Annotated in this window: 106 protein-coding genes and 1 tRNA gene (1 of these 107 running past the window's edge); 79 read left to right on the top strand and 28 right to left on the bottom strand. The window is 42.1% G+C overall.

The annotated features are described in order from the left end of the window. Nucleotides 1-9: 9 nt before the first annotated feature. From LPB220_RS08040 to tehB, 15 genes are all read left to right on the top strand, one after another. Nucleotides 10-579, top strand: coding sequence for a GNAT family N-acetyltransferase (locus tag LPB220_RS08040; RefSeq protein ID WP_150906403.1), 570 nt, complete (start codon nt 10-12; stop codon nt 577-579). A 50-nt stretch (nt 580-629) separates the two neighbouring features. Beyond that, a tRNA-Thr gene (locus tag LPB220_RS08035) sits at nt 630-702 on the top strand. 465 nt (nt 703-1,167) lie between these two features. After that, on the top strand, nt 1,168-2,832 hold the full coding sequence (tetA(46), locus tag LPB220_RS08030; protein WP_263640942.1) for a tetracycline efflux ABC transporter Tet(46) subunit A: 1,665 nt from the start codon (nt 1,168-1,170) through the stop codon (nt 2,830-2,832). Between the two features lies 1 nt (nt 2,833). Beyond that, nucleotides 2,834-4,570 (top strand): tetracycline efflux ABC transporter Tet(46) subunit B, encoded by a 1,737-nt coding sequence (gene tetB(46) / locus LPB220_RS08025; protein WP_150906402.1) that lies wholly within the window; start codon nt 2,834-2,836, stop codon nt 4,568-4,570. A gap of 97 nt (nt 4,571-4,667) precedes the next feature. Continuing rightward, nucleotides 4,668-5,165 carry an rRNA maturation RNase YbeY gene (gene ybeY / locus LPB220_RS08020; RefSeq protein WP_003005431.1) on the top strand — a complete coding sequence of 166 codons (498 nt, stop codon included), beginning with the start codon at nt 4,668-4,670 and terminating at the stop codon, nt 5,163-5,165. Then, the gene (locus tag LPB220_RS08015) at nt 5,146-5,544 is read left to right on the top strand and encodes a diacylglycerol kinase family protein (RefSeq protein WP_003008202.1); all 399 of its coding nucleotides are present in this window, start codon (nt 5,146-5,148) and stop codon (nt 5,542-5,544) included. Before ybeY ends, LPB220_RS08015 begins: the two co-directional genes overlap by 20 nt. A 29-nt stretch (nt 5,545-5,573) precedes the next feature. Further along, nucleotides 5,574-6,473: a GTPase Era gene (era, locus tag LPB220_RS08010; protein ID WP_003004993.1), complete on the top strand. Its 900-nt coding sequence runs from the start codon at nt 5,574-5,576 to the stop codon at nt 6,471-6,473. 48 nt (nt 6,474-6,521) lie between these two features. Beyond that, nucleotides 6,522-7,346: a DNA-formamidopyrimidine glycosylase gene (gene mutM, locus LPB220_RS08005; RefSeq protein ID WP_150906401.1), complete on the top strand. Its 825-nt coding sequence runs from the start codon at nt 6,522-6,524 to the stop codon at nt 7,344-7,346. Beyond that, on the top strand, nt 7,347-7,943 hold the full coding sequence (gene coaE, locus LPB220_RS08000; protein WP_024055274.1) for a dephospho-CoA kinase: 597 nt from the start codon (nt 7,347-7,349) through the stop codon (nt 7,941-7,943). 16 nt (nt 7,944-7,959) lie between these two features. After that, nucleotides 7,960-9,159 (top strand): multidrug efflux MFS transporter, encoded by a 1,200-nt coding sequence (locus tag LPB220_RS07995; RefSeq protein ID WP_223345280.1) that lies wholly within the window; start codon nt 7,960-7,962, stop codon nt 9,157-9,159. Further along, a complete protein-coding gene (rpmG, locus tag LPB220_RS07990; protein ID WP_003005699.1) occupies nt 9,149-9,298 on the top strand; it encodes a 50S ribosomal protein L33 in 150 nt (49 codons plus the stop codon). The genes LPB220_RS07995 and rpmG overlap by 11 nt, the downstream gene beginning before the upstream one ends. Before the next feature lie 41 nt (nt 9,299-9,339). Beyond that, nucleotides 9,340-9,573, top strand: coding sequence for a preprotein translocase subunit SecG (secG, locus tag LPB220_RS07985; RefSeq protein WP_003008189.1), 234 nt, complete (start codon nt 9,340-9,342; stop codon nt 9,571-9,573). A 98-nt stretch (nt 9,574-9,671) separates the two neighbouring features. After that, entirely contained in the window at nt 9,672-12,032 is a 2,361-nt protein-coding gene (gene rnr / locus LPB220_RS07980; RefSeq protein WP_150906400.1) for a ribonuclease R, read from the top strand. After that, on the top strand, nt 11,995-12,462 hold the full coding sequence (gene smpB, locus LPB220_RS07975; protein ID WP_003005443.1) for an SsrA-binding protein SmpB: 468 nt from the start codon (nt 11,995-11,997) through the stop codon (nt 12,460-12,462). Before rnr ends, smpB begins: the two co-directional genes overlap by 38 nt. A gap of 130 nt (nt 12,463-12,592) precedes the next feature. After that, nucleotides 12,593-13,453, top strand: a complete 861-nt coding sequence (gene tehB / locus LPB220_RS07970; RefSeq protein ID WP_118095427.1) for an SAM-dependent methyltransferase TehB — start codon at nt 12,593-12,595, stop codon at nt 13,451-13,453. Between the two features lie 127 nt (nt 13,454-13,580). On the opposite strand, the gene LPB220_RS07965 is transcribed toward tehB, so the two are convergent. Both LPB220_RS07965 and LPB220_RS07960 read right to left on the bottom strand, forming a co-directional pair. Next, nucleotides 13,581-14,123 (bottom strand): TetR/AcrR family transcriptional regulator, encoded by a 543-nt coding sequence (locus LPB220_RS07965; RefSeq protein ID WP_049483745.1) that lies wholly within the window; start codon nt 14,121-14,123, stop codon nt 13,581-13,583. A gap of 334 nt (nt 14,124-14,457) precedes the next feature. Continuing rightward, nucleotides 14,458-15,804, bottom strand: coding sequence for an Nramp family divalent metal transporter (locus LPB220_RS07960; protein WP_003013089.1), 1,347 nt, complete (start codon nt 15,802-15,804; stop codon nt 14,458-14,460). A gap of 168 nt (nt 15,805-15,972) precedes the next feature. On the opposite strand from LPB220_RS07960, the gene LPB220_RS07955 reads away from it, so the two are divergent. The 4 genes from LPB220_RS07955 (at nt 15,973) to LPB220_RS07940 (ending at nt 20,992) form a co-directional block, all read left to right on the top strand. After that, complete coding sequence (locus tag LPB220_RS07955) at nt 15,973-16,674, top strand: ABC transporter ATP-binding protein (protein ID WP_031576599.1); 702 nt, start codon at nt 15,973-15,975, stop codon at nt 16,672-16,674. 13 nt (nt 16,675-16,687) lie between these two features. Next, the gene (locus tag LPB220_RS07950) at nt 16,688-19,411 is read left to right on the top strand and encodes an ABC transporter permease (RefSeq protein WP_031576601.1); all 2,724 of its coding nucleotides are present in this window, start codon (nt 16,688-16,690) and stop codon (nt 19,409-19,411) included. A gap of 176 nt (nt 19,412-19,587) precedes the next feature. Then, nucleotides 19,588-20,430, top strand: coding sequence for a metallophosphoesterase family protein (locus tag LPB220_RS07945; RefSeq protein ID WP_150906399.1), 843 nt, complete (start codon nt 19,588-19,590; stop codon nt 20,428-20,430). Between the two features lie 112 nt (nt 20,431-20,542). Further along, nucleotides 20,543-20,992: an Rrf2 family transcriptional regulator gene (locus LPB220_RS07940; protein ID WP_150906398.1), complete on the top strand. Its 450-nt coding sequence runs from the start codon at nt 20,543-20,545 to the stop codon at nt 20,990-20,992. Between the two features lie 240 nt (nt 20,993-21,232). Here the strand turns inward: LPB220_RS07940 and LPB220_RS07930 are convergent, their stop codons facing one another. Continuing rightward, a complete protein-coding gene (locus LPB220_RS07930) occupies nt 21,233-22,315 on the bottom strand; it encodes a M24 family metallopeptidase (RefSeq protein ID WP_021153620.1) in 1,083 nt (360 codons plus the stop codon). Between the two features lie 160 nt (nt 22,316-22,475). Between LPB220_RS07930 and ccpA the strand changes: the two genes are divergently transcribed. Further along, a complete protein-coding gene (gene ccpA / locus LPB220_RS07925) occupies nt 22,476-23,480 on the top strand; it encodes a catabolite control protein A (RefSeq protein WP_150906397.1) in 1,005 nt (334 codons plus the stop codon). A gap of 161 nt (nt 23,481-23,641) precedes the next feature. Here the strand turns inward: ccpA and LPB220_RS07920 are convergent, their stop codons facing one another. Beyond that, nucleotides 23,642-24,232 carry a TetR/AcrR family transcriptional regulator gene (locus LPB220_RS07920; RefSeq protein ID WP_024055141.1) on the bottom strand — a complete coding sequence of 197 codons (591 nt, stop codon included), beginning with the start codon at nt 24,230-24,232 and terminating at the stop codon, nt 23,642-23,644. A 156-nt stretch (nt 24,233-24,388) separates the two neighbouring features. Between LPB220_RS07920 and LPB220_RS07915 the strand changes: the two genes are divergently transcribed. From LPB220_RS07915 to thrS, 4 genes are all read left to right on the top strand, one after another. Further along, on the top strand, nt 24,389-24,976 hold the full coding sequence (locus tag LPB220_RS07915) for a class I SAM-dependent methyltransferase (RefSeq protein WP_021153618.1): 588 nt from the start codon (nt 24,389-24,391) through the stop codon (nt 24,974-24,976). 102 nt (nt 24,977-25,078) lie between these two features. Further along, complete coding sequence (locus tag LPB220_RS07910) at nt 25,079-26,077, top strand: glycosyltransferase family 4 protein (protein WP_003008161.1); 999 nt, start codon at nt 25,079-25,081, stop codon at nt 26,075-26,077. Nucleotide 26,078: 1 nt separating this feature from the next. Continuing rightward, nucleotides 26,079-27,401 (top strand): glycosyltransferase family 4 protein, encoded by a 1,323-nt coding sequence (locus tag LPB220_RS07905; protein WP_021153617.1) that lies wholly within the window; start codon nt 26,079-26,081, stop codon nt 27,399-27,401. A gap of 353 nt (nt 27,402-27,754) precedes the next feature. Next, nucleotides 27,755-29,698: a threonine--tRNA ligase gene (gene thrS, locus LPB220_RS07900; RefSeq protein ID WP_150906396.1), complete on the top strand. Its 1,944-nt coding sequence runs from the start codon at nt 27,755-27,757 to the stop codon at nt 29,696-29,698. Nucleotides 29,699-29,909: 211 nt separating this feature from the next. Here the strand turns inward: thrS and LPB220_RS07895 are convergent, their stop codons facing one another. Then, nucleotides 29,910-30,959 (bottom strand): DUF389 domain-containing protein, encoded by a 1,050-nt coding sequence (locus LPB220_RS07895; RefSeq protein WP_150906395.1) that lies wholly within the window; start codon nt 30,957-30,959, stop codon nt 29,910-29,912. A gap of 504 nt (nt 30,960-31,463) precedes the next feature. Between LPB220_RS07895 and yycF the strand changes: the two genes are divergently transcribed. From yycF to LPB220_RS07870, 5 genes are all read left to right on the top strand, one after another. Next, complete coding sequence (yycF, locus tag LPB220_RS07890; RefSeq protein WP_003008151.1) at nt 31,464-32,165, top strand: response regulator YycF; 702 nt, start codon at nt 31,464-31,466, stop codon at nt 32,163-32,165. Beyond that, complete coding sequence (gene vicK / locus LPB220_RS07885) at nt 32,158-33,510, top strand: cell wall metabolism sensor histidine kinase VicK (RefSeq protein ID WP_061591303.1); 1,353 nt, start codon at nt 32,158-32,160, stop codon at nt 33,508-33,510. The genes yycF and vicK overlap by 8 nt, the downstream gene beginning before the upstream one ends. Before the next feature lie 7 nt (nt 33,511-33,517). Continuing rightward, a complete protein-coding gene (locus LPB220_RS07880; RefSeq protein ID WP_150906394.1) occupies nt 33,518-34,327 on the top strand; it encodes an MBL fold metallo-hydrolase in 810 nt (269 codons plus the stop codon). Between the two features lie 158 nt (nt 34,328-34,485). Beyond that, a complete protein-coding gene (locus tag LPB220_RS07875) occupies nt 34,486-35,031 on the top strand; it encodes a hypothetical protein (RefSeq protein ID WP_049497366.1) in 546 nt (181 codons plus the stop codon). Between the two features lie 33 nt (nt 35,032-35,064). Beyond that, a complete protein-coding gene (locus tag LPB220_RS07870) occupies nt 35,065-35,451 on the top strand; it encodes a YbaN family protein (RefSeq protein WP_150906393.1) in 387 nt (128 codons plus the stop codon). 262 nt (nt 35,452-35,713) lie between these two features. On the opposite strand, the gene LPB220_RS10810 is transcribed toward LPB220_RS07870, so the two are convergent. Next, a complete protein-coding gene (locus LPB220_RS10810) occupies nt 35,714-36,175 on the bottom strand; it encodes a hypothetical protein (protein ID WP_024054733.1) in 462 nt (153 codons plus the stop codon). 332 nt (nt 36,176-36,507) lie between these two features. Between LPB220_RS10810 and rnc the strand changes: the two genes are divergently transcribed. The 5 genes from rnc to ftsY are packed head-to-tail and all read left to right on the top strand — an operon-like array spanning nt 36,508 to nt 43,997. Next, nucleotides 36,508-37,209 (top strand): ribonuclease III, encoded by a 702-nt coding sequence (rnc, locus tag LPB220_RS07860; protein ID WP_031573937.1) that lies wholly within the window; start codon nt 36,508-36,510, stop codon nt 37,207-37,209. Next, a complete protein-coding gene (gene smc, locus LPB220_RS07855; protein WP_150906392.1) occupies nt 37,200-40,736 on the top strand; it encodes a chromosome segregation protein SMC in 3,537 nt (1,178 codons plus the stop codon). The genes rnc and smc overlap by 10 nt, the downstream gene beginning before the upstream one ends. Next, entirely contained in the window at nt 40,726-41,532 is an 807-nt protein-coding gene (locus tag LPB220_RS07850) for a Cof-type HAD-IIB family hydrolase (protein WP_150906391.1), read from the top strand. The genes smc and LPB220_RS07850 overlap by 11 nt, the downstream gene beginning before the upstream one ends. Continuing rightward, nucleotides 41,529-42,350 carry a Cof-type HAD-IIB family hydrolase gene (locus LPB220_RS07845; RefSeq protein WP_150906390.1) on the top strand — a complete coding sequence of 274 codons (822 nt, stop codon included), beginning with the start codon at nt 41,529-41,531 and terminating at the stop codon, nt 42,348-42,350. The genes LPB220_RS07850 and LPB220_RS07845 overlap by 4 nt, the downstream gene beginning before the upstream one ends. Then, nucleotides 42,351-43,997, top strand: coding sequence for a signal recognition particle-docking protein FtsY (gene ftsY, locus LPB220_RS07840; RefSeq protein WP_150906389.1), 1,647 nt, complete (start codon nt 42,351-42,353; stop codon nt 43,995-43,997). It begins immediately after the preceding gene. Between the two features lie 93 nt (nt 43,998-44,090). Here ftsY and zwf read toward each other — a convergent pair whose 3' ends face one another. The 4 genes from zwf to LPB220_RS10805 all read right to left on the bottom strand — a co-directional run bounded on the left by zwf (nt 44,091) and on the right by LPB220_RS10805 (nt 47,625). Further along, nucleotides 44,091-45,557: a glucose-6-phosphate dehydrogenase gene (zwf, locus tag LPB220_RS07835; protein ID WP_150906388.1), complete on the bottom strand. Its 1,467-nt coding sequence runs from the start codon at nt 45,555-45,557 to the stop codon at nt 44,091-44,093. A 204-nt stretch (nt 45,558-45,761) separates the two neighbouring features. Then, entirely contained in the window at nt 45,762-46,577 is an 816-nt protein-coding gene (locus LPB220_RS07830; RefSeq protein ID WP_150906387.1) for a TIGR03943 family putative permease subunit, read from the bottom strand. Then, nucleotides 46,574-47,479 (bottom strand): permease, encoded by a 906-nt coding sequence (locus LPB220_RS07825; protein ID WP_150906386.1) that lies wholly within the window; start codon nt 47,477-47,479, stop codon nt 46,574-46,576. Before LPB220_RS07825 ends, LPB220_RS07830 begins: the two co-directional genes overlap by 4 nt. Continuing rightward, nucleotides 47,479-47,625: an SPJ_0845 family protein gene (locus LPB220_RS10805; protein WP_009731407.1), complete on the bottom strand. Its 147-nt coding sequence runs from the start codon at nt 47,623-47,625 to the stop codon at nt 47,479-47,481. Before LPB220_RS10805 ends, LPB220_RS07825 begins: the two co-directional genes overlap by 1 nt. A 155-nt stretch (nt 47,626-47,780) precedes the next feature. On the opposite strand from LPB220_RS10805, the gene LPB220_RS07820 reads away from it, so the two are divergent. The 7 genes from LPB220_RS07820 (at nt 47,781) to LPB220_RS07780 (ending at nt 53,831) form a co-directional block, all read left to right on the top strand. Then, nucleotides 47,781-49,907 (top strand): Tex family protein, encoded by a 2,127-nt coding sequence (locus tag LPB220_RS07820; RefSeq protein ID WP_150906837.1) that lies wholly within the window; start codon nt 47,781-47,783, stop codon nt 49,905-49,907. After that, a complete protein-coding gene (locus tag LPB220_RS07815; protein ID WP_150906385.1) occupies nt 49,894-50,346 on the top strand; it encodes a SprT family protein in 453 nt (150 codons plus the stop codon). The genes LPB220_RS07820 and LPB220_RS07815 overlap by 14 nt, the downstream gene beginning before the upstream one ends. 74 nt (nt 50,347-50,420) lie before the next feature. Next, complete coding sequence (locus LPB220_RS07810) at nt 50,421-50,699, top strand: PspC domain-containing protein (protein ID WP_150906384.1); 279 nt, start codon at nt 50,421-50,423, stop codon at nt 50,697-50,699. Nucleotides 50,700-51,259: 560 nt separating this feature from the next. Further along, complete coding sequence (hprK, locus tag LPB220_RS07795) at nt 51,260-52,192, top strand: HPr(Ser) kinase/phosphatase (protein ID WP_150906381.1); 933 nt, start codon at nt 51,260-51,262, stop codon at nt 52,190-52,192. Further along, on the top strand, nt 52,189-52,971 hold the full coding sequence (gene lgt / locus LPB220_RS07790) for a prolipoprotein diacylglyceryl transferase (RefSeq protein WP_150906380.1): 783 nt from the start codon (nt 52,189-52,191) through the stop codon (nt 52,969-52,971). The genes hprK and lgt overlap by 4 nt, the downstream gene beginning before the upstream one ends. Nucleotides 52,972-52,974: 3 nt before the next feature. After that, complete coding sequence (locus tag LPB220_RS07785; RefSeq protein ID WP_150906379.1) at nt 52,975-53,358, top strand: DUF948 domain-containing protein; 384 nt, start codon at nt 52,975-52,977, stop codon at nt 53,356-53,358. Between the two features lie 14 nt (nt 53,359-53,372). Further along, nucleotides 53,373-53,831, top strand: a complete 459-nt coding sequence (locus LPB220_RS07780; protein ID WP_023918695.1) for a YtxH domain-containing protein — start codon at nt 53,373-53,375, stop codon at nt 53,829-53,831. A 129-nt stretch (nt 53,832-53,960) separates the two neighbouring features. Here LPB220_RS07780 and LPB220_RS07775 read toward each other — a convergent pair whose 3' ends face one another. Next, complete coding sequence (locus tag LPB220_RS07775; RefSeq protein WP_150906378.1) at nt 53,961-54,257, bottom strand: DUF3270 family protein; 297 nt, start codon at nt 54,255-54,257, stop codon at nt 53,961-53,963. 129 nt (nt 54,258-54,386) lie between these two features. Between LPB220_RS07775 and LPB220_RS07770 the strand changes: the two genes are divergently transcribed. Further along, nucleotides 54,387-55,316: a peptidase U32 family protein gene (locus tag LPB220_RS07770; protein WP_045759685.1), complete on the top strand. Its 930-nt coding sequence runs from the start codon at nt 54,387-54,389 to the stop codon at nt 55,314-55,316. Between the two features lie 96 nt (nt 55,317-55,412). Beyond that, the gene (locus tag LPB220_RS07765; protein WP_003002878.1) at nt 55,413-56,699 is read left to right on the top strand and encodes a peptidase U32 family protein; all 1,287 of its coding nucleotides are present in this window, start codon (nt 55,413-55,415) and stop codon (nt 56,697-56,699) included. A 182-nt stretch (nt 56,700-56,881) separates the two neighbouring features. Here the strand turns inward: LPB220_RS07765 and LPB220_RS07760 are convergent, their stop codons facing one another. Beyond that, nucleotides 56,882-58,252, bottom strand: coding sequence for an MFS transporter (locus tag LPB220_RS07760; protein ID WP_150906377.1), 1,371 nt, complete (start codon nt 58,250-58,252; stop codon nt 56,882-56,884). 40 nt (nt 58,253-58,292) lie between these two features. After that, entirely contained in the window at nt 58,293-58,418 is a 126-nt protein-coding gene (locus LPB220_RS07755) for a 3-hydroxyacyl-ACP dehydratase (protein WP_013903887.1), read from the bottom strand. Nucleotides 58,419-58,520: 102 nt separating this feature from the next. On the opposite strand from LPB220_RS07755, the gene LPB220_RS07750 reads away from it, so the two are divergent. Continuing rightward, nucleotides 58,521-58,850: a winged helix-turn-helix transcriptional regulator gene (locus LPB220_RS07750; protein ID WP_013903886.1), complete on the top strand. Its 330-nt coding sequence runs from the start codon at nt 58,521-58,523 to the stop codon at nt 58,848-58,850. Nucleotides 58,851-59,065: 215 nt separating this feature from the next. Here LPB220_RS07750 and LPB220_RS07745 read toward each other — a convergent pair whose 3' ends face one another. Beyond that, on the bottom strand, nt 59,066-59,398 hold the full coding sequence (locus LPB220_RS07745) for a hypothetical protein (protein ID WP_013903885.1): 333 nt from the start codon (nt 59,396-59,398) through the stop codon (nt 59,066-59,068). A gap of 90 nt (nt 59,399-59,488) precedes the next feature. On the opposite strand from LPB220_RS07745, the gene LPB220_RS07740 reads away from it, so the two are divergent. The 3 genes from LPB220_RS07740 to LPB220_RS07730 all read left to right on the top strand — a co-directional run bounded on the left by LPB220_RS07740 (nt 59,489) and on the right by LPB220_RS07730 (nt 61,752). Next, nucleotides 59,489-59,701 carry a YdbC family protein gene (locus LPB220_RS07740; RefSeq protein WP_003002541.1) on the top strand — a complete coding sequence of 71 codons (213 nt, stop codon included), beginning with the start codon at nt 59,489-59,491 and terminating at the stop codon, nt 59,699-59,701. 164 nt (nt 59,702-59,865) lie between these two features. Next, the gene (locus LPB220_RS07735; RefSeq protein ID WP_150906376.1) at nt 59,866-61,008 is read left to right on the top strand and encodes a 5-methyltetrahydropteroyltriglutamate--homocysteine S-methyltransferase; all 1,143 of its coding nucleotides are present in this window, start codon (nt 59,866-59,868) and stop codon (nt 61,006-61,008) included. A 12-nt stretch (nt 61,009-61,020) separates the two neighbouring features. Then, nucleotides 61,021-61,752: a cyclase family protein gene (locus LPB220_RS07730; RefSeq protein ID WP_150906375.1), complete on the top strand. Its 732-nt coding sequence runs from the start codon at nt 61,021-61,023 to the stop codon at nt 61,750-61,752. A 41-nt stretch (nt 61,753-61,793) separates the two neighbouring features. Here the strand turns inward: LPB220_RS07730 and gorA are convergent, their stop codons facing one another. Beyond that, the gene (gene gorA / locus LPB220_RS07725) at nt 61,794-63,143 is read right to left on the bottom strand and encodes a glutathione-disulfide reductase (protein WP_070665418.1); all 1,350 of its coding nucleotides are present in this window, start codon (nt 63,141-63,143) and stop codon (nt 61,794-61,796) included. 178 nt (nt 63,144-63,321) lie between these two features. Between gorA and LPB220_RS07720 the strand changes: the two genes are divergently transcribed. From LPB220_RS07720 to lysS, 4 genes are all read left to right on the top strand, one after another. Continuing rightward, nucleotides 63,322-64,479, top strand: coding sequence for an efflux RND transporter periplasmic adaptor subunit (locus LPB220_RS07720; protein WP_150906374.1), 1,158 nt, complete (start codon nt 63,322-63,324; stop codon nt 64,477-64,479). After that, nucleotides 64,463-65,158 (top strand): ABC transporter ATP-binding protein, encoded by a 696-nt coding sequence (locus tag LPB220_RS07715; RefSeq protein WP_150906373.1) that lies wholly within the window; start codon nt 64,463-64,465, stop codon nt 65,156-65,158. The genes LPB220_RS07720 and LPB220_RS07715 overlap by 17 nt, the downstream gene beginning before the upstream one ends. Beyond that, nucleotides 65,158-66,495: an ABC transporter permease gene (locus LPB220_RS07710; RefSeq protein WP_150906372.1), complete on the top strand. Its 1,338-nt coding sequence runs from the start codon at nt 65,158-65,160 to the stop codon at nt 66,493-66,495. Before LPB220_RS07715 ends, LPB220_RS07710 begins: the two co-directional genes overlap by 1 nt. 271 nt (nt 66,496-66,766) lie before the next feature. Further along, complete coding sequence (gene lysS, locus LPB220_RS07705) at nt 66,767-68,257, top strand: lysine--tRNA ligase (protein ID WP_150906371.1); 1,491 nt, start codon at nt 66,767-66,769, stop codon at nt 68,255-68,257. A 37-nt stretch (nt 68,258-68,294) separates the two neighbouring features. On the opposite strand, the gene LPB220_RS07700 is transcribed toward lysS, so the two are convergent. From LPB220_RS07700 to LPB220_RS07690, 3 genes are all read right to left on the bottom strand, one after another. Next, complete coding sequence (locus tag LPB220_RS07700) at nt 68,295-68,918, bottom strand: histidine phosphatase family protein (RefSeq protein ID WP_150906370.1); 624 nt, start codon at nt 68,916-68,918, stop codon at nt 68,295-68,297. A 22-nt stretch (nt 68,919-68,940) separates the two neighbouring features. Beyond that, entirely contained in the window at nt 68,941-69,414 is a 474-nt protein-coding gene (locus tag LPB220_RS07695) for an aminoacyl-tRNA deacylase (RefSeq protein ID WP_049523468.1), read from the bottom strand. Nucleotides 69,415-69,554: 140 nt separating this feature from the next. Next, the gene (locus tag LPB220_RS07690; RefSeq protein ID WP_150906369.1) at nt 69,555-70,430 is read right to left on the bottom strand and encodes a GH25 family lysozyme; all 876 of its coding nucleotides are present in this window, start codon (nt 70,428-70,430) and stop codon (nt 69,555-69,557) included. Between the two features lie 248 nt (nt 70,431-70,678). On the opposite strand from LPB220_RS07690, the gene ftsW reads away from it, so the two are divergent. From ftsW to tpiA, 4 genes are all read left to right on the top strand, one after another. After that, nucleotides 70,679-71,920: a cell division peptidoglycan polymerase FtsW gene (gene ftsW / locus LPB220_RS07685; protein ID WP_049523474.1), complete on the top strand. Its 1,242-nt coding sequence runs from the start codon at nt 70,679-70,681 to the stop codon at nt 71,918-71,920. Nucleotides 71,921-71,958: 38 nt separating this feature from the next. Beyond that, a complete protein-coding gene (gene ppc, locus LPB220_RS07680; protein ID WP_150906368.1) occupies nt 71,959-74,784 on the top strand; it encodes a phosphoenolpyruvate carboxylase in 2,826 nt (941 codons plus the stop codon). A gap of 280 nt (nt 74,785-75,064) precedes the next feature. Next, nucleotides 75,065-76,261, top strand: coding sequence for an elongation factor Tu (tuf, locus tag LPB220_RS07675; protein ID WP_003002543.1), 1,197 nt, complete (start codon nt 75,065-75,067; stop codon nt 76,259-76,261). A gap of 165 nt (nt 76,262-76,426) precedes the next feature. Further along, nucleotides 76,427-77,185, top strand: a complete 759-nt coding sequence (tpiA, locus tag LPB220_RS07670; RefSeq protein ID WP_003008052.1) for a triose-phosphate isomerase — start codon at nt 76,427-76,429, stop codon at nt 77,183-77,185. 223 nt (nt 77,186-77,408) lie between these two features. Here tpiA and LPB220_RS07665 read toward each other — a convergent pair whose 3' ends face one another. Genes LPB220_RS07665 through LPB220_RS07650 form a run of 4 tightly spaced genes read right to left on the bottom strand, consistent with a single transcriptional unit; the run spans nt 77,409 to nt 81,972 of the window. After that, nucleotides 77,409-78,644: an aminoacyltransferase gene (locus tag LPB220_RS07665; protein ID WP_049491112.1), complete on the bottom strand. Its 1,236-nt coding sequence runs from the start codon at nt 78,642-78,644 to the stop codon at nt 77,409-77,411. 6 nt (nt 78,645-78,650) lie between these two features. Continuing rightward, on the bottom strand, nt 78,651-79,862 hold the full coding sequence (locus LPB220_RS07660; RefSeq protein WP_134974095.1) for an aminoacyltransferase: 1,212 nt from the start codon (nt 79,860-79,862) through the stop codon (nt 78,651-78,653). A 3-nt stretch (nt 79,863-79,865) separates the two neighbouring features. Beyond that, the gene (gene yidA / locus LPB220_RS07655) at nt 79,866-80,672 is read right to left on the bottom strand and encodes a sugar-phosphatase (protein ID WP_150906367.1); all 807 of its coding nucleotides are present in this window, start codon (nt 80,670-80,672) and stop codon (nt 79,866-79,868) included. Continuing rightward, nucleotides 80,662-81,972 carry an HD domain-containing protein gene (locus LPB220_RS07650; RefSeq protein WP_023918647.1) on the bottom strand — a complete coding sequence of 437 codons (1,311 nt, stop codon included), beginning with the start codon at nt 81,970-81,972 and terminating at the stop codon, nt 80,662-80,664. The genes yidA and LPB220_RS07650 overlap by 11 nt, the downstream gene beginning before the upstream one ends. A gap of 115 nt (nt 81,973-82,087) precedes the next feature. Between LPB220_RS07650 and LPB220_RS07645 the strand changes: the two genes are divergently transcribed. The 3 genes from LPB220_RS07645 to LPB220_RS07635 all read left to right on the top strand — a co-directional run bounded on the left by LPB220_RS07645 (nt 82,088) and on the right by LPB220_RS07635 (nt 86,158). Then, entirely contained in the window at nt 82,088-82,471 is a 384-nt protein-coding gene (locus LPB220_RS07645) for a DUF1934 domain-containing protein (RefSeq protein WP_003008038.1), read from the top strand. Between the two features lie 212 nt (nt 82,472-82,683). Continuing rightward, nucleotides 82,684-85,368: a cation-translocating P-type ATPase gene (locus LPB220_RS07640; RefSeq protein ID WP_150906366.1), complete on the top strand. Its 2,685-nt coding sequence runs from the start codon at nt 82,684-82,686 to the stop codon at nt 85,366-85,368. Nucleotides 85,369-85,489: 121 nt separating this feature from the next. Next, a complete protein-coding gene (locus LPB220_RS07635; protein ID WP_049472434.1) occupies nt 85,490-86,158 on the top strand; it encodes an MIP/aquaporin family protein in 669 nt (222 codons plus the stop codon). Between the two features lie 32 nt (nt 86,159-86,190). Here the strand turns inward: LPB220_RS07635 and LPB220_RS07630 are convergent, their stop codons facing one another. Beyond that, nucleotides 86,191-87,048, bottom strand: coding sequence for a metallophosphoesterase (locus LPB220_RS07630; RefSeq protein WP_049491100.1), 858 nt, complete (start codon nt 87,046-87,048; stop codon nt 86,191-86,193). Between the two features lie 175 nt (nt 87,049-87,223). On the opposite strand from LPB220_RS07630, the gene prfB reads away from it, so the two are divergent. The 3 genes from prfB to ftsX all read left to right on the top strand — a co-directional run bounded on the left by prfB (nt 87,224) and on the right by ftsX (nt 89,975). After that, nucleotides 87,224-88,319 (top strand): peptide chain release factor 2 gene (prfB, locus tag LPB220_RS07625; protein WP_150906365.1). Its coding sequence is split into 2 segments (ribosomal slippage): nt 87,224-87,295 and nt 87,297-88,319, totalling 1,095 coding nucleotides; the frame shifts between segments, so codons are not numbered across the junction. A gap of 44 nt (nt 88,320-88,363) precedes the next feature. Next, nucleotides 88,364-89,056 carry a cell division ATP-binding protein FtsE gene (ftsE, locus tag LPB220_RS07620; RefSeq protein ID WP_003008021.1) on the top strand — a complete coding sequence of 231 codons (693 nt, stop codon included), beginning with the start codon at nt 88,364-88,366 and terminating at the stop codon, nt 89,054-89,056. Beyond that, nucleotides 89,049-89,975: a permease-like cell division protein FtsX gene (ftsX, locus tag LPB220_RS07615; protein WP_042759907.1), complete on the top strand. Its 927-nt coding sequence runs from the start codon at nt 89,049-89,051 to the stop codon at nt 89,973-89,975. The genes ftsE and ftsX overlap by 8 nt, the downstream gene beginning before the upstream one ends. A 69-nt stretch (nt 89,976-90,044) precedes the next feature. Here the strand turns inward: ftsX and LPB220_RS07610 are convergent, their stop codons facing one another. Then, nucleotides 90,045-90,686 (bottom strand): MBL fold metallo-hydrolase, encoded by a 642-nt coding sequence (locus tag LPB220_RS07610; protein WP_118396703.1) that lies wholly within the window; start codon nt 90,684-90,686, stop codon nt 90,045-90,047. Nucleotides 90,687-90,804: 118 nt separating this feature from the next. Between LPB220_RS07610 and LPB220_RS07605 the strand changes: the two genes are divergently transcribed. From LPB220_RS07605 to LPB220_RS07565, 9 genes are all read left to right on the top strand, one after another. Next, the gene (locus LPB220_RS07605; RefSeq protein WP_150906835.1) at nt 90,805-93,258 is read left to right on the top strand and encodes a bifunctional DnaQ family exonuclease/ATP-dependent helicase; all 2,454 of its coding nucleotides are present in this window, start codon (nt 90,805-90,807) and stop codon (nt 93,256-93,258) included. A gap of 4 nt (nt 93,259-93,262) precedes the next feature. Continuing rightward, the gene (locus tag LPB220_RS07600) at nt 93,263-94,243 is read left to right on the top strand and encodes a YeiH family protein (protein WP_150906364.1); all 981 of its coding nucleotides are present in this window, start codon (nt 93,263-93,265) and stop codon (nt 94,241-94,243) included. 33 nt (nt 94,244-94,276) lie between these two features. Further along, nucleotides 94,277-95,506, top strand: a complete 1,230-nt coding sequence (locus LPB220_RS07595; protein ID WP_150906363.1) for an FtsW/RodA/SpoVE family cell cycle protein — start codon at nt 94,277-94,279, stop codon at nt 95,504-95,506. Nucleotides 95,507-95,525: 19 nt separating this feature from the next. After that, nucleotides 95,526-96,077, top strand: coding sequence for a DJ-1 family glyoxalase III (locus LPB220_RS07590; RefSeq protein ID WP_150906362.1), 552 nt, complete (start codon nt 95,526-95,528; stop codon nt 96,075-96,077). 165 nt (nt 96,078-96,242) lie between these two features. Further along, complete coding sequence (locus LPB220_RS07585) at nt 96,243-96,806, top strand: HAD-IA family hydrolase (RefSeq protein ID WP_150906361.1); 564 nt, start codon at nt 96,243-96,245, stop codon at nt 96,804-96,806. Between the two features lie 12 nt (nt 96,807-96,818). Next, complete coding sequence (gene gyrB, locus LPB220_RS07580) at nt 96,819-98,768, top strand: DNA topoisomerase (ATP-hydrolyzing) subunit B (protein WP_023918630.1); 1,950 nt, start codon at nt 96,819-96,821, stop codon at nt 98,766-98,768. Nucleotides 98,769-98,854: 86 nt separating this feature from the next. Next, the gene (gene ezrA, locus LPB220_RS07575; protein ID WP_150906360.1) at nt 98,855-100,579 is read left to right on the top strand and encodes a septation ring formation regulator EzrA; all 1,725 of its coding nucleotides are present in this window, start codon (nt 98,855-98,857) and stop codon (nt 100,577-100,579) included. Between the two features lie 112 nt (nt 100,580-100,691). Next, nucleotides 100,692-101,360, top strand: coding sequence for a phosphoserine phosphatase SerB (serB, locus tag LPB220_RS07570; protein ID WP_150906359.1), 669 nt, complete (start codon nt 100,692-100,694; stop codon nt 101,358-101,360). Next, nucleotides 101,345-102,460, top strand: coding sequence for a glycerate kinase (locus LPB220_RS07565; RefSeq protein ID WP_150906358.1), 1,116 nt, complete (start codon nt 101,345-101,347; stop codon nt 102,458-102,460). Before serB ends, LPB220_RS07565 begins: the two co-directional genes overlap by 16 nt. A 43-nt stretch (nt 102,461-102,503) precedes the next feature. Here the strand turns inward: LPB220_RS07565 and LPB220_RS07560 are convergent, their stop codons facing one another. Beyond that, nucleotides 102,504-102,956, bottom strand: a complete 453-nt coding sequence (locus LPB220_RS07560; protein ID WP_045759659.1) for a DUF1694 domain-containing protein — start codon at nt 102,954-102,956, stop codon at nt 102,504-102,506. Between the two features lie 211 nt (nt 102,957-103,167). Between LPB220_RS07560 and eno the strand changes: the two genes are divergently transcribed. Next, nucleotides 103,168-104,472 (top strand): surface-displayed alpha-enolase, encoded by a 1,305-nt coding sequence (gene eno, locus LPB220_RS07555; RefSeq protein ID WP_021153554.1) that lies wholly within the window; start codon nt 103,168-103,170, stop codon nt 104,470-104,472. Between the two features lie 102 nt (nt 104,473-104,574). Here eno and LPB220_RS07550 read toward each other — a convergent pair whose 3' ends face one another. Both LPB220_RS07550 and LPB220_RS07545 read right to left on the bottom strand, forming a co-directional pair. After that, the gene (locus LPB220_RS07550; RefSeq protein ID WP_031574544.1) at nt 104,575-104,760 is read right to left on the bottom strand and encodes a hypothetical protein; all 186 of its coding nucleotides are present in this window, start codon (nt 104,758-104,760) and stop codon (nt 104,575-104,577) included. Between the two features lie 94 nt (nt 104,761-104,854). Next, the gene (locus LPB220_RS07545; RefSeq protein ID WP_031574541.1) at nt 104,855-105,865 is read right to left on the bottom strand and encodes a lactonase family protein; all 1,011 of its coding nucleotides are present in this window, start codon (nt 105,863-105,865) and stop codon (nt 104,855-104,857) included. A 168-nt stretch (nt 105,866-106,033) separates the two neighbouring features. Here LPB220_RS07545 and LPB220_RS07540 point away from each other — a divergent pair, with 168 nt between their 5' ends. From LPB220_RS07540 to budA, 3 genes are all read left to right on the top strand, one after another. Then, nucleotides 106,034-107,209 (top strand): AI-2E family transporter, encoded by a 1,176-nt coding sequence (locus LPB220_RS07540; RefSeq protein WP_070506531.1) that lies wholly within the window; start codon nt 106,034-106,036, stop codon nt 107,207-107,209. After that, complete coding sequence (locus tag LPB220_RS07535; RefSeq protein WP_150906357.1) at nt 107,199-108,428, top strand: tetratricopeptide repeat protein; 1,230 nt, start codon at nt 107,199-107,201, stop codon at nt 108,426-108,428. Before LPB220_RS07540 ends, LPB220_RS07535 begins: the two co-directional genes overlap by 11 nt. Before the next feature lie 72 nt (nt 108,429-108,500). Next, nucleotides 108,501-109,217: an acetolactate decarboxylase gene (gene budA / locus LPB220_RS07530; RefSeq protein WP_150906356.1), complete on the top strand. Its 717-nt coding sequence runs from the start codon at nt 108,501-108,503 to the stop codon at nt 109,215-109,217. Nucleotides 109,218-109,409: 192 nt separating this feature from the next. Here the strand turns inward: budA and LPB220_RS07520 are convergent, their stop codons facing one another. Continuing rightward, on the bottom strand, nt 109,410-111,071 hold the full coding sequence (locus LPB220_RS07520) for an NFACT family protein (protein WP_150906355.1): 1,662 nt from the start codon (nt 111,069-111,071) through the stop codon (nt 109,410-109,412). Nucleotides 111,072-111,585: 514 nt separating this feature from the next. Between LPB220_RS07520 and trpX the strand changes: the two genes are divergently transcribed. The 5 genes from trpX to pheT form a co-directional block, all read left to right on the top strand. Continuing rightward, a complete protein-coding gene (trpX, locus tag LPB220_RS07515) occupies nt 111,586-112,587 on the top strand; it encodes a tryptophan ABC transporter substrate-binding protein (RefSeq protein ID WP_031574527.1) in 1,002 nt (333 codons plus the stop codon). Between the two features lie 123 nt (nt 112,588-112,710). Further along, entirely contained in the window at nt 112,711-113,130 is a 420-nt protein-coding gene (locus LPB220_RS07510; protein WP_150906354.1) for a chromosome partitioning protein ParB, read from the top strand. 313 nt (nt 113,131-113,443) lie between these two features. After that, a complete protein-coding gene (pheS, locus tag LPB220_RS07505) occupies nt 113,444-114,490 on the top strand; it encodes a phenylalanine--tRNA ligase subunit alpha (RefSeq protein WP_150906353.1) in 1,047 nt (348 codons plus the stop codon). A 2-nt stretch (nt 114,491-114,492) separates the two neighbouring features. Continuing rightward, nucleotides 114,493-115,017: a GNAT family N-acetyltransferase gene (locus tag LPB220_RS07500; protein ID WP_031574518.1), complete on the top strand. Its 525-nt coding sequence runs from the start codon at nt 114,493-114,495 to the stop codon at nt 115,015-115,017. A 73-nt stretch (nt 115,018-115,090) separates the two neighbouring features. Continuing rightward, nucleotides 115,091-115,343, top strand: the beginning of a protein-coding gene (gene pheT, locus LPB220_RS07495; protein ID WP_150906833.1) for a phenylalanine--tRNA ligase subunit beta. Its footprint extends 2,153 nt past the window's final position; 253 of the gene's 2,406 nt are visible here — the first part of the coding sequence; the start codon lies at nt 115,091-115,093; its stop codon lies beyond the right edge, outside the window.

Genomic DNA, 115,343 nt, shown 5'->3' with positions numbered 1-115,343 from the left:
GAGTGTCAAATGGAAAATTTATATGTGAAGTTAGCGGCTTATCTAGAAATAGAGACTGAGCGCTTGCACTTGCGTCCGGTCACTCTTGAAGATGCACCGGCTATGTTTGAGTATGCTTCTGATGAAACAGTTACGCGCTACACTTTTCCAACCAATCAAAGTCTAGAAGAGACGCGTAATAATATTGCCCTCTTTTACCTAGCGAGCCCACTTGGAAGATGGGGGATCGAGCTCAAAGAAAATGGAAAATTTATCGGGACGATTGATTTACTGGATTTGGATCTTAGTTTGAAGAAGGGGAGTATCGGCTATGTTCTGAATAAAGACTATTGGAACCAAGGTCTTGCGACAGAGGCTACAAAGGCAGTCATTGCCTTGGCTTTTGAACAGTTAGGGATGAACAAACTCATTGCCGTTCATGATAAGGACAATCCAGCTTCTGGACGGGTGATGGCCAAATCAGGGATGAAATATTCTCACGAGGAGCCCTATGCGATGCTAGACCTGCATGAAGAAGGGCGAATGGTGACGAGAGTTCATTATGTCCTCACGAAGGAAGAATATTTGGCAGAAAAATGAGTCAGGATATTGACAAAAGACCTATCTCCATGATATAGTAGATAGGTACTGCTGGTTTAGCTCAGTCGGTAGAGCGCATCCATGGTAAGGATGAGGTCGCCGGTTCAATCCCGGCAACTAGCATAGAAGAAGAGAGAAGTTTAGAGAGGATCTAGGCTTCTTTTTTGTGATTTAATTTCTGATTGAGTGCCTATTTATGGATCTTTTTTCAACAATTTTCAAAAAGACGTTGACAAGCACAGAAATCCGTGGTAAAGTTAGAACAACAAAGAGAAAGGAGAAAACCATCATGAACAAAGTAGATGTTTTGATGACACAATTGAATACACAGCTTCTCCAATCTCAGTTGAGTTCTATGTAAAAATTGAATGAAACCCAAGATGGAGGAGTCTGTCTTGGGTTTTTTGTATGCATTTTTGCCTGCCTTAACTGAATTGGTGACAGGCATCAGAAGGCCCAAGTGTGGACTGAGTACGTACTCAGCTCCTTGCTTGGGTTTTTTCTGTGCCATTTTGAAAAGGAGAATATATGATCAGAGCTATTTGGTAGTATATCAGGGAGCGCAAATGGCGATATGTGAAGATCGCTATGGTCCTGATTCTTTATGATTACACCTTATTGATCCCGACGCAAGTCATCCAGCGCTTAGTGGATCATTTGAGTCAGCGGACGCTGACGCAATCCAACTTTGTATGGGATATGGTCCTCTTAGTAGGATCAGCTATCCTCAATTACCTAACGGCTTTTTATTGGCAGTTGCGACTCTTTCAGTCGTCAGTCCATTTCAAGGCGACCCTCCAGGAGCAAGCATTTCGTAAGCTAGTAGCCATGCGGCGCCCTTTTTTTGAGAAATTTCGCTCAGGAGATCTCTTGACGCGCTTTACGACAGATGTCGATGGCATGGCCGATATGGCTGGTTACGGGATGATGGTGCTCCTGTTTGGCGGTGGCTTGTTTGCCTTTATTATTCCGACCATGTTTTTCATTTCTTGGCAATTAACCTTGATTTCCTTTATTCCTATGATCTTCCTCGTCGTCTCTACCTATTTTTTGAGTAGAAAGCAGGAGGAGTATGTTGAGCAAAACCGGGAAGCAGTCGCTCAGTTGAATGATGAAGTCTTGGAGTCGATCGAAGGAATTCGGGTCATGCGGGCCTATAGTAGACGGGACCAGCAGGTCAAACAGTTTAAGAAAAAAACAGCCAGTCTATCCAAAACAGGGGATAAAATTGCCTCTATCCAGTATTCTTTTGGACCTTTAGCCCTGTTGTTTATTGGATTCTCGACGGTCTTGCTCTTGCTATTTGGAGGCCAGTCCCTGGCAAGCGGGCAGTTGAGTCTTGGCAAGTTATTGGCTTTACAGCTGTATTTGGTCTTTTTAATTGAGCCTATGTGGATGATGGCGGACCTGATCTTGGTCTACCAGACAGGGCAAATGTCCTATAAAAAATTAAAAGAAGTGATTGATGAGACAGATGATCTGGAGCCAGATGGTTCTCACTACCTAGAGGAAATTGATTTGGTGCAGTTTAAGGACTATTCTTTCAGCTATCCTGGTGCTGAGCGAAAGAGCCTATCAGGCATTGATTGGACCATTCAGAAAGGACAGACGGTTGGAATTGTTGGTCGTACCGGTGCAGGAAAGACTACTCTGGTTCGACAATTCTTGCGGCAGTACCCAGTTGGTGAGGGAGAATTCTTGGTCAACCAGCAACCGATCGTTGCCTACAACCGACGCTCCATTGAAGATAAAATTGGCTATGTTTCCCAAGAACATATTTTATTTTCCAAGTCTATCCGTGAGAATATAGCGCTTGGTAAAAAAGGAGCCAGCCAAGAAGATTTGGTGGAAGCAATAGCCCAAGCTGCTTTTGCGGATGATCTCGAGCGGATGTCTCATGGAATGGACACCTTGATCGGTGAGAAAGGGGTCTCTGTATCAGGAGGTCAAAAACAACGGATCTCTTTGGCGCGTGCATTCTTAAGAGATGCAGAGCTCTTGCTGTTAGATGATTCCCTTTCTGCAGTGGATGCGAAGACCGAACAGGCCATTATTGACACGATTCAAAAGGAACGAAAAGACAAGACGACCATCATTGTTTCTCATCGCTTGTCTGCTGTTCATCAGGCTGATTGGATCATCGTCTTGGATCAAGGGCAGATTGTAGAAGAAGGCAGGGCTAGTGATTTATTGGCTCAAGAAGGCTGGTATTATGAACAATACCAACGGCAACAAAAACAGGAAGGAGAATAAGATGAAAGTTTTAAAACGATTATTATCGAGGATCACGCTTTATCCAACTGTCTTTCTTGCTGGCTTTATTTGCCTCTTACTAGCCACCATTTTTTCTGAATTGTCACCCTTTCTTCTCCAAAAGATGATCGATGGGCCTTTGACTGCACTGACCCATGGTGGCGGGCAAGGGGACTTGCTTCAGATGGGAGGATTCTATCTCTTGGCCTTGAGCCTAGGACAGCTGATTAGCTACATGGGAAATCGGATCTTACTGCATGGAAGTAACCAAGTAACCGCTAGTCTGAGGGACCAAGCCTTTCAAGTCATGCAAGGGCTGCCTATTTCTTATTTTGATGATAAGCCGGCTGGGAAGATCGCGACAAGAATTGTCAATGATACGGAGACCTTGCGGACCCAGTTTTATAACTCTTGTATGATTTTAGTCATCTATTTGGTACGCTTTCTCTTTATCCTAGGGATTCTCTTTTACCTGAGTCCTATGATGGGCCTTCTCTTGTGTTTGGTCTTTCCGATTTTCTATGGGATCCAGTATCTCTACAAGGTCATGACGGACCAGCCTATGAAGGATTTCTTTGATGCGCGAAGCGAGGTCAATACCCAGGTCAATGAACTCTTGCACGGTGCCAGTATGATTCAACTCTATCATCAAGAGCCTGGTGTGGTGGATGAGTTTGAAGCCACTACCCAGAAGATGTTAGGAGCTAATGATCGAATCCTCCTGGCTGATTCTATCGCTTCTTGGACCTTGACGGAATTGCTCAAGTTTTTAGTGATTGCGGGCATTTTGACCATCGCTGGGATTTCTTTCCTGCAAGGCAATATCGGTGTGACGGCTGGTTTCTTATTTATCAATATTAACTATGTGATTAATCTATTTGATCTCATGGCCAATCTTAGTCGTCAATTCCCAAATATTCGGCGATCCTTAGAAACGGGGAGCCGCGTCCTTGCTTTCTTAGACCAACCTTTGGAGGCCGATGGTGCATCGGAACTGAAGATAGAAAAAGCTCAAGTCGTGTTTGACGACGTTCATTTTGCCTATGAAGAAGGCAAGCCGGTTCTGCGGGATATTGCCTTTCAGGCTAGTCCAGGTCAAACCATCGCTCTTGTGGGCCATACTGGATCGGGTAAGTCTTCGATTATGAACCTGCTCTATCGTTTTTATGATCCTCAAGAAGGAGCGATTTTGATCGATGGTCAAGATATTCGCCAAGTTTCTCGTGAGAGCCTGCGAAGCCACATGGGGATTGTTCTGCAGGATCCTTATCTATTTACAGGGACTATTGCTAGTAATGTGGCCATGAGTCAGGATCACATTGATCGGGAGGCGGTCCAAGATGCGCTGAAAAAAGTCGGGGCTTGGCCCTTTGTAGAGCGCCTTGAAAAGGGAATCGACCATCCAGTCGTAGAAAAAGGATCCGCCTTTTCAAGTGGTGAGCGCCAATTGATTTCCTTTGCGCGGACGCTCTATATGAATCCGCAAATTCTGATTTTGGATGAGGCAACCTCTCACATTGATACGGAAACAGAAGAAATCATCCAACAAGCTATGGCGGTCCTCCAAAAGGGCCGGACCACCTTTATCATTGCCCATCGCTTGTCCACTATTCAAGATGCGGATCAGATCTTAGTCTTATCTGAAGGACGCATTGTGGAGCGTGGTAGACACGAGGAATTAGTCGCACAAGGCGGAATCTATGCCCAGATGAATGCCATCCAGCAAACAGTGGTGTAAGATTGTCCTGCAAAGAAAAAGATTGAAAACCAGCCTGTATCTAGTATATAGGCTGGTTTTTGTGATATAATAAAGTGATAATAGTGAGGTGATCCAGATGTATATTGAAATGGTAGATGAGACTGGCCAAGTCTCTGACGAAATCTTAAAACAAACGCAAGAAATTTTAGAATTTGCTGCTCAAAAAATTGGGAAAGAAGACAAGGAAATGGCTGTGACTTTTGTAACCAATGAACGCAGTCATGAACTAAATCTTGAATACCGTGATACGGATCGTCCGACGGATGTCATCAGTTTAGAATACAAGCCAGAGATGGAGATTTCTTTTGACGAGGAAGACCTTGCAGAAAATCCAGAATTGGCAGAGATGATGGCTGAATTCGATACCTATATTGGTGAGCTCTTTATTTCAATTGACAAAGCGCGGGAGCAAGCCGAAGAATATGGCCACAGCTTTGAGCGCGAAATGGGATTTTTAGCAGTGCATGGTTTTCTTCACATCAATGGCTATGATCACTATACGCCGGAAGAAGAAAAGGAAATGTTTGGCTTACAGGAAGAGATTTTGACAGCCTATGGACTCACAAGACAATAAGCGAAAATGGAAAAATCGGGACTTCACTTCAAGCCTGGAGTTTGCGATAACAGGAATTTTCACGGCGATCAAAGAAGAACGCAATATGCGCAAGCACGCCTTATCAGCCCTTGTAGCAATTCTTGCTGGTTTGGTATTTAGGATTTCTGCGACAGAATGGCTCTTTTTATTGCTCAGCATCACCTTGGTGATTGCTTTTGAGATTATGAATTCAGCCATTGAAAATGTGGTGGATTTAGCTAGTAACTACCATTTCTCCATGTTGGCAAAGAATGCCAAAGACATGGCGGCTGGAGCAGTCCTTGTCGTATCAGGTTTTGCCCTACTAACAGGACTGGTGATTTTTGTGCCCAAATTCTGGGCCTTGGTATTTGGATAAGAGGGAGTATGCCCTCGTGAAAGGATAATATGACATTTAAATCAGGTTTTGTAGCCATTTTAGGACGTCCCAATGTTGGGAAGTCAACTTTTTTGAACCACGTCATGGGGCAAAAGATTGCCATCATGAGTGACAAGGCGCAGACAACGCGCAATAAGATTATGGGGATTTATACGACGGATAAGGAACAGATCGTCTTTATCGATACCCCAGGGATTCACAAACCCAAGACAGCGCTTGGAGACTTCATGGTGGAGTCGGCCTATAGTACCCTTCGAGAAGTGGATACCGTTCTCTTTATGGTGCCAGCAGATGAGCCACGTGGGAAGGGCGATGACATGATCATCGAGCGCCTCAAGGCTGCTAAGGTGCCGGTTATTCTGGTGGTCAACAAGATCGACAAGGTGCACCCTGACCAACTCTTGGCGCAAATCGATGACTTCCGTAGTCAGATGGATTTCAAGGAAATCGTGCCGATTTCAGCCCTTCAAGGAAACAATGTTTCGCGTTTGATTGATATTTTAAGTGAAAACTTAGAAGAAGGTTTTCAATATTTCCCTGCTGACCAAATCACTGACCACCCAGAGCGCTTCTTGGTCTCTGAAATGATCCGTGAAAAGGTCTTGCATTTGACGCGGGAAGAAATTCCCCACTCTGTGGCAGTAGTAGTGGATTCTATGAAGCGGGATGAAGAAACCGATAAGGTTCATATCCGTGCAACCATCATGGTCGAGCGCGATAGCCAAAAAGGCATTGTCATCGGAAAAGGCGGCGCCATGCTCAAGAAGATCGGTACCCTTGCGCGTAAGGATATCGAGCTCATGCTAGGGGACAAGGTCTTCCTAGAAACCTGGGTCAAGGTCAAGAAAAATTGGCGGGATAAGAAATTAGACCTAGCTGATTTCGGATACAACGAAAAAGAATATTAAGAAGAGGTGGGCAGAAGCCTGCTTCTTGTTTTTAGAGAAGGAGAAGCTATGCCTGAATTACCAGAAGTAGAGACGGTTCGACGCGGTCTTGAGAAATTAATTCTTGGAAAAACCATCCAGTCCGTGGAAGTAAAGTATCCTAAGATGATTCAGACGGATCTGGATGCTTTTCGTCAAGATCTCCCAGGTCAAGAAATTCGGGCCATGGGGCGCCGTGGGAAATACCTTTTATTTTATCTGACGGATCTGGTCCTCATCTCGCATTTGCGGATGGAAGGCAAGTATTTCTTTTATCCAGACGAGGTTCCTCTTCGCAAGCATGCCCATGTCTTCTTTCATTTTACAGATGGTAGCACTCTGGTCTATGAAGATGTCCGCAAGTTTGGGACCATGGAAGTCATCATACCTGAGCTTGTCGAGAGCTATTTTTTGGCGAAAAAGATTGGTCCAGAGCCAACGGAAGCGGATTTTAAAGAACCAGCCTTCCAAGCAGCTCTTAAACAATCAAAGAAACCCATTAAATCAGCTCTTTTAGACCAAAAATTAGTGGCTGGTCTGGGCAATATCTATGTGGATGAGGTCCTTTATCGAGCTAAGGTTCATCCAGCCCGTTTGGGTCAAAGCTTGACTGCTAGAGAAGCCAAAGCTATTCGAAAGGAAACAATCGCTGTATTAGCTCAGGCTGTCGAAAAAGGTGGCTCCACCATTCGCTCTTATAGCAATGCCTTCGGAGAGGATGGCACCATGCAGGAAGAGCACCAGGTCTATGGGAAAACAGGTCAACCTTGTTTGCGCTGCGGGACACCGATTGAGAAAATCCAGCTGGGGGGACGCGGAACCCATTTTTGCCCGCACTGTCAAAAGGAGAACTAGATGGCGAGAATCATCGGATTAACAGGAGGGATTGCTTCAGGAAAATCCACTGTCACCTCCTATTTGAAAGAAAAAGGTTATCCTGTCATTGATGCTGATCGAGTGGTTCATGACTTGCAAGTTCCAGGAGGAACTCTCTACCGTGTCTTAGTAGATCATTTTGGTAAAGAGATCCTTACCAAAGAAGGTGAGCTGGATCGCGTCGCTTTAGGTCAACGGATTTTTTCAAGTCCTAGTGAACGAGACTGGTCCAATCGCGTCCAAGGCCAGCTCATTCGTGAGGCTTTGGCAGATGCAAGAGACAGGCAAGCTGCTCAATCCGGTCTCTTTTTTATGGATATTCCCCTCTTGATCGAGCAGCACTATGAAGAGTGGTTTGAGGCTGTATGGTTGGTAGCTGTCTCAAAAGAAACCCAGTTCAAGCGCCTGATGAAACGCAACCACTTATCAGAACTGCAGGCTAAAGAACGCATCGCTGCTCAAATGCCGCTAGATGAAAAAAGAGCCCATGCAGATCTGGTCTTAGACAATAATGGCGATCTAACTGCCCTCTATGCCCAATTAGATGCAGCCCTAAAACAATTAGAAAGAAGATGATTTTATCACAAGAGAAATCAATTGGCGTAAAAATCTATATATTGCCTGGATCGGGTGCTTTTTCATCGGAGCTAGCCTTTCGTTAGTTGTGCCTTTTATGGCTCTATTTGTAGAAGAGTTGGGCGTTACGGGCAAGGCTGTTCCTTTTTATGCTGGGATTGCCGTCGCGAGTTCTTCTGTAACCTCTGCGATCATGTCTCCCATCTGGGGGAGCCTGGCCGACCGCTATGGTCGAAAACCCATGATGCTCAGGGCTTCTATTGCTATGACCCTGACCATGGGAGGGATCGCCTTTGTGCCATCCGTCTTTTGGCTCTTGGTTTTGCGCTTTCTCAACGGTGTCTTTTCAGGCTTTGTCCCTAATAGTACAGCCTTGATTGCCAGTCAAGTATCAAAGGACCAATCAGGCTATGCCCTGGGGACTTTGTCGACCGGTGTCGTAGCTGGAACCTTGATGGGGCCTTTGATTGGGGGACTCATTGCTGAAAATCTGGGAATGCGCAATGTCTTTCTTTTGGTTGGCTTTTTCTTATTTCTAGTGTCCCTTTTAACCTTTTGGGGCATCGAGGAAGACTATGAGCCCATTCCAAAAGAAGAACAAAAATCCAGTTGGCAGTTGCTCATGTCCATTCAGCAAAAGGATATTCTCTTAGGCCTCTTTTTGACCAGTATGACCATTCAAATGATCGCCCAATCTATTTCTCCAATCCTGCCTCTTTATGTGCGAGCTTTAGGGCAAAGAGATAACTTGATTTTTGTATCGGGGATGATTGTTTCGGCTATGGGAGTCTCTAGTATGCTCTTTTCAGGTTGGATGGGAAAACTCGGAGACCGAATCGGGAATCACCGGCTCTTATTAATCGCCCTTCTCTATAGTGGTTGTCTTTATATTCTCTGTGCCCAAGCGCAAACGCCTCTGCAATTAGGAATCTTACGCTTCCTTTTTGGGATTGGGACTGGTGCCCTTTTACCAGGAGTTTCTGCTTTGTTAAATCGCTTAACCCCTCCTGAAGGGATCTCTCGGATCTTTAGCTACAACCAGCTCTTTTACTACTTAGGTGGCGTGTTAGGGCCAATGATGGGATCGAGTATTTTCATGCATTTTGGCTATCATTGGGTTTTTTACGGCACAGCCCTCTTGGCCTTTACCGATTTGATTTTCCTCTTATTCTTATTTAGAAAGTATTTGAAAGTGAGAGACGTACGTGCGAATTAAAGTTCAATTGACCTGCACAAGCTGTGGGAGTCAGAATTATTTGACCAGTAAAAATACCAAAACCCATCCCGAAAAGATCGAGGTCTTGAAGTATTGTCCCAAGGAAAGAAAAGTAACCTTACATATTGAATCAAAATGATTTTCATGGTATAATAGTGAGGATTTTAAGGAGTTTTGAATATGAGCGGAGCATTAACAACTATTTTACTAGTATTATCAGTATTGATTATTATCGCAATTTTTATGCAACCAACAAAAAACCAATCGAGCAACGTCTTTGACGCAAGCTCAAATGACTTGTTTGAACGTTCAAAAGCGCGCGGGTTTGAAGCCGTGATGCAGCGTTTAACAGCTATTATGATCTTCTTTTGGTTATTGATCGCGATGATCTTAATGGTACTTTCTAGTAGATAAGATAGGCTCAGACAATGTCTTTGCCTATTTTTATTTTGCAAAACGATGATTATAAAATTAGATAGAAAAAAGGAGGCTGGATAACCAGCAAAAAATTAATGAAAACAGATATAAAAGAATATTTACAAGAGCATGACAAAGCCCAGATCAATGATCTGGCAGCAGCTCTAGGAAAAGAAGGATCTAAGGATTTTCGTGACTTGGTCAAAACCATCTCTCTGATGGAACGCCGTCATGAGTTGAAATTCGAGGATGATGGCTCTCTTCGTTTGGCTCAAAAGAAGGCCCCAGCCATTACCCTCAAGGGGATCTTTCATGCCCATAAAAATGGCTTTGGCTTTGTCAGTTTAGAAGGCGAAGAAGAGGACCTCTTTGTTGGTCGAAATGATGTCAACCACGCCATCGATGGGGATACTGTTGAGATCGTCATTACCAAGGTAGCAGACCGAAACAAAGGAACGGCAGCAGAAGCGAAGATTATTGATGTCTTGGATCATAGCGTCAAAACGGTTGTTGGACAAATTGTTCTGGATGAGGAAAAGCCCAAATATGCCGGCTACATTCGTTCGAAAAATCAAAAAATCAGCCAGCTGATCTATGTGAAGAAGCCAGCCATCCAATTGGAAGGTACCGAAATCCTCAAGGTCGAAATTGATCAATACCCGAGCCGCAAACACAATTATTTTGTGGCGACTGTACGGGATGTGGTCGGTCATGTGACAGATCCAGGAATCGATGTCTTGGAAGTGTTAGAATCCATGGACATCGTCTCAGAATTTCCAGAAGAAGTGCTGAAAGAGGCTGATCAGGTTCCAGATGCACCGTCTGCTAAGGATTTAGAGGGACGGTTAGATCTGCGAGATGAGATCACCTTTACGATTGATGGGGCAGATGCCAAAGACTTGGACGATGCAGTCCATATCAAGCTACTCAAGAACGGCAACTTTGAGCTGGGTGTTCACATCGCAGATGTTTCTTATTATGTTACAGAAGGTTCAGCTCTTGATAAGGAAGCTCTAAATCGTGCAACCTCCGTCTATGTGACCGACCGAGTAGTACCCATGCTTCCAGAACGCTTGTCCAATGGGATCTGTTCTTTAAATCCGAATGTGGACCGCCTGACCCAGTCTGCCATCATGGAGATTGATCCCCATGGAAAGGTCGTCAAGCACACCATTACCCAAACGGTGATCAATACGACCTTCCGGATGACCTATAGTGACGTCAATGATATCTTAGCAGGCGACGAAGAAAAGGCTCAAAAGTTTAAAAAAATTGTCCCAAGTATTCATCAAATGGCTACCTTGCACGGCATTCTTGAAAGCATGCGGATTCGCAGAGGAGCCCTTAATTTTGATACCAATGAGGCTAAAATCTTAGTCAATAAAGAAGGAAAACCGGTCGATATCGTCTTGCGTCAAAGAGGGATTGCTGAGCGGATGATTGAGTCCTTTATGTTGATTGCCAATGAAACGGTAGCGGAGCACTTTACGCGACTGAAATTACCGTTCATCTATCGGATCCACGAAGACCCAAAGGCAGAAAAAGTACAGAAGTTTATCGACTATGCTTCTAGTTTTGGGATCCCAATCTACGGAACGGCTAGTGAGATGAGCCAAGAAACCCTGCAAGAAATTATGCGCAAGGTCGAAGGGGAACCTTATGCGGACGTTCTCTCCATGATGTTGTTGCGCTCGATGCAACAGGCCCGCTATTCAGAGCACAATCATGGACACTATGGACTCGCTGCGGAATATTACACCCACTTTACCAGTCCCATCCGGCGTTATCCAGACCTGATGGTTCATCGAATGGTGCGTGAATACGGAAAATCCCAAGAAGTGGCAGAACACTTTGAACAAATCCTGCCAGATATTGCCAGCCAATCCTCCAGTCGAGAACGCCGGGCGATTGATGCTGAGCGCGAAGTTGAAGCCATGAAGAAGGCTGAATACATGGAAGACTATGTTGGAGAAGAGTACGATGCTGTGGTTTCCAGTGTGGTGAAATTTGGTATCTTTGTGGAGTTGCCAAATACAGTCGAAGGTTTGATCCATATTACCAATCTTCCTGAATTCTACCATTTTAACGAACGAGATCTAACCCTTCGCGGGGAAAAATCCGGAGTAACCTTCCGTGTCGGTCAGCAAATCCGAATCAAGGTAGAAAGAGCCGACAAGATGACCGGAGAGATTGATTTCTCTTATATTCCAAGTGAATGGGATGTCGTTGAAAAAGGCCTCAAGTCTAAAGGACGTGACCGAGATGGCAATCGCCGGGATCGCAGACGCAAGGACAAAAAAGTTTCTAAGGGATCAACTGCTAGAAAAGATGACAAGCGGAAAGATTCTTCCTCTAAATCCAAAAAGAAAAAAGGGAAGAAACCATTTTACAAGGAAGTAGCAAAGAAAGGAGCCAAACATGGCAAAGGGCGAAGGAAAGGTAGTCGCGCAAAATAAAAAGGCGAGACATGACTACACCATCGTGGATACGATTGAAGCAGGGATGGTGCTGACGGGGACAGAGATCAAAAGTGTCCGTGCAGCACGCATTAACTTGAAAGATGGCTTTGCACAAGTAAAAAATGGCGAAGTTTGGCTTAGCAATGTCCACATTGCCCCTTATGAGGAAGGCAATATCTGGAACCAAGATCCAGACCGTCGTCGCAAGCTCCTGCTTCATAAAAAGCAAATCCAAAAGCTGGACCAAGACACCAAAGGGACCGGAATGACCTTGGTGCCTTTGAAGGTCTATCTCAAGGACGGCTATGCCAAATTACTTTTGGGGCTCGCTAAAGGGAAACATGATTATGATAAGCGTGAATCCATCAAGCGTCGGGAACAAAACCGGGATATCGCACGGGTCATGAAACAATACAATACACGTTAAAGAAAAAGGCAGTTTTGAAACTTGTTTCAGATCTGTCTTTTTTCTTAGAGATGGGCTCTCCTTTTTCCAACTTGTAAAAAGGGTCTTTTTTCTGTATGATAAGGGTACTGAAAGAAAAAGGAGAAGCAGCATGACACAAAAATTGATCGCTTACAAACGCATGCCTATCTGGACCAAGGATACCATGCCAGAAGCTCTTCAAAGAAAGCACAATACCAAGGTGGGAACCTGGGGGAAGATTACAGTTTTAAAAGGTCAGTTACGATTTATTGAATTGACCGAAGAGGGGGAAGAAATCGCGAGCCACCTCTTTGAAGCAGGAGCAGAGAACCCCATGGCCGAGCCCCAGGCCTGGCATCGTGTCGAAGCGGCGACTGACGATGTGGAGTGGTACCTAGAATTTTACTGTGAGCCAAAAGACTATTTCCCCAAAAAATACAACACCAATCCTGTCCATTCAGAAGTGCTAGAAGCAGTGGGAATTGTCCCCGCTGGAAAGGCATTGGATCTAGGATGCGGGCAAGGACGCAACGCCCTCTTTTTGGCCCAACATGGCTTTGACGTGACGGCCGTCGATCAAAATGAACTGGCTCTTGAGATCTTACAAAGTATTGTCGCTGAGGAAGATCTAGAGATGCCAGTGGGACTCTATGATATCAATGCTGCAGCTCTTACCCAAAACTATGACTTCATCGTATCAACTGTGGTCCTCATGTTTTTAGAGGCTGATCGGATTCCAGCGATCATCCGCAATATGCAAGAGCATACCAATCCAGGTGGCTACAATCTCATTGTCTGTGCCATGGATACAGAAGATTATCCTTGCCAGATGCCTTTCTCGTTCACCTTTAAAGAAGGAGAATTGGCGGAGTATTACAAGGATTGGGAATTGGTCAAGTACAATGAAAATCCAGGCCATCTCCATCGTCGAGATGAGAATGGCCATCGGATTCAACTTCGATTTGCAACCATGTTGGCAAAGAAAAAATAGAGAAAAAGCAGGATCCTAGCATCCTGCTTTTTTGCTTTTACAAACAAGTTGAACAAGGTGATCTGAATGTTGTTCATTTGCCAAAAAGAAAAACCTTCTCCATAAAGCTAGGAAAAGGTTGGGGGATTTAGTTCCAGCTAGCAAAGTCGCAGACGCTAAGAATGATCGTCCCGATTTCGATTGGCTCTTCCTTGGCACCGGATTCTAACCAGGTCACAATCACAGATTCGATGGTAGCGATGAAAATTTCTAGACCATACTTGTATGGAACTTGAAAGTCTGAAATGATGTGTTCTTTAGCATGGGGAGTATCGTCTAGTGCATGGAGGGTAAAACTTCTTACTAGTTTACGGAAGTCTGAGCAGCAGGATTGGGACAATGCATAAATAAAATCATAATTCTCTTTAATAGCGGTCAAGACATTGAGAAAGTTCACCTTGACAGGGCTTCCCTCAACGAAGAGGCTATCCAATTCTTGCATCATGTCCATTTTCATTTGCTCAAACATGTCGTATTTATCGACATAGTGCAAGTAGAAGGTCCCGCGGTTAATCCCAGCGGTTTCAGTTAATTGTCGAATAGTGATGCTTTCAAAAGGTTGTTGCAAGAGGAGTTTTGAGAGCGCATTTCGTAAGTCTGACTTGGTTGTTGTTTGTCTTTGGCGTACCATATGTTCCTTTCTGTAGTTGTATAAATTTATTCTTATTTATTTGACGTTGAAATAATTTATATGTTAAATAATTTCACGACACTAACAAAGAGCATTATACTCCAAAAGAATAAATTAGACAACAATTCTCATTTTTGTACAGATAACGAAAAATGTACAAAAATTTTACAAGTTTATGAGTGACGGGCACTGGCAAGATTTTGTGAAAACTTCACAACAATTAGTGATTTAAAATAATTCCCTCCTAAAAAAATGGTCAGGAAATTTTTAGGAAAAGGAGGAACAAGATGAAGGGACGAACAAAAAAAACAGCACTGTTTAAGTGCTGGTTTCTTTATTTGATAAAAGTTGTCACGATCAAATTGAAATTTAAGATGGTTAAGACAATCGCAACGAGATAGCCTAAGAAAGTATTCCATTTCGCATTGACATGCTCTCCCATGATTTCCTTGTTGGAGGTGAAATAAACCAGAGGGAAGATGGAGAATGGAAGAGCCGCTGATAGGAAGACTTGAGAATAAACCAGAAGGTCATCAAGGACATGTTCCTGATCTCCAAATAAGATCGCAACGATGATGACAGGAAGAAGGGCAATGATCCGAGTCATGAGACGAACGACCCATTGTGGCAGGCGGAATCTCAAGAAACCTTCCATAACGATTTGACCAGTTAGGGTCCCAGTTATGGTTGAATTTTGACCACTGGCTAACAAAGCGATGGCAAAGAGGGTGGACAAGAAGGGACTAGCGATAGCACCGGCAATGTGGTTATCCTTGAGGGCATTGTACATGCTAGAAAAAGCACCGATCTTATCCCCGTGACCGAAGAAGAGGGCCGCTCCAAGAATCAAGAGGAGGGAGTTGACGACGAAGGCCAAACTCAATTCAATATTTGAATCCCAGGTCATAAAGCGCACTGCCCGTTTGATATCTGCTGGATCTTTGTAGTCCACCTTTCGCGTTTGCGAAATGGAAGAGTGGAGGTAGAGGTTGTGGGGCATTACGGTTGCCCCGATGATTCCAAGCGCCAAGGTCAAGGCTTCATTTCCTTTTGGAAGCCCAATTCCTAACACCTCTTTTTGAGGCAGGAAGCCAGCGAAGATTCCTCCGATATCTGGTTTCGATAGGAATACCAGATAGCCAAAAATTGCAAGGATCGTGAGGATCAAGGTTGATACGATGGCCTCGATCTTTCGAAATCCTAGATGCATGAGCCCTAGTAATAGGAAGACATCAAAGATAGTGATCAGGATAGAAAAGAGCAAGGGCCAGCCAAAAAGAAGGTGGAGGGCAATCCCTGATCCGATGACTTCTGCTAAATCTGTCGCCATCAAGGCAAGTTCAATCACAATCCAAAGGGTATAGCGAAGCCATTTTGGTAAATGATGGGCGGTTGTTTGGGCCAGATCCTTACGATGGACAATCCCTAATTTTCCAGCCATTTGTTGCAACTGCATGGCGATTAAAGACGAGAGAAGAACTACTGATAAGAGGAGGTAGCGGTATTGGGCTCCTCCGACGACACTCGTAATCCAGTTTCCCGGATCCATATAGCCGACAGCTACTAGACTTCCTGGTCCTGAAAAGAGCAGAAGGGTCTTCCAAAAAGGGATCCCTTTTGGCACGTCAATAGATTGGTTGATTTCTTGAAGTGATTTCCTTTCAAACTGTTGTAAACTCACAATGAGCCTTCTTTCTAAGAATAAATCAAATTTGTCTCTAATTATAGCATAAAATTTATAATAGTTCATGATAATTTAGGATAACCTTGTTTTCTACTACCTCGATTTCTTTGTAATCTATCAGAAAAGGACTATAATATAGATAGGAAGTAGGAGGGAGGAGAGGAAATGGCCTACATCGAAATGCAGCACTGTTACAAGCGTTATACGAGTGGAGAGACAGAGATTTTCGCTAACCGGGATGTTTCCTTTGAGATTGAAAAAGGCGAGTTGGTCATTATTTTGGGAGCATCAGGAGCTGGAAAATCAACGGTTCTCAATATCTTAGGGGGGATGGACACCAATGACGAGGGTCAGGTTCTGATTGATGGAGTGGATATTGCAAAACTCAATGCTCATCAACGGACGGATTATCGACGAGATGATGTTGGTTTTGTCTTTCAATTTTATAATCTGGTCCCTAATTTGACAGCTAAGGAGAATGTTGAGTTGGCTTCAGAAATTGTTTCTGATGCTCTAGATCCGGAAGCTGTTTTAAAAGAAGTAGGACTTGGCAAACGTCTTCATAATTTTCCTGCTCAATTGTCAGGCGGCGAGCAACAACGGGTGGCGATCGCTCGGGCAGTGGCGAAAAATCCTAAAATCCTCCTTTGTGATGAGCCGACGGGAGCCTTGGATTACCAGACGGGTAAGCAAGTATTGGGGATTTTACAGGATATGTCTCGAAAAAAGGGAGCGACGGTCATCATCGTAACCCATAATGGTGCCCTAGCTCCGATTGCAGACCGTGTGATTCGCATGCATGATGCCAAGGTCAAGTCGGTAGAAATCAATGAGCTTCCTCAAGATATTGCTACACTAGAATATTAGAAGAGGTGGTAGCATGAAACGAAAAGTCTATTGGAAGGATCTATTTGGTTCTTTTACACATTCAAAAGGACGTTTTCTCTCCATCTTAACCTTGATGTTATTGGGAAGCTTGGCCTTGGTTGGCTTAAAGGTGACCACTCCAAATATGCACCGAACGGCTAACCGGTTTATTCAGCAACAAAAGATGCTAGATCTTGCTGTCATGGGGGACTTGGGATTAGACCAGGAAGACCAAGAGGAGCTTTTAGGAGTCAAAGGGGCGCGTGTCGAATTTGGTTCACTGCTGGATTTGACAGTGAAAGGAACAGGAGAGGCGATTCGACTTTTTTCTGCCCCAAAAAGTCTTTCTTCCTTTCGTGTGACCAAGGGGCGCCTGCCCCAAAAAGAAGGGGAACTGGCCCTAGCAAGTTTTTGGGAGGATCGCTATCAGATAGGGGATACCCTCACACTTGAAGAAAAGTCTGGAACTCGCTCTAGTTTAAAGCGAAAGCAATTCACCATTGTTGGCTTTGTTCAATCCTCTGAGATGTGGTCTCAAAAGAATTTAGGCACTGCCATGAGTGGCAGTGGAAATCTAGATGCCTATGCACTAGTTTCAAAAGAGGTCTTTACGACTAAACTTCCCGCGATGGCTCGGATCCAGTTTGATGATCTGAAGTCTTTAGATTCTTTTTCGCAAGTCTACCAAAAAGGGCTCAAAGCTCATCAAGAAGAGTTAGAAAAACTTCTGAAAGACAATGGAAAGGCCCGCTATCAAAGACTCAAGCAGGAGGCGGATGGGCAGATTCAAAAAGGCCAGAAAGAACTCAGTCGTGCCGAGGAAACACTCCAGTCAGCTAAAAATCAGATCGATCAGGCTCAAAAACAATTAGACTTGCAGGAGGCCCAGTTCAAGAAATTAGCTCCATTTCTGCCAGCTAAAGAGCAAGTAGCTAGTCAAGAAAAGCTCCATCAAGCCAAAGAACAAATTGATCAGAAAAAGAAGGACTGGACTGCAGGTGAAACGGAGCTCGCAAAAAAAGAGGAGGAGCTGAAAAAAGCGCAAAGGGAGCGAGATCAGCTGGAAATTCCAACTTATCATGTCTATGACCGCAAGACCATGCCAGGTGGACAAGGTTACTTGATGTATAGCAATGCCAGTAGTAGTATCTCTGCTGTCGGAAATATTTTTCCAGTCGTTCTTTATCTGGTAGCTGCCATGGTGACCTTTACCACGATGACCCGCTTTGTCGATGAAGAGCGAACCAATGCAGGTATTTTTAAGGCGCTGGGCTATCGTACCAGGGACATCATTCTCAAATTTGTCCTCTATGGATTCTTTGCAGGGACGATCGGGACCCTACTAGGAACCCTGCTGGGCCATTATTTCCTATCGGGGATCATTTCCAACATTATTACGCAAGGGATGGTGATTGGAGAGAGCAGAGAGTATTTTTATGGGGATATGACTCTGATTGCGCTCGGACTGTCTTTCGTCGCGAGTGTGCTTCCGGCTTACTGGGTTTCGCGTAAGGAATTAAAAGAAGAAGCCAATCTGTTATTACTGCCCAAACCACCGGTATCTGGTTCGAAGATTTTCCTGGAGCGTCTCCAGTTTATTTGGAAGCGTCTGAGTTTCACCCACAAGGTCACTGCTCGTAATCTCTTTCGTTACAAACAACGGATGCTGATGACCATATTTGGAGTGGCAGGTTCTGTTGCTCTTCTCTTCGCAGGGCTAGGGATTCAATCTTCTGTAGGAGGGGTTCCCAAACGCCAATTTCAAGAGATCCTATCATATGAGTTGATTGTAGCCAAAAAAACGAATGCATCAAGCCAAGAAAGCAAGGAACTAACCAATCGTCTGGAAAAATCAGATATCAAAGATTATCGACCGATCTATAGTAAGGTCATTGAAGCATCTTTAAAGGGTGGACGCGACAAGCAGACCATTACGATGATGGTTACAAATCGTGCAGATTTTTCTCCCTTTGTCAGCTTGCGTTCTCTCAAGCAAGGAGAGCCCTTGTCTTTCAAGAAAGGGGTTATCATCAGTAGTAAACTAGCACAACTAGCCCGGGTTACAGTCGGTGATCGACTGACCTTAGATGGCCATACTTTTACGGTAGCAGGAATCACTGAAAATTATGTAGGCCATTTTGTCTATATGGATCAGGCAAGTTACCAAAAAATCTACGGAAAGCGGACTTCAGCAAATAGCTATTTGCTGCAGTTGAAAAATCCTTCTACACGACAAGTGCAGGCTGTTAGTCGGGATATGATGAATCTTGCAGCTGTGAAGGCGGTTAGTCAGAACGCTTCGATGATTTCCCTCTTTAACTCAGTTGCCAAATCTTTGGACACCACTATGATGATTCTAGTAGTCGTATCGATCTTGCTAGCTATCGTGATCTTGTATAATTTAACCAATATCAATGTGGCAGAGCGGATCCGTGAATTATCGACCATTAAGGTCTTAGGATTCCATAATAAGGAAGTGACGCTCTATATTTACCGCGAAACCATCTTATTGTCTATCATAGGGATCCTCATGGGATTAGTGGGTGGTTATTATCTTCATCAATTCCTCATTGCAATGATTGCACCAGATGCCATTCTCTTTTACCCTAAAGTGGGACTTAGCGTTTTTCTCTTTCCTGTCGGAGGAATGCTCCTTCTCTTGCTCCTGTTAGGAATTTATGTTGACCATTATCTCCGAAAAGTAGACATGCTCGAAGCTCTCAAATCAGTAGACTAAGATACAAAGAGTTGGAGGCGTGTTCGTTTATAAGATACAAAGTCCGTGGCTGATATCGTCCAATAAAGATCTCTATCCTTATTTTTCATTTCTGGTAGCATGGAATGTTCATAAAACTTTCACCTTTGGGTGGAAGTTTTTCTTCTCTTTGTTATAATGGAGAGAAGGAGAAGATCATGACTAAAATTGCTTTACTTTCAGATATTCATGGAAATACGACAGCATTGGAAGCTGTCCTAGAGGATAGTCGAAAAGCCAAGGTGGATGAATATTGGCTCTTGGGAGATAGTTTGATGCCGGGGACAGGGAGACGGGCCCTCTTGGAGCTGTTAGAGGAGCTACCGATTACGGTCAAAGTCCTTGGAAACTGGGAAGATAGTCTTTGGCGGGCTATGAGGGGGATGTTGGATGAGACCAGACCCAGTCATCGCTACCTCATGCGCCAGTGTCAATATATTCTGGAAGAAATCACACCCCAGGAAATTGAAGTCATGCAGGAAATGCCCATGCAGGTCCATAGAGAAATCGCAGGTTTAAAGATCGGTATTACCCACCACTTACCCGATAAGAATTGGGGTCGCGAATTGATTCACATTGGTGACCAGAAGGATTTTGACCGCTTGGTGACAAACCCGTCTTGTGATATTGCAGTCTACGGACACATTCACCAGCAGTTTTTCCGTTACGGGACAGGCGGAGAACTGATCATCAATCCTGGCTCGATCGGTCAGCCTTTCTTTCTGGAAAAGAATCTTCGCAAGGACCTTCGGGCCATGTATGCTATTCTTGAATTTGATCAAATGGGGCTAAAAGATGTATATTTTAGACGGGTGGATTATGATGTCCAAAAAGAACTGCAACTCGCAAAAGATCTCCATCTTCCTTATTACCAAGTGTATTATGAAAGTTTGGTCAATGGCATTCATCATACCCACAATCATGAGCTTCTTCATGAGATTGAGCAGAGAGAAGGTCATGATCGAGAAATCGATGCTTGGTTAGAGGACTTCTTTCAATAGTGTAACTATTGACATTACAACTGAAAAGAGTATAATAGGAATAACGGAAGTCGTCCCTTGACGGTTGTTCAATAGACTCTACCTTCAAAAACGGGTAGAAAGGAGTGAAGTTATGCAAATTTCGAGTCGCTTTACCATTGGGACTCATGTCTTGATCATGATTGCTCTACAAGGAGAAAAAACAAAAGTAACCAGTGATTTTTTGGCAGGAAGTGTCGGCGTGAACCCTGTTATTATTCGAAAGACCTTGTCTCAGTTGAAGAAAGCAGGATTGATCCATGTAGCGCGTGGGACAGGCGGAGCTGAGCTCGCAAAAGCATCCGATGAGATCAGCCTGCTGGATATCTATCAAGCGGTAGAATGCTTAGGTTCGACAGGTCAATTATTTGGTTTTCATGACAATCCAAATCCAGCCTGCCCAATTGGCCACAATATCCACAATGTTTTAGATGGGAAGCTTGAGGACATTCAGACTGCTATGGAAAAAGAAATGTCCCAAACCACTTTAAAAGACGTCGTAGAAGATACGCAGAAAAGAATGAAACTCGAATCGGTTTCATAAGAAAAAAGAGAGTGGGACAGAAATCGGTAATTCGTTAGAATTCGATTTCGTCGTCCCACCTCCGCACAGTTGAGTAGGGCTGTAAAAGCTGATGAAATTAGCGTAGTAGAGCCCACTCAACCACTGCGTCTTGCTCGACAATCCAAAGATAATTAAGAGGCTAGGACTTTTGTCCCAGCCTCATTTTTTATAGTTATTAACGAAACAAGATGTTTGTTATATATTGAAACGACTAAAGGATTAGTCAAAGTAAAGTAAGTCTTTGCTGGTTTCAGTGAAGAGTCCAAATCCGTCTTTTGTGACGTACCCACAATCTTCGATACGGACACCGACTTTACCTGGAATATAGATTCCTGGTTCGACTGAGAAGCACATGCCTTCTTCAAGTACCATGTCATTTCCTTCCATAATAGAAGGGAATTCATGCACGTCCATTCCGATCCCGTGTCCGAGGCGGTGGTTGAAGTACTCACCATAACCAGCTTTTTCAATGACGCTTCGAGCAGCTCGGTCTACGTCATGTGCTGTTACACCAGGTTTGATCATGTTAATGGCTGCTTGTTGAGCTTCTAACGTCAAGTGGTAGATTTCTTTTTTGAAATCATCAGGTTTTCCAACAGCAACAGTACGAGTCATATCAGACGCATAACCATTCACCATACAGCCAAGGTCAAAGAGCAAGAGGGCATCATTTTCGACTTTGTTGCTTCCAGGAATTCCGTGTGGGTTAGCTGCATTATTTCCAGTCAAAACCATGGTTTCAAAGCTCATTTCATAACCCAAGCGTTTGATACCAAAGTCGATTTCTGCTACGATATCAGTTTCTGTTTTATCCAGTGAGATGGCGTCGAATCCCATATTGACAGCCTTATCTGCATATTGACCAGCCACCAACATTTTTTGGATCTCATCAGCAGATTTGATCAAGCGCATCCGGTTAATCCGTGGTGTCAAGTTAGTGAATTCCGCTTTTTCAAAGACAGTACGCAAGCCATTGTATTTGGTAAGGATCAAGTTATCATATTCAAGTGCAACGGTTTTGGCATCGGGTTTTGCGATAGCCCCTTTAATCTTTTCCCAAGGGTTTTCAGAATCTACATAGCCAACCACTTGGAAATCAACAACTGCAGTCGCCCGTTCCACTTCAAGTGCAGGAACGAAGAGAAGGGGTTCGTGGTCTGTATAGACGAACAAGAAGAGTTGGCGTTCGTGGGGATCACTGTAAAATCCAGTCAGGTAATTGATGGTGACAGGATCGGATACAACAGCGACATCTGTTTTTTCAGTTTCAAGAAAATCGACGATTTGATCTAATTTAGACATAATGCTACCTTCTTTCTATGGATCTATTTTGTCAAATTTTCCCCAAAAAAGCAAGAGTTTACAAAATTTTACCAAAATGCTTGAAAGTGTTTACAATAAGTGATAAAATAGGATTAATTAGAGAGTGAAAACGAAATTTTCAACAATGAAAGGAAATCTTATGAATACAGACGATACAGTTACAATTTATGATGTCGCCCGTGAAGCAGGGGTTTCAATGGCAACCGTTAGTCGTGTAGTAAATGGAAATAAAAACGTTAAAGAAAATACACGTAAAAAAGTTTTAGAAGTGATCGAACGCTTGGATTACCGTCCAAATGCTGTTGCGCGTGGTCTTGCTAGCAAGAAAACCACAACAGTCGGTGTTGTGATTCCAAACATCACGAATAGCTATTTCTCTACATTGGCTAAGGGGATCGATGACATTGCTGAAATGTACAAGTACAATATTGTTCTTGCAAATAGCGATGAAGACGATGACAAAGAAGTTTCAGTGGTAAATAACCTTTTTTCAAAACAAGTGGATGGGATCATTTTCATGGGCTATCATTTGACAGAAAAGATTCGCTCAGAATTTTCACGCTCTCGTACGCCAGTTGTTCTTGCTGGTACAGTGGATGTTGAACACCAATTACCAAGTGTCAATATCGACTACAAGCAAGCGACTGTGGATGCTGTTACACAGTTGGTAAAACACAACAAGAAAATTGCTTTTGTAAGTGGCCCATTGGTGGATGATATCAATGGAAAAATTCGTTTGACAGGCTACAAAGAAGCTTTGAAAGCGAAAAAATTGAGCTACAGCGAAGGACTTGTGTTTGAATCCAAGTACCGTTACGATGAAGGTTATAACTTGGCAGAACGCATCATTGCGTCAAAAGCAACAGCTGCCTTTGTAACAGGGGATGAATTGGCTGCAGGTCTCTTGAACGGCTTGTCTGATCACGGTATCAAAGTACCAGAAGACTTTGAAATCATTACTAGTGATGATTCACAAGTAACTCGTTACACGCGTCCAAATCTATCAACGATTGGCCAACCCTTGTATGACCTTGGTGCGATTAGTATGCGTATGTTGACCAAGATCATGCACAAAGAAGAGTTGGAAGAACGCGAAGTACTGTTGTCTCATACGATCAACCAACGTGGAACGACCAAAAAATAAGGATTAGTAGACTAGAGTCTCGACTTGGGAAGACGTGTCTACTAGTCTGAGAGGCTAGAACAGAACTGTTCTAGCTTCTTTTTATATGTGTCATTAATCATAAGTAATGATGAAGTGAAATTGAATGAGTGTTGGTTCAAATATTGATGTGTAAGTTACAATTAAATCGTTCTAGAGTTTGTTAAAATACCATACAACAAAATATGATGAATTTGTTTTGTTTCGTCTTCTATGTTTTTATTTGGAGATAGATGATTTCCTGTGCTATTGAGAGCACTCATGACGTTTAATATAACCTCTGTTGACAAATCTTTAGCAATTATATTTTCATTTTTACCTAGCTCAATATATGCACGATATATTTCACGCTTTTTCTCATCTATCGCTTTTGTCATAAGTTTCGTAAAAGTAGGATCCTCTAACGTTTTTTCTTGAAAGTAGTTAGAAATCTGTTGGCTTATTTTTTTCTGACATAAAGCTAAGGCTTGATTTAATTTTGATTTATAATCTATATTACTGAGTAGAATGTTTTCAGCTTCTTGTATGATGTCTTTAAACAATTCATTAATACATAAAGCTACTAAATTATCTTTCTTATCAAAGTAATTGTAGATTGACACAGGAGAAACTTCTGCGACTTTTGCAATTGATTGTATACTTGTTTCTTTAAACCCTTTTTCTTTAAATAAAGAAAGAGCAGACTGAATAATAGCTTGCTTCTTTTTTTCTGTTGTTTTTTGATATTGATTCATTTGAACACTCCATTTGATATCAATTATAGCACAACTTTGAAATTTATCTCAGATTATTTCATTAATTCTTGACGATATCTGATATTTACAATACAATTAAGTTTGAAATATAATTAATGATATTTCAAACTTATAATAATTGAGGGAAGATATTTAATGTTAACTGAATTTCTTATTAAGCAGTCTCAAAAACCTAGTGGTCTTATTGGTAGAGTCATCACAAAAATATGGTCATTCTATTTTAAAAAACTTAGTCTTTGGGCGATTAAACAGACTACTATTTCAGATAATTATAGAATTTTAGAAATTGGTTACGGTGGCGGGAGTACTATCAAGAACCTTCTTGCTTTAAATAAAAATCTTGAGATTCATGGTATTGATATTTCTAAGGAATCATATAGAACTGCCCAACGTGTTCATTCAGATTCCATAAGAAAAGGTAGTGTCCAACTTAAGATTGGAAATGTGGAGAATATGCCTTATCAAAATAACTATTTTGATAGAATATTTGCTATTCAGACCCATATTTTTTGGAAGGATATAAAAAAGAGTTTTCAAGAAGTTTATAGAGTCATGTCCAGCAATTCTACTTTGATAATTGCTTCTGAAAAAGAAAAAATACATTATCATATGACAGATTATCGTACAAGTCATGAATTTAGTCAGTTACTAACAAGTATTGGTTTTTCAAAAATTGAGGAAAAACAGAATCGCAATTGGATTTTGTATACCGTATATAAATAAAATAGAATTTTAAATTTCGAACAGAACTGTTCTAGCCTCTTTTTTATACTGCAAACAGGTAGAGACTTGCTGGGCACTCTTTATTTCGGTATAATAGAAAGTATGAAAGTTTTACTGTATTTAGAAGGAAAATCCGTATTACAAAAATCAGGAATTGGTCGAGCCTTGCAGCATCAAATGCATGCGCTGGATTTGGCTGGGATTCCGTATACGACAGATATTTTAGGAGATTATGATGTGGTGCATATCAATACCTATGGCCCACGGAGTTTCCTTTTGCTCCATGCAGCAAAGCGTCGTGGAAAGAAAGTCATCATGCATGGCCATTCAACCCGTGAGGATTTTGAAAATTCCTTTATCGGGTCTAACTTTTTTGCGCCCTTGTTTGGGAAGTATTTGGCTCACATGTACCAAAAGGCAGACTATGTGATCACGCCATCTGAGTATTCCAAACACCTGATTCAGTCTTATGGGGTGACCACACCGATTATCGCGGTTTCCAATGGAATTGATTTGGAAAAATACAAGAAGGATCCGAAAAAAGAAGAAGTCTTTCGCAAGCATTTTAATATCCAAGAAGGCCAAAAGGTTGTCATCTGTGCAGGGCTTTATTTTAAACGCAAAGGGATTGAAGATTTCGTAGAAGTGGCTCGTCGCATGCCGGATGTGCGCTTTATCTGGCTAGGTTCTATCAACAAATGGATCATTCCGCGTAAGATTCGTCGTATCGTGGAAAAGGATCATCCAAGTAATGTGGAATTCCCTGGCTACTTCAAGGGAGCGGTCTTCCAAGGGGCCATGACGGGTTCAGATGCTTTCTTCTTCCCATCTTATGAAGAAACAGAAGGAATCGTTGTTTTGGAAGCCTTGGCCAGTCATCAGCACACGGTCTTGCGGGATATTCCAGTATACAATGGCTGGATCGACGAGACGTCTTCTGAATTGTGCCATAATGTAGACGAATTTGTGGATTCCTTGAACAAGGTCTTGAACGGACAAGTAGACAAGCGGGAGGCGGGCTACAAGGTCGCTGAAAGTCGTTCGATCGACTTAGTGGCTTATCAATTGGTCGAAGCCTATCAAACAGTTTTGGAGATGTAAGATGCGTGTAGGGTTATTTACAGATACCTATTTCCCGCAAGTTTCGGGAGTGGCGACCAGTATTCGGACGCTCAAAACAGAATTAGAAAAATTGGGTCACACGGTCTTTATCTTTACGACAACGGATAAAGATGTCAACCGCTATGAAGATTGGCAGATCATTCGGATTCCAAGTGTGCCTTTCTTCGCCTTTAAGGACCGCCGCGTTGCATATCGTGGCTTCTCAAAGGCGCTTGCCATTGCCAAGCAATACCAGCTGGATATTATCCATACCCAGACTGAGTTTTCACTGGGCCTTTTGGGAGTGTGGATTGGACGCGAGTTGCGGATTCCAGTCATTCATACCTACCATACCCAGTATGAGGACTATGTCCGCTATATTGCAAGAGGCATGGTCATTCGCCCAAGTATGGTCAAATACATTGTGAGAAGTTATATGAATGATCTGGACGGCGTGATCTGTCCTAGTGAGATCGTCTATGACTTGCTCCAAAAGTACAAGGTCAAGGCAGAAAAACGCATTATTCCGACAGGGATTGATTTGGCCAAGTTTGACCGACCAGAAATCACTCCGACAGAGACAGCAGCCCTTCGTGAAAAATATGAAGTCGCAGAAGATGAAACGCTTTTACTGAGTCTGTCGCGGGTTTCTTATGAAAAGAATATTCAGGCTGTTATTGCGGCTCTTCCTGATGTCCTCAAGGTCAATCCAAAAGTTAAGTTGATCGTGGCTGGAGATGGTCCTTATTTGGATGATTTGAAAAAACAAGCGGCGAAACTGGGGATTTCAGATGCGGTTGTCTTTACAGGGATGATCCCACCAAATGAGACAGCTCTTTACTATAAGGCGGCTGACTTCTTTATTTCAGCTTCAACGAGTGAGACGCAAGGGTTGACTTATTTAGAGAGTATTGCGAGTGGTACCCCGATCATCGCTCATGGCAATCCTTATCTCGATCATGTGATTGATGACCCTATGTTTGGAAAGCTCTTTTATGAAGAGAGTGATCTGGCACAAGCGATTCTTGAAGCGATTGAGGAGATGCCTCCAATCGATGAGACCAAGTGGGCAGAAAAGATTGATGATATTTCTGCAGCAACCTTTGGCCGTCGGGTCTACGAATTTTACTTGGATAAAATCATCTCTAAAGACTTTTCAAATGATTTGAATCCTGAGCAAAGTCGGGTTAAGCGGATGTCTAAGACCATTGTGAAAATCCCGACCAAGGTGATTGCTCTTCCGGTCAATGGATCTGTGAAGATGATGAAGGCTTCGGTCAAACAAGTGAAGAAAATCCGTAAAATCACGCATTTCTTTGATTGAAAATGAAACTTTTTCTTGCAAAATTTTTCAATCGTGCTATAATAACTGACAGAGACATATCAAATCTAGGAAATCTGATAGAGAGCGCGTGGGGCTGGAAATCGCGTAGAGGATAGGTTTGGGACTACTCGTGATTCTTTTATGCAAACATAAAACGGTGGCTACGTTAGAGCCAATCAGAGGTGTCCCTCTTTTTTGAGGAACATAAATGAAGGTGGAACCACGTTGCGACGTCCTTTCGAGGAGGTCGCTTTTTTGATTTCTTCATGAAGACATCAAAAGGAGTGACGATTCCAATGTTCAAAGACACCTCCCACCCATTTAGCTACTAAAAACTTTATAAGGAGAAAATCATGATTAAGATTACTTTCCCAGATGGCGCTGTTCGTGAATTCGAATCTGGCGTTACTACTTTTGAAATTGCCCAATCTATCAGCAATTCTTTGGCTAAAAAAGCTCTTGCTGGTAAATTCAACGGCAAATTGATTGACACAACTCGTGCTATCACTGAAGATGGAAGCATTGAAATCGTGACACCTGATCACGAAGACGCTCTTCCCATCTTGCGTCACTCAGCAGCTCACTTGTTTGCCCAAGCAGCTCGTCGCCTCTTCCCAGATATCCACTTGGGTGTTGGTCCAGCGATTGAAGATGGTTTCTACTACGATACAGACAACCAAGCTGGTCAAATCTCTAACGAAGACCTTCCTCGTATCGAAGAAGAAATGAAGAAAATCGTGAAAGAAAACTTCCCATCTGTTCGTGAAGAAGTGACCAAAGATGAAGCGCGTGAAATCTTCAAAAATGATCCGTACAAATTAGAATTGATCGAAGAACATTCAGAAGACGAAGGTGGGTTGACCATCTACCGTCAAGGTGAATACGTTGACCTTTGCCGTGGACCACACGTCCCATCAACTGGTCGCATCCAAATCTTCCACCTTCTGAACGTTGCTGGTGCTTACTGGCGTGGGAATAGCGACAATGCGATGATGCAACGGATCTATGGTACTGCTTGGTTTGACAAGAAAGACTTGAAGAACTACCTTCAAATGCGTGAAGAAGCTAAGGAACGTGACCACCGTAAACTTGGTAAAGAGCTTGACCTCTTCATGATTTCTCAAGAAGTTGGTCAAGGTCTTCCATTCTGGTTGCCAAATGGTGCGACCATCCGTCGTGAGTTGGAACGCTATATCGTTGATAAAGAAGTAGCAGCAGGCTACCAACACGTCTACACTCCACCAATTGCTTCTGTAGAACTGTATAAAACTTCAGGTCACTGGGATCACTACCGTGAAGACATGTTCCCACCAATGGATATGGGGGATGGAGAAGAGTTTGTTCTTCGTCCAATGAACTGTCCTCACCACATTGAAGTCTACAAACATCATGTGCACTCTTACCGTGAATTGCCAATCCGTATCGCTGAAATCGGTATGATGCACCGTTATGAAAAATCTGGTGCTTTGACTGGTCTTCAACGTGTGCGTGAAATGTCTCTGAATGATGGTCATACTTTTGTGGCTCCAGAACAAATCGAGGAAGAATTCAAGAAGATCCTTCAATTGATCATCGATGTTTATGAAGACTTTAACTTGACAGATTATCGTTTCCGCTTGTCTTACCGTGATCCTGAAGACAAACACAAATACTTTGATAACGATGAAATGTGGGAAAATGCTCAACGCATGTTGAAAGCAGCCGTTGATGATATGGGTGTTGAGTACTATGAAGCTGAAGGAGAAGCAGCCTTCTACGGACCAAAATTGGATATCCAAGTGAAAACAGCTCTTGGTAAAGAAGAAACTCTTTCTACGATCCAATTGGACTTCTTGCTTCCAGAACGCTTTGATCTTCATTACATTGGAGCAGACGGGGAAGAACACCGTCCAGTCATGATCCACCGTGGGGTAATCTCAACCATGGAACGCTTTACTGCGATCTTGATTGAAAACTACAAGGGAGCTTTCCCAACCTGGCTTGCCCCTCACCAAGTAACTCTCATCCCAGTATCGAACGAAAAACACGTGGACTACGCTTGGGAAGTAGCTAAGAAACTTCGTGACCGTGGTGTCCGTGCCGATGTAGACGAACGCAATGAGAAAATGCAGTTCAAGATTCGTGCTTCTCAAACTCAAAAAATTCCTTACCAATTAATCGTTGGTGACAAGGAAATGGAAGAGCAGGCTGTAAACGTTCGCCGTTATGGTCAAAAAGAAACAGAAACCATGCCGGTAGATACATTTGTAGAATTGATTCTTGCAGATATTGCAAATAAATCTCGTGTTGAGAAATAAAACGATCACAGTCTGATAAATATTTTTTAGTAAGAAAAAGCAACAACTATTTCAGTTGTTGATTTTTCTATTTTGTTTAACCTGAGCTAGTAGTGATCGGTCAAATCGCCACAAATAGTATCCTCATCAACAATCCTTTCTATCCATGAACTTTTGGATATAGGATATCCTCCCAAGATTTGCTTCCATGAGTTAGATAAGTTGACTATCCTCAATCCTTGTCTGCTTCATTTTCTTTTACGAGATCGTTTTGTGAATCTTTTTCAGAGAGTTTTTGATCGATATACTTGTCAATGTTTTCGTAAAATTCCTTGGTCGTCTCACTATCTAATTTTGTCGAATTATGTACTTGATTGACTTTCAATTGAACAGATTGAATACCGTAAGAGTCTTGTTTTTGGCGAATGGTTTCTAATTCTTCTTCTGAAATCGGATCTCCAACAACTGTCAAGACCAATTCATTGCTACTTGACTTGTAGACTTGATTAATGATCGTATGATTGGCAAACTCTTTTCCTACAAACTGTTTGATCCCTTCTTTTCGTGCTTGATCCATCGTCAGAGTGACTGCTGAATAGCTGGCTGGAAGAACCAATAATACAATCAAGGAGATCAACCCAATTCTCATTTTCATGTTTAGCTCTTTAAATGAACTTAAGGGAGATTGTCTCATCATAATTCTTGTTCCAACAATATTGATTAGCATGATAAAGACACAGTTGATCAAGAAAAGATAGAGAGCCCCAAATAAAAATCGTACATTTCCATTAGCTAAACCATAGCCTGCAGTGCAGATAGGTGGCATCAGAGCTGTTGCGATAGCTACTCCTGGCACGATATTGTTTGCTTCTTTTTTTCTTGAACCAATGACACCTGCTATCCCACCCGCAATAGCAATGAGAACATCCCAAATGGTTGGAGAGGTTCGTGCAATCAATTCGCTACTTGCATAAGATAAGGGAGAAATCCAGAAATATAGAGTCGAGACAAGCAAACTGACCAATACTTGAGTAAATAAAACCTGTAGAGATTGCTTGATTAAACGCGTATCAAAAATAGCTAAACCAAACCCCAGTCCAATAATCGGTGTCATAAGAGGGGAAATCAGCATGGCTCCAATAATGACAGCTGTTGAATTCATATTTAGACCTATAGAGGCAATAAAAATCGAACACATCAAAATCATTGTATCTCTTAATCGAACATGAAGGTCATCATATAGTTTCTCGCGGAATTCACGTGTTGAATAGTTTCCGGACATTGGTTACTCCTTTTATTTCATATAATCTTGTTTCTGCATGGATGATGGTAGAGAGCCTTCTGTCCAAACTGACATGTTTTTAATTCTTACCTATGATTCTTTTGAACATTATCTTTTAACTATCCATCAGTCCATCCTTGACATTATATCAAAAATTTTACAGTCTTTCTCTGAAGAAATCAATTGATTTAAAAGATAGAGAAAGGAAGTAATTTTTGTATCCTTATCCGAATAAGAAGAAAAACGATATCTCCTCTGAAAATAGATACCGTTTTAATGTTTAAACATGATGAGTTTGTAGTAGCAATCCTAGCTGATATCTCCAACAAATCACGTGTTGAGAAATAATGAACAAAGAAAAGATTGAGATTTCATGATCTCAGCCTTTTTGCTTTGTCTTATTGGAAAGTCCAGCAATTGAGACTCCACATTTCTTCATAAGTTTGATATAATAAGAAGATAGAGATTGATAAGGAAAAGTAGCATTAGAAACGGGTATGTAAGATGAAAAAAATATTAGTAGTTGATGATGAAAAACCAATTTCAGATATTATCAAATTTAACATGGCAAAAGAAGGCTATGAGGTATTGACAGCCTTTGATGGTCGGGAAGCTTTAGAGGTCTTTGCGGCTGAAAATCCGGATATCATTATTCTAGATTTGATGTTGCCAGAGATTGATGGCTTGGAAGTGGCGCGGACGATTCGTAAGACTAGCAATGTGCCGATCATTGTCCTATCTGCTAAGGATACGGAATTTGATAAGGTCATTGGGCTTGAAATCGGGGCGGATGACTATGTAACCAAACCCTTCTCGAATCGGGAATTGCAAGCGCGTGTGAAAGCCTTGTTGCGTCGTTCGGAGTTTGCGGCTGATCCTCAACTTGAAAATGAGGCCGATACGGAAATTGTCATTGGTGATCTTCACATTCTTCCAGATGCTTTCTTGGTTCAAAAAGGCAACAAAGAATTGGACTTGACCCATCGCGAATTTGAATTGCTCTATCACCTTGCGACCCATGTCGGTCAAGTGATGACCCGTGAACACCTTCTTGAGACGGTGTGGGGCTATGATTACTTTGGTGATGTTCGGACAGTGGACGTGACAGTTCGTCGTTTGCGTGAAAAAATCGAGGACACACCGGGACGTCCAGAATATATCTTGACCCGCCGTGGTGTCGGATATTATATGAGAAACAATGATTGATCAACTAAAACAATTTGTAATGTCGTCGAACTTTGTCTTTGTTCTGATTACGGTTGGGTTTATCATTGTGGTAGCCTTGCTTTTGCTAGAAAACCGTAGGGACAATATCAAGCTCAGACAATTAAACGCCAAAATTAAGGATCTGATTGCAGGGGACTATTCCGAAGTGGTCGACATGCAAGGAAGTCCAGAACTGACGGATATGACCAATAGTATCAATGATCTGTCGGAGGTTATTCGCCTGACGCATGAAAACTTGGAACAAGAAACCAAGCGTTTGACCAGTATCCTTTCTTATATGACAGATGGGGTGCTTGCGACCAACAGACGCGGTCAGATCATCATGGTCAATGAAATGGCAGCCAAGCAATTGAATGTTAATCCAGATGAGGTTCTCAATACCAGTATTCTTGATTTGCTTTCGCTTGGAGACGACTATGATCTGCGAAGCTTGATTACTGAAGTACCAGAGTTAACCATCGATTCCCAGGATGAAAATGGGGAGTACTTAAGCCTTCGTGTGCGCTTTGCCTTGATTCGTCGCGAGTCAGGTTTTATCTCTGGTCTGGTAGCTGTCTTGCACGATACGACAGAGCAGGACAAGGAAGAACGGGAACGTCGCCTCTTTGTCTCCAATGTGAGTCATGAACTGCGAACACCTTTGACCAGTGTGAAATCCTATCTGGAAGCCCTAGATGATGGCGCTTTGTCAGAGCCGGTGGCACCAGATTTTGTCAAGGTTTCACTGAATGAAACCAACCGCATGATGCGTATGGTCACAGATCTTTTGAGCTTGTCACGAATCGATAATGAAACTAGTCAGTTGGACATCGAGTTGACCAACTTTACAGCCTTTATTACCTTTATTTTAAACCGGTTTGATAAGATCAAGAGTCAATCGCAAGAAGATACCAAGAAGTATGAACTGATCCGTGAATATCCAATCACCCCGATTTGGGTTGAAATAGATACGGATAAAATGACCCAGGTAATCGACAATATCTTGAACAATGCCATCAAATACTCACCCGATGGTGGGAAAATCAAGGTAGGGATGAAAACAACAGATGCCCAGTTGATTATCTCTATCTCAGATGAGGGCTTGGGAATTCCCAAGAAAGACTTGCCACGCATTTTTGATCGCTTTTACCGAGTGGATAAGGCGCGTAGCCGGGCCCAAGGTGGGACTGGTCTGGGCTTAGCCATTGCTAAGGAGATCATTAAGCAACACAAAGGCTTTATTTGGGCCAAGAGTGAATATGGTAAGGGATCTACCTTTACCATTGTCTTGCCGTACGACAAAGATGCGATTAAAGACGACTGGGATACAGAAGAGGAAGAATAAGGAGTCAATGACAGAAGAGGGATTTAAGTACAGTATTTTAGCTTCAGGTTCTAGTGGAAATTCTTTCTACCTTGAGACACCAAAGAAAAAACTGCTCATTGATGCAGGTCTCTCAGGGAAAAAGATTACGGGACTATTGGCTGAAATTGATCGCAAACCAGAAGATTTAGATGCCATTCTGATTACGCACGAACACTCAGACCATATCCATGGTGTGGGTGTTTTAGCGAGGAAATATGGTATGGATCTATATGCTAATGAAGCCACTTGGAAGGCTATGGAAGGGACCAAGTATCTAGGAAAGGTCGATGATGCTCAAAAGCATATCTTTGAAATGGGCAAGACCATGACTTTCGGAGATATTGATATTGAGAGCTTTGGCGTTAGTCACGATGCTGCAGCCCCTCAATTTTATCGCTTGATGAAGGATGGGAAGAGCTTTGTCATGCTGACGGATACGGGCTATGTGAGCGATCGCTTGGCAGGTATTGTCGCGGATGCGGATGGCTATCTGATTGAGTCCAACCATGATGTAGAGATCCTTCGAGCAGGTTCGTATGCTTGGCGCTTGAAGCAGCGGATCTTGTCTGATTTAGGCCACCTTTCTAACGAAGACGGTGCGGATGCCATGATCCGAACCTTGGGGAATCGCACCAAGAAGATTTATTTGGGACATTTGTCAAAAGAGAACAATATCAAAGAATTGGCCCATATGACCATGGAGAATCAACTGGCCAGAGCAGATCTAGCAGTCGGTCATGATTTTGAGGTGCTGGATACCTCACCAGACACCGCGACTCCTTTGACGAAGATATAAGATAGAGAACCACCTACGGGTGGTTTTTTGATTTCTGATTAAAATCCTTTCATTTAGTGATGAATTTGCTCTTTGCCCTAAATTTGTGTATGATAAGAAAGAGCGAATTCTGAATGAGAGTCACGTTTTGTACAATCAAAGAAGAGGAGAAATGAAAAATGAAAAAGATGATGTTATTACTGGCAAGTTTAGTTGCTTTAACAGCTTGTAGTCAGTCTAAGCAAGATACGAAAGAGTCAACCTCCACTCAAACGGCGAAGGAAACAAAAGTATCAGAGTCTTCTAAAAAAGAAAAAGAATTGAAATTTGTGGTGGCCCCTCAAAATGAAGGAAAGACGTCTGATCTTATTGAGTTAGGGAAGAAATTGGTTAAAGAACATCCTGAAGTTGGTAGCGAGGGGAATATGGCGATCTATTTTACCGGGGCTGTTTCAGATGGCAGGGCGGCACTCATGCTGGTCAATAAGACAGATGTAGATATCAAGAAAGATTTGAACTTTTCAATTACCTGGTCTTATGATGGAAAGGCTATTTTTGAGAATCAAAAGGTTAGCTATTTTATCAAGGATAGTGGGGAATTACCTTCTCATACAGCAACTATAATATTATTGCCATTAAATGAGGAACAACAGAATATTGTGGATGGAATGTCAGATCCATCTAAGATGAAGCTTCTAATGTCAGATGTGAACACTGTAGAGTGATTATGAAACAAGAAACATACAAAGGAGAAGTAAATGCGCCTTGTTTATCTTACGATTGGTTTTATATCATTGGGACTAGGAATTATTGGGATTCCATTGCCAATTTTACCGACGACTCCCTTTTTATTGCTATCGATGGCCTGCTTTGCTAAAAGTTCCAAACGCTTTGAAACTTGGCTCTACCAAACCAAGCTTTATCAAACCTATGTAGCGGATTACCGAGAGACCAAATCGATTGTCAAAGAACGGAAGAAATGGATCCTTCTTCAGATCTACATTCTGATGGGGATTTCGATCTATCTGGCACCGATTATTTGGGTGAAGCTTGCTCTAGGGGCTTTGACGATTTTTATCACCTATTATCTCTTAAAAGTGATCCCTAATAAGCCTGAAAATCCAACAGAAGAAAATCCTGATTAAAATTGGAGAATTCAGGCCCTAGAACTAGGAAAAGAAGTGCATTCGTGCTTCTTTTTTGTATAAAAATAAAAACCCTTGTGTATCAAGAGCTTTCGTGTAATGAATACGTTTTTGACTACGCTTCGGGAAATTTTAATAAGCGATCTACTTTAGGATTTTTAGTTTTCTATAAAAGGATCAACTCTTAAATATGATTAAAGTATATTTAAGAGTTGATCCATCTTTTATTAAATATCTCTTATTGTGATATGTATCTATTATATCATTGTTCTAACTCAGTTATCTTTTCTAACATTTCTTGTATATCCTTTTGCGTCTTGAAAGGATTATTTTTTATTTTCTTAACAAAGAGAATGAGTGTGATAATCAAAAAAATACAAGCGATAACAGGGTTGATGGTAAAGTATAAAAGGCTACAAAATGCAGATAATCCTACAGGAAAATACCAAGAAGAAGCTGGATATACCTTTGCCCCTCTATATGTATAAAGACCACGATTTGTTCGTTGGTAATTTATATTTCCTTTTTTAACACTGCTGAAAGCATCCACAGTAGTTTTGTTATATACCTTATTGTATATTGCACGTTTAGGATCTTTAATAAGGCCTGTCCCTTTTTGGCCGTATGTTGGAATGATTGCTCGTTTAACCTGTCTCTTTAATTTCGATGTTGTCCGAGCTTTTAAACTCTTTGAAAGACTGGGTTTTCTAACTCCTATTTTCATAGTAATACTCCTTATTATTATTTCAATCCCAAACTTTTTTGTTTTAATTATATCAAATAACGAAAGGGAATGAAATAATAACGAGGTAAAGAAATAAAATTCACTATAAGAAGTGGGTATTAAGTTGGTAAGATATAGAAATGCGCCAGTTGAAGAAAGTTAAAATTCATGGAGTAAATTTACAAAACGTGGTATTCAACTTATTGGATCGATATCCAAACACACCTAAAACATAGTGAATCAACTAACCGTATCTAATGGATATCTAATGGTAATCGTATTAAAATTTTGGTATACTTAAGAGTATGAATTTATTAGAAAGTAGGCTTCCCATGGAGAAATTACAAGCCCTGTTATCGGAACGGTTTCAGATCGTTTTTTCAGATAGCAGTTTATTAGATACAGCTTTTACGCACACCTCTTATGCCAATGAGCACCGCCTCTTAAAAATTTCACATAACGAACGTTTGGAATTTTTAGGAGACGCTGTTCTTCAATTAGTTATTTCCGAATATTTGTATAAGGAACACCCAAACAGACCGGAGGGAGATTTGTCCAAATTCCGTTCCATGATTGTCCGTGAAGAAAGTCTGGCTGGTTTTTCTCGGGATTGCCAATTTGACCATTACATCAAACTAGGCAAGGGCGAAGAAAAATCTGGTGGTCGGGACCGCGATACGATTCTTGGCGATTTATTTGAAGCCTTTTTAGGTGCCTTGCTCTTAGATCAAGGTGTGGAAGCGGTCAAACGCTTCATCTATCAGGTCATGATTCCTAAGGTTGAAACGGGTCAATTCTCCCAAGTTATTGACTACAAGACTCGTTTGCAAGAACTGTTGCAGGTTCACGGAGATGTGGAGATCCAGTATCAAGTGGTCAGCGAGTCCGGTCCTGCTCATGCCAAAGAGTTTGAAGTAGAAGTATTCGTGAACGGTCAAACGATGGGACATGGTCATGGTCGTTCCAAGAAATTAGCGGAGCAGGAAGCAGCCCGCAATGCAGTTGAAACGAGGAATGATGGGCCATGTATCTAAAAGAGATTGAAATCCAAGGCTTTAAATCCTTTGCGGATAAGACAAAAGTCGTATTTGACAAAGGGGTCACTGCCGTTGTAGGGCCTAATGGATCTGGAAAATCAAATATCACGGAGAGCTTGCGCTGGGCCCTAGGGGAATCCAGTGTCAAGAGTCTACGTGGGGGCAAGATGCCCGATGTCATCTTTGCAGGGACAGAATCGCGTAAACCGCTGAATTATGCCTGTGTCACAGTTGTCTTAGATAACCAAGATGGTTTTATCCAACAGGCAGGGAAAGAAATTCGGGTCGAACGGCATATTTATCGTTCAGGAGACAGCGAGTACAAGATCGATGGCAAGAAAGTACGTCTCAGAGATGTTCATGATTTGTTCATGGATACGGGATTGGGACGTGACTCCTTCTCTATTATTTCCCAAGGACGGGTAGAGGAGATCTTTAACTCCAAACCGGAAGAACGCCGGGCTATCTTTGAAGAAGCTGCTGGTGTCTTGAAATTTAAGACGCGGCGCAAGGAAACCGAGACCAAACTCAACCAAACCCAGGAGAATTTGGACCGTCTGGAGGATATCCTCTATGAATTAGAAGGACAAATCCAACCTCTTGAAAAGCAAGCGACTGTCGCTCGCCGTTTCTTGGAATTAGACCAAGAACGGCAGGTTCTCTTGCTGGATGTTTTAGTTGCTCAAGTCGATCTGACAAAGGACCTTTATGAAAAGGCTGATCAAGAAGAAAAGGCCATTCAAGAACAGTTGGCTTCTTATTACCAACGTCGTCAGGTCTTAGAAGAAGATAATGTACGTATCAAGAAAGCCCGCCATCAGTTGGATGAGAGCTTAGCTGAGGACCAGGCCAGCTTACTTGAGGTTACTCGTTTGATCAGTGATTTGGAAAAGCAAATCGAAGTAGCTAAGTTGCAATCGAGTCAAGCAGCCCATAGTCGCAGGGAAAATCTTGAGCGGCTGGATGCTGTTTTGGCCCGTCTGGAAGAAGCGAAACAAGAGCTGGCTCAAAAACAAGAGACGCTAGCTGTGCTTCAACAAAGGCTGACAGAGAACCGTCAGCAACAAGAAGAGTTGGAAAAAGAATTAGCCAACTACGAAGAAGATCCGGAACAAGTCATTGAGCATCTACGTGAGCAGTATGTCGCTCTCTTGCAGACGGAGGCTGAAAAATCAAATGAGCGGACAGCTATTGAGAGCCGGATCCAAGCACTCCTGCAAGAATCTAGCCATCGTCAAGAGGATTTGGCCAAGGCACAATCCAATTTTGAAGCTGCCAAGGAAAAAGAAGTCCGACAATTGGAAGAGTTGGATCAGGCACAAGCGACGGTCAAAGGTTTACTAGTAGAATACCAAGATCAATTGGTAAAAGTGGAGCAAGCCAAAGCTGCCTACCAAGAGGCTCAAACGGCCATGTTTGACTTGATGGATGAGAGCAAAAACAAACGGGCGCGGATCAATAGCTTGGAAGCCATTCAGAAGAACCATAGTAACTTCTATGCAGGCGTCAAGAGCGTTTTGCAAGAAGCAGAACGGTTAGGAGGCATCTGTGGGGCTGTTAGTGAGAATTTGAGCTTCTCAAAAGACTACCAGACGGCGCTTGAAATTGCTCTGGGAGCAAGCAGCCAACAGATCATTGTCGAGGATGAAAAGGCCGCAACGCGAGCGATCGATTTCTTGAAACACAATCGCTTGGGACGGGCAACTTTCCTTCCGCTAACGACCATCAAAGCCCGTCAACTATCTCCTCGGAATTTGGAATTGATTCAAGCCAGTGCAGGATTTCTAGGAATTGCGAGTGACTTAGTGACCTATGAGCATCGTTTTGAACAGATTTTCCAAAACTTGCTTGGCGTAACGGCCATCTTTGACACGACGGAGCATGCGCGTGAGGCAGCTCGTAAAGTCAACTATCAAGTTCGGATGGTGACCTTGGATGGGACCGAATTGCGGACCGGAGGATCGTATGCCGGTGGTGCCAATCGCTCCCAAAATACGGTCTTTGTCAAACCAGAATTGGATAGTTTGAAGCAGGAAATGCAAGCTCTGGATGCTCGTTTGAGAGAAGCTGAGCAGGAGGTAGAGACCAAGGACAATCTGCTCAAGCAGGCGCAAGAATACCTGGCCTCTATTCAAAGTCAAGGTGAGCAAGTGCGTCTGGAGCAACAGCGGGCCCAATTGGCCTACCAACAAAGCCAAGAGCAACTGAAAGAAATTCAGGAACTCTTAGAAGCTTTGAAGTCAGAATTGGCAACAGATGCGACCCAGTCTCTCCAAGAAGAGCAGGAGTCCCTTACTAAGCAATTGGCAGAAATTGAGATTCAAAAAGAAAACTTGAATCGCGATATTGAAACCATGAAGTCGGATAAAGATGTTCTGCAACAAAAGGTACAAAACTTGCAAGAGCAATTGGCAGAATTGCGACTTCAACAGACGGAATGGTTGAGCCAACAAAGCTACGAGCAAACAGATGCTCGTCGCTTGGAAGAAACGATCTCCCAGTTGGAAGTAGAAGAGCATCAGTTGCAATTGCTGATTGAACAAGGCGAGGCTCAAGTTCAAACAGTAGATGTGGAGCAGCTAGCCAATCAATTGACGCAGGCCCAAGCCAAGAAAACGGACTTGGAACAAGGAGTCATTCGGAAACGTTTTGAGCTGGATGATTTGGAAGGCCAGGCCGAAGATGTGGCAGAACAGATGGAACAAGCTCGCAAGAAAAACGAAGAGTGGATTCGTCAACAAGCCAAGGCTGAAGCGACACGTGAAAAGCATGCAGACCGCTTGAACAAGCTCTTAACGCAAATTACCGATGAATTCATGCAAAGCTTTGACCAAGCCAAAGAGCAGGCTAAACCTGTTGAAAACCTTGCAGCAGCTGAAAACCAGCTCAAGAGCATCGAAAAAGACATTAAGGCACTTGGTCCGGTCAATGTGGATGCGATCGAGCAGTACGATGAGGTGAAGGGGCGCTTTGATTTCCTATCAAGTCAGCGTGAGGATGTCTTGGCTGCGAAAAACATGCTTCTGTCTACCATCAACGACATGAATGACGAAGTCAAGGAACGCTTTAAATCAACTTTTGAAGCCATTCGTGAATCCTTCAAAGTCACTTTCCGTCAAATGTTTGGTGGGGGTTCTGCTGATTTGATTCTGACAGAGCCAGATCTTCTGACAGCTGGTGTTGAGATTTCTGTGCAGCCACCTGGTAAAAAGATCCAATCCTTAAACCTCATGAGTGGTGGAGAAAAGGCCTTGTCTGCCTTGGCTCTCTTGTTCTCGATTATTCGTGTCAAGACTATTCCATTTGTCATTCTGGATGAGGTAGAGGCTGCCTTAGATGAGGCCAATGTCAAGCGCTTTGGGGATTATTTGAACCGCTTTGATAAGGAAAGCCAATTTATTGTCGTGACGCACCGGAAGGGAACCATGTCGGCTGCTGATTCCATCTATGGTGTGACCATGCAGGAATCTGGGGTTTCTAAAATCGTCTCAGTAAAATTGAAAGACTTAGAAAATGAAGAATAATGATATTAAATTGATCGCTACGGATATGGATGGAACCTTTCTAAATGACCAACATCAGTACGATCAAGAGCTTTTACGCAAGGTATTAGCAAGCTGCAAAGAAAAAGGCATTTATTTTGCTGCTGCAAGTGGCCGTGCCCTTCTTTCTCTCAAATCCCTCTTTAAAGAATTTGAGGACCAGATGATTTTCATTGCTGAAAATGGTAGTGTGGTAGAATTTCATGGAGAAGATCTCTACGAAGCGACCATGTCCAAAGACTTTTATTTGAGTGTTTTTGAGGCTTTGAAAGCTTCCCCTTATGCAGATCCGAATAAGCTTCTTTTGACGGGGAAAAAAGGGAGCTATGTCTTAGAAACAGTAGATCCCGACTATCTGGCCTTGAGTCAGCACTACAATGAAAACATTCAAAAAGTGAAAAGCCTAGCGGATATTCAGGATGAAATTTTCAAATTGACCACCAACTTTGATGCAGCTCTTGTACTTGAAGGTGAGCAATGGGTCACTGAGAATATCCCCGGTGTCAAAGCGATGACGACAGGTTTTGAATCGATTGATATTGTCCTCGATTATGTCGATAAGGGAGTGGCCATTATCGCCTTAGCGGATAAACTAGGGATCTCGATGGATCAGGTGATGGCTTTCGGGGATAACTTAAATGACCTCCATATGATGCAAGTCGTGGGCCATCCTGTAGCGCCAGAAAATGCACGTCCTGAAATCTTAGCGATTGCTGAAACAGTCATCGGCCACCATGCGACGGGTTCTGTCCTACGCTACATGGAGGAAATTGTATGAGTCAGATTTCCTTGATTGCGCTGGATTTAGATGGGACCCTTCTCAATTCTGAAAAAAAGATTTCCCCTCGCAATAGAGCAGCCCTCGTTGCTGCACAGGCCCAAGGTGTCAAGGTGGTTCTAACCACTGGTCGCCCCTTGAAAGCCATGGATTTTCTTTTAGAAGAATTGGGAACAGCAGGCCTTAAAGAAGAGTATACGATTACCTTCAACGGTGGTCTAGTGCAGCGAAATAATGGAGAAATCCTCTCAAAAGTTGTCTTGGCACCAGAAGATGTCACAACCATTCATGATGAAACAGCCCGTCTAGGCCTTCCGCTGGATGCCATTAGTGAGGGAACGGTTTATGAGATTCATGCAGATCGAAAGTCTCTCTATTCCCTTTACAATCCCTACCTGAACTTTATTGAGACAGATTTTAAAGACCTGCCATCCACGATTTCCTACAACAAGTGTGTGACAGCCGTCGATCAAGACTTTTTAGATGCAACTATCAAGCAGATCAAGCCGGAGTTATTTCAAGACTATGAAATTTTTAAATCTCGGGAAATGTTGCTGGAATGGTGCCCTAAAAATGTTCACAAGGCAACAGGTTTAGAGGCACTGGCTTCTATTTTGGGTCTTGAGGCAGATCAAGTCATGGCCTGTGGAGATGAAGCCAATGACCTGTCTATGATACAATGGGCTGGACTGGGGGTTGCCATGGGCAATGCGATTCCAGCAGTGAAGGAAGTTGCAGCGCTTGTGGCCCCTGTGACCAATGACCAAGATGCCGTCGCATGGGCGATTGAAAATTATGTGCTAAAGGAGAGTGAATAAATGGGATTATTTGATCGTTTATTTGGAAAAAAAGAAGAAACTGAAAAAGTGCTTCCGTCTTCGGAAGAAGTGACGGACAGTACGGAGGTTGAAGAAACTGTCAAAGAGGAGCCGACGGCTATCCAAAATGACAAGGAAGAGCAAAAAATCGCTGATATGGAGGCTTACTACCAAGAGCTCAAAGCGCGAATTGCAGCCACTCATCAACCTGTTTCAACCGTTGCTCAAGAAGAGCCGGCAGAGGAACCTCTTGTAGAAGAAAAAGTGACATCAGAGACTCATGAAGACCAAGTACCAGTAGAGGAGTCTCCAGTTGTCTTTGAACCTGCTCAAACAGAAGCAAGTCCTGAAGAAGTTTCACCACTAGCTGATGACACGGAGACTGAGCCTCTTGAAGAAGTGGAAGAAACTGAAAATGGTGAGGAAGCAGATGGGGCTAGTGCTTCAGAAATGAAAGAAGAGCCACCGATTGCCTTTCCATCATCTGACGCTGAGCTAGTAGAAGGGAGCACGACAGAAGAGGAGTCTCCAGAACTAGTAGAAGCTCAGGATGAGGTTTCAGAACCTGAAGTATCAGAAGCGATTGCTCAAGTGGAGGAAACTTCAGAAGTGGCAGAAGCCGAGTCCAGAATTCCTCAAGGAGAAGCTGCATCAACCGTTGAGGAAAGAACTGTTGAAGAGGCAGAGGAGCCAATTCCAGATGAGGTTGAGCCAGAGCAAGAAAACATTCAGGAAAAATACGATCGTAGCTTGAAAAAGACACGGACTGGATTTGGAGCACGCCTCAATGCCTTCTTTGCCAATTTCCGTTCAGTCGATGAAGAATTCTTTGAAGAATTGGAAGAACTCTTGATCATGAGTGACGTTGGGGTTCAAGTGGCCTCTAATTTAACCGAAGAGTTGCGCTATGAAGCACGTTTGGAAAATGCCAAAAAGCCAGATGCTCTCAAGCGCGTGATCATCGAAAAATTGGTGGACTTGTATGAAAAGGATGGCCAATTTAATGAAGACATTCGTTTTCAAGACGGTCTTACGGTCATGCTCTTTGTTGGGGTCAATGGAGTTGGTAAAACAACCTCTATCGGGAAGTTAGCCCACCGCTACAAACAAGAAGGCAAGAAAGTCATGTTGGTTGCAGCAGATACTTTCCGTGCAGGAGCAGTAGCTCAACTGGCAGAATGGGGACGCCGCGTAGATGTTCCAGTTGTAACAGGTCCTGAAAAATCAGATCCTGCTAGCGTCGTCTTTGATGGAATGGAACGTGCGATCGCTGAAAACATCGATGTTCTGATGATTGATACGGCGGGTCGTCTGCAAAACAAGGACAACCTCATGGCGGAGCTGGAAAAAATCGGTCGCATTATCAAGCGTGTGGTACCTGATGCACCGCATGAAACCTTGCTAGCCCTCGATGCATCAACTGGTCAAAATGCCTTGGTGCAAGCTAAAGAATTTTCAAAAATTACGCCTGTGACAGGAATTGTATTGACCAAGATAGATGGAACGGCTCGAGGTGGGGTCGTCCTTGCGATCCGTGAAGAGTTGGACATCCCAGTGAAGTTGATTGGATTCGGAGAAAAGATTGATGACATCGGACCATTCCACTCAGAAAACTTCATGAGAGGCCTCTTGGAAGGCTTGATTTAAGAGTCAAATAGAAAAAGACAAATTGTTGGAAGGACAATTTGTCTTTTTGTTTCCTTGCGCTATCAAAAAAAAACCACCCGAAGGTGGCTTTCCTTAATTCTTAGGTTCAGGTTTCCAAACCCATTCGGCTCCGTATTCTGCAAGGAGATCATCGGATGCAGTTGGTCCCATGGATCCAGACTTGTATTCATAGAGCGGTGCTCCATTTTCGGCCCATAGTTTTTCAATCCGGTCAATCAATTGCCATGAAGCACGGACTTCGTGCCAGTGGCTGTAATTGGTTGAGTCATTGTTCAAAACGTCAAAAATTAATTTTTCATAAGGCTCTGGGGAAGCTCCAGTTGCAGTCGCATCTGTTTCGTAGTCAAAGGAAATCGGTGCGATACTGAATTTTTCTCCGACCTCTTTTCCGTTGATGCTCAATGAGAAACCTTCATTTGGTTGGATATAAATGGTCAAGACATTTGGTTGCAAGTCATGTCCAAAGATGGAGTCGGTTTGCTTGAAGACCACATTGACCATGGTTCCTTTTTGCGTCAAGCGTTTTCCAGTACGGAAGAAGAAAGGAACTCCACGGAAGCGATCGCTATCAACAAAGAATGCCCCAGAAGTATAGGTCTCCGTAGTAGATTCAGGGCCGACATTGGGCTCGCTGCGATAAGAGATGTCTTTTTTCCCTTCGATCGTACCTGAACGGTATTGACCACGGATAAAGAATTTCTTTAATTCCTCATCTGTTGGATTGTACAATTGCTCAAAAACTTTAACTTTTTCAGCTCGAATCGCATCCTTAGTAAAGGTGGCTGGTTTATCCATTGCAAGCAAAGACAAAAGCTGAAGGGTATGGTTTTGCACCATATCTCGAAGGGCCCCCGAGTGATCATAGTAGCCACCGCGTTCTTCAACCCCCAAGCGTTCAGCAAAGGTAATTTGGATATTGTCAATAAAATCTCGGTTCCAAAGATTATCAAAAATAAGATTTCCAAAACGAATGGCAAAGATATTTTGGATCATTTCTTTTCCAAGGTAATGGTCGATCCGGAAGATTTGTTCTTCATCAAAGGTTTCTTCCAATTCCTTGTTGAGCTGACTAGCCGTTTCTAGGTCTGTACCGAAAGGTTTTTCAACGATCAAGCGCTCAAAGCCTTGTCCATCCACAATTCCTTCGGATTTGAGGTGTTTGGCAATGGTTCCAAAAAATTGAGGAGCCATGGACAAGAAGAAGACCTTGTTGTGTTCCGTTTGGTATTTTTCATCCAAGCTATTTTGCAATTCGCGCAGGGCGATGTAATGTTCGGTATCATTGACATCATGGCTTTGGTAGTAGAAATGACTAGCGAATTCTTGAGCTTGTTGAGGGCTATCTGCCAGATCTGTGATAGATTCTACCACGACTGATTCAAAGTATTCTTTGCTCCATGGTCTGCGGGCTGTTCCGATAACCGCAAAGTTTTCAGATAGATTTCCTGATTTATAGAGTCTAAAAAGGGATGGGTAGAGTTTGCGCTTGGCTAAATCTCCACTGGCCCCGAAAATGGTTACAATAACTTTTGAAGACATTTAAGTACCTATTTCCTATTTTATTAACCATATTTTACCATAAAATCTACAAGATTTCTTTGATGGAATCGTTGTTCCGAATATTTTCCGCTTGGATTAGAGGATTAGAGAGGAAAGCATAGAAAAAGCTAGAATCAATGTGGATTCTAGCTTCAATTGCTATAAGCTGTTTGGATCGACCACCGAAGAAACTTGGTAACTCCATCAGAATACGCGGTAGACATATGGATTGGCCGGTTTCGTAATGGTCTGGCAATCACTAATGTGGAGGACAGGCAAGCTTTGCTTGAGCTGTTTGTGGTATTCAATGGACAAGGTTCCTTTTGCATGGATCCAAGTATTATTTTCAAAATGTTGGGGAGCACCGGTTGTTAAAAGACCGTAGACACCGGAATCTGCGATACAGTGGATGATCCCAAAGCGAAAGAGGAATTGGCTGTCTTTGTTATTAGGATCATTGTAAACAAAACCGGTCAACTCGATGGTTTTCCCCGCAAATTGATCTGGATAATCATAAATGACCTCCATGACTTCCATATAATTCTCAGTGGTCACCTGGATCACCTTTTTATCAACATATTTCTTAGCTGCCTGCTTCATCTCTGACTCATAGGCGGACTTAGTGAAATAGCTACTGGTATCCGGTTTGAGATACTGGGTTGTTGTCCCTTCATCCTGTTGGATTTCTTTGGAAGAACCTGCTGCCACTGGGAAGTGATAGCCTTTGGCAGAGACAGTTTGAGAATCCAGCGTCACTGTTGGGAAAAATAAGCCGACAAACAAAGGAATACAGAGCAAGAAGATACTCGCCACTTTTGCCCATAAGCCGGATAGATGACTATGGATTTTCATTTGTTTGACCCAGATAATCAGCTGCACAAGAGCTAAAATGAAGGACAAAAACATGGAAATATAAGCCAAGTAAGAATAGTGTAAGTTGATGTATTGATTGAGCTTACCGGATAATTGAAGATACATGGTGAGCTCAAAATAACCTGCTAAGATCAAAAATCGTATCATAAAGCTACCCCCACAATCCAAGAGTATAGGAGCACAACTCCACAGACAATTCCGATAAATTGCCAGATAAAACGGGTCTTGAGATAATTTTTCATCATGAGGAGATTCTTGACATCAAGCATGGGTCCAATCACCAGAAAGGCCAGCACCGGCGCTACTCCAAAACTACTCAGAAGAGAGGAGCCGATAAAGGCATCCGCCTCGCTACAAAGTGAGAGGAGGAAGGACAAGGCCATAAGGAGGAGAATAGCAATAACCGGTGTCGCACTGATCGAAGTGAGGATCCGTGTTGGGACATAGACTTGGACGAGGCTTGCAAAAAGACAACCGAATACCAAGTAGCGTCCTGTATCAAAGAATTCATCAATTGCCTGAACCAAGACTTGAAAGAGCTTTTGGCCTTTGCTCAAATCGCTAAAATCATGTTCATGCACAGGCTTGCGATGTTCTTTTTGGATCGAATCTGTCTGAATAAAGCCAAGGAAGATCCCTAGTACCGTTGCGACCAGTAGGGAACCCAGGGCGCGATAGAGGGCCATCTTAACAGAATTCCCAAAGGCTGAGTAGGTTGCAAAGAGAACGATAGGATTGATAACAGGTGCTGTCACCAGAAAGGGAACAGCAGTATAACTTGGGACTTTCTTTTCTAGAAAGCGATTGATAATGGGAACAATTCCACATTCACAGGAAGGAAAGATAAAGCCGATAAAGGTCCCAAAGAAAATCCGCCCAAATTTATTTTTGGGAAGAAAACGGTAAACCTTCTCAGGTGTGACATAAACCTCAATCATTCCTGAAATGATACTTCCGATCAGGACAAAGGGCAGGGCCTCAATGATAATCGAGAGAAAAATAGCCCCAGCCTGCAAGACGCTAGAGGGAAGGTGTTGAAAGAATGTCATTATTTAGCCTTCTTTGCATCTTTAGCAGCCGTTTCTGCTTTCTTTTTTTCTTCGGGGAATTCAACTGTTTTTTCTAGATCTGGAAAACTTGCAAAGTTTTCAAACATTTTATCAAGATCATCTGTCTTAGAAAATTTAATAGCCATTTTTGGGCCTCCTTTTTCGTTTTCTATCATTATAACAAAAAGGAAAGATCAAGGGGGAAATAGAGCATAAAAGCCAAGGAGGAAACTTCTACAAAACCCTAGCAAATAGGTGGCTAGAAGCCTTGGCTACGGTAAAATATGCTATAATAGAAGCTATGGATAAATATGAAAAAATAGCCCAAGAATTGGGTGTTAGCTTAAAACAAATCGATACCGTATTGAGTCTGACCGCAGAAGGATCAACCATTCCCTTCATTGCTCGCTATCGAAAAGATATGACGGGAAACTTAGATGAAGTAGCGATCAAGGCTATTATTGATCGGGACAAATCCTTAACGGCTCTAGCTGAACGAAAGGAAACTGTCCTAGCAAAGATTGCTGAACAAGGCAAGTTGACGGATGCGCTCAAGCAGGCTATTGAATCTGCTGAAAAATTAGCGGATGTCGAAGAACTCTATCTGCCTTACAAGGAAAAACGGCGGACCAAGGCTACGATTGCCCGAGAAGCAGGACTCTTCCCCTTGGCACGCCTTATTCTGCAAAATAGTCCAAACTTGGAAGCAGAGGCTCAGAAATTTATCTGCGAGACCTTTCCAACCGAAACAGCGGCTCTAGCTGGTGCAGTAGATATTTTGGTAGAGGCTATTTCAGAAGACACCCAATTGCGGGCTCTCACCTATCAAGAAATTCATGGGTATTCCCTCATGACCTCAACTCTAAAGGATGAAAGCTTAGATCCTAAGCGAACTTTTGAAATCTACTATGATTTTTCTGAAAAGATCAAGAGTATGCAAGGTTACCGGACGCTTGCTCTCAATCGTGGGGAAAAATTGGGCGTTCTTAAAGTCGGATTTGAGCACCATCTGGATCGAATCATTCGTATTTTTGAAGCTCGATTTAAAACGAAAAATACCTATGTCGATGAGGTGATTCAGCAGGCCGTCAAGAAAAAAATTGTACCAGCGATCGAACGCCGGATTCGAACAGAGTTGACTGAGGCTGCCGAAGACGGTGCTATCCAATTATTCTCTGAAAATCTACGGAATCTATTGCTCATTCCTCCATTGAAGGGGCGTGTGGTCCTTGGTTTTGACCCAGCCTTTCGGACAGGTGCCAAATTAGCCGTTGTCGATGAAACAGGAAAGATGCTCACAACCCAGGTCATCTATCCAGTTGCCCCTGCCAAACCAGCTCAGATCGAGCAAGCTAAAAAGGATCTGTCCTCCTTGATCATGGAGTTTAACGTAGAGATTATTGCCATTGGAAATGGAACCGCCAGCCGTGAAAGTGAGGCCTTTGTCGCAGAGGTGCTCCATGACCATCCAGGGGTCCGCTATGTCATTGTCAATGAAAGTGGAGCGTCTGTCTATTCGGCAAGTGAGTTGGCCCGCCATGAGTTCCCAGAATTAACTGTTGAAAAACGTTCGGCTATTTCTATTGCCCGCCGCCTGCAAGACCCCTTGGCCGAATTGGTGAAAATTGACGCCAAATCGATTGGTGTGGGTCAATACCAGCACGATGTCAATCAGAAGAAATTGACCGAAGGCTTGGACTTTGTGGTGGATACGGTTGTTAACCAAGTTGGGGTCAATATCAATACCGCTAGTCCGTCTCTCTTAGCGCATGTAGCAGGACTGAATAAAACCATCTCTGAAAATATCGTCAAATACCGGGAAGAAGAAGGAATGATCCTTTCACGGGCACAGATAAAAAAAGTCCCTCGTCTCGGAGCCAAGGCTTTTGAGCAGGCTGCCGGATTCTTACGCATTCCTGAAAGTAAAAACATTTTGGACAATACCGGCGTTCACCCTGAAAGTTACCAGGAAGTTGAAAAGCTCTTTCAACTTCTTGAAATTACCGAACTCGATGCATCAGCTCAGGAAAAATTAAAAGCTGTGAACATAAAGGAGATGTCTACTCAGCTGGATCTGGGACCAGAAACCCTGAAAGATATCATTGCCGATCTCCTAAAACCAGGTCGTGATTTGCGGGATTCCTTTGATGCACCAGTGCTCCGTCAGGATGTCTTGGATATTAAAGACCTCCACATTGGTCAAAAATTAGAAGGGGTTGTGCGCAATGTGGTTGATTTCGGAGCCTTTGTCGATATTGGCATTCACGAGGATGGCTTGATTCATATCTCCCATATGAGCAAGCAATTTATCAAGCATCCAAGCCAAGTCGTCTCTGTAGGAGATGTAGTGACGGTCTGGGTGAAGAAGATCGACGTGGAACGCGAAAAAGTCAACCTCAGTTTGGTAGCACCGAATGAATCTGACTGACTATGTACGCCAGGTATCTCTGGAAGATTTTGGGAGAGAATTTCGCCATCAAGCAGAGTGGAATGCGCGTCTTCAAACCACTGGAGGCCGTTTCTTTCCCAAGGATCGACACCTCGATTTTAACCCGAAAATATATCAAGCTTTCGGATTAGAGACCTTTCGGAAAATAATCCGCCATGAGCTCTGCCACTACCATCTTTACGATCAAGGAAAAGGCTATCGCCACAAAGATCCAGCCTTTAAACAGCTCCTTCAGCAAGTGGATGGACTTCGATTCACACCACCTCTACCAGAAAAATCGAGAAAAAAGCGAGTTTATCTCTACCGATGTTCTCATTGTAGACAAGAGTATAGGCGAAAGCGAAAAATCGATCTGAAGAAATATGCTTGCGGTCGCTGTCACGGTCGTCTGCAATTCCTTGAAATGAGACAGGAATGAGAATCGGTCTTTAGGCGGATCTCTTTCTAGTTAGACTCTGCTAAAATAGGTCTAACTAGAAAGAGGAAAATCAAATGACATCATCATTTTACAAATCAAAACGCCACCGCCTGGTTTCAGGTGTGCTAGCTGGGCTGGCTGATAAATTTGGTCTGAGTGTAATGCTATTACGCTTCTTGTTTATACTCTTTACAGTCTCCCATGCCTTTATCGGTGTGATTATCTACTTGCTGTTAGATACGACCTTACCTTATAAGGAAGAGGAGCAGGAAATATTTGACGATGGCCCTCGACCTCGTCGGAGAAAAGAGGCTGAACCCATCCATGATCAGAATGATAGTCCGTTTTTCTAAAAGGAGTTCCGGGTGAAGCAGAAGTTCTATTACCTTGCTTTTATTCTATATCTCTTCTTCAGTTTTATAGGACAGTTTTTCATTTTAAATTGTGTTTTTGGAGAAGGAGTTGGAACAGTTTTTATCGGAATGGCCCTTTATCCACTGGGCATTTGGAATAGTCTCTTCTACCTCTTGTTTCTGACAACAGAAAGGGCAAGAGAGCCACAAATTTATCGGTTTTCGATTTTATTTCTGCCGATGTTGTATCTGGTTTTGTCCTTGTTGGGGGGAGGACCTATCGCCTTTATGCTCGGATTGATTGCATTTCCTTCCAATGCGGTGGTCTATGCTGTCTCGACTGGAATCAAATCCATGATCAAAGATTTCTTGCAAGGCTGAAGGCTGGAGCATTCTTCAGATGTTACCATCATTTCCTAGAGGTTAGAGACAATTGTCTTGGCCTCTTTTTGCTTGCCTTAAAAAGGAGTTGAAAATGGATCATTCAAATGACACTTCAGTCTCTCGTCTGAAGAGAAAATCTGCTATAATAGAGAGAGAATTTTAAAAGGGAGAATGATATGGCAGTTACTGTTCGCGATATACAGGAAAAGCTTCGTCTGTCAGTTGTTTATGGGGATGATAACCTCTTAAGCAAGGAAATTACGACTGCGGACATCTCACGTCCAGGTCTTGAAATGACGGGCTATTTTGACTATTACACACCTGAGCGGATTCAGCTTGTAGGAATGAAAGAATGGTCCTACCTGGTGAAGATGAGCTCTCACAACCGACATCAAGTTTTACGCAAGATGTTCCAACCAGAGACACCTGTCATCATTGTCGCGCGGAATTTGGACATTCCAGAAGAAATGTTACGGGCTGCGGAAGAGAAGCAGCTGGCTATTTTAAAGAGCAATGTTGCGACGAGCCGTTTGTCTGGTGAGTTATCCAGTTATTTGGATAGCCGCTTGGCAGAACGTACCAGTGTTCATGGTGTTTTGATGGATATTTATGGGATGGGGGTCTTGATCCAAGGAGATAGCGGGATCGGTAAGAGCGAGACAGCTTTGGAACTTGTCAAGCGGGGTCACCGTCTCGTAGCGGATGACCGAGTCGATATCTATGCGAGAGATGAGATGACCCTTTGGGGAGAGCCTGCTGAAATCCTACGTCACCTACTAGAAATCCGTGGTGTCGGGATTATCGATGTCATGAGTCTATACGGTGCGAGTGCTGTGAAGGATTCTTCACAAGTTCAAATCGACGTTTACCTGGAAAATTATGCTAAGGACCAAACTTATGATCGTCTTGGTAACAACGCAGAAGAGTTGGAAATCGGTGGAGTCACCATTCCTCGTATTCGCATTCCAGTGAAGACAGGTCGAAATATTTCGGTCGTGATTGAAGCAGCAGCCATGAATGTTCGTGCCAAACAAATGGGCTATGATGCCACTAAAACCTTTGAAGAACGTTTGTCCCAGTTGATTAGTCAAAATGAGGTGAAGGAATGAATCCAGTAGCCCTTCAATTAGGTCCGATCAGTATTCGTTGGTACGCAATTTGTATTGTCTCTGGTTTGATTCTAGCTGTTTATCTTTCCATGAAAGAAGCGCCTCGTAAGAAAATTGATCCAGATGCCATCATTGATTTCATTCTGATTGCTTTTCCTCTTGCGATTGTGGGTGCCAGACTCTATTACGTTACTTTCGAATGGGGCTATTATAGCCAGCACCTTGGTGAGATTTTTGCTATCTGGAACGGAGGAATCGCGATTTATGGTGGCCTCTTGACAGGTGCCCTTGTCCTCTATCTATTCTCTCGTAGACGCTTGATTGAGCCAATTGATTTCTTAGATATTGCGGCCCCAAGCGTCATGATTGCACAGAGTATTGGACGTTGGGGGAACTTCTTTAACCAGGAAGCTTATGGAGCTGCTGTTAAAAGTCTTAACTACCTGCCCTCTTTTATTCGAGACCAAATGTATATAGATGGTAGTTACCGTCAGCCAACGTTCTTATATGAATCCAGTTGGAATCTGTTAGGATTTCTCTTGATCTTGATTCTTCGTAGGAAGCCCCAATTTTTGCGACAAGGTGAGATCACAGCCTTTTACCTTATCTGGTATGGTTTTGGTCGGATGATCATCGAAGGAATGCGGACAGATAGCCTGATGTTTGCGGGCTTACGTGTTTCCCAGTGGTTGTCGATGATCCTGATTTTAGTTGGACTCGCCATCATCATCTACCAACGTCGCAAAAAAGCCCCTTATTATGTAGAAGCAAAGGAGTAATATATGTTTATTGAAATTGCCTACGGCCTCTTAGGCCTTGCCTTAGTAGCGCTTGTCATTTATATGATTTTTTTCCTCTCAAAGATTGGAAAAGTTGTAGATGAGACGCAAAAAACCATCCAAGTTTTGACATCAGATGTCAATGTCACCTTGCATCAGACCAATGATCTATTGGCAAAAGTCAATGTTTTAACGGATGATTTGAATCAAAAAGTTGCAACGATTGCCCCACTCTTTACAGCCGTGGCGGATCTTTCAGAGTCTGTTTCAGATTTGAATGATCAAGCCCGTCAATTGAGTGTCAAAGCTGTATCAGCTGGTGGAAAAACAGTGAAAGCCTCTATCGGATTAAAAGCGATTAAGATGGCTTCAAAATTATTTAAATAGAATCGAGGAAGAATATGGGACGTTTATCTAGTTTATTAATTGGTGTGATTTCAGGTGCTTCAGCAGCCTACTATTTATCAACTGAGCAAGGAAAGAAAGTCACTAAAAAAGTGGTGCGCTTCGTAAAAGATTATCAAGAAGATCCTCAAGAAGTACATGAATCGGTGAAACAAACTGCTAAGGATGTTTCAAAACAAGCAGCAGAAGTGATCCAACAAACCAAAGAAAAAGTTGGTTCTGGAGAAATTACGACAGGAACTGTTTTGGAATCTGTCAAAGAAAAAACGCAAGATGTGGTTGAAAAATCTCAAGAAGTCTATCACTCATTTAAGGATAAACTTCAAAAAGAAAATCTAAGTGGCAATGACTTGGTTCAATCCATTCGCAAACAAACAGAATCAGAAGACATCGTTTTAGAGTTGGATGAAAAAGATTCTGAAGAAGCAGCTGAAGAAGAAACAAAAGAAGTATAAAAAATGAGGCTCACAGAGCCTCATTTTTTATGGAAGGTAAGATAGCAATTGGCAGTTAAGTTTTGTCTTCCAACTGTTAATCCAATTAAAATAATTCGAGTAAATAAAAAAATCAGGCGAACCTGATTTTTATTTTTTTCGTTTATTGTAGTAAATTCGGAACCCTTGAATACTAGCAAAACTAGAACCAATCGCTAAAGCAAACGCAAAGAAGGTATTCATTTTTGTCGCTAAAAAGATAAAACTAAATACAACCGTCAACACACAGAAAATAGCGATATTTAAAAAATATAGCAATTCACTTAATTGAGGTGCGGGTTCAACTTCAGGAGCATAGTCCTGAATAGGGGTTTCTTGGGTTTGTTTGGTTAATTCGATATAATCGAATTCTTCTTCTTCATAGTGTCTTAAATTTCTTACGGGCATTTTCTCTCTCCTAACAGTACTCTATTATTCTATCATGAATTCAGGAATATAAATGTTACAAAAATGTTACAAATTTTACAAAATGAATAAATTTTTCTAGAATATCGGAATTTTTGTTATAATGGTTCTATGAAAAATATTATTATTACAGCAACAGCAGAGAGTGTTGAGCAAGCGCAAGCCCTGATTGATGCAGGGGTTGACCGAATCTATGTCGGTGAAAAAGACTACGGATTACGATTGCCTCAAACTTTAAGCTATGACGAAATAAATCGAATTGCCCAACTAGTCCATGCTGCTGGGAAAGAATTGACAGTAGCTGTAAATGCACTGATGCACCAATCGATGATGGATTCAATCAAGCCTTTCCTAGATTTTCTAAAGGAAATTCAGGCTGATTATATTACTGTCGGAGATGCGGGCGTTTTTTATGTCTTGAAACGAGATGGCTATCCATTCAAAACGATTTACGATGCCTCAACTATGGTCACTTCTAGCCGCCAGATCAATTTCTGGGGAAAACAGGCAGGAGCTTCTGAGGCTGTTTTGGCTCGTGAGATTCCATCTGCCGAATTATTCGTAATGGCTGAGAATCTTCAGATTCCAGCAGAGGTCTTGGTCTATGGTGCTAGCATTATCCACCATTCGAAACGACCTCTTCTTCAGAATTATTACAACTTCATCAAGACAGAAGAATCTGTGACCAAAGATCGCGATCTGTTCTTAGCAGAACCAGGAGATCCCAATTCTCACTATTCAGTCTATGAGGACAAACATGGAACCCATATCTTCTCAAATAATGACTTGAATATGATGACCAAATTGTCTGAGTTGGTAGAACATGGCTTTGATCATTGGAAACTTGATGGTGTCTACTGTCCGGGTGAAAACTTTGTCAAGATTACAGAGTACTTTGTCAAGGCCCGTGATTTGATTCAAAAAGGAACATTTACACAGGATCAAGCCTATCTGTTTGATGAAGAAATCCGCAAATTACATCCAGCTAATCGTGGTTTGGATACTGGTTTCTATGATTACGAACCAGATCGTGTAAAATAACAAATAATACTAGGGCTTCTTCGTTTGTGAGTTTTCCTTTTTCAGGGAACGAAGAGGCTATTCATCATATCGACAATCTTGTAAATTGGAGAAAACATGACAAATACAAAAAAACGTCCAGAGGTTTTGGTACCTGCTGGAACATTAGAAAAATTAAAAGTTGCCGTTAATTATGGGGCAGACGCAGTGTTCGTCGGTGGACAAGCCTATGGTTTGCGTAGCCGTGCTGGAAACTTTACCATGGATGAGCTTCGTGAAGGTATCGAATATGCGCATGCACGTGGCGTAGATGTACACGTGGCTTCGAACATGGTGACCCATGAGGGAAATGAACAAGGGGCTGGTGAATGGTTCCGTGAATTACGAGATATGGGCCTTGACGCCGTGATCGTCTCAGACCCGGCCTTGATTGAAATCTGTGCAACTTATGCACCTGGACTCAATATTCACTTGTCTACGCAAGCTTCTGCAACCAACGTGGAGACCTTCCATTTCTGGAAAGAATATGGCTTGACCCGTGTCGTCTTGGCCCGTGAGGTATCCATGGAAGAGTTGGCAGAGATCCGTAAGCGTACCGATCTTGAGATCGAAGCCTTCGTTCATGGAGCCATGTGTATTTCTTATTCCGGACGTTGTACCCTTTCTAACCACATGTCTGACCGGGATGCCAACCGTGGTGGTTGTTCTCAATCTTGTCGTTGGAAATACGATCTCTATGATATGCCATTTGGCCAAGAACGCAAGAGTATCAAAGGACAAGTCCCAGAAGAATATTCTATGTCAGCCGTGGACATGTGTATGATCGAAAATATTCCAGACATGATTGACAATGGGGTTGATAGCTTGAAGATCGAAGGTCGGATGAAATCTGTCCATTACGTATCAACAGTTGCCAACTGTTACAAGGCAGCTTGTGATGCCTATATGGAAAGTCCAGAAGCCTTTTATGCCATTAAGGATGATTTGATCAATGAATTGTGGAAAGTCGCTCAACGTGAATTAGCAACTGGATTCTACTACCAAACACCGACTGAAAATGAACAATTGTTTGGGGCACGTCGTAAGATTCCGCAATACAAATTTGTAGGAGAAGTGGTGGACTTTGATCCATCTACCATGACTGCGACGATTCGCCAACGGAATGTCATCAATGAAGGCGACCAAGTGGAATTCTACGGACCAGGCTTCCGTCATTTTGAATGCCAGATCCAAGACTTGCATGATAAGGATGGAGTGAAGATTGATCGCGCACCAAATCCGATGGAACTTCTTACGATCACCGTTCCACAAGAAGTCAAGCCAGGAGATATGATTCGTTCTTGCCAGGAAGGTTTAATCAATCTCTACTCAAAAGATGGGGCAAGTAAAACTGTTCGAGTATAACAAAAAAAGAGAGGGTTAAATCTCTCTTCAGAATATAGAAAAACTCTATTAGGACTAGAAAAACTTCTCCTTTAGAGTTTTTTCTTTATATAATTATGAAAAAAGATTGAAGAAAATTGTCAAAATGGACTTTTTCTTCAATCTGTATAATCAACTTTTAATTGAATGCATTCTGTTTGGTTTTATTCTTTTCCATAAAGGTAACGACTAGCAATTAACCAAGTAGCAATATACATTATCACGTTAACCAAAAATGCGACAACGATAACCATATTCCAATTATGGGATAAATTAGTAGTTAGAATCCCCATAATTGTTGTACCAAAAAGTCCACCAATTTGTTTGTTAGCGTTTAAAGTTGCACCAGCAATTCCAGATAATTCTTGACCAGCAGCTTCCATAAGAATGGTAGTAGTTGCTGGAGTTAACACTCCGATACCAAGGCTCATTAAAGAAAATAAAGGGATTAGGATGTATAGTTGAATTTCATGAAAAAGGACTCCAATTCCAAAAATTCCTGCTGCTCCTACAATGGCAAAAATAATTGAGACAGTAGCGAGGCTTCCCACGGAAAATCGTTTTACAGCACGTGCGTAAAATAAATTACCAATAATTAAGACAATCATTCCTGGTAGAATGAGGAGTCCAGAAACCATTGAGGAGAGGTTTAAATAAGTTTGAAAATAAAGTCCTAGCACCAAAACAATACCATATAATGAAATGTTAACTACTAAACCTAACAGATTAGAGACAATAAACTTAGCATTTTTTAATAGTTGGTGGGGAACAATAGGTGCTTTACTTTTTTTATCGTGGACTACTAAACCAACAGTAAATAATATAAACAGGAGAAGAAACAATAAAAGATTTAGGTTACTATAGCCATATTGATTCCCTTCAACAAGGTAAATAACTAGACTTCCGATAGTTGCAACAAGAAATATATTACTGAAAATGTCAATTCTAGTCTTTGGATTGGCAATATTGTTTTTCACAAGAAGTAATATTGAAATTACTGTCAAAATTCCCAATGGAATATTGATTAAGAAAATACCCCTCCATCCGAAGTAGTTAATAATTAGTCCACCAATAAAAGAACCAGTACCGGTTGCAACAGAAATAATTGCTGTCCAAATTCCTAACATACGTGCTCTTTTAGTAGAATCAGGGTATGAAATGAATAAAAGTGCTAATGAACTAGGCATAAACAAAGAAGCACCGAAACCTTGAACGAATCTAAGTATGATTAATGTTTCAATATTTGGTGAAAAAGAGCACCCAAATGAGGCAAGTGTAAAAATTGTCATTCCAAATAATAAAATTCGTTTAGCACCATATTTTGTTGTTAGATTTCCTGAAAGTAGGAGTAAAGAGCCTAAAGCTAGTGTATAGGCGTTAATAATCCAAATGGATTGCTCTAATGAGACGCTCATAGCTGTTTCAATATGGGGAACAGCAAGAACCACTCCGGTTGTATCTAGGACCGCCATAATGTATCCTAGTGAAAGAATAAAAAGTAGATAAGCTGGCGCTTTTGTATTTGTTTTTTTCATCAAGCTTCCTCCGTTATTTCATCAAACCAATTTTCATTTATCAATCAAAAGCAATATATTTAACTTTCTGAAAATATTTTACTTGAGTATATCCAGTGCCAAAGTATCTTCCATCAGCGCAACCGAGAATATCTTTGATACGGTCAAACTTAGTTGTAATATCCATAGTAATTTCCCCTTTCAAATGATATAATTAGCTTATCATGTAATAATTTCTGAAACAAGAAGGGAAAAAAAGTATAGTAACTATCAAAAAAGGAGGAAATGAATGGAGACTTGCAAGAAGCAATCTTTGAAAAAATCAATTTGTCCAGCAAGAAGGGTCTTGAATTTACTAAAAGGTAAATTTACTCTTGAGATCTTATCTGAAATTATTGATGGTAATATACATTATAGTAGTCTTTTGCGTAGTGTAGAAGGTATTAATCCTAGAATATTAGCTCAACGATTACATGATTTTGAGCAAGAAGGTATTTTATCAAGAAAAGTTTTACCGACATCGCCTCCACAGGTTGAATATAAAATGACAAAAAAAGGTATTGCTCTAAGAAGTATCGTTGAAGAAATGAAAAAATGGGAGCATACTTATGGTGATTAGAGATTAGATTGAATTTACATAATTTATTACTAATATTTTTCTTTAAATAGATAATGTAATTACGAAAGATTTGGTAACCTTTTTAATCAAGGCAACGTCAATACTAGTAGTATGTACTGGAATTTTTTTGATACTCTAATAAATATAGAAATGAGATTGAAAGTAATAAAAACAAACGCCAAAAATGACGTTTGTCTTCAATATAAAAGAGAGGGTTAAACCTCTCCTTTTTGTTGGGCGATGCGAATATTATTGGGGACCAAACTGATTTTCTGGATCTCAGAAATCCGAATAATCGTGGACATACTCTTTTTAAAATTTTTCACGATCAGTTGTCGGCGTTCTTGGTCATACTTGACAATATCACCTGTAAAACTCTTGTTTGAAAAAATAACATGAACCCCTTGTTTTTTTCGCAAAGCTTGTTGAATGATTTCAATAATTCTCTCATCTTCTAATGGGGCAGGGGTACTGACTTTTCCATTGAAAAATTCATTTGCTCGGTCTTTAACGATCTCGAGAAATTTTTTCATAGCTAAATTCTCCATAACTTGATACAATATATTATAGATAATTTCAACGATTTTGTAAATGATTTACGAATAATAGAGATGAGAAGGCAAGAAAGGAGTCGTGAAATGGCAGAATTTTCATTCCAAATCGAAGAACATTTACTGGTCTTGTCAGAAAATGACAAGGGTTGGACCAAGGAATTGAACCGTGTAAGTTTTAACGGTGCTCCAGCTAAGTATGATATCCGGACCTGGAGTCCCGACCATACAAAGATGGGGAAAGGCATTACACTCACGAACGAAGAGTTTCAAGTTATGCTCGATGCATTTAAAAATTAAAATAAAAAGAGGTCCTTCAAGGACTTCTTTTTTTGTTATAGTCTAAGACTATATAGATGTCAAAGATATTAGATTATCCCAAACCCTTGTTTATCAAGTGTTAGACTGCTATAATGGTTGCATTGATGAATTAATGTAAAATTTATAGGAAAGAGGAATTCATATTGACACCTACACATGCACCTTATCGCGTAGACCATGTTGGTTCATTTCTTCGTCCAGCCGTTTTGGTTCAAGCTCGTGAAGATTTCGCAGCTGGAAAAATCAGTCAGGCTGACTTAACAAAAGTAGAGGATCAGGCGATTCGTGACCTCGTTGAAAAAGAAATTGCCGCTGGTCTGAAGTCAGTAACGGATGGGGAGTTCCGCCGGGCTTATTGGCACTTGGATTTCTTCTGGGGCTTCGGTGGCATTGATCATGTCCAAGCTGCACAAGGCTATCAATTCCATGATGAAACGACCAAGGCGGACTCAGCTCTTGTCGTTGGAAAGATCACGGGAGCCAATCATCCATTTGTAGAGCATTACAAGTTCTTGCGGGATCTTGTGGCAGATGTAGATGGTGTAGAACCTAAATATACTATTCCAGCGCCTGCGCAATTCTATTTTGAATTGATCCGTGATGCAGAACATGTAGAGCAATTGAATACCATCTATCCTGATTTTGCGGCTGTTCGTGAAGACATCAAGCAAGCCTATCTTCAAGTGATTCAAGATTTGTATGATGCAGGACTTCGGACTCTTCAAGTGGATGACTGTACGTGGGGTGTCTTGGTAGACGATAATTTCTTGACGGCTTGGGGAGCAGCTCAAGGCAAGTCAAAAGATGAGGTTCGCCGAGAACTCGCTGATCTCTTCTTGACCTTTAACAACGATGTCTACCAACATGTTCCAGCTGGTTTGACCGTCAATACGCACGTTTGTCGTGGGAACTTCCATTCCACTTGGGCTTCATCAGGTGGCTATGCTCCGATTGCCAAAGAACTCCTTGGAGAAGAAGCGGTCAATGCTTACTTCCTTGAGTTTGATACCGATCGTGCCGGTGGTTTTGAACCACTTGCAGAAGTAACCCCTGGTAAAGGAGTGGTGTTAGGCCTCTTGACATCTAAGAGTGGTCAATTGGAAAACAAGGACGAAGTGATTGCTCGTATTAAAGAAGCGAGTCAGTATGTACCGTTGGAAAATCTTTACCTGTCGACTCAGTGTGGCTTTGCTTCAACAGAAGAAGGAAACATTTTGACAGAAGAAGACCAATGGAAAAAAATCGGTTTGATTAAGGAAATTGTCGCTGAAGTTTGGGGCGAATAAGGAGGAAGAAACATGTCAGATTTACTAAGTATTTATAAAGAATTGCAAGCTAAAAAATGGGTGGACTTGAGTCACCAGATCAATGCGGAAAGTCCACACTTCCCCGCCCTTCCTGCTTTGCAACAAGAAGATCTTTTCACATTAAAAGATGGTTTCCATGTTCAAAAATTTACAGTGGTTGGTCAATACGGTACGCATATCGATGCACCAATTCACTTTGTAGAAGGTGGTCGTTGGTTAGATGAAATTGCCCTTAAAGATCTCCTCTTGCCACTCTATGTTATAGACAAGTCTAAAGAAGTTGCAGCCAATCCAAACTTTATCTTGAGCAAACAAGATATCTTAGACTTTGAGGCAGAGCATGGACAAATTGCTGAGGGTGCTTTTGTTGCCTTCCGTAGTGATTGGTCAAAACGTTGGCCGGATCAAGATGCTATGCGCAACCTTGATGAAAATGGGGTTCAACAAAGTCCAGGATGGAGCCGTGAAGCTCTGGAATTCTTGATTCATGAACGCCATGTCAAGGCTGTGGGGCATGAAACCTTTGATACCGATGCGGGTATTCCAGCAGCAGAGCATGGCTTGGTCAATGAATACTACCTCTTGGAACAAAACATCTACCAAGTTGAAGTCTTGAACCAATTGGATCAAGTCCCAGCTGTAGGTGCCTTGATTTCAATTGCCTTCCCTCATTGGGACAAGGCAACTGGTTCACCTGTTCGTGCCATTGCCATCTTACCATAAGAAAAGAAAAAAGCTTGAAGTACAAGGACTTCAAGCTTTTTTTATCTCATGGTCACAAATTCTTCGGATCCAGTTGGGTGAATGGCGACAGTTGCATCGAAATCGGCTTTTGTCGCTCCCATCTTGATAGCAACGGCAAATCCTTGGATCATTTCGTCCACGCCATATCCAAGTCCATGGAGACCAACGACTTTTTCTTCTGGCCCCGCAGTGATGAGTTTAAATTTTGCCTGCTGGCGGTGTTGGGTAACGGCGGTATACATAGAAGCAAATTGAGAAGTATAGACTTTAATATTCTCTTTTCCATAAGTTTGTAGGGCTTCCTCTTCCGTTAAGCCCACCGTTCCGATAGCAGGGTGAGAAAAGACAACGGTCGGGATGCTAGTATAATCCATTTTAGCATCGACTTTTCCATTAAATAGTCTTTCAGAAAGGGTTCGCCCAGCCTTAATGGCCACTGGAGTCAACTCTTTTTCACCCGTGACATCACCAAGAGCATAGATGCCCGGAACAACGGTGTTTTGGTAATCATCTACTGCGATAAATCCCTTTTCATTTAAAGTAACACCTGCTGCTTCTAAATTCAGATCCTTGACGTTTGGTTTGCGTCCGGTTGCCCAGATGACATGTTCCGCTACATGGCTGGTCATATCTTCAAAGTAAACCTTGACACGTCCGTCTGTTAATTTTTCAAGCTTCATGGGAACCTTATGCTTGTGAAGAGGAAGTCTTTGTTTTTCCATTTCTTCCATTAAACCATCAGAAATGGAAGAATCAAAACTACGTAATACCCGATCTTTTCGAATGAAGAGGTCCGTTTGAACGCCTAGATGGTGAAGTACACCGGCTAATTCTACCGCAATGTAGCCAGCTCCAATTATAGCAATAGACTTTGGAAGTTCCTCCCAAGCAAAGACATCATCGGATGTTTCGCCAAATTCTGCTCCAGGAACAGAAGGAATATGAGGATAGGCTCCTGTCGCAATTACAATATGCTTGGCTTTGATGGTCTCTCCATTTACCTCAACCGTATGAGCATCCACAAAACGAGCACGACCTTCAATCAGTTCGACTCCATTGCGTTTGAAACTACCATCATAAGAATTCCGAGAACGATCAATATAGGCTTCACGATTTTTTCTTAAGGTTGCAAAATCAAATTTGGTCTGTTCAGAAGTAAAACCATAGTCTGGCCCGTAATCGCGAATGGCTTCTGCAATTTGTGCACCATACCACATAATCTTTTTAGGCACACATCCTCTGTTGACACAGGTGCCCCCCAATTGTTTTTCTTCGATGACAGCAGCGCGTGCTCCGTGCTCCCCAGCCCGGTTCATGGTAGCGATTCCTCCACTACCTCCACCGATTGAAATAATATCAAATTCTTTCATGTTTTCCTCCTAAATGGGATTTCAGTTTGATTGTAATATCAACTGTTACAAAAGTCAAGGGTTTAGCATTTCCCAAGCATTTAAATTTCATTTTGCTGTGTCAATTTTAGATAGAAAAGTAAGGAAATATGGTATACTATGGTATAGAAAAAAACGCTTTCTTTGATGGAGAAAAACGATGAAGAAATTGAAAAAATGGCAACTATTTACAGCCGCAGGTGCGGCAATTGCGGTGATTGGAACAGGAAGTGTGATGGTGTTTTCACATCCAAGTACTCCTGATCAAGCAGTCACTAAAGAAACTCTAATGGTGCAAACGGTCAAGGATGGCTCGATCGCTTCTTCGGTCTTGTTAACTGGGAAGGTCACTGCCAATCAGGAGCAGTATGTCTATTTTGATGGAACCAAAGGTGATTTGCAGTCGATTTTGGTCAATGTAGGAGATCAAGTGACGGCCGGTCAGCCAATCGTTCAATATAGCAGTACGGAGGCCCAAACAGCTTACGATGCAGCCGTTCGTGCTGTCAATAAGGCAGATCGTCAGTTAAATGATTTACTGACAAATGGTGTGACCATTGATACGACAGGAGATGAAGAAGCAGATGCCAAGTCAGCTTCACAGACCCAACGCACTGTTGATTCTCAAGCTAGCGATTTACGAGATGCCAAGTCTGATGCGGTTGATAATATGAACAAGGCTAAGGCACTTCTGGATGCGACAACAGTCAAGAGTAATACAGATGGCACTGTGGTCGAAGTCAATAAAGATGTTTCAAAATCGACTACAGGGACCAACCAAACTCTGGTTCACATTGTGAGCAACGGAAATTTACAAGTCAAAGGGGAATTATCTGAATACAATTTGGCCAATATCTCTGAAGGTCAGGAAGTGGTTCTCACTTCCAAAGTTTATCCGGATAAAACCTGGACAGGAAAGATTTCTTATGTAGCGAATTATCCGACTGACGCGGGTCAAGCAGGGGCCAATGCAGCAGGAGGAACACAAGGAAGTGGGGGAGCCAAGTACCCATTCACAGTAGATATTACTAGTGACATTGGGGAACTCAAACAAGGCTTTTCTGTCAATATTGAAGTCAAAAGTTCTACTCAACATCCCCTTGTTCCCGTGACCAGTGTCATGGCTGATGGAGATACGAGTTATGTATGGACGGTCGAAAATGGTAAGGCTAAGAAAGTAAAAGTGACGCTTGGTAACGCCGATGCAGAAAACCAGGAAATCTTGTCAGGCTTGAAGAAAGATGCCCAAGTTATTGTGAATCCTAATGAGAAACTGGAAGATGGAAAAGAGATCGGAAAATATGACAAAATTGATTGAACTAAAAGGAATCAATAAAACCTATAAAAATGGAGACCAAGAACTTCGTGTCTTAAAAGACATCGATTTAGAAGTCGAAGAGGGCGAGTTTGTGGCTATTATGGGCCCATCTGGCTCAGGAAAATCAACCTTGATGAACGTCATTGGCTTGTTGGACAGGCCGACCAGTGGAGAATATTTCCTAGAAGGCCAGGAAGTCGGAAATCTCAGTGAGAAAAAATTAGCGCGTGTTCGAAATGAACAGATTGGTTTTGTCTTTCAACAATTCTTTCTTCTCTCCAAGCTCAATGCTTTTCAAAATGTAGAACTCCCTCTCATTTATGCAGGGGTTCATCCTACTAAAAGAAAGGAATTAGCTGAGCAATATCTTGAAAAGGTAGAGCTTCATTCTCGCATGCACCATTTGCCTTCGGAACTCTCTGGAGGTCAAAAACAGCGGGTTGCGATCGCTCGAGCTCTCGTCAATCAGCCAGCCATCGTCTTAGCAGATGAGCCGACTGGTGCCCTAGATACCAAGACGGGAGAGCAAATAATGGACTTGTTAACCAAGCTGAATCAAGAAGGAAAGACCATTATCATGGTTACACACGAACCAGAAATTGCAGCTTTTGCTCATCGTCGCATTGTCATTCGTGATGGAGTGATCTCCTCAGATAGCAAGCTGGAAAGGGGGACCTAATGCAAAATTGGAAATTTGCAATCAGCTCGATTATGAGCCATAAATTACGGTCTTTCTTGACCATGGTGGGGATCATTATAGGAGTTGCCTCTGTTGTTGTCATCATGGCTCTTGGAGATGGCATGAAAGCTGGTGTTACCAAGACCTTCACTAAGGACCAAGAATATGTACAAATCTCCTATTCTCCCAATAAGAGTGGTTATGTGACTGGGATCAATATTGGTCCCTCTGAGGAAACAGGAGAAGGTGGAAGCGAAAGTGGCCCTGCAGCTGAAGATCGAGGGATGGCTGCTCCATCGGATATCGAGGGAGAAAATGCTGAAGATATTGATGGTCAAGTCAAGGAAGCACCACCAGTTGTGCAAGAATCTTGGGTCAAGGAATTAACCAAGATTCAAGGTATCGATGGTTACTATGTTGGCAATACCTCCAATGCAACCATTGCTTTTCAAAAGAAAAAAGCAGACGGGGTGAATATCCAAGGGGTAAATGAGACCTATTTTTCTGTTAAAAAAGTTGAGCTCTTATCTGGACGAAAATTAACCCCTGCAGACTATAGTAATTTCTCACGGGTAGTGCTTCTTGATGAAGGCTTGGCTCAACAATTATTTGGAACGGAAAATCCGCTGAATCAGGTGGTCTCTGTTGGGGACAACAATTATCGCGTCGTTGGAATTTTCAAGGATCCAAATGCAGGGACTGCCCTCTATGGAGCTTCTTCAGGTGGAAGTGCCTTGATGGCCAATACCCAGCTAGCTTCTGAATTTGGAACAGACGAGATTCAGAACATCGTCGTTCACGTTCCAAATGTGAAAGAAATCAAATCTGTTGGGATCGAAGCTGCTCAAAAGCTAACAGAACTTTCAGGTGTTCGCCAAGGGGAATTCCAAATCTTTAATTTGGATAGCATCCTAGAGGAAACCAACAAAGTGGTCGGAATTATGACGACAGTGATCGGTGCTATTGCAGGGATTTCCCTCTTGGTTGGTGGGATTGGAGTCATGAATATCATGTTGGTTTCTGTTACTGAGCGGACGAGAGAAATTGGTCTTCGCAAAGCATTGGGAGCAACTCGAGGTAAGATTCTGGTTCAATTTTTGATTGAGTCTATGGTCTTAACCATCATTGGTGGGCTATTTGGACTTATCCTTGCTTATGGTGTGAATAGCTTGATTACTTCCCTTGCTGCAGCCTCCTTAGAAGGACCACCGATTATTTCCTTAAATGTCGCAATCGGTAGCATTATTTTCTCTGCTTTTGTAGGCATTCTCTTTGGGATTTTACCAGCAAATAAGGCTTCTAAGTTAAATCCGATCGAGGCCTTGCGTTATGAATAAAAAAATGGGAGCGAGTCAGGATGAATTGTTCAAGATTCTCCACGCTCCTTTTTTATGTTTTTTTTGAATAGTATATCGAAACCTTTTTAATTATCTTATCTTAGATAGTTCATGCTGTTTGGGGAGTCAACGACGGTGTTCTGATGTTTTTGAGTATTCAGTCAAGAAGCTGCATTTTTTCTTCCATCTTATTTTTGTTTAATTGGTAAATATTAGTGAATTTCTAGTCTAAATATGATAGAATAGGGGAGAATAACTTAGGAGGTTCCAAATGACTACTGAACATATGGAAGAATTGAATGACCAGCAGATTGTCCGTCGTGAGAAAATGGCGGCCCTTCGTGAACAAGGAATCGATCCATTTGGAAAACGATTCGAACGTACTGCAAATTCAGGTCAATTAAAAGAAAAATATTCAGAATTAGATAAAGAACAACTCCACGACTTGAACGAAACAGCTATTATTGCGGGTCGTCTCGTAACAAAACGTGGAAAAGGAAAGGTTGGCTTTGCCCATCTTCAAGACCGTGAAGGTCAAATTCAGATCTACGTTCGTAAGGATGCTGTTGGAGAAGAAAACTACGAAATCTTCAAAAAAGCAGACCTTGGTGATTTCCTTGGTGTTGAAGGGGAAATCATGCGCACAGACATGGGTGAACTTTCGATTAAAGCAACTCATATCACTCACTTGTCAAAAGCCCTTCGTCCTTTACCTGAAAAATTCCACGGACTTTCAGATGTTGAAACCATCTATCGCAAACGTTATTTGGATTTGATTTCAAACCGTGAAAGCTTCGAACGTTTTGTAACTCGCTCAAAAATTATCTCTGAAATCCGTCGTTATTTAGATGGTCAAGGATTCCTTGAAGTGGAAACACCTGTTCTTCACAATGAAGCCGGTGGTGCTGCTGCTAAACCATTTATCACTCACCACAATGCGCAAAACATTGACATGGTGCTTCGTATCGCGACTGAGCTTCACTTGAAACGTTTGATTGTTGGTGGGATGGAACGCGTTTACGAAATCGGACGGATCTTCCGTAACGAAGGAATGGATGCCACTCACAACCCTGAATTCACTTCAATCGAAGTCTACCAAGCTTACGCTGACTTCCACGATATCATGGACTTAACAGAAGGTATCATCCAACATGCTGCTAAAGCTGTCCATGGTGATGGTCCAATTGACTATCAAGGAACAGAAATCAAAATCAACGAACCTTTCAAACGAGTTCACATGGTTGATGCGATCAAAGAAATCACAGGTGTTGACTTCTGGCAAGACATGGCCTTTGAAGAAGCTGTAGCACTTGCAAACGAAAAACATGTACCAGTTGAAAAACACTACACAGAAGTGGGACAAATTATCAATGCCTTCTTCGAAGAATTTGTTGAAGAAACCTTGACGCAACCAACCTTTGTCTATGGTCACCCAGTAGCAGTGTCACCTTTGGCTAAGAAAAATCCAGAAGACCCACGCTTCACTGACCGTTTCGAACTCTTCATCATGACCAAAGAGTATGCCAATGCCTTCACAGAATTGAATGACCCGATCGATCAATTGCAACGTTTTGAAGCGCAAGCGCGTGCGAAAGAATTGGGAGATGACGAAGCAACAGGCATCGACTATGACTACGTTGAAGCCCTTGAATATGGTATGCCACCAACAGGTGGACTTGGAATTGGTATTGACCGTCTCGTTATGTTGTTGACAAATGTGACCACGATTCGCGACGTTCTTCTCTTCCCAACCATGAAATAAGCTAAAAGAAAACACTGATCTTGCGATCAGTGTTTTTTTAGTCCTCTATATAAGAGGTATCATTCCATTTTTCTAAGTGATAGTGCTTAAAATCATCTGTTGTCAAAACCGTCACGCTGGCATTATCTAGTCCACCATTTTTGCGGAGTTCTCCGATTTCATAACCGAGCAAGGTTCGAATAGAAGCTGTCAAATTAGCTCCGTGTCCAACAATGAGAACGGTATCGAGCTCTTTTCCTTTCAGACTTTTTACAAAATCACAGGTACGTTTGGTTGTTTCATAAACAGATTCTGCATCAAAGATTTCATTTTGAAAACGAGCTAGGTTATGTCGAAAAGCATCCATTTGTTGGGGATAGATGGCCGATATGGTAGAAATTTTAGCTCCTTCTAATTTTCCCAAATTCCACTCACGAAGAGCAGGCGTTGGTTGCAATTTTAGAGGTGTCTTCAATTGATCGAGAATGATCTGTGCAGTATGGACTGTCCGTGGCAGATCACTTGCAAAAGCCGCATCAAAAGGGACAGTAGCTAGATGCTTTCCTAATTTTTCAAGCTGATGAATGGAGGCTGGTAACAGCGGAGAATCGCCATTTGATCCTTGAAAACGACCTTCTTCATTCCATTCTGTCCGTCCGTGTCGAATAAAATATAGTTTCACAATCTTGTCTCCTTCTCTGTCTTTATTCCAAAATATCTGCAAAAGTCGCTTTGACGAAGTCTGCTAGAAGTTGGGGTTTGATTTGAATACTATGGCCAATTTCCCCAGCAGATACGATCATGGTTTCTAACTGAAGGGCTGATTCATCGATAAAAATAGGAAAAGAATGCTTTTGGCGAATGCCCACCGGATTATTGGCCCCATGAATATAACCCGTTGTTTTTTCAAGATCTTTTTGAGGAATCATAGCGATTTTCTTATTCCCTGATAATTTGGCTAACTTTTTCTCTGAAAGATGTTCTGTAATAGGAATGATCCCAATCACGGGACCCGTTTTATCTCCTTTGAGAGCTAGGGTTTTGAAAATAGTAGAGCGATCAATTCCTTCTGGTAAGATCCCTTCTAAAGCGTTGATTTGTAAGCCTACGTGCTCAATTTTTGCTTTAGTCAAGATCTGCTCGACCAAGGTTTTTTTCACTTTATTTTTTTTTGCCATGGCTTTCTCCTTTTCTCTTTTTCTCTACAAAATCAGATTTCATTAGACCATTATAACATATAATAGCGACGATATTGTCTTCTCCTTAAAAATAGAAAACAGCAGAAAAAGTGAAAACCACTTGATCTGCTGTTTTAAGGCTATGAGGAAGAGCCATCTTTTTGTACCTTGAAAAGTTTCCGATAAATCGCTTCTTGGTCTTGCGTCGGAGCAATTTGGTTGAGATCCAAGTAGTGTGAGAATCCATTTAATTGCCCTTGAGAGGTATATTGATGCAAGTCGTATTCCGTGTTGGTATCTGGTGCAGCATTATAGTAGCCATCATCAAATCCATAAGTAGGAATCCAAAGAGCCGTAAATTTATCAGTGGAGATACTGTGTTCTTCCATGAAGTAAGTTCCGATATAGAGTCCAATATTTTTTGCACCCAAAGCTTGTAGTTTTGCTCGGAAAGCTTCAACACCTGCGTTCATATCCTTCATGGTTTTTTCCTCAACGTCTAACCAATAGTAGGTCGGTTTGTAAGGAGAAGCAGCCTTGTAAAATTCCTCTGCTTCTTTTTCCATTTCTTTTTTATCCTTAGCAGCGACATAAGCATAGACTGCGACAGGGATATTTCGTTTTTGGAATTCTTGGATATGGGTTTTAAAAGATTTATCCAGACCATTTAAGTAGGTTGCTGCATTTTCCTTTTTAGCTTGAGCCCCACTATGGACACGAACGATCACACCTCCCACATTTTGGGAGAGGACATCGTAATCAATTTCACTAGGCAATTGCCAGCCTGAGATATCAATGATCGGGCGGCCAACCAGTTCTGGATTGATGTCTTCCTCTTTTTTAGAAGAAGAGCTTGCAGTAGTTGTTTTTTTAGGTGTATTGAAGTTCGGAATCGTTTGGGTTGTTTCTTGTTGTGCTCTTGCTTGCATATCAGCAATTGTTCGTGAAAGAACGAGAAAAGAAATGAAACTGATAAAAAAGACCAAGAGAACAACGGGTTTTATCCTTTTTCTCATACAGAATCATTTTACCGTAAAAAAAACGAAAAGGCAAAAGTTAATGCTTAAAAGATCCCAATTTCAGCCATTATTTTCAAAAAAAAGGAATCTTTTCATCGAAAAAGGATAAAAATATATGAAAATAAGAAAAATATTAAGAATATTTCTGGAAAATAGAGAAGAAGCCGAATCTTTTCTGGCCTTTCCTTGGTTTTGCTTCTTAAAAATGATATAATGAAGGTTGAACATTAGGAATATGGTGAATTATGAAAATTGAAAAAAGACATCTTTTAAATTATTCCATCCTCATTCCCTATTTGATTTTATCCATCATTGGCTTGATTGTTGTCTATTCGACAACAAGTGCCTTGGCAATTCAAAGTGGAGTGAGTTCGATTCGGATGGTCCGGACACAGGGGCTCTTTTTTATCCTAAGTCTCCTAACCATCGCCTTGATTTATAAATTTAGCCTAAACTTCCTTCGAAATAAAAAAGTGCTGGCTTTTGTCATTTTTATTGAAGTGATTTTGTTGATTCTGTCTAGGTTTATCACAGATACCGTCAATGGAGCTCACGGTTGGTTGACAATTCCCGGAGGCTTCAGTATCCAGCCGGCAGAATACCTCAAGGTGATCTTAGTCTGGTATCTAGCCTTGATCTTTTCTAAACGACAAGACGAGATACGCGATTATGATTATCAAGCCTTGACCCACAATGAATGGATTCCAAGGAATTTAAACGATTGGCGTTGGCTGACCTTGATTCTGATTGGAATCGTTGTGATTATGCCGGACTTGGGAAATGCGACGATCTTGGCCTTAACGGTCTTGATCATGATTACGGCTAGTGGAGTGGGCTACCGTTGGTTTACCTCTTTACTTGGTTTAGTTGTTGGAGTATCGTCCATTGTCCTTGGTTCAATTTGGATTATCGGTGTGGACCGTGTCGCTAAAATTCCAGTCTTTGGTTATGTAGCCAAACGCTTTAGTGCCTTCTTTAACCCCTTTAATGATTTGTCTGGCGCAGGTCACCAATTAGCTAATTCCTACTATGCCATGAGTAACGGTGGTTGGTTTGGCTTGGGGCTAGGAAATTCCATTGAAAAACAAGGTTACTTACCAGAAGCGCACACAGACTTTGTGTTTGCGATTGTGATTGAAGAATTAGGTTTTGTTGGAGCTAGTTTGATCCTTGCTCTCTTATTCTTCTTAATTCTTCGGATCATTTTAGTCGGTATTCGAGCAAAGAATCCTTTTAATTCGATGATGGCCATTGGGATCGGTGGGATGATCTTAGTGCAAACCTTCATTAACATCGGAGGAATTTCTGGTTTGATTCCGTCTACAGGAGTGACCTTCCCCTTCTTATCCCAAGGGGGAAATAGCTTATGGGTCTTATCCGTAGCGATTGCTTTCGTTTTGAATATCGACGCTAGTGAAAAACGGGCCAAGATGGAACAAGAAGGCATGGTTTTTGAAGAAAAAGGTAAAATCAAACCTTATTATTAAAAGGGAATTGTTGAATGGCTATTCAAAAAGGAGAAAAAATGGTCTTACAAAAATTAGAGAATTTCACAAATAAAGATATTATCAAAGAAGAAGCCGAAATCTTAACCAATTTATTAGATGATATTACGAAAAATTTGGTTCGTCCGGAAACCTTTGATAAAATTAGGCAGTTGAAGGATCTATCAAAAACACAGAACTATCGTGAGTTGAATCAACTAGTGGAACAATTGACAAATGAAGAAATGACAGTGATTTCACGTTATTTTGCTATTTTACCACTCTTGATTAACATCTCAGAAGATGTCGATTTGGCCTATGAAATCAATCATTTGAATAACGTGGATGGTGAATACCTCGGAAAACTTTCTTCAACCATTAAAGAAGTTGCAAAAAATGAAGATGCACAAGAAATTCTTGAAAATCTCAATATTGTACCTGTTTTAACAGCCCATCCAACTCAAGTGCAACGAAAAACCATGCTGGATTTAACCAATCATATTCACGCTCTTCTTCGTCAGCACCGGGATGTTAAAGCTGGTTTAATGAATGAGAATAAGTGGTATAACAACCTTCGTTGTAATATCGAAATCATGATGCAAACGGATATGATTCGTGACAAAAAATTGAAGGTTACCAATGAGATCACCAACGTCATGGAATATTACAATAGCTCCTTCTTACAAGCTGTTCCAAATCTTATGTTGGAATACAAACGCTTGGCAAAAGAGCATGGATTGGAGCTTGAACAACCACGTCCGATCACAATGGGCATGTGGATTGGGGGAGACCGGGACGGGAATCCGTTTGTAACAGCTGAGACCTTGAAGCGTTCAGCAACTATTCAAAGTGAAGTCATTTTGAACTATTACATCGAAAAGATTTCAAAATTATACCGTCATTTCTCCCTTTCAACGAGTCTTTCTAAAACAAGTGAAGCAGTAGCTGAAATGGCCGCCCTATCCAGTGATACATCCGTCTTTCGTGAAAAAGAACCTTACCGTCGGGCTTTCCACTATATCCAGTCAAAATTGATCCAGACTTTGGTCAATTTAAAAGAATGGACTATGGTTGGGGAAACTAGAGAAGATCGTTATGCTGTCGAGAGGTTATTAGGAGCAAACGCTCATCAACAAGGGCCAGTTTCTGATTATATCGGCAATCGTATCTCTGGAGCTTTAAAGAAAATTTCTGAGAAAGAAGCTCCAGCTTATGCCTCTGCTCAAGAATTCAAAGAAGACCTTGAAAAGATCAAAGATTCCTTGTTAGAAAACAAATCAGAGTATTTAATTTCTGGTGAGTTTGCAGAACTTCTAGAAGCCATCGATGTTTTTGGATTCTATCTCGCCTCTATTGATATGCGCCAGGATTCTAGTGTGCATGAAGCCTGTGTAGCAGAATTATTGAAATCGGCAGGGATTAATGACCATTATTCTGATTTACCAGAGGATGAAAAGTGTCAGGTTCTCTTGAAAGAACTCTTAGAAGACCCACGAATTTTATCAGCCACCCATGCTGAAAAATCTGAACTGCTTGAAAAAGAACTAGCAATTTTCCAAACGGCTCGTGAATTGAAAGATCGTTTAGGAGAAAAAGTCATTCGTCAAAACATCATTTCTCATGCAACAAGTGTATCAGATATGTTGGAATTGGCTGTGATGTTGAAAGAAGTGGGCTTAGTTGATACGGAAAAAGCTCGCGTGCAAATCGTACCTTTGTTTGAAACAATCGAAGATTTGGATCATTCAGAAGAAACTATGAGAAGCTACTTGTCTCTTCCAATTGCCAAACGTTGGATTGCTTCCAAGAACAACTACCAAGAAATTATGTTAGGTTACTCGGATTCTAACAAGGATGGTGGCTACTTGTCTTCTTGTTGGACCCTCTTTAAAGCCCAACAACAATTGACCGCTATCGGAGATGAGTTTGGAGTGAAGATTACCTTCTTCCATGGTCGTGGTGGTACGGTTGGTCGTGGTGGAGGTCCTACTTATGAAGCCATCACTTCTCAACCATTGAAATCCATTAATGACCGTATCCGCTTAACCGAGCAAGGAGAAGTGATCGGCAATAAATACGGGAACAAAGATGCCGCCTACTACAACCTTGAGATGCTCGTTTCAGCAACCATTAACCGGATGATTTCCGAACAAAAGAGTCCATTTTCTATGTTTGATCGTTTCGGGGAAGTCATGGATAAAGTCGTGAATCGCAGTTACGATATCTATCGTGATTTGGTCTTTGGAAATGAGCACTTCTATGATTACTTCTTTGAATCAAGTCCGATCAAAGCTATTTCTAGCTTTAATATTGGTTCGCGTCCAGCTGCCCGTAAGACTATTACAGAAATTGGTGGTTTGCGTGCCATTCCTTGGGTATTCTCTTGGTCACAAAGTCGGGTAATGTTCCCTGGTTGGTATGGAGTAGGTTCTAGCTTTAAGGAATTTATCGATGAGGATCCTGAGAATATTGAAACCCTTCGATATATGTATAAGAACTGGCCTTTCTTCCAATCTCTCTTGTCAAATGTGGACATGGTCTTATCCAAAGCCAACATGGACATTGCTTTTGAGTATGCGCAATTGTGTGAGGAAGAAGAAGTCCGCAATATCTATCAGATTATCTTACATGAATGGCAATTGACCAAGGATATCATCCTGATGATTGAGGAGCATGACGAATTGCTCGCGGAAAACCCTTATCTGAAAGAAAGTTTGGATTATCGGATGCCGTACTTTAACGTCTTGAACTATATTCAGTTAGAACTGATTCGACGTCAACGGACCGGCCAATTACCAGCCGATCAAGACAAGCTAATCCATATTACGATCAATGGAGTGGCTACAGGATTACGTAATTCAGGTTAAAAAAATCGGAACGACTGTTCCGATTTTTTTATTCCCTGAACCCAAAGGCGCAAAAGGTACGTATTGGGCTTGAATAGAAGATTTTAAATTAGAATTTTCAAAGCTAGAACAGGATCTTTCAGCAAGAGGACAAAACAAAAGGAAAGAAGAGGAATAATTAAGAAAATATAGGTAAAAGGCTTGCAATTTTATCTAAAATTCGATAGAATAGTAAGGAAAGTTAGACTGTATTGCCTACTGTCTATCTATAAAATATATTTTATTGGAGGCTTTTACTCAAATGGCAAAAGAAAAATACGATCGTAGTAAACCGCACGTTAACATCGGTACAATCGGACACGTTGACCACGGTAAAACTACCCTAACTGCAGCAATCACAACTGTTTTGGCACGTCGCTTGCCTTCATCAGTTAACCAACCAAAAGACTATGCGTCTATCGATGCTGCTCCAGAAGAACGCGAACGCGGTATCACTATCAACACTGCACACGTTGAGTACGAAACTGCTAAACGTCACTACGCTCACATCGACGCTCCAGGACACGCGGACTATGTTAAAAACATGATCACTGGTGCCGCTCAAATGGACGGAGCTATCCTTGTAGTAGCTTCAACTGATGGACCAATGCCACAAACTCGTGAACACATCCTTCTTTCACGTCAGGTTGGTGTTAAACACTTGATCGTCTTCATGAACAAAGTTGACTTGGTTGACGATGAAGAATTGCTTGAATTGGTTGAAATGGAAATCCGTGACCTTCTTTCAGAATACGATTTCCCAGGTGATGACCTTCCAGTTATCCAAGGTTCAGCTCTTAAAGCTCTTGAAGGTGACTCTAAATATGAAGACATCATCATGGAATTGATGGATACTGTTGATGAGTACATCCCAGAACCAGAACGCGATACTGACAAACCATTGCTTCTTCCAGTCGAAGACGTATTCTCAATCACTGGACGTGGTACAGTTGCTTCAGGTCGTATCGACCGTGGTGTTGTTCGTGTCAACGACGAAATCGAAATCGTTGGTATCAAAGAAGAAATCCAAAAAGCAGTTGTTACTGGTGTTGAAATGTTCCGTAAACAACTTGACGAAGGTCTTGCAGGGGATAACGTTGGTGTGCTTCTTCGTGGTATCCAACGTGATGAAATCGAACGTGGACAAGTTATCGCTAAACCAGGTTCAATCAACCCACACACTAAATTCAAAGGTGAAGTTTACATCCTTACTAAAGAAGAAGGTGGACGTCATACTCCATTCTTCAACAACTACCGTCCACAGTTCTACTTCCGTACAACTGACGTAACTGGATCTATCGAACTTCCAGCAGGAACTGAAATGGTTATGCCTGGTGATAACGTGACTATCGACGTTGAGTTGATCCACCCAATCGCCGTTGAACAAGGTACTACATTCTCAATCCGTGAAGGTGGACGTACTGTTGGTTCAGGTATGGTTACTGAAATCGAAGCTTAATTCGATCTAGTTCCCAGATTAACAATTATATAGACAGACAGAAAACCCCGTGAAGACGGGGTTTTTATTTTTTACAAAAAGTAAAATGAGCTTGTGCAACCTTTCATTATGACGAAATTTATGGTAAAATAGATAGTATAAAATTAGAAAAAAGAGGTATGTGAAATGTCACGTAAACCATTTATCGCTGGTAACTGGAAAATGAACAAAAATCCAGAAGAAGCAAAAGCATTCGTTGAAGCTGTAGCATCAAAACTTCCTTCAGCTGATCTTGTTGAAGCTGGTATCGCGGCTCCTGCAGTTGACTTGACAGCTGTACTTGCTGCTGCTAAAGGTTCAAACCTTAAAGTTGCTGCACAAAACACTTACTTTGAAAATGCTGGTGCCTTCACTGGTGAAACTAGCCCACAAGTTTTGAAAGAAATCGGTACTGACTACGTTGTTATTGGTCACTCAGAACGTCGTGATTACTTCCACGAAACTGATGAAGACATCAACAAAAAAGCAAAAGCAATCTTTGCGAACGGTATGCTTCCAATCATCTGTTGTGGTGAAAGCCTTGAAACTTACGAAGCTGGTAAAGCGGCAGAATTCGTAGGTGCTCAAGTTTCAGCTGCACTTGCTGGATTGACTGCAGAACAAGTCGCTTCAACAGTAATCGCCTACGAACCAATCTGGGCTATCGGTACTGGTAAATCTGCTTCACAAGACGATGCACAAAAAATGTGTAAAGTTGTTCGTGACGTTGTAGCAGCTGACTTTGGTCAAGAAGTAGCTGATAAAGTACGTGTTCAATACGGTGGTTCAGTTAAACCTGAAAACGTTGCAGAATATATGGCTTGTCCAGACGTTGACGGAGCTCTTGTAGGTGGTGCATCACTTGACCCAGAAAGCTTCTTGGCATTGCTTGACTTTGTTAAATAATGACATATAAAAAGGCGAGAGGTTTCTCGTCTTTTTTATAGTAGAAAAAGGCTGGGCAAAAACTGTCCAGCCTTTGATGTTTGATAGGAGTAAGTGTAAGACGCAGTGGTTGATTGGCATCTTTGTTCGCCTTTTAAGCTCCAAAGATGACCTAATCAACTGTGCGGGGGTGGGAAGACGAACTCTTTTTAACTTGTCGGAGTTCTTTCCCACTCCCTTTGAGTTAGGAACGTCCTAATAGTTTCTTAATGAGAGAAATCAGTTTGTATTTCAGAGGACTTGGGTAATAGCGGAAGGTCCCCATCTTACGAACGATGTAGCCATTGAAGTTTTGTTTGAAACGAAGAACACCGTCTGACCCGTCAAAGATTCCTTGAATACCCAGGAAGTTATATCTTGGGATACCACGTTTGATGGTTTCAAGCATCATATATTCTTGGAGAACAGCAGGAGCATAGAACTTATTAAATTCTGTATAAGAGCCACTGAATAAATAGGTGGATTCTTGTGGCATATAGACGAAGAGGCTACCTGCAAGAATGACGTCTTGATCTCCATATTTTTCAATATATTCTTTTGCGTCCTTCTTTCTCACCTCAAAGGTATCAAACTGGCTAGAGAATTCACGAAGTTGATTTTGTTTTTTTTCTGAATTGGGGTTGACTTCAAGATCCTTCTGTAATTTCTCAATCTTTTGAGCTAGTTTTCCTTGGTCTTTTTCAAGATTCGTGTAGTAATGGTGGAAGTTCAGCGTTGCGATCATGAAATCTGCTTTGTCGCCAAAACTGTCATAGAAAGTTTGGTAATAATCCAAGGTCTTATCCTGATAGTCGCGACGGTCACTGGTAGAAGAAGTAATATCCTTAAAGAGTTGCAGTTCATCTCGGTTTAATCGTTTCAGTTCAATACCGAAAGATTTGGCTTTCTTGACAAGTGGCTTTCCTTTTTTACTGAAGCTCTTGAGAAGATTTTTTTCGGTGATGCCCTCCATATCTTTCACATAATGCCAATCACCTTCTCCACCTGGATAACCTGTTGTTAAACCATCATGCTGATAGCCCAAGTTTTTAAGGGTATCCATAAAATGGGTTTGCTCTTCACTGGTTGGATTGCCGTCACTGTCAAAGGTTTGATAGGTATCATAGGGCTTGATAACGAGTTCAATAGCTCCATTCTCTTTCGCATAGTCTTTTAAGGCTGCATAGAAGGGTTCTAGCATAGCCTCCTCTTGGTAAAGGGGGCCAGAATTGATTTCCATATGGAGACCACCTGTCATAGGAAGACTGTACAAGATCGCTGCCACTTGGACTTGATCTTCTTGTTTCCAAGCGATAAATTGGACCGTGTTTCCTCGCTTTTCAAGCAGATCTGCCATTTCAGCAGACTGGATAAAAGAGCGATGGGAGACAGTATTTGCAAATGAGGTAAATTCTTCTTTTGAAATTGTCGTAAGAGTCATGTAACTTTATTTACTCCTTAATTTTTTCCGGATCTTGTAGACTTTGTTTACAAGTGGATAGAGTGGACTGGTTGGGAGGTTGAATTCCCCAACAAATTCTTCAATGACTGGATTAAATTTAGACTTGAAATGATAGAGACCACCATCAAGTGAATTTTCAATGCCCCCCATATTCTGCCAAGAAGCACCACGGTCGAAAGCGTGTTGGGCAGTTTCATACCAGGTGAGGATAGCAGGTTGGTAACGGCGGAATTCTTCATCCATCCCTGCATAAACATTTTCAGACGTCCCACCGAATTCAAGGGTTAAGGTCCCAGATAAAGGAACGACCTGTCTACCTGCTTGGAGATGCTGTTCAAGAAATTGCAGTTCTTCCTCTATCCGCTCTTTTTCTTTTTGGTTATTCTCAACCTTGCCAGGCTTTGTTTTTTCTGTGAATTTTTCAGCCTCTGCCTTATTTTTTTCAAGATCTTTTGTAAGGGAGGTTTTCCGTTTCTCGAGATCTAGCGTAGACAAAGTAATGTAGGATTGTCCTTGGTAGGTTGTGAGTAGTTTTTCGTAGTAGTCTTTTCCACGTAAATGAATGCTTTTACGAGCTTCAGTCTTTTTCATGAGAGAAGCAAAGTCCTCTAACAATTCAGTCCCACCAAATTGGACTTGGATCCCTTTGTTTCGAGCTGTTCGGATGGCTTGTCGAGTAGATTTTGAAAGATCTTGCTCAGTGAAAAACTCTTTGTGGATATTCGCTTGAAAGCGTGGTTGGATATTTTCTGCCATATCACTGGTTCGGCCAGTCCATTCAACTCCTTCTGTTGTTAGGGTATCGATCACCGCTTGCACAGCAGGAGTTTCCGTCTGTTCTTGTCCAATCAAGTGTTTACTCAAAAAAAGACTTGGATCAAATTTCACAAATAAGGCCTTGTATTGTTTGGCTATCTTTTTAAGGGACTGGATCACATATGAAACCAGCTCCTTGTTTTGGTAATCCATGATGGGGCCTCGAGGAATGTAGAGCATGGAAAAGCCAAGTGGCAGGGGTTGAATCAAGATGTTTGCAACAGCGACTAATTGGTCTTCTTGATAAAAACCAACCCGTTCATTTCCCCAATTATCTTTGATTTTTGCCCATGAGCTGCTTTGTAAGAGATTGGTTTGATCACTCTGAATAACAAAGTCATCATGCTCACTAGCAGAAATTCCTAGCTGGTAATGGTACATTTCTTATAATACCCACTTTCTAATGGCATATGCAACGCCAGATTCATCATTTGATTTGGTAATAGTTGTAGCAATTTTTTTAAGAGCTGGATTGCCATTCTCCATAACGACGGCATGTCCCACGACTTCTAGCATGGAACGGTCATTTTCCTCATCTCCGATGGCCATGGTTTCTTCTTGCTGGATTCCAAGTCGTTCAGCTAGATGAAGAACAGCTGATCCCTTATTGGTTGTTTTCCCTAGAATTTCTAAATAAAAAGGGGCTGATTTGACCATAGTGAAGCGGTTTTTGAATTCTTTAGGAATTTTTGCAATCGCAGCATCTAGAATGTCTGGTTCATCGATATACATGGCCTTGACAAATTCTTTCTCACGAACTTCTTCAGGCGTCCGGTAATAAAGGGGCATATTGACCAGTTGAGATTCATGAATGGTGTAGCGTCCGATATCTCGATTGCTGGTATAGATGCCGTCTTTAGTAATAGCATGAGAGTGGATTTGGAGTTTGTTAGCAAGAGACTCGATATCGAGATAGTCCTCATAATCTAAAAGGTCCTTGATGAGTTCTTTTCCAGTAGCGGTTTCTTGCACCAGACCGCCATTAAAGGTAATGACATAATCCTCAGGATCCGTGAGATGAAGTTGTGCTAACAAGTTTGAGACACCTGCGATGGGACGACCAGTTGTGATCACGATTTTCACACCTGCAGCTTTTGCGTCTTGAATGGCTTCAAAAACGGAAGGTGTAATTTCTTTTTTTGAATTAAGTAGCGTACCATCGATATCGATCGCGACTAATTTAATGGACATCCGTCTCTCCTGTAAAATAATCATTGGTGATATAGGAAGTAAATTCCTCCACTTGTTTACTGAAAAGTCCATTAACCTCCAACATTTCTTTTGGAAAATAGAAGCGGTTGTCCCCATAGCGGGTTCCTGCAAGGGCAGCGACAAGTGGAGATAACTGAGACAACTCGGCCAAACTTCCATCTTTTCTTATCATCTCAATCTGAGTCCGCGGTTTTTCAAGCTCTGGTCGATAAATATCGTAGGGCAAATCGAAATTTTGGTGGATGGCTGTGTAATAAGTAGGATTAAACCCAACCTCTTTAATCAGTTTTTCAAGGATTGCTAAGTCTTTTCGCTTATCTTCTGTAAATAGAGTCGATTTAAAGACTTTCCGATTAATATAGCGCTGAGCAAGATCAGACAAGATGGTATCCGGACTATCCATCCAGACTTGGAAATAGGTATTCATCACACCGTCATCTAGATTTAAGTAGTCTTGGATAGTGACTTCTTCTTCAAAAAATGGAATCAAGCGAGGTGAAGTCAGTTGAAAATACTCTTTCTGATCTGGATAAATGGTTCTAGCGCGTTTGAGTAGATTTTGAAGGAGGACTTCCATGGCACGAGTAGCTGGGTGGAAGTAGACCTGCATATACATTTGGTAACGGCTGACCACGTAATCCTCGACAGCATGCATGCCATTTTGTTGGAAGGCAATGCCATTTTCAATCGGTCGAATAACGCGCAAAATACGGGTCAAGTCAAATTTTCCATAGGAAGCACCCGTAAAGTAGGCATCCCGCAGTAAATAATCCATCCGGTCCACATCAATTTGACTAGAAATCAATTGCACCACTTGTTTATTGGGGTAGGTATGATCAATGACGCTGGCTACACGATTTGGGAAATCAGGAGCTACCTGTAAGAGGATCTGATTGACCTCCGTCTCTGGACTGGTGATGATCAGCTGGGTCATTTTTTCATGATCGGTCCCAAACAGTCCTTCAAAGGTATGGGAATAGGCACCATGTCCAATGTCATGAAGAAGGGCGGCTGTCATGGTCAGTAAGTTTTCATCAGAATGCCATTGCTCTGCATACTTTTCCTCAAAAATGGACAGAATGCGTCTTGAAATTTCATAGGCGCCAAGACAGTGAGAAAAACGACTATGCTCCCCACCGTGGAAGGTAAAACCAGATGTCCCCAGTTGTTTGATGCGGCGTAGTCGTTGAAATTCTTTGCTATTAATTAATTGATAAATGATGGGATGATCCACATGAACGTAATCATGCACGGGATCGCGAAAGACTTTTTCATTCATGGGTCTATTATAGCAAAAAAAAGCCTATTTTGCGATCTAGAGGCTAATAGGGGCAGTCAAAATGCGTAAAATTTGATAGAATAGTATGGCAAGAAAAGAAGAGAAGGAGACAAAGATGCAGATTCGCATTCAAAATACCATTCGATTTGGAGAAGAAATGGAAATTGTTGATCAGTACTATCAAGGTGAATGGAAGGAAAAAGCAGGTTTTCAATATCTCTTGTATACCAATGAAGAAGATGAAAAGGTTGCTTTGAAATTTTCCAACGATGAATTGGTCATGACACGATTCTCAAGTCCTAAATCCATCATGCGTTTCTACAAAAATGAAGATGGTGGGGCAATCATCCCAACTCCGATGGGCATTCAGCAGTTTTTGATTACAACAGACCTCTTTCAATTAGAAGCAGGTCATTTGCAAGTCTCTTATCGCTTGTTAACTCTCGATGGCGAACAGGAATTTGCCAATTATCAATTGCTGGTGGAATGGGAAGAATAATCCTCATTAAATTATTCGAGATCCTGCTTGCTTTATTCTATAAAAATGGTATAATAAAACCACTCAAGGGAGTAGCTGGCGGTTTTCCGCGATAGTGTCGTCATTACGAAATTATTTCCGGCACTATATTAAACGGCGAGACTTGTTTTTTCAAACAGGTCTCTTTTTTGTGCAAAAGAGACCTAGTAGAAAGCTATAAGGAGGAAATTATTTTGTCAAAAGAACAAAATAAAGCTTTGTTTTATACACAGAGTAAAGAAGAAGTTCTAAAGGAATTGGACTCTTCAATTGAAGGCTTGTCAACTGTTCAAGCTCAAGAACGTTTAGCGACTTATGGTCATAATGAACTGGACGAAGGTGAAAAACGTAGCCTCTTGTCTAAGTTTATCGATCAGTTTAAAGATTTGATGATCATCATCTTGTTGATCGCTGCAGCTCTCTCTGTGATCACAGAAGGAATGGACGGCCTTACAGATGCCATGATCATCTTAGCCGTTGTTGTTTTGAACGCAGCCTTTGGTGTCTACCAAGAAGGACAAGCCGAAGCAGCTATCGAAGCGCTGAAAAACATGTCTAGTCCATTAGCGCGTGTCCGCCGTGATGGTCACGTGATTGAAATTGATTCTAAAGAATTGGTCCCAGGTGATATCGTTCTTCTGGAAGCTGGAGATGTGGTTCCTGCAGATATGCGTTTGTTTGAAGCAGCTTCTCTTAAAATTGAAGAAGCAGCTCTTACAGGGGAGTCTGTGCCAGTTGAAAAAGATGTGACAGGACTTGTTGAAGCAGATGCTGGTATTGGGGACCGCGTTAATATGGGTTACCAAAACTCAAATGTAACTTATGGTCGTGGTATTGGTGTCGTAACAAACACTGGTATGTATACAGAAGTTGGTAAGATTGCAGATATGTTGGCTAATGCCGATGAGACTGAAACACCATTGAAGCAAAGCTTGGAACAATTATCTAAAGCCTTGACTTACTTAATTGTTGTGATTGCGGTCATTACTTTCTTAGTTGGTGTCTTCGTTCGTGGAGAGCATCCATTAGAAGGCTTGATGGTTGCGGTAGCCCTTGCGGTTGCGGCCATTCCAGAAGGACTTCCTGCCATTGTAACTATCGTTCTATCTTTGGGAACTACAACCCTTGCCAAACGCAATTCGATTGTTCGTAAATTACCAGCGGTTGAAACTCTTGGTTCAACAGAAATCATCGCATCTGATAAAACAGGTACTTTGACTATGAACCAAATGACTGTTGAGAAGGTCTACACCAACGGTCAATTGCAAAGCTCAGCAGCTGAGATTACTGCTAGCAACAATACCCTTCGTATCATGAACTTTGCCAATGATACTAAGGTGGACCCATCTGGCAAGTTGATTGGGGACCCAACAGAGACTGCTTTGGTACAGTTTGGTTTGGATCACAATTTTGATGTTCGCGAAATTTTGAAGGATGAACCACGTGTGGCAGAATTGCCATTTGACTCTGACCGTAAGCTTATGTCAACTATCCATAAGGAATCGGACGGTTCTTACTTTATCGCTGTGAAGGGTGCGCCTGACCAATTGCTCAAACGTGTGACGCGTATTGAAGTCAATGGGGAAGTTCGTCCTATCACGGATGAAGATAAGAAAGCTATCCTTGCTACCAACAAAGACTTGGCTAAACAAGCCCTTCGTGTCTTGATGATGGCTTATAAGACAAGCAAGGAAATTCCAACTTTGGAGTCTGAAATTGTTGAGTCTGACCTGATCTTCTCTGGTTTGGTCGGTATGATTGACCCTGAGCGTCCAGAAGCTGCAGAAGCTGTCCGTGTCGCTAAGGAGGCAGGTATCCGTCCGATCATGATCACAGGTGACCACCAAGATACGGCAGAAGCGATTGCCAAACGTTTGGGAATTATCGATCCAAATGATACAGAAGACCATGTCTTTACAGGGGCTGAGTTGAATGAACTCACTGATGAAGAATTCCAAAAAGTCTTCAAGCAATACTCTGTCTATGCGCGTGTATCACCTGAACACAAGGTTCGGATCGTGAAAGCTTGGCAAAATGAAGGAAAAGTTGTTGCCATGACTGGTGACGGGGTCAACGATGCACCATCACTTAAGACGGCTGATATCGGGATCGGTATGGGGATTACAGGTACAGAGGTTTCTAAGGGAGCTTCAGACATGGTCCTTGCAGATGACAACTTTGCAACCATTATCGTAGCGGTAGAAGAAGGACGTAAGGTCTTCTCCAATATCCAAAAATCAATCCAATACCTCTTGTCTGCCAATATGGCTGAAGTCTTCACCATCTTCTTTGCAACCCTCTTTGGTTGGGATGTGTTGCAACCCGTACATCTTCTCTGGATTAACTTGGTAACAGATACTCTTCCAGCCATCGCCCTTGGTGTGGAACCAGCTGAGCCAGGTGTCATGACCCACAAACCTCGTGGACGTAAATCTAACTTCTTTGACGGTGGGGTCTTTGGAGCTATTCTTTATCAAGGTGTCTTCCAAACCATGCTGGTTCTTGGTGTTTATGGCTGGGCCTTGCTCTATCCAGAACATGCAACTCGTGCCGAAATCCATGCAGACGCTTTGACTATGGCATTTGCAACTCTTGGTTTGATCCAATTGCTCCATGCCTTTAACGTTAAATCGGTTTACCAATCCATCTTTAAAGTGGGACTCTTCAAGAACAAGACCTTTAACTGGTCGATTCCAGTTGCCTTTGTTCTCTTGATGGCGACCATCATTGTCCCTGGATTTAACAAACTCTTCCATGTGTCTCATTTAAGCTTGACACAATGGTTAGCTGTTATGATTGGTTCGCTCTTGATTGTTGTTCTTGTTGAGATTGTTAAAGCCGTTCAACGTGCACTTGGAAAAGATAAAAACGCCATTTAAGCATAAAAAAAGTCATCTTCGGATGGCTTTTTTTGCGGGCAAAATAGACTGGGCATATTTCTTGAGGTAGGTGTGGATTTTTGATAAACTAGTCAACAGTTTGAAGAAAGGAAACTTAGTTATGAAAAAGTTTTTTGCTGAAGTAATCGGCACATTTATGCTTGTCTTTATCGGGACTGGCGCAGTTGTTTTTGGAAATGGAACAGAAGGTCTGGGACATTTAGGAATTGCTTTGGCATTCGGTTTATCCATTGTTGCAGCAGCTTACTCAATTGGGACTGTTTCTGGTGCCCACTTGAACCCAGCTGTTTCGATTGCCATGTTTGTGAACAAACGCTTGTCTTCAAAGGACTTGATTAATTATATTGCAGCGCAAGTAGTGGGGGCGGTTCTCGCATCTGCAACAGTACTCTTCCTCTTGTCAAATTCAGGTATGTCAACAGCTAGTCTTGGTGAAAATGCCTTGGCTAAAGGAGTGACTCCATTTGGCGGTTTCTTGTTTGAAGTGATTGCGTCCTTTATCTTTATCTTAGTCATCATGACAGTGACATCAGCTACCAAAGGTAATGGGAAAATCGCTGGTCTTGTGATCGGTTTGAGCTTGACTTTGATTATTCTTGTTGGTTTGAACATTACAGGACTTTCTGTTAACCCAGCTCGTAGCTTGGCACCTGCCCTCTTTGTTGGTGGTGCAGCCCTTCAACAAATTTGGATCTTTATCTTGGCTCCAATTGTCGGTGGTGTTCTAGCTGCAATCGTTGCAAAAAATCTCTTGGATACAGAAGAGTAAAAAAAATTGGTTCCGAAGGAACCAATTTTTTTTTACAGTTCAAGGATCGTCATGGTTTGAGAAAATTCATGAGCGAGCTGTTTTTTCTTGTATGCTTTAAATTCGGGGAGGTCTTTGATTCTGCGATAGCGTTTGTAGGGATCGTATCGTTTTGGAAAATCATATTCAGGAAAAGCATCGAAAAATTGTTTGCAAAGCTCCCATTCTCGGACATAGCCTAAAGGTCTGGCATGATAGGTGATATTGTCGATTTTCCTATCTGAAATTCTGTGGTGGCTGTGTCCAAATATGACATCTTTGACAGGGAATTGCCGAAAAAGCTCATGAAAGGCTTGGCTCCCTAGAAAAGCATTAAAGCGTTCAAAATAAGGGTGGCGCAGGAGAAACTGACTATGAGGAACAAAGTGCATGGCGATGATCAGGGGTTGGTCTACACGCATGAGCTCTTGTTCCAGTTCTTGCAACAGACGTTGGGTAATGGCTGGATCAGATCCCATTCGTTGGAGGCGTCTGTCAAACCAAAACAGATTCTTGGTTTGGAGATGTTTTTGGGGAGAAATAGTAGGAACAAAGCTGTAGTCATACCAGCCCGAAAAGGCAAGAAGCGTATGATTGGAGAATGAGATTTTTTGAAATTCAAAAGGTCTCATGGCTTCTTCTGATAGGCCCAGCATATCATGATTTCCTAGGCTAAAGGTCACTGGAAGGTGACATTGAAGTTGGTCTAAAAATTCCTGTGACGTCTTTTCAAAGCCGTTGGCAATATCTCCTGCAATATGGAGATGTTGAATTTTTTTGTCCTTGAAAAGAGTGATCAGGGTCTCTAATTCTTCTTTGCCGAAGTTGTTTGAATCAATATGTAAATCGGATATAAAAGCTACTGTTGTCATGCTACCAGTCTAGCATAAGAGCATCTTTTTTTCTAACAATTAGGTTACAAATGAATAGAAAAAATGCTGAAAATCAGCTGGATTGGTGGTGGTCAACCAGCAGATCCAATATTGGAAGGTGGGCAAATAGTGAAGGTTATGATATAATAGACTAGATACATAGAAAGAGGTACTTATGGACATTTCAGAAATTCGTCAAAAAATTGACGCAAATCGTGAAAAATTAGCTTCTTTCAGGGGGTCTCTTTGACTTAGAGGCATTGGAAGAAGAAATTGCCATTTTAGAAAATAAAATGACAGAACCTGATTTTTGGGATGATAACATTGCTGCGCAAAAGACATCTCAAGAATTAAATGAACTCAAACAGACCTATGAAAATTTCCATCAAATGGTGGATCTCTTTGATGAGTCAGAAATCTTACTGGACTTTTTGGCAGAAGACGATTCGGTCAAGGAAGAATTGATCGATAAGTTGGAGGAGCTGGATAAACGTATGACCAGCTATGAGATGACCTTGCTATTGTCTGAACCCTATGACAATAATAATGCCATCTTAGAAATCCACCCAGGTTCAGGAGGAACAGAAGCTCAGGACTGGGGCGACATGCTTCTTCGGATGTATACTCGTTTTGGGAATGCCCACGGCTTTAAAGTTGAAGTCTTGGACTATCAGGCTGGAGATGAGGCTGGAATCAAGTCTGTGACCCTATCCTTTGAAGGGCCACATGCATACGGTCTTCTGAAATCTGAAATGGGGGTACACCGTTTGGTTCGGATCTCTCCATTTGACTCCGCTAAACGTCGTCATACCTCCTTTACATCTGTTGAGGTCATGCCCGAATTAGACGATACCATCGAAGTCGAAGTTCGTGATGATGATATCAAGATGGACACCTTCCGCTCTGGTGGAGCTGGTGGACAAAACGTCAACAAGGTTTCTACAGGGGTGCGCTTGACCCACATTCCGACAGGGATTGTAGTGGCGTCCACCGTGGATCGGACCCAATACGGGAACCGTGATCGTGCGATGAAGATGTTGCAAGCTAAACTCTACCAATTAGAGCAAGAGAAAAAAGCAGCAGAAGTGGATTCTCTAAAAGGGGATAAAAAAGAAATCACCTGGGGAAGTCAAATCCGCTCCTATGTTTTTACCCCTTACACGATGGTTAAGGATCACCGGACCAACTACGAAGTAGCGCAGGTGGACAAGGTGATGGATGGAGATATCGATGGCTTTATCGATGCCTACCTTAAATGGCGTCTCCAATAACCTAGAGGGAATCAACCAGAAAAGAATGAAAGGAATTTCATTACATGTCAATGATTGAAATGAAAGATGTTGTCAAAAAGTATGACAACGGGACGACGGCCCTTCGCGGGGTCTCTGTCCAAATTGAACCAGGAGAATTTGCCTACATCGTAGGACCTTCTGGTGCAGGGAAGTCGACCTTTATTCGACTTTTATACCGTGAAGTCAAACACGATAAAGGAAGTTTGAAAGTAGCTGATTTTGATTTGGATAAAATCAAAAAACGCGATATTCCTATGTTGCGACGCAATGTGGGAGTGGTCTTCCAAGATTATAAATTGCTTCCAAAGAAAACCGTTTATGAAAATATTGCCTACGCTATGCAAGTTATCGGTGAGCGCCGTCGCAATATTAAAAAGCGTGTGATGGAAGTTTTGGATCTTGTCGGATTGAAACACAAGGTCCGCTCATTCCCGAATGAATTGTCCGGTGGGGAGCAACAACGGATTGCGATTGCTCGTGCGATCGTCAACAATCCGAAAGTCTTGATTGCGGATGAGCCAACGGGGAACTTGGACCCAGATAATTCATGGGAAATCATGAATCTTTTGGAGCGGATTAATCTGCAAGGGACCACAGTATTGATGGCGACCCACAATAGCCAGATTGTAAATACTTTACGTCACCGTGTCATCGCGATTGAAAATGGTCGTGTAGTGCGTGATGAAGCGGAAGGAGAGTACGGATACGATGATTAGAAGATTTTTCCGACACTTAATCGAATCGCTTAAAAGCTTGAAACGAAATGGTTGGATGACGATTGCAGCGGTCAGCTCGGTTATGATTACCCTTAGTTTGGTTGCTATTTTCGCCTCAGTTATTGCCAATACCATCAAGCTTTCAGATGATATTCAAAACAGTGTGCGGGTTGTAGTATACATGCGCAAGGATATTCAAGATCAGAGCGAGCAGATTGAAAAAGACGGTCAAACCGTGACCAATGAAAACTACCATAAGGTCTACGATGCTCTGACAGCCATGAAGCATGTTGACAAGGTTGATTTTTCTAGCAAGGAAGAGCAGTATGATAAACTGATCAAAACGGCTGGGAACAACTGGAAGATTTTTGATGGAGATGCCAATCCTCTCTATGATGCTTATTATGTAGAGACAACAGCTCCTAAATATGTAAAGCAAGTTTCGGCTGATGCCAAAAAAATTGAAGGGGTCTCTGAAGTTAAAGATGGTGGGGTCGATACCCAACGCTTGTTTGCTCTTGGAACCTTCATCCGAAACTGGGGCTTGATTGGTGTAGCTTTATTGATCTTCATCGCAGTCTTCTTGATTTCAAATACCATTCGGATTACCATCATTTCACGTAGTCGTGAGATTAAGATTATGCGACTGGTAGGAGCAAAAAATGGCTATATTCGTGCACCATTCCTTTTAGAAGGTGCTTGGATCGGTCTTTTGGGAGCCTTGGTTCCTTCAGCTTTAGTCTTCTACGTTTATAATGTTGTCTATACATCTATGAACAATAATTTGGCAGATCAAAACTTGTATCTCTATAGTCCTCATCTCTTGGTACCGATCATGGTCGGTGGCCTCTTTGGATTAGGAATTTTGATTGGAGCGATTGGTTCTTCAATCTCCATGAGACGTTTTCTTAAGATATAATAAAAAAGCAAGTTCGCACTTGCTTTTTTTGTCTACTTTTATGAGGACAGGAAGGATGATAAGGACTCTTTAGGATTGTCTAAAGAAGGGATTGAACATCTTCTCGTGACCAATAGAAGTTTCAGGGCCATGACCGGGATAGACAGTGTAGGAAGATGGAAGGGTAAAGAGCTCTTCTCTGATACTGCTAAGTAACTGTGTCGCGTTCCCTGTCGGAAGATCGGTCCGTCCGATAGTTTCGCGAAAAAGGGCGTCACCGGATAGAACCAGGTGATCCTCAGGAAAGACGATAGAGACTCCTCCTGCAGAGTGGCCTGGTGTCTCCAGAACATAAAAGTGGAAATCGGCTATTTGGTAATCGGAGCGAATGTCATAAAGGAAGTCGGCCTCCTTGCATACCACATCTTCTAAATCCGCATGACGATCCAAACCAGATAAATTATCGACAGGAGAAGACAACCAACTGGCTTCTGCTGAATGGACATAAACAGGTGGGAAATGATAGGTCTGACGAACCTTTTCAAGACTCATAATGTGATCGTAATGCGTATGGGTTAAAAGAATCGCTACAATTGGTTTTCCGATGCGATCTATTTGTTTTTGAATAGTCGCCCAGTCGCTACCTGGATCGACAAGAATGAGGGAGTGGTCATTTTCAAGGTAGTAGGTATTTTCAGAAGCTACAGGATTAACAGTACGATAGATTTTCATAAGGACTCCTTTCTAGAATAGTGTATCAAATTGCAAGGAAAATAACAGGATTGAAGTCAACATGAAAGGAGAAAAAAATCTGCAGAGCTTGCTCAAACGTGATATAATTTTAAGTATTATGACAAGACAGAAACGGAAATATGCCATTGTGGATCTGGAAGCGACCAGTGCTGGAAGCAATGCTAAGATCATTCAGGTTGGGATTGTCATCATCGAAGATGGGAGGATTACGCAATCCTATGAGACGGATGTGAATCCCCATGAACGATTGGATGAGCATATCAAACAATTGACTGGCCTGACAGATGCTCGCTTGAAAAAAGCACCAGAGTTTGCACAAGTGGCAAAAGAAATTTTTGAATTAATAGAAGATGCCGTCTTTGTGGCCCATAATGTCAAATTTGATGCGAATTTATTGGCAGAAGCCCTCTTTTGGGAAGGATTTGAGCTAACGACTCCTCGGATTGATACGGTTGAATTGTCCCAAATTTTCTATCCGACTTTAGAACGCTACAATTTAGGAGCGCTTGCAGCTGAACTGGAAATTGAGTTGCACCATGCTCACTCCGCTTTAGCGGATGCTATGGCAACAGCCCAACTGCTGTTGAAATTGAGAGAGAAAATTGCGAGCTTACCGAGAGGATTGATCGAAAAACTTCTTTCGATGGCAGATTGTTTGATTTATGAATCACGACTCTTAATAGAAGATGCGCTTGAAGACAGTAGCCTTTTTTTACCAGCTCATTTAGTAGAAGTTCATGGTCTCTATCTGCGAAAGCCACAGCAGTTTTTAGAAAGTCGTCATTTGTCTGAACAGTTTGAACTCAATATGCAGCTGTTGGGAATGGAGGCTTATCCGGAGCAGAGAGAATTTGTTGCCTATATCGAGGATAGTTTGCAACAGCCACTTCCGAGTTTTATTGAAGCACCAACGGGTATTGGGAAGACTTACGCTTATCTATTAACGCTTTTGGCGAAAACCTCTAAGCGCATTCTTGTCAGTGTTCCCACTAAAATTCTTCAGGATCAAATTATGAAGAAGGAAGGAAAGACTATCCAAGATCTTTTCCAAATTCCCTTTCATAGCCTAAAAAGTCCCAAGGATTACATCCAACTTGATAAATTTTATGAGGCCTTACAGGGTGAGTCAGATAATGGGATGATTCGACGCTTTAAAATGCAACTCTTGGTTTGGCTGACGATGACAGAAACAGGAGAGTTCAGTGAAATTGGCCAACTCTATCGTCATCTTCATTTTGTTTCTGAGATATGCCACGACGGCCAATTGTCGAAGCGTTCACTTTTTTATCAGGAAGATTTTTGGCGCCTCGGCCAGGAAAAAGTGAAAACCAGCCGAGTAATTCTGACCAATCATGCCTATCTGTTAACTCGTCTAGAAGATGATAAGAGTCTACTTCAAGAATCTGTTCTGGTAGTGGATGAAGCGCAAAAACTCTTCTTTGCTTTAGAGCAGTTTTCACAGAGAGAAGAAAACTTGCAATCTCTTCTTCTAGGCTTGCAACACGCCATCGAAGAGGAAAAAGATCTTCTGCAAAGGCGTTTGCTGGAGAGTATTCAATTTGAGTTAAATGCCTGCTCTAAGGAAGTTGTACAAGGAAAAACAGCGATCTTATCTGATCAAACGGTAGCAAAAATTCGACAGGATGTCTCAGAATTAAAAAACGAATCATTAGAGAATCTAAGGGAATTGTTTGATGAGCGCTACCAAACCTTTTGGATGGACAAGGAAGTGGTCGAAAGCCACCAGATTCTTCGTCTCCATGGAGGAGTTGAGGACTTGCTATCCTTTAAGGAGTTTGTGCCTGAAGAAGTACCCGTGCTCTTTGTATCAGCGACGATCGCGATCAGCAAAAAGGTGCATTTACCTGCTCTTTTAGGATATCAAGAGCAGCAGATCTACCGGGTGCCAATAACAGTCAAACAACACCAGGAATTGCTGGTGCCGATAGATTTTCCAGATGTCGTTTCTCTATCTTCCGTGGAGTATGCAGGAGAGATTTGTCAGCTCATCGATGAACTTTTTCCTCTAAGAAAACCAATTTTTCTCTTGTTTACCTCAAAAGAATTGTTACTGGAGACGTCAAACGCCTTGAAGTTTCCTCATTTGGCCCAGTATCGAAATGGCGATGCAGCTAATATTAAGCGACGATTTGACCGAGGAGAAACCTCTATTTTATTGGGAACAGGAAGCTTTTGGGAGGGAGTCGATTTTTCCCAACAAAAAGAAGTGATTCAAATCATCACGCGCCTTCCTTTTGACAACCCTAAAGATTATATGGTTCAAAAGCTGAATACCCAACTCAGAGAACAGGGGAAAAATCCCTTTTATGACTATAGCCTTCCGGTCGCGATTTTAAGGCTCAAACAGGCTATTGGGAGAACCAGCCGTTTTCAAGACCAGGAATCGTTGGTCCTCTTATTGGATCAGCGGGTGGTGACCAAACGATATGGAAAACAAATTTTAGATGGCTTGCAGCAAGTGTTGCCCCTTCACACAACAGTGAGAGAGCGGCTTGTTGAGCAAGCAGCTGACTTTTTTGAAAGGAATTGAGAGAATGAAAAATAAAGGATTTGGACTTGCAATTGCATTTGTACTGGCTCTTTGTGCCATGTTATTGGGAACTTTCTTTCCCATCATTGGCTCCAGTGTCTTTGCTTTGATTTTAGGAATTGTCCTCAATGAATTAGTAGATTTGCCAGAGAATTCACGACCAGGACTGAACTGGTCCGGTAAGAAATTATTGCAGTATTCGATTATCTTCATGGGATTTAGCTTGCCGATTGCGACGGTTGCCTCTACCGGCTTGTCTTCTTTGAAGATTAGTCTGCCAACGATAACAGTTGCCTTTCTTGCAGCGATGATCTTTGGGAGAGTCTTCCATCTGAAATCTCATCTACGGACCTTAATTGGATTTGGAACGGCTATTTGTGGTGGATCTGCTATCGCAGCAGCTGCTCCGATCATTGAAGCAGACGAAGAGGAAATTGCCTTATCTATGTCAACTATCTTCTTCTTCAACATTCTGGCTGTCTTTATCTTTCCAGTATTAGGGCATTTATGGCATATGTCTAATTTTCAATTTGGCCTCTGGTCAGGAACAGCTATTAACGATACGTCATCAGTTGTAGCAGCAGCATTTTCTTATAGTAAGGCGGCGGGTGAAATGGCGACCATTGTTAAGTTGACACGCGCCCTGATGATTGTACCAGTTTGTTTGGGCTTGATCGGTTTAAAATGGTATCGGAGCAAGCAACAAGGAAGAAACAAAGGAATGTTAAAGAAAATTATTCCTTGGTTCATCATTTGGTTTATTGTGGCTTCTATTCTTTCATCTATCGGCTTGGTACCTAAAGTGGTTCTTCCTTACCTAAAGGACCTTTCTCACCTCTTTATGGCCATGGCCTTGGTTGGAATCGGAAGCAAGGTTTCTTGGAAACAGTTCCGTTCGGCTGGAGCAGCCCCCCTTCTGGTAGGTTTGATTGCTTGGTTCTGTGTGGCAGGATCTAGCTTGATTCTACAGATGTTGTTCTATTAATTAATTTGATGATTCTCACAGAAAGGAACGTGAATGAAGAAACATCATTTTTGGACGATCCACCTGGATTATTCGATCATTGGAATTGTCTTCACCCTACTTATGATTGGGATCTTATCCGTTTATGTGGCAGTTTCTCATGATTATCCCCAAATGGTGTGGCCTTTTTTGGGGCAGCAATTGGCCTGGATTGGTGTGGGATGTATCATTTGCCTGATTGTGACGATTTTTAGTACGAAATTTCTTTGGAAAATCACTCCCTTTCTTTACCTACTAGGCTTGGCCTTGATGGTTCTTCCTCTTGTTTTTTATAATCCCAACTTGGTGGCTTCAACAGGAGCTAAAAACTGGGTGGCTTATGGGAACATCACCTTATTTCAGCCCTCAGAATTTATGAAGATCCCCTTCATCCTGATGCTGTCACGCTCTATTGTCCGATTTTTGCAAAGAAATAAGGGGCGTGAGCGATTATTACGACAAGATTGGTTTTTGATTCTAGAGTTGACCATCTATACGATTCCGGTCTTTGCCTTATTGGCTCTCCAACAGGACTTGGGAACGGCCTTAGTATTCTTGGCCATTTTTGCGGGCTTAGTGCTCGTTTCAGGAGTTTCCTGGAAAATTATCTTGCCGGTCATCTTGCTTCTGGCAGGTGGATTAGCAGGCTTTCTCTTCCTCTTTCTTTCAGAAGGGGGGCGAGCTTTTCTGCACCAGCAAGTAGGGATGCCAACCTACCAAATGAACCGTATTTTAGCCTGGTTAAATCCTTTTGACTATGCACAAACAACCACCTACCAGCAGGCGCAAGGACAGCTAGCCATTGCCAGTGGTGGACTCTTTGGTCAAGGATTTAATGTATCTAATTTATTGGTTCCCGTAAGGGAAAGTGATATGATTTTTACAGTCGTCGCAGAAGACTTTGGCTTTGTTGGAGCTCTGGTGCTGTTGATTTTATATGTGACCCTGATTTACCGTATTTTAAAAATCACCCTCCAGTCCAACAACCAATTTTATACCTATATTTCCATTGGATTTATTATGATGCTGGTCTTTCATATTTTTGAAAATGTCGGAGCGGTAACGGGCCTTCTCCCCTTGACGGGGATTCCTCTCCCCTTTATCTCACAAGGAGGTTCCTCTATTATTAGTAATATGATTGGTATTGGCCTAGTACTCTCAATATATAATCATAGTAGTAAAAAGAAAGGACCAGAAGAAGAGGTTCCAATCCGTAAAAAAGTAGTCCTTAAAAAGGCGCAATAGTTAGAAAGAAGGAATGAAAATGAAAAAAGTAGCAACGATTTTAGCAAACGGTTTTGAAGAAATTGAAGCCTTGACCATTGTCGATGTTTTGAGACGTGCTGGGATTGACTGCGACCTCATTGGCATGGAAGAAACAGTCACAGGTTCTCACCAAATTACAGTGGAAGTAGATCGCCTTTGGAGTGGAGATCTTTCAGATTATGATGGAATCTTCTTACCAGGTGGGATGCCAGGAGCAGCGAATTTGAGGGACAATGCAGAATTGATCACAGCCCTTCAGGAAGAAAGTGGCAAAGGAAAAACCATCTCTGCAATTTGTGCTGCCCCCATTGTTTTGGCGTGTGCAGGTCTCTTAAAAGATAAACACTATACGTGTTACGATGGCTTTGAAGAAGAGATTCAAGATGGCCATTATCAGAAAGAAACAGTGGTGAAAGATGGTAATCTTCTCACCAGTCGTGGTCCTTCAACAGCCCTAGCCTTAGCTTATGCCTTGGTGGATCATTTTGGAGGAGATGCCCAAAGCCTTCGGCAAGGAATGCTCTATCAGGACGTCTTTGGAGGTGCATAAAAGGGCTCTTTTGGACACAACGGTTTCTGGTGATAGATCACTTTTTATAGTGTGAAATGAGTTTTATTTGATTTAAAATGAAATGACCGTAAAAAATGGCTAAAATCCCCCCTAAATGAGGGTTTTAGCTTATTTTTTTTGTCCATTTGTGGTATAATATTGACTATGAATTATCATGATTTTATATGGGATCTTGGTGGGACGCTATTGGATAATTACGAAACGTCCACAAATGCCTTTGTAGCGACATTGAAGGACTTTCACATCAAAGCCGATCATGATTCTGTTTATGCAGCATTAAAAATCTCAACACAGGATGCAATTCAAACCTTTGCACCTCATATTTCCAATTTTCGTACGGAATACAAGAAAAAAGAAGCCTTGGGCTTGCAAGAGCCGGTCTTATTTGAGGGAGCAAAAGAGTTACTAGAAGAGATCCAAGCACATGGAGGACGCCATTTTTTGGTATCTCATCGGGATCGCCAAGTTTTGACCCTTATTGAACAGACAGGCATTGCACCCTACTTTACGGAGATTGTAACGGCAGACGAGGGCTTTCCTCGAAAACCAGACCCAGCCTCTATGCTTTATTTGAAGGAAAAATATGGTATTCAAGACGGTCTGGTCATCGGAGATCGTCCAATCGATATAGAAGCTGGAAAGGCTGCAGGGCTTTCGACCTATTTATTTGATTCCATGCCACACTTACACCAGTTTATATTTGAATAGAAAAGGGAAATTATGACAGAGGATAAACAGCAAGAAATTCAAGCGCAAGAATATGATGCCAGTCAGATTCAGGTCTTGGAAGGACTAGAAGCCGTTCGGATGCGTCCGGGAATGTATATTGGTTCTACCTCAAAAGAAGGTCTTCATCATCTGGTCTGGGAAATCGTAGATAACTCGATTGACGAAGCCTTAGCTGGTTTTGCTAGCCATATTGAAGTTTTCATTGAAGCAGATAATTCGATCACGGTTGTCGATGATGGTCGTGGGATCCCAGTGGATATCCAAGAAAAGACAGGTCGACCTGCCGTCGAAACTGTCTTTACCGTACTTCACGCAGGAGGAAAATTCGGCGGAGGCGGCTACAAGGTTTCTGGTGGTCTTCACGGGGTCGGATCATCCGTCGTCAACGCCCTCTCCACATCCCTCGATGTTCGCGTCTATAAAAATGGCAGTATCCATTACCAAGAGTATCGACGTGGACACGTTGTGGATGATTTGAAAGTCATCGGGGAGACAGATCGGACAGGGACAACTGTTCACTTTATTCCAGACCCAGAAATCTTCACGGAAACCACCGAGTATGATTTTGAAAAATTAAATAAACGAATTCAAGAACTAGCCTTTTTGAATCGTGGCTTGCGTATTTCTTTGACGGATAAGCGAGAAGGCTTAGAGCAAGAAAAGCATTACCACTACGAAGGTGGGATCTCTAGTTACGTTGAATACATCAATGAAAACAAAGATGTCATCTTTGAAAAACCAATCTACACAGATGGTGAAATGGATGATATTACAGTTGAAGTAGCTATGCAATATACCACAGGCTACCATGAGACGGTCATGAGTTTTGCGAATAACATTCATACCCATGAAGGTGGAACGCATGAACAGGGCTTCCGTACAGCTCTCACTCGTGTGATCAATGATTATGCTAAGAAAAATAAACTCTTAAAAGAAAACGAAGACAATCTAACTGGGGAAGATGTTCGAGAAGGCTTAACAGCAGTGATCTCGGTTAAACATCCAAATCCACAGTTTGAAGGACAAACCAAGACCAAACTTGGAAATTCAGAAGTTGTTAAGATTACCAATCGACTCTTTAGTGATGCCTTTTCTGATTTCCTTTTGGAAAATCCGCAAATTGCTAAGAAAATCGTCGAAAAAGGGATTTTAGCAGCGAAAGCTCGCGTGGCTGCTAAGCGAGCGCGTGAGGTAACCCGTAAGAAATCAGGGCTTGAGATTTCCAACCTACCTGGTAAATTGGCAGATTGTTCTTCAAACAATCCACAAGAAACAGAACTCTTTATCGTCGAAGGGGATTCAGCCGGAGGATCTGCAAAATCTGGTCGAAATCGGGAATTCCAAGCGATTCTCCCAATCCGTGGTAAGATCTTGAACGTTGAAAAAGCAAGTATGGACAAAATTCTAGCCAATGAAGAGATCCGTAGTTTATTTACTGCTATGGGAACTGGATTTGGTGCCGAATTTGATGTTACAAAAGCGCGTTATCAAAAATTAGTGATCATGACCGATGCCGATGTCGATGGCGCTCATATCCGAACCCTTCTATTGACCTTGATCTATCGCTATATGAAACCAGTCTTGGAAGCGGGATATGTTTACATCGCGCAACCACCAATCTATGGGGTCAAAGTCGGTAGTGAAATCAAAGAATATATCCAACCTGGTGCCAACCAAGAAGCTGAATTAGCTGCAGCTTTGGAACGTTATTCAGAAGGTCGCTCAAAACCAACCATCCAACGCTATAAAGGTCTTGGAGAAATGGATGATCACCAATTATGGGAAACAACCATGAATCCAGAACACCGCTTGATGGCACGAGTATCAGTAGACGATGCTGCGGAAGCAGATAAGATCTTTGATATGTTGATGGGGGACCGTGTGGAACCACGTCGTGAATTTATCGAAGAAAACGCTGAATATAGTACACTCGATGTATAAAATTCACCGAACGCTTCCCATTAATGGATATTTTATGGTATAATTACTAGGATTACGTTCAAGTAATACGATGAAGGAGTTTTTATATGTCTAGTGGACTAATTGTTCTCATCTTTATTGTCGCCCTTATCTTGATTGTAGGATATGTGGTTGCAGTCATTTTGAGAAAACGAAATGAAGCCTTACTGGCAGCACTGGAAGAACGAAAAGAAAAGTTATACAACCTTCCGGTCAACGATGAAGTAGAGGCCGTAAAAAACATGCATTTGATTGGTCAAAGTCAAGTTGCATTTCGTGAATGGAATCAAAAATGGGTAGATTTATCCTTAAATTCATTTGCTGATATTGAAAACAATCTGTTTGAAGCGGAAGGCTATAATAATTCTTTCCGTTTCATGAAGGCTAAACAAGCCATTGACAATATCGAAAGTCAGATCCAATTGATCGACGAAGATATCAAGGCGATTCGCAAAGCCCTTTCTGATCTGGAAGAGCAGGAACAAAAGAATAGCGGTCGTGTGGTTCATGCCTTGGATATGTTTGAAGAACTTCAAAAAGAAGTCACTTCAGACCCAGATCGTTATGGCAGTGCGCTTCCTGAAATTGAAAAACAAATTGGAAATATTCAATCTGAGTTCTCACAATTTGTAACCTTGAATTCTTCAGGTGACCCTGTTGAAGCGGCTGAAATCCTTGATACAGCTGAAAATCATATTGTAGCCTTAAAACAAATTGTTGAGCGAGTGCCAGAAATTGCCACTGCCCTTCAAGCAAAACTTCCAGACCAATTAGAGGATTTGGAAAGTGGCTACCGCAAGCTTTTGGAATCTGGTTACCACTTCACTGAAACAGATATTGAATCTCGTTTCCAACAGTTGCATGCTTCCTTGAAGAACAATATGGCAAATGTATCTGCCCTTGAATTGGACAATGCCATTTACGAAAATGAACAAATTCAAGAAGAAATCGATGCTTTGTATCACATCTTTACCCGTGAAATTGAATCACAAAAAGTTGTGAAGAAGTTAGTGAAACAACTGCCTGGCTATTTGAAACACGCAAAAGATAACAATAGCAACCTTGCAGCAGAAGTGGAACGCCTTGGTAAAACATTCGTCTTGAATGAAGCTTTCAGCCAACAGTTAAAAGAGTTGGAAGCTGAGCTATCTTCACAAGAAAATGTGGTAGAAGATGCCTTGAAAGATTCATCTGAAACACAAAAGGCCTATTCTATCGTAGAAGAAGAATTAGAAGCCATTGAAGCTCGCTTGAAAGAAATCGAAGATGAGCAAATTGGCTTAAGTGATTCCCTTTCAAAAATTGAAAAAGACGATGCCAATGCTCGCCAAAAAGTTAATATCTATGCCAACCGTTTGCATGCCATTAAACGCTATATGGACAAACGAAACTTGCCAGGAATCCCTCAAGAATTCTTGGAATTATTCTTCACAGCAAGCAACAATACAGAGGCTTTGATGGATGAGTTGGAAGGGGATAAAATCAACATCGAATCAACCAATCGTTTGTTAGATATTTTGACCAATGATATGAATGAATTGGAAGAAGCGACTTATCGAATTGTACAAAATGCTACTTTAACCGAGCAGTTATTGCAATACTCGAACCGTTACCGTTCATTTGATGATCATGTGCAAGCAGCTTTTGATGAATCCCTTTATATTTTCGAAAGAGAATATGACTATGCAGCTTCCTTCAAAGTCATCTCAGATGCTTTGGAGATGGTAGAAGCTGGAGTGACCGATCGCTTTGTAACTTCATATGAAAAAACCCGGGAGCAAATTCGCTTCTAATAATAGAAAAATGACCTTTTAGGAGGTCGTTTTTTTATCTTCAAATCATCATTGAAACTTGAAATTTAAACCCTATTTTTGTATAGTAAGGAAGAAATAAGAAAGGAAAGCGATGAAAGAAGTAACAGGTCTCCTCGTTATGGATGTAGATGGAACTTTGATCCAACAAGAAGGAATTGATTTACTAGCTCAAGAAGCTGGCGTGGGACAAAAAGTAGCAGAGATTACAGCCCAAGCAATGAATGGAGAGCTGGATTTTGCAGCCTCTTTAGAGGCGCGTGTTGCTTTATTGAAGGGATTAGAGGCCTCTATCTTTCCGAAAATTTTGGAGCAGATGGAAGTCACGCCGGGTGCTGAAAGCTTAATCACGGAACTTCATCAAAGAGGTTACAAGGTTGGCCTTGTTTCCGGGGGATTTCATGAAGTTATCGATCCCATCGCGAAGTCTTTAGGAATTGATCTGGTTCGTGCTAATCGTTTGCAGACTTTTGATGGCCGTCTGACAGGGAAAGTGCTCGGAGAGATTGTGACCCCTGAAAGAAAAAAAGACTCTCTCCTGACATGGGCGAGAGAAAATCATATTCCACGAAGTCAGACGATTGCTATGGGAGATGGTGCCAATGATCTTCCCATGATTGAAACAGCCGGAATCGGGATTGCCTTTATGGCAAAGCCGATCGTTGCCGAACGAGCTCCATACCGTATTGAAACGAGGGATCTAAGCCTTGTTCTTGAAATTCTAGACCAGCATAGAAAGGAAACAGCATGCATATCCTACTAGCACCGGATTCATTTAAAGAATCCTTATCCGCCAAACAAGTAGCAGAAGCCTTAAAAAAAGGATTTCAAGAGGCTCTACCAGATGCAACTTTTGACCTCCTTCCCATAGGGGATGGTGGCGAAGGAACCATGGATACACTCGCTGACGTTCTGAATTTAACCAAGAAGCATACTCAGGTAACAGGACCATTTGGGAAGCCTGTTTCAATGGCTTACTACCAAAAAGATGAGATGGCATTTTTTGAGATGGCCTCTCTTGTTGGCTTAGGCTCTATCCCAGCTGAAAAACGCAATCCACTAGAACTAGAGACACGAGGAATTGGTGAACTGATTTTGCAATTGGTTGACCAAGGGGTTAAAACGATCTGTGTGGGAATTGGTGGTTCAGCGACCAATGATGGTGGGATTGGGATGGCAGCCGGACTAGGGGTAGCCTTCTATGATGACCAAGGTCATCTGCTTCGTCCTGTAGGTGCTTCGATCGGTCGTGTGGATAGAATAGATACCAGTGCGGTTCCAAATGCTTTACAAGACATCGAGCTCCTGGTCTTAACGGATGTCACCAATCCTCTCTGTGGCAGTCAAGGAGCAACCTATATCTTTAGCGGGCAAAAGGGTTTGAATCCCCTTCTGTTTCCAGCTGTCGACCAGGCTATGCAGGATTTTTACCAGCTAGCAGATGCACGAATATTGTCCATGGCTGGCGCCGGAGCTGGAGGTGGCATGGCAGCAGGCTTGGTTGCTTTTGCGGGAGGTCAGATTTCCTCAGGAATTGAGAAAAGTTTGGATCTAATCGACTTCGATCGTAAGGTTCAAAAAGCGGATCTGGTCGTCGTGGGAGAAGGTAGGATGGACCTCCAATCTTTGTCTGGAAAAGCTCCTGTCGGGGTAGCCAAACGAACACCAGAGAAGATCCCAGTGCTTGCTATTTGTGGCGGCTTAGCAGAGGATTTGCCAGCTTTCCCAAGTCATCATATTGAGGCTGCCTTCTCTATTGTACCAGGTCCTTGTGAGGTGGCAGATGCACTCACTCATGCTGAAAGGAATCTGATTTCCTGTGCTCGAAATATTGGTAACCTCTTAAAAATGAAAGCAAACTAAAAAACCAATTGAAAAGGAAATTCCTTTTCAATTGGTTCTTTCTTTAGCCAAAGAGGCGTTTCCAAAATGATTTTTTTTCAGGTGCTGTGCTCTCTTCTTTCTTTTCAAACAAATTTGGATACTGGAGGCTGATATCGGTTGGAGAAATTCCAGATGGATGATCAGTATGGATGATGAGACCAAAGGGAGAGTGGCGACAGTCATCTGAAACAATGCTTGCCACAAGACCAAGATCCTTTGTTTTTTTCAAATATTGAAGTTGGCTGCTTTCATCCAAGGCAGGCGAAATCTTGACCAATACAGGTTCAAAGCGTTCTGAAATATTCGTAAGAATTGAAGAATAGTGCTCCAAATAGAGATTGTCCCTTGCCTCCTCCAAGGTGCATGAAGCAATCACCCGCTCCTCATAAGTCTCCAAAAATCGACGCTGCTCATCCGGATTGAATCGAGTAGGACCAGCAGCTTTTTCTAAAATCGTTTTATTAATATCTGTCATAAGTTTAGTATAGCATAAAGCGTAGCAGAAGAGTAGAAGAATGCGAAAAAATTAAATAAGGAGGGGAAATGGCAGAAAATAAGATAGTGGAACCGTTTTCTTGTTAAAAACTTCTCAATTTTCGTAGATTTCCTTGTTTTTTCTTGAAAAAATAGCCTAATTACGATATGATAGAGGAGTAAAAAATATAACTCAATAAGGAGAGTAAGAAATGTCAATTATTACTGATGTTTACGCTCGCGAAGTCCTAGACTCACGCGGTAACCCAACACTTGAAGTAGAAGTATATACTGAATCAGGTGCTCATGGACGTGGTATGGTTCCATCAGGAGCTTCTACTGGTGAACACGAAGCAGTTGAACTTCGTGACGGTGACAAATCTCGTTACGGTGGTCTTGGAACTCAAAAGGCTGTTGACAACGTAAACAACATTATTGCTGAAGCAATCATCGGCTATGATGTACGTGATCAACAAGCTATCGACCGTGCTATGATCGCTCTTGACGGTACTCCTAACAAAGGTAAATTGGGAGCAAACGCAATCCTTGGTGTGTCTATCGCTGTAGCTCGTGCTGCTGCTGACTACCTTGAAATCCCACTTTACAGCTACCTTGGTGGATTCAACACTAAAGTTCTTCCAACTCCAATGATGAACATCATCAATGGTGGATCTCACTCAGATGCTCCAATCGCTTTCCAAGAATTCATGATCGTACCTGCTGGTGCACCTACATTCAAAGAAGCTCTTCGTTGGGGTGCTGAAATCTTCCACGCTCTTAAGAAAATCCTTAAAGGTCGTGGTCTTGAAACAGCCGTTGGTGACGAAGGTGGATTTGCTCCTCGTTTCGACGGAACTGAAGATGGTGTAGAAACTATCATCGCTGCTATCGAAGCTGCTGGTTATGTTCCAGGTAAAGACGTATTTATCGGATTTGACTGTGCATCATCAGAATTCTACGATAAAGAACGCAAAGTTTACGATTACACTAAATTCGAAGGTGAAGGAGCTGCTGTCCGCACTGCTGCTGAACAAATCGACTACCTTGAAGAATTGGTAAACAAATACCCAATCATCACTATCGAAGATGGTATGGACGAAAACGACTGGGACGGTTGGAAAGCTCTTACTGAACGTCTTGGTGGTAAAGTTCAATTGGTTGGTGACGACTTCTTCGTAACAAACACTGACTACCTTTCACGTGGTATCGAAGAAAAATGTGCTAACTCAATCCTTATCAAAGTTAACCAAATCGGTACTCTTACTGAAACATTCGACGCTATCGAAATGGCGAAAGAAGCTGGTTACACTGCCGTTGTATCACACCGTTCAGGTGAAACTGAAGATTCAACAATCGCTGACATCGCAGTTGCAACAAACGCTGGACAAATCAAGACTGGTTCACTTTCACGTACAGACCGTATCGCTAAATACAACCAATTGCTTCGCATCGAAGATCAACTTGGTGAAGTAGCTGAATACCGTGGATTGAAATCATTCTACAACCTTAAGAAATAAGCTAGTTTACTAGACTAAAAAGATCCTTGAGTTTTCTCAAGGATCTTTTTTGCGATCGGCTCAAACAAAAACTCCCCAACACATGGTTGAGGAGCAGTTCTTTTAGAACAAGCCTTTCAGTTTGTCCAAGGCACCGCTGACCATTTCGTTTCCTGAAACAAGTCCTTTTGCTTGTTCAAGATAATCACCGAGGTTGTCTTTGTTGTCTTCGACAAATTTCTTGGCAGCATCGAAATCTTTCTTTTCGATCATCTCTTTCACTTGGTTAAATAAGTCCAATGGATTCATGTTATGGCTCCTAAAATATAAGTTGTGAAGTCAGGCTCACGCCTTTTTCTCATCTATTTAATCATTTTTTAAAAGGTTTGACAACTGAAACGACTTAATGAAAAACGGTACAAACGGCTTCTGGAACGTAAAAGTCATGGGATAGTGAAGACAAACGTCCAGTAGCTGGATCACGTTTGAAGACAGTGGCATTTGGGGAATCTTGATGGGCTGCAATGAGGTAGTGTTGATCGGGACTGAGGGTGAAATCACGAGGATTTAGGCCACCTGTTGGGACGATCTCGATAAGTTTCAAGCTCCCGTCAGCAATCACTTCAAATACAGCAATAGAATTGTGTGCACGGTTAGAGGCATAAAGGAATTTTCCATCAGCTGAGAGCTTGATCGCAGAAGCCCATTTTTGACCATCGTAGTCTGATGGAAGTGTGGAAACAGTTTGGAAGTGTTCGAATTCACCCATACCGTCATAAAAGAGCACATCGATCGTAGCATTTAATTCATTGATGAGATAAGCAGTCTTATAGTGAGGATGAAAGACCAGGTGACGAGGTCCTGCCCCTGGGGCTGTTTGATACTGATTGATCAGGGTTAGATTTCCTTCCTCGCTGACATCATAGACATGCAAACTATCTGTTCCTAGGTCACACGTGATCAGGTACTGATCTGGTGTCAGATCAGCGAAGTGAACATGGGGACTGGCTTGGTTTTCGTGTGGTCCCTTGCCTTCGTGAGTGTCTTGGTCGATGAAGCTCAGCTGGCCGTCGTCTTCTATCTTGTAGACGAGCACTTGCCCTTTGTGATAGTTGGCTCCGTATACGAGTTGGCGCTTGTCATCGACAGAGACATAGCAGAGTGGAGCTCCCTCTTCAACAACGTGATTGAGCGGCTGAAAATCAGCTGTAAAACTTGCGATTCCTCCTTTTCCCTCTTCAGCTCCGACGCTATAGAGGTTGCCTTTTTCAGAAAAGGCGATATAGGTTGGATTGGGCTCAGCTGCCACTAGTTCCAGATGGTTCAATGTCCCTGTTTCAGGGTCAAATTGTGCCTTGTATATTCCTTTGGATTCTTTTTTGGTATAGGTACCGAAATAAATGGTTTGAGACATAGGTCACCTCGTATGATTTGTTAGGTTTATTATATCAAAGGTCCTATTGGAAGGCAATTGCTAGTTGAAAAGGGGAGGGCCTTTCTTTCTTATTTTGCTAGTTTTTTCGTAACTTCAAGCTCAAAAAATGCTAAAATAGAAACAGATTGAAATGAAAAGGAGTTCTCTGTGGATAATAAAGAAAAACAGTTTAGTTTGTCCTGGTTTTTTAGATGGTTTTTAGACAACAAGGCCATTACCGTATTTTTAGTTACCTTGCTGTTGGGCTTGAACCTTTTGGTTTTGAGTAAAATCACCTTTATTTTTATTCCTATTTTTGAGTTTGCAGGAGCCGTCATGCTGCCTGTTATTATCTCTGGTTTGCTCTATTACCTGCTCAACCCTATTGTTGACTTTCTTGAAAGAAAAGGACTCAAGCGGATTTTTGCGATTTCCTTAGTCTTTTTCTTGATTGCAGTGCTTTTAATTTGGGGTCTAGCTGTAGTGATTCCATCCGTCCAACGACAAGTGGTGAGTTTCTTTCATAACCTGCCAACTTATTTGGAAAAGGCCAATGCAACCATCGATGATTTTCTAGATAATCGCGTCTCCTCAGATATCAAACCCCAATTAGATGAAATCACTAAGGAATTGTCTGCAAATATTACTTCTTGGGCCAGTTCGATTTCTGGGCGGGCTGTCAATTGGGTCAGCAACTTGATCGGAGTGGCTTCGCAAGTTATTGTTGCCTTGATCATTATGCCTTTTATTGTCTTTTATCTTCTTCGAGATGGAAAAAATTTAAAGGGCCACATTGTTCGCTTCTTACCAACTAAGATTCGTAAATCGGCTGAACAAGTTCTTTCAGATGTCAATACCCAACTCTCCAACTACGTTCGAGGGCAAATTACGGTAGCCATTGTCGTCGCCATTATGTTCATCATCTTCTTTAAGATCATTGGCTTGCGCTATGCGGTGACACTGGGGATCTCTGCGGGAATCTTGAATTTGATCCCATACTTGGGTAGTTTCTTAGCCATGTTACCTGCCTTAGTATTGGGCTTGGTAGCAGGACCAGAGATGTTTATCAAGGTCTTGATTGTATTTGCAGTGGAGCAAACCATTGAAGGACGTTTTGTATCACCTTTGGTTTTGGGAAGCCAGTTAAATATCCATCCGATTACCATTTTGTTTGTGCTCTTGACGTCAGGATCTATGTTTGGAATCTGGGGAGTTTTCCTTGGAATTCCAGTCTATGCATCTGCTAAGGTGGTGATCGGAGCTATCTTTGAATGGTATAAGGTTGTCAGTGGTTTGTATGAAGAACATAATGAAGTAGAAGAGGAAACACACAGTGAGTCATAGTCAACAAATGGTAGAGGCTCTCGATCGGCAGGAGCTAGAAGAAGCAGAAGTTCAATTTCAACAGGCTTTGTTAGAAGATAGTGAAGCACAATTATTGGATTTAGGTCAATATCTTGAAAGTATCGGTTTTTACCCTCAGGCAAAGGAGATCTATGAACAGATTGCAGAAACCTATCCAGAAGTGTATCTAAGTTTGGCAACCATCCTTGCAGAGGAAGGTCAAATGGAAGAGGCCTTTGCTTATTTAGAAGAAATTGAGCCAGACTCTAACTGGTATGTGGCCAGTCTCTTGGTTAAGGCGGATCTCTATCAGCTAGAAGGCCTAGCAGATGTGGCGCGTGAAAAATTAGTTGAAGCAGCCCGTCTGTCTGATGATCCCATCATTCAATTAGGCCTAGCTGAAATTGATCTGGAATTGGAACGCTACCAAGAGGCTATCCAAGAGTATGCCCAGTTGGACAATCGGGAGATTTTGGAAGCAACAGGAATTTCCACCTATCAACGAATTGGTTTTGCCTATGCCAATCTTGGTAAGTTTGAAGCAGCTGTTCCCTTCTTAGAGAAAGCTCTGGAGATTGAGTTTGATGACCAGATTGCTTACGAATTAGCGACCTTATTGTCTGACCAAGAAGAATTCCAAAAAGCCCTGATCTACTACAAACAAATTGATACCTTGTCGCCTGATTTTGAGGGCTATGAGTATGGTTATGCTTTAGCTTTACAGTCTGAAAATGACCGTGAAAAAGCACTTGAGATTGCTAAACAAGGGATCCAGAAGAATCCCTTTGACGCCCAATTGAAGCTTCTTGCTTCTCAGCTTTCTTATGAACTTCACCAGCCTGAACAGGCAGAAGCTTATCTATTAGAGGCTAAAGAAGTGGCAGATGATCTCGAAGAGATTGCTCTTCGCCTGACCACCCTTTATTTGGAACAGGAACGCTTTGACCAAGTCTTGGCTTGGCAAAATGAAGAAGTCGAAACGGTTGTCACCCGTTGGAACATTGCCCGTGCTTTGGCTGCCTTGGAGAAAACAGAAGAGGCCGTCTCAGCCTACCAAGAGCTTTATGAGGATTTAAAGGACAACCCAGAATTCCTCGAAGCCTATGTTTACTTGTTGCGTGAGGCTGGAGATGTGACGAAGGCGCGTGAAGTGGCGAACCAGTATTTGGCGATCGTACCAGACGATGTACAGATGCAAACCCTCTATGATAGCCTCTAATCAAAACCATATCGTGAAGATTCGGAATAGTTTGTGGTATACTGGTAGAAGATAGAATGAGGAGAGAAAAACATGGAACCAGTGAAACTTTTTCAATACAATACCTTAGGTGCCCTAATGGCGGGTCTGTACGGGGGTTCATTTACGATTGGAGAACTCTTGGAACACGGAGATCTAGGAGTTGGGACGCTTGATTCTATTGATGGAGAGTTGATCGTATTAGATGGTAAGGCATATCAGGCCAAGGGATCAGGTGATCATCCTGAAATAGTCGAAGTTTCTCTGGATGCCAAGGTTCCTTATGCAGCAGTCGTCCCTCACCAAGCAGAAGTAATTTTCCGCCAACGCTTTGAAATGACGGACGAGGAATTGGAAGCCCGTATTGAATCTTATTACGATGGGGAAAATCTTTTCCGCTCCATTAAGATTCGTGGTGACTTTGCCAAGATGCATGTCCGTATGATTCCAAAATCAACACCAGAGATGAAGTTTGCAGAGGTTGCAACCCATCAGCCAGAGTATACACGAGAAAATGTCACTGGAACCATCGTCGGTTTTTGGACACCAGAAATTTTCCATGGCGTGAGCGTGGCTGGTTATCATTTGCACTTTATTTCAGATGACCACACCTTTGGTGGCCATGTGATGGATTTTGTCATCTCAGAAGGGATTGTAGAGGTGGGGGCTATCGATCAGCTGGATCAACGTTTCCCAGTCCAAGACCGTCAGTACCTCTTTGCCAAATTCAATGTTGATGAGGTCAAAGAAGACATCAATAAAGCAGAATAAAAAGAGGCTGGGACAAAAGTCCTAGCCTCTCAATTATTTTTGGATTGTCGAGCAAGACGCAGTGGTTGAGTGGGCTCTACTACGCTGATTTCATCAGCTTTTACAGCCCTACTCAACAGTGCGGAGGTGGGACGACGAAATCGAATTCTAACGAATTACCGATTTCTGTCCTACTCTCTTTTATTTTTGAAATCAGTCTGTTAATTTCATGGCTTTGATTTTTTCTTCTTCGGGAGTGACCCGCAGAGTCTTTTGGCCAGTGTAGGTGACAAAACCTGGTTTTCCACCAGTTGGTTTATTGAGTTTCTTGGCTTCGATCATATCTACTTGGACCAGGTTTGAGAGACGGGCCTTGGAATAGTAGGCCGCCAACTCTGCAGCATCGGTTTTCACTTCATCCGATGGATTTAGATTTCCTGTAATGACGACGTGGCTTCCCGGGATATCCTTGGCATGGAACCAGAGTTCATCTTTTTTAGCAATTTTAAAGGTCAGTTCATCGTTTTGCAGATTATTGCGACCCACTAAAATGATGGTTTTTCCATCACTCGCCAGGTATTTTTCTGGTTTTTTCCGTTTATGAATTTTTTCACGGTTGCGCCGTTTGATAAAGCCGGTCTGGATTAGCTCTTCTCGAATTTCTGCCACCTCAGCCAGGCTCGCTTGAGAAAGGGCTGTTTCAACCGTTTCAAGATAAGAAATGGTTTCCTTGGTTTCTTGAATGAGGATGGTCAAATGTTTGACGGCTTCTTTTAACTTCTGGTAGCGTTTGAAGTAGCGTTGGGCATTTTGATTGGGGGTCAGGGCTTTGTTGAGTTGGATGGTAATGGGCTCGTTGGTATAGTAATTATCCAAAACAACCTGGTCTTGGTCGTTTGGTACCTGATGGAGGAAGGTTGTCAGCAATTCTCCTTTTTGGCGGAATTCTTCCGCATTGTCGGTCGCCACCAACTCAGCTTCTTGTTTGGCTAATTTTTTCCGGTTCTTTTCAAGATCGTTTTCAACCTTGCGGATTAATTCACTGGCCTGTTGTTGCACCCGATCGCGCTCAGCCTTGTCTCGATAATAGTCATCCAGCAGATCGGAAAGTGTCTCAAAGGTTTGACCGGTCGCATCTGCAAATGGGATAGCCGAGAAGGATTTGGTTGTTAGGCGTGGCTCAGTTGGGGCTTGGAAAAAGGCCCGGAAGGTCTTTAATTTCTCATCCGTCTCAAGTCGCTTGGCCAATTCTTGAGCCGTATCTCGCCCCAAACCCTGGAAACATTTTTGAAGGTTCTTTGGACTTAATTCTTCTTTGTGAAGAAGGGCAAAAAGGTATTCATCTCCAATTGTAAAAGGATTGACCGCGTCGGTTTTCGGAGGAGCTACATAGGTTGATCCAGGGAGAATGGTCCGGTAGCTATTTTGTGAGAAGCCGACATGTTTAATGGCCTCGATGATTTTATTGCTGGTCCGGTCTAGGAGAATAATATTACTGTGCTTGCCCATGATTTCGATCATTAAGCTGACAGAAATGGCATCTCCAATTTCGTTTTTATTGGAGACACGGATTTCGAGAATCCGGTCGTTCTCCAATTGCTCAATCCCTTCGATGACAGCGCCTTGAAGATACTTGCGCATGACCATAATAAAGGTATTAGGAAAGGCAGGATTTTCAAAGTTGGTATGGGTCCGTTGGATCCGTCCGAAAACAGAATGGGCAGAGAGCAAGAGTTTTTGGTTTTTCCGATTGCCTCGGATTTGGAGTACCAATTCTTGCTCGAAAGGTTGATTAATTTTTTGAATGCGACCACTTAAGAGTTCAGCCTTCAATTCGTGGACCATATGGTGTAAAAAAAATCCATCAAAAGACATGGGATTCCTCATCATTCTAGCGTTTATTCTAGTAAATTATATCAAAAATAGAGCGGAAATCCCAGAAAGAAGCAAGGGGATGTAATATAGAAAATGCGAACGTTTCCAAAAAAATACTGAAAAAGTATTGACATTTTTGAAAGAAAACTTTAAAATGTAAGAAATTAGAAAAGTAGTAAATGAAAGTTTCAAGAGAGCCCACGGTTGCTGAGAGTGGGTAGCGGCAGTTTATGAAATTGGACTAATGATGAGATGAATTTGAAACAATAAAAATTCGGTTGGCACACCTTATCGTGCAACTTGTTGCTAGACAAGACAGAGATATGGGGGGAGACTATCCTTTTCCCATAAGTGAGGTGGCACCGCGATGACACGTCCTCACATAGCTTTTGCTATGTGTGGGCGTGTTTTTTGTTTTAGATGAGAAGGGAGAAAAGATATGAAGAAACGATGGCGTCGCATTCTTTAGAGGATGAAAAATAGAAGAAAATGAAAAAATAGAAGAGGTAGTAAAATGAAAAATAAACGGTTAATGGGAATTATTGGTTTGATTGCAGCAGCAGTCATTGGGACAGCGATCTATTCAGCTACAGCTGGTAAGGACAACAAGGCAGCAACTAGCAATGAAAAGGCAAAAGTTGGGGTCTTGCAGTTGGTCAGCCACCCTTCGCTTGATTTGATCTACAAGGGGATTCAAGATGGTCTAGCTGAAGAAGGCTATGACAAGGACAAAGTGGACATTGATTTCCTCAATGCAGAAGGGGACCAAAACAAGGTTGCAACTATGAGTAAGCAATTGGCAGAAAAAGATAATCAAGTCTTGATTGGGATTGCAACCCCATCTGCTCAAGGTTTGGCTAGTGCAACCAAAGACAAACCAATTGTCATGGGTGCTGTAACCGATCCAGTCGGTGCAAACTTGGTCAAAGATTTGAAAAAACCAGGTGGCAATATCACTGGGGTATCTGACCACAATCCTACTGAGCAACAGTTGAAATTGATCAAAGAGTTGACTCCAAACGTAAAAACAATCGGGGTTCTTTACTCAACCAGTGAAGACAATTCTAAATCTCAAGTAGAAGAATTTACAAAATTGGCTGAAAAAGCAGGCTACAAGGTGGTTCCGTATTCAGTTCCTTCTACAAACGAAATTGCTTCAACAGTATCGGTTATGTCAGGTAAAGTGGATGCTATCTGGGTTCCAATCGACAATACCATCGCATCAGCATTCTCAACTGTTGTTGAAGCCAATAAAGATGCTAAAAAACCAATCTTCCCAAGTGCGACAGCCATGGTAGAAGCTGGTGGCCTTGGTTCAGTCGTTGTCGACCAACACGATCTTGGAGTAGCAACTGGTAAAATGGCTGCGAAGATCTTGAAAGGTCAAAAACCTGCGGATACACCTGTTGAAATCTTTAGCCAAGGAAAATCTGTCATCAATAAAAAAGTCGCAGATGAATTGGGTATTACTATTCCAGAATCTGTCTTGAAAGATGCTGGACAAGTCATTAAATAAAAAGAAAACGAATCACAAGAATGGCGGGGGAATTTGGCTTTGGCAGGTCTTTAAATCGTGACCTTTGAAAATGTCTACCAGTGCCCAGAACCAACTTTTATACTCTTGGTAGAGGAGAAAGAAATGGAAGTCAAGATAACAGATCTTCATCCGACCCAACTTTATTTATCAGAAAAGAAGTTACAAGCTATCCAGATGCTGGATCAGTCGGCAGACATCATCAATGTGGATCCAATTAGTGTTCTTGCATTTGGAAATCGCTTCTTGATTACAGACGGGCATCACAGGGCTTATCAGGCTTTATTGGCAGGTCGGGATACGATTTCTGCTGAGTTTGATAGAGATGGTGGCGATGAATTGTATGCTCTCTATGCGCAAGCTTGCGAGGAAAGAAAGATAGACTCTGTCTTGGATTTAAAAAATCGTATCTTACCTCAAGATGAGTATGAAGCAAAATGGTATAACTGGTGTGATGGTTTTAACCAAGCAGCAACTCTTCTATTGAAAAGGAATGCAGATGAAACCGACCAGGCAAATAGATAATGCATTACGTCCTGTTCCTTCTTCTATTGAAATTAGTCTCATCTAACTTGTTTTTTAACAAAAAATCTGATAAACTAGATAGTAATTGAATAGAAATCTGCAAGACTAGTACCTCAAGGGAAGTGCGACAGGGAGAAGAGCCGTGACTGAAAGCTCTTTGCATGAAAGCTGGGTGAATTCACTTGCGCAAGGATTTAGAAATTAAGGTCTGGTTTACAGATAAAAAACGGATGGTACCGCGTGTCAACGCTCCGATTAGGAGAAGGCACGCGGTTTTTTTCTATGTCTGTAGGTGGACCATGATGGAGGAAATATGTCAACGATTGAAGAACAACTAAAAGCGCTTCGAGAAGAAACGCTGGCAGCCTTGAAGCAGATCTCTGCTGAAAATGAAAAAGAGATGCAAGAACTACGGGTCTCTGTTCTTGGGAAGAAAGGATCTCTGACGGAAATTCTTAAAGGGATGAAGGATGTCTCTGCTAAGATGCGTCCGGTTATTGGAAAACACGTCAATGAAGCCCGTGATGTCTTGACGGCTGCCTTTGAAGAATCAGCCAAACTCTTGGAAGAAAAGAAAGTCCAAGCTAAACTAGCTAGCGAAAGCATCGATGTGACCCTTCCAGGTCGTCCAGTTGCTAGTGGTTACCGTCATATTTTGACCCAAACCAGTGAAGAAATCGAAGATATCTTTATCGGGATGGGGTATCAAGTCGTTGACGGCTTTGAAGTGGAGCAAGACTATTATAACTTTGAACGGATGAATCTGCCTAAAGATCACCCAGCGCGGGATATGCAGGATACCTTCTATATCACAGAAGAAATCTTGCTTCGGACCCATACTTCACCTGTACAGGCGCGGGCTATGGATGCGCATGACTTTAGCAAGGAACCATTGAAGATGATCTCTCCAGGGCGGGTTTTCCGTCGGGATACGGATGATGCGACCCACAGCCACCAATTCCATCAAATCGAAGGCTTGGTCGTTGGGAAAAGCATTTCTATGGCCGACCTTCAAGGAACGCTTCAATTGATCGTGCAAAAGATGTTTGGTGCAGAACGTCAAATCCGTTTGCGTCCTTCTTACTTCCCATTCACTGAGCCATCTGTTGAGGTCGATGTCTCTTGCTTCAAATGTGGTGGAGCGGGATGTAACGTATGTAAGAAAACTGGTTGGATTGAAATCATGGGAGCCGGTATGGTTCACCCACGGGTCCTTGAGATGAGTGGGATTGATCCAACAATCTATTCAGGATTTGCCTTTGGACTTGGTCAAGAGCGTGTGGCCATGCTTCGTTACGGAATCAATGATATCCGTGGCTTCTATCAAGGAGATGTTCGCTTCTCAGAACAGTTTAAATAATCATGTTAGTTAGAGTAAAAATCGATCAATTAGAGACCTTACGTGACCTAGAAGTGGAAACCTATGGGGATACCTTTGGTCCCTATATTGTTGAGGAAGATTTGGAAGATTACTTCTCTACTGTGCTCTCTTTGGAGCAAATCGAGAAGGATCTGCTAGATCCAGAATCTGAAACCTATTTTGTCCTCAATGAAGATCAAGAAATCTGTGGTTTTCTCAAGATCAACTGGGGTCAGGCGCAGACCGAGCCAGTAGAGATGGATAAGTCCTTTGAGATCCAACGGATCTATGTCAAGAAGGAATGTCAAGGGGCTGGTTTCGGCAAGGAAATGTTTACCTTTGCGCTGGATCAAGCCAAGAGTCGTGGCTTTGAGTGGGCTTGGCTAGGTGTATGGGAACGCAACTTTAAGGCGCAAGATTTTTACTACCGCTTTGGATTTGAACGATTTAGTGAACACCAGTATATCACCGGAGATACCGTGGATACAGACTGGTTGTTGCGCAAGCATTTGAAGGATAATCCGTAAGCTTAATTGTGGGTTCAAATTGAGAGAAAGGAATTGAGAAGATCTCACCTAGTGGGATCTTATGATCGGAATTATGTTAGTATCATATAAATGGTTAAAACAATTGGTGGACATTGATGTGCCATCAGAAGAGTTGGCTGAAAAAATGTCAACCACAGGGATCGAAGTAGAAGGTGTGGAATCGCCAGCTGCTGGTCTCTCAAAAATTGTCGTCGGAGAAGTCTTGTCTTGTGAAGATGTGCCAGAGACACACCTTCATGTCTGCCAAGTCAATGTGGGTGAAGAAGAAGCCCGTCAAATCGTCTGTGGAGCACCAAATGTGCGTG

It is taken from the genome of Streptococcus sp. LPB0220 (assembly GCF_008727815.1).
GTDB lineage: Bacteria > Bacillota > Bacilli > Lactobacillales > Streptococcaceae > Streptococcus.
This window is presented reverse-complemented; position numbering and strand designations above follow the sequence as displayed.

Bases quoted from the DNA above. Each gene is read 5' to 3' on its own strand.
- LPB220_RS08040 (WP_150906403.1), top strand. From the start codon at position 10: ATGGAAAATTTATATGTGAAGTTAGCGGCTTATCTAGAAATAGAGACT.
- ybeY (WP_003005431.1), top strand. From the start codon at position 4,668: ATGTATATTGAAATGGTAGATGAGACTGGCCAAGTCTCTGACGAAATC.
- LPB220_RS08015 (WP_003008202.1), top strand. From the start codon at position 5,146: ATGGACTCACAAGACAATAAGCGAAAATGGAAAAATCGGGACTTCACT.
- era (WP_003004993.1), top strand. From the start codon at position 5,574: ATGACATTTAAATCAGGTTTTGTAGCCATTTTAGGACGTCCCAATGTT.
- mutM (WP_150906401.1), top strand. From the start codon at position 6,522: ATGCCTGAATTACCAGAAGTAGAGACGGTTCGACGCGGTCTTGAGAAA.
- coaE (WP_024055274.1), top strand. From the start codon at position 7,347: ATGGCGAGAATCATCGGATTAACAGGAGGGATTGCTTCAGGAAAATCC.
- secG (WP_003008189.1), top strand. From the start codon at position 9,340: ATGAGCGGAGCATTAACAACTATTTTACTAGTATTATCAGTATTGATT.
- rnr (WP_150906400.1), top strand. From the start codon at position 9,672: ATGAAAACAGATATAAAAGAATATTTACAAGAGCATGACAAAGCCCAG.
- smpB (WP_003005443.1), top strand. From the start codon at position 11,995: ATGGCAAAGGGCGAAGGAAAGGTAGTCGCGCAAAATAAAAAGGCGAGA.
- tehB (WP_118095427.1), top strand. From the start codon at position 12,593: ATGACACAAAAATTGATCGCTTACAAACGCATGCCTATCTGGACCAAG.
- LPB220_RS07965 (WP_049483745.1), bottom strand. From the start codon at position 14,123: ATGGTACGCCAAAGACAAACAACAACCAAGTCAGACTTACGAAATGCG.
- LPB220_RS07955 (WP_031576599.1), top strand. From the start codon at position 15,973: ATGGCCTACATCGAAATGCAGCACTGTTACAAGCGTTATACGAGTGGA.
- LPB220_RS07950 (WP_031576601.1), top strand. From the start codon at position 16,688: ATGAAACGAAAAGTCTATTGGAAGGATCTATTTGGTTCTTTTACACAT.
- LPB220_RS07945 (WP_150906399.1), top strand. From the start codon at position 19,588: ATGACTAAAATTGCTTTACTTTCAGATATTCATGGAAATACGACAGCA.
- LPB220_RS07940 (WP_150906398.1), top strand. From the start codon at position 20,543: ATGCAAATTTCGAGTCGCTTTACCATTGGGACTCATGTCTTGATCATG.
- LPB220_RS07930 (WP_021153620.1), bottom strand. From the start codon at position 22,315: ATGTCTAAATTAGATCAAATCGTCGATTTTCTTGAAACTGAAAAAACA.
- ccpA (WP_150906397.1), top strand. From the start codon at position 22,476: ATGAATACAGACGATACAGTTACAATTTATGATGTCGCCCGTGAAGCA.
- LPB220_RS07920 (WP_024055141.1), bottom strand. From the start codon at position 24,232: ATGAATCAATATCAAAAAACAACAGAAAAAAAGAAGCAAGCTATTATT.
- LPB220_RS07915 (WP_021153618.1), top strand. From the start codon at position 24,389: ATGTTAACTGAATTTCTTATTAAGCAGTCTCAAAAACCTAGTGGTCTT.
- LPB220_RS07910 (WP_003008161.1), top strand. From the start codon at position 25,079: ATGAAAGTTTTACTGTATTTAGAAGGAAAATCCGTATTACAAAAATCA.
- LPB220_RS07905 (WP_021153617.1), top strand. From the start codon at position 26,079: ATGCGTGTAGGGTTATTTACAGATACCTATTTCCCGCAAGTTTCGGGA.
- thrS (WP_150906396.1), top strand. From the start codon at position 27,755: ATGATTAAGATTACTTTCCCAGATGGCGCTGTTCGTGAATTCGAATCT.
- LPB220_RS07895 (WP_150906395.1), bottom strand. From the start codon at position 30,959: ATGTCCGGAAACTATTCAACACGTGAATTCCGCGAGAAACTATATGAT.
- yycF (WP_003008151.1), top strand. From the start codon at position 31,464: ATGAAAAAAATATTAGTAGTTGATGATGAAAAACCAATTTCAGATATT.
- vicK (WP_061591303.1), top strand. From the start codon at position 32,158: ATGATTGATCAACTAAAACAATTTGTAATGTCGTCGAACTTTGTCTTT.
- LPB220_RS07880 (WP_150906394.1), top strand. From the start codon at position 33,518: ATGACAGAAGAGGGATTTAAGTACAGTATTTTAGCTTCAGGTTCTAGT.
- LPB220_RS07875 (WP_049497366.1), top strand. From the start codon at position 34,486: ATGAAAAAGATGATGTTATTACTGGCAAGTTTAGTTGCTTTAACAGCT.
- LPB220_RS07870 (WP_150906393.1), top strand. From the start codon at position 35,065: ATGCGCCTTGTTTATCTTACGATTGGTTTTATATCATTGGGACTAGGA.
- LPB220_RS10810 (WP_024054733.1), bottom strand. From the start codon at position 36,175: ATGAAAATAGGAGTTAGAAAACCCAGTCTTTCAAAGAGTTTAAAAGCT.
- rnc (WP_031573937.1), top strand. From the start codon at position 36,508: ATGGAGAAATTACAAGCCCTGTTATCGGAACGGTTTCAGATCGTTTTT.
- smc (WP_150906392.1), top strand. From the start codon at position 37,200: ATGTATCTAAAAGAGATTGAAATCCAAGGCTTTAAATCCTTTGCGGAT.
- LPB220_RS07850 (WP_150906391.1), top strand. From the start codon at position 40,726: ATGAAGAATAATGATATTAAATTGATCGCTACGGATATGGATGGAACC.
- LPB220_RS07845 (WP_150906390.1), top strand. From the start codon at position 41,529: ATGAGTCAGATTTCCTTGATTGCGCTGGATTTAGATGGGACCCTTCTC.
- ftsY (WP_150906389.1), top strand. From the start codon at position 42,351: ATGGGATTATTTGATCGTTTATTTGGAAAAAAAGAAGAAACTGAAAAA.
- zwf (WP_150906388.1), bottom strand. From the start codon at position 45,557: ATGTCTTCAAAAGTTATTGTAACCATTTTCGGGGCCAGTGGAGATTTA.
- LPB220_RS07830 (WP_150906387.1), bottom strand. From the start codon at position 46,577: ATGATACGATTTTTGATCTTAGCAGGTTATTTTGAGCTCACCATGTAT.
- LPB220_RS07825 (WP_150906386.1), bottom strand. From the start codon at position 47,479: ATGACATTCTTTCAACACCTTCCCTCTAGCGTCTTGCAGGCTGGGGCT.
- LPB220_RS10805 (WP_009731407.1), bottom strand. From the start codon at position 47,625: ATGGCTATTAAATTTTCTAAGACAGATGATCTTGATAAAATGTTTGAA.
- LPB220_RS07820 (WP_150906837.1), top strand. From the start codon at position 47,781: ATGGATAAATATGAAAAAATAGCCCAAGAATTGGGTGTTAGCTTAAAA.
- LPB220_RS07815 (WP_150906385.1), top strand. From the start codon at position 49,894: ATGAATCTGACTGACTATGTACGCCAGGTATCTCTGGAAGATTTTGGG.
- LPB220_RS07810 (WP_150906384.1), top strand. From the start codon at position 50,421: ATGACATCATCATTTTACAAATCAAAACGCCACCGCCTGGTTTCAGGT.
- hprK (WP_150906381.1), top strand. From the start codon at position 51,260: ATGGCAGTTACTGTTCGCGATATACAGGAAAAGCTTCGTCTGTCAGTT.
- lgt (WP_150906380.1), top strand. From the start codon at position 52,189: ATGAATCCAGTAGCCCTTCAATTAGGTCCGATCAGTATTCGTTGGTAC.
- LPB220_RS07785 (WP_150906379.1), top strand. From the start codon at position 52,975: ATGTTTATTGAAATTGCCTACGGCCTCTTAGGCCTTGCCTTAGTAGCG.
- LPB220_RS07780 (WP_023918695.1), top strand. From the start codon at position 53,373: ATGGGACGTTTATCTAGTTTATTAATTGGTGTGATTTCAGGTGCTTCA.
- LPB220_RS07775 (WP_150906378.1), bottom strand. From the start codon at position 54,257: ATGCCCGTAAGAAATTTAAGACACTATGAAGAAGAAGAATTCGATTAT.
- LPB220_RS07770 (WP_045759685.1), top strand. From the start codon at position 54,387: ATGAAAAATATTATTATTACAGCAACAGCAGAGAGTGTTGAGCAAGCG.
- LPB220_RS07765 (WP_003002878.1), top strand. From the start codon at position 55,413: ATGACAAATACAAAAAAACGTCCAGAGGTTTTGGTACCTGCTGGAACA.
- LPB220_RS07760 (WP_150906377.1), bottom strand. From the start codon at position 58,252: ATGAAAAAAACAAATACAAAAGCGCCAGCTTATCTACTTTTTATTCTT.
- LPB220_RS07755 (WP_013903887.1), bottom strand. From the start codon at position 58,418: ATGGATATTACAACTAAGTTTGACCGTATCAAAGATATTCTCGGTTGC.
- LPB220_RS07750 (WP_013903886.1), top strand. From the start codon at position 58,521: ATGGAGACTTGCAAGAAGCAATCTTTGAAAAAATCAATTTGTCCAGCA.
- LPB220_RS07745 (WP_013903885.1), bottom strand. From the start codon at position 59,398: ATGGAGAATTTAGCTATGAAAAAATTTCTCGAGATCGTTAAAGACCGA.
- LPB220_RS07740 (WP_003002541.1), top strand. From the start codon at position 59,489: ATGGCAGAATTTTCATTCCAAATCGAAGAACATTTACTGGTCTTGTCA.
- LPB220_RS07730 (WP_150906375.1), top strand. From the start codon at position 61,021: ATGTCAGATTTACTAAGTATTTATAAAGAATTGCAAGCTAAAAAATGG.
- gorA (WP_070665418.1), bottom strand. From the start codon at position 63,143: ATGAAAGAATTTGATATTATTTCAATCGGTGGAGGTAGTGGAGGAATC.
- LPB220_RS07720 (WP_150906374.1), top strand. From the start codon at position 63,322: ATGAAGAAATTGAAAAAATGGCAACTATTTACAGCCGCAGGTGCGGCA.
- LPB220_RS07715 (WP_150906373.1), top strand. From the start codon at position 64,463: ATGACAAAATTGATTGAACTAAAAGGAATCAATAAAACCTATAAAAAT.
- LPB220_RS07710 (WP_150906372.1), top strand. From the start codon at position 65,158: ATGCAAAATTGGAAATTTGCAATCAGCTCGATTATGAGCCATAAATTA.
- lysS (WP_150906371.1), top strand. From the start codon at position 66,767: ATGACTACTGAACATATGGAAGAATTGAATGACCAGCAGATTGTCCGT.
- LPB220_RS07695 (WP_049523468.1), bottom strand. From the start codon at position 69,414: ATGGCAAAAAAAAATAAAGTGAAAAAAACCTTGGTCGAGCAGATCTTG.
- LPB220_RS07690 (WP_150906369.1), bottom strand. From the start codon at position 70,430: ATGAGAAAAAGGATAAAACCCGTTGTTCTCTTGGTCTTTTTTATCAGT.
- ftsW (WP_049523474.1), top strand. From the start codon at position 70,679: ATGAAAATTGAAAAAAGACATCTTTTAAATTATTCCATCCTCATTCCC.
- ppc (WP_150906368.1), top strand. From the start codon at position 71,959: ATGGTCTTACAAAAATTAGAGAATTTCACAAATAAAGATATTATCAAA.
- tuf (WP_003002543.1), top strand. From the start codon at position 75,065: ATGGCAAAAGAAAAATACGATCGTAGTAAACCGCACGTTAACATCGGT.
- tpiA (WP_003008052.1), top strand. From the start codon at position 76,427: ATGTCACGTAAACCATTTATCGCTGGTAACTGGAAAATGAACAAAAAT.
- LPB220_RS07665 (WP_049491112.1), bottom strand. From the start codon at position 78,644: ATGACTCTTACGACAATTTCAAAAGAAGAATTTACCTCATTTGCAAAT.
- LPB220_RS07660 (WP_134974095.1), bottom strand. From the start codon at position 79,862: ATGTACCATTACCAGCTAGGAATTTCTGCTAGTGAGCATGATGACTTT.
- yidA (WP_150906367.1), bottom strand. From the start codon at position 80,672: ATGTCCATTAAATTAGTCGCGATCGATATCGATGGTACGCTACTTAAT.
- LPB220_RS07650 (WP_023918647.1), bottom strand. From the start codon at position 81,972: ATGAATGAAAAAGTCTTTCGCGATCCCGTGCATGATTACGTTCATGTG.
- LPB220_RS07645 (WP_003008038.1), top strand. From the start codon at position 82,088: ATGCAGATTCGCATTCAAAATACCATTCGATTTGGAGAAGAAATGGAA.
- LPB220_RS07635 (WP_049472434.1), top strand. From the start codon at position 85,490: ATGAAAAAGTTTTTTGCTGAAGTAATCGGCACATTTATGCTTGTCTTT.
- LPB220_RS07630 (WP_049491100.1), bottom strand. From the start codon at position 87,048: ATGACAACAGTAGCTTTTATATCCGATTTACATATTGATTCAAACAAC.
- ftsE (WP_003008021.1), top strand. From the start codon at position 88,364: ATGTCAATGATTGAAATGAAAGATGTTGTCAAAAAGTATGACAACGGG.
- ftsX (WP_042759907.1), top strand. From the start codon at position 89,049: ATGATTAGAAGATTTTTCCGACACTTAATCGAATCGCTTAAAAGCTTG.
- LPB220_RS07610 (WP_118396703.1), bottom strand. From the start codon at position 90,686: ATGAAAATCTATCGTACTGTTAATCCTGTAGCTTCTGAAAATACCTAC.
- LPB220_RS07605 (WP_150906835.1), top strand. From the start codon at position 90,805: ATGACAAGACAGAAACGGAAATATGCCATTGTGGATCTGGAAGCGACC.
- LPB220_RS07600 (WP_150906364.1), top strand. From the start codon at position 93,263: ATGAAAAATAAAGGATTTGGACTTGCAATTGCATTTGTACTGGCTCTT.
- LPB220_RS07595 (WP_150906363.1), top strand. From the start codon at position 94,277: ATGAAGAAACATCATTTTTGGACGATCCACCTGGATTATTCGATCATT.
- LPB220_RS07590 (WP_150906362.1), top strand. From the start codon at position 95,526: ATGAAAAAAGTAGCAACGATTTTAGCAAACGGTTTTGAAGAAATTGAA.
- LPB220_RS07585 (WP_150906361.1), top strand. From the start codon at position 96,243: ATGAATTATCATGATTTTATATGGGATCTTGGTGGGACGCTATTGGAT.
- gyrB (WP_023918630.1), top strand. From the start codon at position 96,819: ATGACAGAGGATAAACAGCAAGAAATTCAAGCGCAAGAATATGATGCC.
- ezrA (WP_150906360.1), top strand. From the start codon at position 98,855: ATGTCTAGTGGACTAATTGTTCTCATCTTTATTGTCGCCCTTATCTTG.
- serB (WP_150906359.1), top strand. From the start codon at position 100,692: ATGAAAGAAGTAACAGGTCTCCTCGTTATGGATGTAGATGGAACTTTG.
- LPB220_RS07565 (WP_150906358.1), top strand. From the start codon at position 101,345: ATGCATATCCTACTAGCACCGGATTCATTTAAAGAATCCTTATCCGCC.
- LPB220_RS07560 (WP_045759659.1), bottom strand. From the start codon at position 102,956: ATGACAGATATTAATAAAACGATTTTAGAAAAAGCTGCTGGTCCTACT.
- eno (WP_021153554.1), top strand. From the start codon at position 103,168: ATGTCAATTATTACTGATGTTTACGCTCGCGAAGTCCTAGACTCACGC.
- LPB220_RS07550 (WP_031574544.1), bottom strand. From the start codon at position 104,760: ATGAATCCATTGGACTTATTTAACCAAGTGAAAGAGATGATCGAAAAG.
- LPB220_RS07545 (WP_031574541.1), bottom strand. From the start codon at position 105,865: ATGTCTCAAACCATTTATTTCGGTACCTATACCAAAAAAGAATCCAAA.
- budA (WP_150906356.1), top strand. From the start codon at position 108,501: ATGGAACCAGTGAAACTTTTTCAATACAATACCTTAGGTGCCCTAATG.
- LPB220_RS07520 (WP_150906355.1), bottom strand. From the start codon at position 111,071: ATGTCTTTTGATGGATTTTTTTTACACCATATGGTCCACGAATTGAAG.
- trpX (WP_031574527.1), top strand. From the start codon at position 111,586: ATGAAAAATAAACGGTTAATGGGAATTATTGGTTTGATTGCAGCAGCA.
- LPB220_RS07510 (WP_150906354.1), top strand. From the start codon at position 112,711: ATGGAAGTCAAGATAACAGATCTTCATCCGACCCAACTTTATTTATCA.
- pheS (WP_150906353.1), top strand. From the start codon at position 113,444: ATGTCAACGATTGAAGAACAACTAAAAGCGCTTCGAGAAGAAACGCTG.
- LPB220_RS07500 (WP_031574518.1), top strand. From the start codon at position 114,493: ATGTTAGTTAGAGTAAAAATCGATCAATTAGAGACCTTACGTGACCTA.